Source organism: Amycolatopsis sp. NPDC028719, assembly GCF_055565395.1.
The window spans coordinates 56,123-143,146 of the sequence record NZ_JBVHUL010000017.1 but is presented as its reverse complement, the minus strand read 5'-3'; the positions used below and the strand labels follow the sequence as shown (position 1 = coordinate 143,146).

92 protein-coding genes and 1 pseudogene are annotated in these 87,024 nt (G+C 72.5%); 48 read left to right on the top strand and 45 right to left on the bottom strand.

The features are described 5' to 3' along the window. Nucleotides 1-136: 136 nt before the first annotated feature. Nucleotides 137-2,041 (bottom strand): molecular chaperone HtpG, encoded by a 1,905-nt coding sequence (gene htpG, locus ACZ4TR_RS47370; protein ID WP_465295535.1) that lies wholly within the window; start codon nucleotides 2,039-2,041, stop codon nucleotides 137-139. A gap of 163 nt (nucleotides 2,042-2,204) precedes the next feature. Between htpG and ACZ4TR_RS47365 the strand changes: the two genes are divergently transcribed. From ACZ4TR_RS47365 to ACZ4TR_RS47355, 3 genes are all read left to right on the top strand, one after another. Beyond that, nucleotides 2,205-3,143, top strand: coding sequence for a CE1 family esterase (locus ACZ4TR_RS47365; RefSeq protein ID WP_364523130.1), 939 nt, complete (start codon nucleotides 2,205-2,207; stop codon nucleotides 3,141-3,143). A 59-nt stretch (nucleotides 3,144-3,202) separates the two neighbouring features. Continuing rightward, the gene (locus tag ACZ4TR_RS47360) at nucleotides 3,203-3,667 is read left to right on the top strand and encodes an HNH endonuclease (protein ID WP_465295533.1); all 465 of its coding nucleotides are present in this window, start codon (nucleotides 3,203-3,205) and stop codon (nucleotides 3,665-3,667) included. 133 nt (nucleotides 3,668-3,800) lie between these two features. Beyond that, nucleotides 3,801-5,156, top strand: a complete 1,356-nt coding sequence (locus ACZ4TR_RS47355) for a protein kinase domain-containing protein (protein WP_465295531.1) — start codon at nucleotides 3,801-3,803, stop codon at nucleotides 5,154-5,156. Nucleotides 5,157-5,159: 3 nt separating this feature from the next. Here the strand turns inward: ACZ4TR_RS47355 and ACZ4TR_RS47350 are convergent, their stop codons facing one another. The 5 genes from ACZ4TR_RS47350 to ACZ4TR_RS47330 are packed head-to-tail and all read right to left on the bottom strand — an operon-like array spanning nucleotide 5,160 to nucleotide 11,496. Further along, nucleotides 5,160-6,083 carry a dihydrodipicolinate synthase family protein gene (locus tag ACZ4TR_RS47350; protein WP_465295529.1) on the bottom strand — a complete coding sequence of 308 codons (924 nt, stop codon included), beginning with the start codon at nucleotides 6,081-6,083 and terminating at the stop codon, nucleotides 5,160-5,162. Further along, nucleotides 6,083-7,027 (bottom strand): oligopeptide/dipeptide ABC transporter ATP-binding protein, encoded by a 945-nt coding sequence (locus tag ACZ4TR_RS47345; protein ID WP_465295527.1) that lies wholly within the window; start codon nucleotides 7,025-7,027, stop codon nucleotides 6,083-6,085. Before ACZ4TR_RS47345 ends, ACZ4TR_RS47350 begins: the two co-directional genes overlap by 1 nt. Beyond that, complete coding sequence (locus ACZ4TR_RS47340; RefSeq protein ID WP_465295525.1) at nucleotides 7,024-8,928, bottom strand: dipeptide/oligopeptide/nickel ABC transporter permease/ATP-binding protein; 1,905 nt, start codon at nucleotides 8,926-8,928, stop codon at nucleotides 7,024-7,026. Before ACZ4TR_RS47340 ends, ACZ4TR_RS47345 begins: the two co-directional genes overlap by 4 nt. Continuing rightward, nucleotides 8,925-9,884 (bottom strand): ABC transporter permease, encoded by a 960-nt coding sequence (locus tag ACZ4TR_RS47335; RefSeq protein ID WP_284748359.1) that lies wholly within the window; start codon nucleotides 9,882-9,884, stop codon nucleotides 8,925-8,927. Before ACZ4TR_RS47335 ends, ACZ4TR_RS47340 begins: the two co-directional genes overlap by 4 nt. Before the next feature lie 13 nt (nucleotides 9,885-9,897). Next, complete coding sequence (locus ACZ4TR_RS47330) at nucleotides 9,898-11,496, bottom strand: ABC transporter substrate-binding protein (protein WP_465295524.1); 1,599 nt, start codon at nucleotides 11,494-11,496, stop codon at nucleotides 9,898-9,900. 142 nt (nucleotides 11,497-11,638) lie between these two features. On the opposite strand from ACZ4TR_RS47330, the gene ACZ4TR_RS47325 reads away from it, so the two are divergent. The 3 genes from ACZ4TR_RS47325 (at nucleotide 11,639) to ACZ4TR_RS47315 (ending at nucleotide 15,766) form a co-directional block, all read left to right on the top strand. Further along, complete coding sequence (locus tag ACZ4TR_RS47325) at nucleotides 11,639-12,364, top strand: FadR/GntR family transcriptional regulator (protein WP_364523112.1); 726 nt, start codon at nucleotides 11,639-11,641, stop codon at nucleotides 12,362-12,364. Nucleotides 12,365-12,476: 112 nt separating this feature from the next. After that, entirely contained in the window at nucleotides 12,477-14,606 is a 2,130-nt protein-coding gene (locus ACZ4TR_RS47320; RefSeq protein ID WP_465295522.1) for a hypothetical protein, read from the top strand. 14 nt (nucleotides 14,607-14,620) lie between these two features. Next, nucleotides 14,621-15,766 (top strand): S53 family peptidase, encoded by a 1,146-nt coding sequence (locus ACZ4TR_RS47315; protein ID WP_465295520.1) that lies wholly within the window; start codon nucleotides 14,621-14,623, stop codon nucleotides 15,764-15,766. A 48-nt stretch (nucleotides 15,767-15,814) separates the two neighbouring features. Here ACZ4TR_RS47315 and ACZ4TR_RS47310 read toward each other — a convergent pair whose 3' ends face one another. The 4 genes from ACZ4TR_RS47310 to ACZ4TR_RS47295 all read right to left on the bottom strand — a co-directional run bounded on the left by ACZ4TR_RS47310 (nucleotide 15,815) and on the right by ACZ4TR_RS47295 (nucleotide 18,958). After that, nucleotides 15,815-16,468 carry a response regulator transcription factor gene (locus ACZ4TR_RS47310; protein ID WP_465295518.1) on the bottom strand — a complete coding sequence of 218 codons (654 nt, stop codon included), beginning with the start codon at nucleotides 16,466-16,468 and terminating at the stop codon, nucleotides 15,815-15,817. Nucleotides 16,469-16,470: 2 nt separating this feature from the next. Further along, nucleotides 16,471-16,860: a hypothetical protein gene (locus tag ACZ4TR_RS47305; protein ID WP_465295516.1), complete on the bottom strand. Its 390-nt coding sequence runs from the start codon at nucleotides 16,858-16,860 to the stop codon at nucleotides 16,471-16,473. Between the two features lie 29 nt (nucleotides 16,861-16,889). Then, nucleotides 16,890-18,092, bottom strand: coding sequence for a cytochrome P450 (locus tag ACZ4TR_RS47300; RefSeq protein WP_465295514.1), 1,203 nt, complete (start codon nucleotides 18,090-18,092; stop codon nucleotides 16,890-16,892). Nucleotides 18,093-18,403: 311 nt separating this feature from the next. Beyond that, entirely contained in the window at nucleotides 18,404-18,958 is a 555-nt protein-coding gene (locus ACZ4TR_RS47295) for a copper resistance CopC family protein (RefSeq protein WP_465295512.1), read from the bottom strand. A gap of 125 nt (nucleotides 18,959-19,083) precedes the next feature. On the opposite strand from ACZ4TR_RS47295, the gene ACZ4TR_RS47290 reads away from it, so the two are divergent. The 5 genes from ACZ4TR_RS47290 (at nucleotide 19,084) to ACZ4TR_RS47270 (ending at nucleotide 22,660) form a co-directional block, all read left to right on the top strand. Then, a complete protein-coding gene (locus ACZ4TR_RS47290) occupies nucleotides 19,084-19,551 on the top strand; it encodes a hypothetical protein (protein ID WP_465295510.1) in 468 nt (155 codons plus the stop codon). Beyond that, the gene (locus ACZ4TR_RS47285) at nucleotides 19,544-20,719 is read left to right on the top strand and encodes a PPE domain-containing protein (RefSeq protein ID WP_465295508.1); all 1,176 of its coding nucleotides are present in this window, start codon (nucleotides 19,544-19,546) and stop codon (nucleotides 20,717-20,719) included. The genes ACZ4TR_RS47290 and ACZ4TR_RS47285 overlap by 8 nt, the downstream gene beginning before the upstream one ends. Continuing rightward, nucleotides 20,716-21,009, top strand: a complete 294-nt coding sequence (locus ACZ4TR_RS47280) for a hypothetical protein (protein WP_465295506.1) — start codon at nucleotides 20,716-20,718, stop codon at nucleotides 21,007-21,009. Before ACZ4TR_RS47285 ends, ACZ4TR_RS47280 begins: the two co-directional genes overlap by 4 nt. Before the next feature lie 365 nt (nucleotides 21,010-21,374). After that, nucleotides 21,375-22,067 carry a hypothetical protein gene (locus ACZ4TR_RS47275; protein ID WP_465295504.1) on the top strand — a complete coding sequence of 231 codons (693 nt, stop codon included), beginning with the start codon at nucleotides 21,375-21,377 and terminating at the stop codon, nucleotides 22,065-22,067. Further along, on the top strand, nucleotides 22,064-22,660 hold the full coding sequence (locus ACZ4TR_RS47270) for a hypothetical protein (RefSeq protein WP_465295502.1): 597 nt from the start codon (nucleotides 22,064-22,066) through the stop codon (nucleotides 22,658-22,660). Before ACZ4TR_RS47275 ends, ACZ4TR_RS47270 begins: the two co-directional genes overlap by 4 nt. Here ACZ4TR_RS47270 and ACZ4TR_RS47265 read toward each other — a convergent pair. After that, complete coding sequence (locus ACZ4TR_RS47265) at nucleotides 22,572-23,357, bottom strand: helix-turn-helix transcriptional regulator (protein WP_465295500.1); 786 nt, start codon at nucleotides 23,355-23,357, stop codon at nucleotides 22,572-22,574. The two genes, ACZ4TR_RS47270 and ACZ4TR_RS47265, sit on opposite strands and share 89 nt — an antisense overlap. 48 nt (nucleotides 23,358-23,405) lie before the next feature. Between ACZ4TR_RS47265 and ACZ4TR_RS47260 the strand changes: the two genes are divergently transcribed. Then, nucleotides 23,406-24,179, top strand: coding sequence for an ESX secretion-associated protein EspG (locus ACZ4TR_RS47260; RefSeq protein ID WP_465295498.1), 774 nt, complete (start codon nucleotides 23,406-23,408; stop codon nucleotides 24,177-24,179). A gap of 19 nt (nucleotides 24,180-24,198) precedes the next feature. Here the strand turns inward: ACZ4TR_RS47260 and ACZ4TR_RS47255 are convergent, their stop codons facing one another. From ACZ4TR_RS47255 to ACZ4TR_RS47240, 4 genes are read right to left on the bottom strand one after another with little or no spacing between them, the layout of a single operon-like run. Beyond that, nucleotides 24,199-24,609, bottom strand: coding sequence for a hypothetical protein (locus tag ACZ4TR_RS47255; protein ID WP_465295496.1), 411 nt, complete (start codon nucleotides 24,607-24,609; stop codon nucleotides 24,199-24,201). Next, on the bottom strand, nucleotides 24,606-24,869 hold the full coding sequence (locus ACZ4TR_RS47250) for a YbaB/EbfC family DNA-binding protein (RefSeq protein ID WP_465295494.1): 264 nt from the start codon (nucleotides 24,867-24,869) through the stop codon (nucleotides 24,606-24,608). The genes ACZ4TR_RS47255 and ACZ4TR_RS47250 overlap by 4 nt, the downstream gene beginning before the upstream one ends. Continuing rightward, on the bottom strand, nucleotides 24,866-25,882 hold the full coding sequence (locus ACZ4TR_RS47245) for a CHAP domain-containing protein (RefSeq protein ID WP_465295492.1): 1,017 nt from the start codon (nucleotides 25,880-25,882) through the stop codon (nucleotides 24,866-24,868). The genes ACZ4TR_RS47250 and ACZ4TR_RS47245 overlap by 4 nt, the downstream gene beginning before the upstream one ends. 1 nt (nucleotide 25,883) lies before the next feature. Further along, the gene (locus ACZ4TR_RS47240) at nucleotides 25,884-26,612 is read right to left on the bottom strand and encodes a type VII secretion target (protein WP_465295490.1); all 729 of its coding nucleotides are present in this window, start codon (nucleotides 26,610-26,612) and stop codon (nucleotides 25,884-25,886) included. A 136-nt stretch (nucleotides 26,613-26,748) separates the two neighbouring features. Between ACZ4TR_RS47240 and ACZ4TR_RS47235 the strand changes: the two genes are divergently transcribed. The 7 genes from ACZ4TR_RS47235 to ACZ4TR_RS47205 are packed head-to-tail and all read left to right on the top strand — an operon-like array spanning nucleotide 26,749 to nucleotide 30,767. Next, nucleotides 26,749-27,252: a L,D-transpeptidase gene (locus ACZ4TR_RS47235; RefSeq protein WP_465295488.1), complete on the top strand. Its 504-nt coding sequence runs from the start codon at nucleotides 26,749-26,751 to the stop codon at nucleotides 27,250-27,252. 10 nt (nucleotides 27,253-27,262) lie between these two features. After that, nucleotides 27,263-28,030, top strand: coding sequence for a putative protein N(5)-glutamine methyltransferase (locus ACZ4TR_RS47230; RefSeq protein WP_465295486.1), 768 nt, complete (start codon nucleotides 27,263-27,265; stop codon nucleotides 28,028-28,030). A 35-nt stretch (nucleotides 28,031-28,065) separates the two neighbouring features. Further along, complete coding sequence (locus tag ACZ4TR_RS47225) at nucleotides 28,066-28,542, top strand: RNA polymerase sigma factor (protein WP_465295484.1); 477 nt, start codon at nucleotides 28,066-28,068, stop codon at nucleotides 28,540-28,542. After that, nucleotides 28,539-29,132 (top strand): methylated-DNA--[protein]-cysteine S-methyltransferase, encoded by a 594-nt coding sequence (locus ACZ4TR_RS47220; RefSeq protein WP_465295482.1) that lies wholly within the window; start codon nucleotides 28,539-28,541, stop codon nucleotides 29,130-29,132. Before ACZ4TR_RS47225 ends, ACZ4TR_RS47220 begins: the two co-directional genes overlap by 4 nt. Nucleotides 29,133-29,191: 59 nt before the next feature. After that, a complete protein-coding gene (locus ACZ4TR_RS47215) occupies nucleotides 29,192-29,905 on the top strand; it encodes a 2OG-Fe(II) oxygenase (protein WP_465295480.1) in 714 nt (237 codons plus the stop codon). Next, nucleotides 29,902-30,279: a hypothetical protein gene (locus ACZ4TR_RS47210; protein WP_465295479.1), complete on the top strand. Its 378-nt coding sequence runs from the start codon at nucleotides 29,902-29,904 to the stop codon at nucleotides 30,277-30,279. Before ACZ4TR_RS47215 ends, ACZ4TR_RS47210 begins: the two co-directional genes overlap by 4 nt. Further along, entirely contained in the window at nucleotides 30,279-30,767 is a 489-nt protein-coding gene (locus ACZ4TR_RS47205; RefSeq protein ID WP_465295477.1) for a methylated-DNA--[protein]-cysteine S-methyltransferase, read from the top strand. Before ACZ4TR_RS47210 ends, ACZ4TR_RS47205 begins: the two co-directional genes overlap by 1 nt. Nucleotide 30,768: 1 nt before the next feature. Here the strand turns inward: ACZ4TR_RS47205 and ACZ4TR_RS47200 are convergent, their stop codons facing one another. Next, on the bottom strand, nucleotides 30,769-31,371 hold the full coding sequence (locus tag ACZ4TR_RS47200) for a LysE/ArgO family amino acid transporter (RefSeq protein WP_465295475.1): 603 nt from the start codon (nucleotides 31,369-31,371) through the stop codon (nucleotides 30,769-30,771). A gap of 69 nt (nucleotides 31,372-31,440) precedes the next feature. Between ACZ4TR_RS47200 and ACZ4TR_RS47195 the strand changes: the two genes are divergently transcribed. Beyond that, nucleotides 31,441-32,322, top strand: coding sequence for a LysR family transcriptional regulator ArgP (locus tag ACZ4TR_RS47195; RefSeq protein WP_465295646.1), 882 nt, complete (start codon nucleotides 31,441-31,443; stop codon nucleotides 32,320-32,322). 35 nt (nucleotides 32,323-32,357) lie between these two features. Here the strand turns inward: ACZ4TR_RS47195 and ACZ4TR_RS47190 are convergent, their stop codons facing one another. From ACZ4TR_RS47190 to ACZ4TR_RS47180, 3 genes are all read right to left on the bottom strand, one after another. Continuing rightward, nucleotides 32,358-33,605, bottom strand: coding sequence for a leucine-rich repeat domain-containing protein (locus ACZ4TR_RS47190; RefSeq protein WP_465295473.1), 1,248 nt, complete (start codon nucleotides 33,603-33,605; stop codon nucleotides 32,358-32,360). After that, nucleotides 33,497-35,542, bottom strand: coding sequence for an NACHT domain-containing protein (locus tag ACZ4TR_RS47185; protein ID WP_465295471.1), 2,046 nt, complete (start codon nucleotides 35,540-35,542; stop codon nucleotides 33,497-33,499). The genes ACZ4TR_RS47190 and ACZ4TR_RS47185 overlap by 109 nt, the downstream gene beginning before the upstream one ends. Before the next feature lie 124 nt (nucleotides 35,543-35,666). After that, entirely contained in the window at nucleotides 35,667-36,251 is a 585-nt protein-coding gene (locus ACZ4TR_RS47180; protein WP_465295469.1) for a TetR/AcrR family transcriptional regulator, read from the bottom strand. A 125-nt stretch (nucleotides 36,252-36,376) separates the two neighbouring features. Between ACZ4TR_RS47180 and ACZ4TR_RS47175 the strand changes: the two are divergent. Further along, nucleotides 36,377-36,910, top strand: a pseudogene (locus ACZ4TR_RS47175) (FAD-dependent oxidoreductase); the annotation flags it as partial. A gap of 152 nt (nucleotides 36,911-37,062) precedes the next feature. Next, nucleotides 37,063-37,887 (top strand): FAD-dependent monooxygenase, encoded by an 825-nt coding sequence (locus ACZ4TR_RS47170; protein ID WP_465295467.1) that lies wholly within the window; start codon nucleotides 37,063-37,065, stop codon nucleotides 37,885-37,887. A gap of 42 nt (nucleotides 37,888-37,929) precedes the next feature. Here ACZ4TR_RS47170 and ACZ4TR_RS47165 read toward each other — a convergent pair whose 3' ends face one another. Continuing rightward, the gene (locus ACZ4TR_RS47165) at nucleotides 37,930-38,952 is read right to left on the bottom strand and encodes a hypothetical protein (protein ID WP_465295465.1); all 1,023 of its coding nucleotides are present in this window, start codon (nucleotides 38,950-38,952) and stop codon (nucleotides 37,930-37,932) included. 118 nt (nucleotides 38,953-39,070) lie between these two features. Here ACZ4TR_RS47165 and pip point away from each other — a divergent pair, with 118 nt between their 5' ends. After that, complete coding sequence (pip, locus tag ACZ4TR_RS47160) at nucleotides 39,071-39,997, top strand: prolyl aminopeptidase (protein WP_465295463.1); 927 nt, start codon at nucleotides 39,071-39,073, stop codon at nucleotides 39,995-39,997. On the opposite strand, the gene dmpG is transcribed toward pip, so the two are convergent. Together dmpG and ACZ4TR_RS47150 are read right to left on the bottom strand one after the other, a co-directional pair. Next, nucleotides 39,994-41,049 carry a 4-hydroxy-2-oxovalerate aldolase gene (gene dmpG / locus ACZ4TR_RS47155; RefSeq protein ID WP_465295461.1) on the bottom strand — a complete coding sequence of 352 codons (1,056 nt, stop codon included), beginning with the start codon at nucleotides 41,047-41,049 and terminating at the stop codon, nucleotides 39,994-39,996. The two genes, pip and dmpG, sit on opposite strands and share 4 nt — an antisense overlap. Beyond that, nucleotides 41,046-41,945 (bottom strand): acetaldehyde dehydrogenase (acetylating), encoded by a 900-nt coding sequence (locus ACZ4TR_RS47150; protein ID WP_465295459.1) that lies wholly within the window; start codon nucleotides 41,943-41,945, stop codon nucleotides 41,046-41,048. Before ACZ4TR_RS47150 ends, dmpG begins: the two co-directional genes overlap by 4 nt. 129 nt (nucleotides 41,946-42,074) lie before the next feature. Between ACZ4TR_RS47150 and ACZ4TR_RS47145 the strand changes: the two genes are divergently transcribed. Beyond that, nucleotides 42,075-42,290: a hypothetical protein gene (locus ACZ4TR_RS47145; protein ID WP_465295457.1), complete on the top strand. Its 216-nt coding sequence runs from the start codon at nucleotides 42,075-42,077 to the stop codon at nucleotides 42,288-42,290. Between the two features lie 530 nt (nucleotides 42,291-42,820). Beyond that, nucleotides 42,821-43,099, top strand: coding sequence for a hypothetical protein (locus ACZ4TR_RS47140; RefSeq protein WP_465295455.1), 279 nt, complete (start codon nucleotides 42,821-42,823; stop codon nucleotides 43,097-43,099). On the opposite strand, the gene ACZ4TR_RS47135 is transcribed toward ACZ4TR_RS47140, so the two are convergent. Beyond that, a complete protein-coding gene (locus ACZ4TR_RS47135) occupies nucleotides 43,093-43,668 on the bottom strand; it encodes a helix-turn-helix domain-containing protein (RefSeq protein ID WP_465295453.1) in 576 nt (191 codons plus the stop codon). The genes ACZ4TR_RS47140 and ACZ4TR_RS47135 overlap by 7 nt on opposite strands. 18 nt (nucleotides 43,669-43,686) lie before the next feature. On the opposite strand from ACZ4TR_RS47135, the gene ACZ4TR_RS47130 reads away from it, so the two are divergent. After that, entirely contained in the window at nucleotides 43,687-44,187 is a 501-nt protein-coding gene (locus ACZ4TR_RS47130; protein ID WP_465295451.1) for a GNAT family N-acetyltransferase, read from the top strand. Nucleotides 44,188-44,220: 33 nt separating this feature from the next. Next, nucleotides 44,221-44,847, top strand: a complete 627-nt coding sequence (locus ACZ4TR_RS47125; protein ID WP_465295449.1) for a hypothetical protein — start codon at nucleotides 44,221-44,223, stop codon at nucleotides 44,845-44,847. On the opposite strand, the gene ACZ4TR_RS47120 is transcribed toward ACZ4TR_RS47125, so the two are convergent. After that, nucleotides 44,792-45,376: a helix-turn-helix domain-containing protein gene (locus tag ACZ4TR_RS47120; protein ID WP_364523037.1), complete on the bottom strand. Its 585-nt coding sequence runs from the start codon at nucleotides 45,374-45,376 to the stop codon at nucleotides 44,792-44,794. The genes ACZ4TR_RS47125 and ACZ4TR_RS47120 overlap by 56 nt on opposite strands. Before the next feature lie 77 nt (nucleotides 45,377-45,453). Between ACZ4TR_RS47120 and ACZ4TR_RS47115 the strand changes: the two genes are divergently transcribed. The 3 genes from ACZ4TR_RS47115 to ACZ4TR_RS47105 all read left to right on the top strand — a co-directional run bounded on the left by ACZ4TR_RS47115 (nucleotide 45,454) and on the right by ACZ4TR_RS47105 (nucleotide 47,608). Further along, complete coding sequence (locus tag ACZ4TR_RS47115) at nucleotides 45,454-46,386, top strand: NAD(P)/FAD-dependent oxidoreductase (RefSeq protein WP_465295447.1); 933 nt, start codon at nucleotides 45,454-45,456, stop codon at nucleotides 46,384-46,386. A gap of 40 nt (nucleotides 46,387-46,426) precedes the next feature. Next, nucleotides 46,427-46,882 (top strand): group II truncated hemoglobin, encoded by a 456-nt coding sequence (locus ACZ4TR_RS47110; RefSeq protein WP_465295445.1) that lies wholly within the window; start codon nucleotides 46,427-46,429, stop codon nucleotides 46,880-46,882. A gap of 159 nt (nucleotides 46,883-47,041) precedes the next feature. Next, nucleotides 47,042-47,608, top strand: coding sequence for a TIGR03086 family metal-binding protein (locus ACZ4TR_RS47105; RefSeq protein WP_465295443.1), 567 nt, complete (start codon nucleotides 47,042-47,044; stop codon nucleotides 47,606-47,608). Here the strand turns inward: ACZ4TR_RS47105 and ACZ4TR_RS47100 are convergent. Further along, on the bottom strand, nucleotides 47,580-48,485 hold the full coding sequence (locus ACZ4TR_RS47100) for an NAD-dependent protein deacetylase (RefSeq protein ID WP_465295441.1): 906 nt from the start codon (nucleotides 48,483-48,485) through the stop codon (nucleotides 47,580-47,582). The two genes, ACZ4TR_RS47105 and ACZ4TR_RS47100, sit on opposite strands and share 29 nt — an antisense overlap. A 125-nt stretch (nucleotides 48,486-48,610) precedes the next feature. On the opposite strand from ACZ4TR_RS47100, the gene ACZ4TR_RS47095 reads away from it, so the two are divergent. Next, nucleotides 48,611-50,071, top strand: a complete 1,461-nt coding sequence (locus ACZ4TR_RS47095) for a serine/threonine-protein kinase (RefSeq protein WP_465295439.1) — start codon at nucleotides 48,611-48,613, stop codon at nucleotides 50,069-50,071. On the opposite strand, the gene ACZ4TR_RS47090 is transcribed toward ACZ4TR_RS47095, so the two are convergent. Beyond that, the gene (locus ACZ4TR_RS47090) at nucleotides 50,061-50,975 is read right to left on the bottom strand and encodes a DUF3800 domain-containing protein (RefSeq protein ID WP_465295437.1); all 915 of its coding nucleotides are present in this window, start codon (nucleotides 50,973-50,975) and stop codon (nucleotides 50,061-50,063) included. The two genes, ACZ4TR_RS47095 and ACZ4TR_RS47090, sit on opposite strands and share 11 nt — an antisense overlap. Nucleotides 50,976-51,326: 351 nt before the next feature. Between ACZ4TR_RS47090 and ACZ4TR_RS47085 the strand changes: the two genes are divergently transcribed. Continuing rightward, complete coding sequence (locus ACZ4TR_RS47085; protein ID WP_465295435.1) at nucleotides 51,327-52,436, top strand: hypothetical protein; 1,110 nt, start codon at nucleotides 51,327-51,329, stop codon at nucleotides 52,434-52,436. Nucleotides 52,437-52,910: 474 nt separating this feature from the next. On the opposite strand, the gene ACZ4TR_RS47080 is transcribed toward ACZ4TR_RS47085, so the two are convergent. The 3 genes from ACZ4TR_RS47080 to ACZ4TR_RS47070 are packed head-to-tail and all read right to left on the bottom strand — an operon-like array spanning nucleotide 52,911 to nucleotide 54,569. Then, nucleotides 52,911-53,336: a Rieske (2Fe-2S) protein gene (locus ACZ4TR_RS47080; protein ID WP_465295433.1), complete on the bottom strand. Its 426-nt coding sequence runs from the start codon at nucleotides 53,334-53,336 to the stop codon at nucleotides 52,911-52,913. A 13-nt stretch (nucleotides 53,337-53,349) separates the two neighbouring features. Then, a complete protein-coding gene (locus tag ACZ4TR_RS47075) occupies nucleotides 53,350-53,895 on the bottom strand; it encodes a DUF6529 family protein (protein WP_465295431.1) in 546 nt (181 codons plus the stop codon). After that, nucleotides 53,895-54,569 carry a hypothetical protein gene (locus tag ACZ4TR_RS47070; protein WP_465295429.1) on the bottom strand — a complete coding sequence of 225 codons (675 nt, stop codon included), beginning with the start codon at nucleotides 54,567-54,569 and terminating at the stop codon, nucleotides 53,895-53,897. Before ACZ4TR_RS47070 ends, ACZ4TR_RS47075 begins: the two co-directional genes overlap by 1 nt. Before the next feature lie 135 nt (nucleotides 54,570-54,704). Here ACZ4TR_RS47070 and ACZ4TR_RS47065 point away from each other — a divergent pair, with 135 nt between their 5' ends. Beyond that, the gene (locus tag ACZ4TR_RS47065) at nucleotides 54,705-55,727 is read left to right on the top strand and encodes an alpha/beta hydrolase (protein ID WP_465295427.1); all 1,023 of its coding nucleotides are present in this window, start codon (nucleotides 54,705-54,707) and stop codon (nucleotides 55,725-55,727) included. Nucleotides 55,728-55,730: 3 nt separating this feature from the next. Here the strand turns inward: ACZ4TR_RS47065 and ACZ4TR_RS47060 are convergent, their stop codons facing one another. After that, nucleotides 55,731-56,042, bottom strand: a complete 312-nt coding sequence (locus ACZ4TR_RS47060) for a hypothetical protein (RefSeq protein WP_364516117.1) — start codon at nucleotides 56,040-56,042, stop codon at nucleotides 55,731-55,733. 78 nt (nucleotides 56,043-56,120) lie between these two features. Between ACZ4TR_RS47060 and ACZ4TR_RS47055 the strand changes: the two genes are divergently transcribed. Further along, a complete protein-coding gene (locus ACZ4TR_RS47055; RefSeq protein WP_465295425.1) occupies nucleotides 56,121-56,975 on the top strand; it encodes an alpha/beta fold hydrolase in 855 nt (284 codons plus the stop codon). Here ACZ4TR_RS47055 and ACZ4TR_RS47050 read toward each other — a convergent pair. The 6 genes from ACZ4TR_RS47050 to ligD (ACZ4TR_RS47025) form a co-directional block, all read right to left on the bottom strand. After that, nucleotides 56,933-57,274 carry a DoxX family protein gene (locus tag ACZ4TR_RS47050; protein WP_364516113.1) on the bottom strand — a complete coding sequence of 114 codons (342 nt, stop codon included), beginning with the start codon at nucleotides 57,272-57,274 and terminating at the stop codon, nucleotides 56,933-56,935. The genes ACZ4TR_RS47055 and ACZ4TR_RS47050 overlap by 43 nt on opposite strands. Nucleotides 57,275-57,369: 95 nt before the next feature. Beyond that, nucleotides 57,370-57,834, bottom strand: coding sequence for a GNAT family N-acetyltransferase (locus tag ACZ4TR_RS47045; RefSeq protein WP_465295423.1), 465 nt, complete (start codon nucleotides 57,832-57,834; stop codon nucleotides 57,370-57,372). Next, nucleotides 57,831-58,820, bottom strand: a complete 990-nt coding sequence (gene ligD / locus ACZ4TR_RS47040; RefSeq protein WP_465295421.1) for a non-homologous end-joining DNA ligase — start codon at nucleotides 58,818-58,820, stop codon at nucleotides 57,831-57,833. The genes ACZ4TR_RS47045 and ligD (ACZ4TR_RS47040) overlap by 4 nt, the downstream gene beginning before the upstream one ends. A gap of 32 nt (nucleotides 58,821-58,852) precedes the next feature. Beyond that, complete coding sequence (locus tag ACZ4TR_RS47035) at nucleotides 58,853-59,272, bottom strand: DUF6292 family protein (RefSeq protein WP_465295419.1); 420 nt, start codon at nucleotides 59,270-59,272, stop codon at nucleotides 58,853-58,855. Between the two features lie 57 nt (nucleotides 59,273-59,329). After that, on the bottom strand, nucleotides 59,330-59,854 hold the full coding sequence (locus ACZ4TR_RS47030) for an STAS domain-containing protein (RefSeq protein ID WP_465295417.1): 525 nt from the start codon (nucleotides 59,852-59,854) through the stop codon (nucleotides 59,330-59,332). Nucleotides 59,855-59,982: 128 nt separating this feature from the next. Then, on the bottom strand, nucleotides 59,983-60,903 hold the full coding sequence (gene ligD, locus ACZ4TR_RS47025; protein WP_364516103.1) for a non-homologous end-joining DNA ligase: 921 nt from the start codon (nucleotides 60,901-60,903) through the stop codon (nucleotides 59,983-59,985). A 58-nt stretch (nucleotides 60,904-60,961) separates the two neighbouring features. On the opposite strand from ligD (ACZ4TR_RS47025), the gene ACZ4TR_RS47020 reads away from it, so the two are divergent. After that, the gene (locus ACZ4TR_RS47020; RefSeq protein ID WP_465295415.1) at nucleotides 60,962-61,183 is read left to right on the top strand and encodes a hypothetical protein; all 222 of its coding nucleotides are present in this window, start codon (nucleotides 60,962-60,964) and stop codon (nucleotides 61,181-61,183) included. Between the two features lie 77 nt (nucleotides 61,184-61,260). Continuing rightward, nucleotides 61,261-62,868, top strand: a complete 1,608-nt coding sequence (locus ACZ4TR_RS47015; protein ID WP_465295413.1) for a peptide chain release factor 3 — start codon at nucleotides 61,261-61,263, stop codon at nucleotides 62,866-62,868. A 20-nt stretch (nucleotides 62,869-62,888) separates the two neighbouring features. On the opposite strand, the gene ACZ4TR_RS47010 is transcribed toward ACZ4TR_RS47015, so the two are convergent. Continuing rightward, nucleotides 62,889-63,248, bottom strand: coding sequence for a group I truncated hemoglobin (locus tag ACZ4TR_RS47010; RefSeq protein ID WP_465295411.1), 360 nt, complete (start codon nucleotides 63,246-63,248; stop codon nucleotides 62,889-62,891). 549 nt (nucleotides 63,249-63,797) lie between these two features. On the opposite strand from ACZ4TR_RS47010, the gene ACZ4TR_RS47005 reads away from it, so the two are divergent. Together ACZ4TR_RS47005 and ACZ4TR_RS47000 are read left to right on the top strand one after the other, a co-directional pair. Beyond that, complete coding sequence (locus ACZ4TR_RS47005; RefSeq protein WP_364516095.1) at nucleotides 63,798-64,208, top strand: ArsR/SmtB family transcription factor; 411 nt, start codon at nucleotides 63,798-63,800, stop codon at nucleotides 64,206-64,208. Beyond that, nucleotides 64,205-65,887 (top strand): SulP family inorganic anion transporter, encoded by a 1,683-nt coding sequence (locus tag ACZ4TR_RS47000; protein WP_465295409.1) that lies wholly within the window; start codon nucleotides 64,205-64,207, stop codon nucleotides 65,885-65,887. Before ACZ4TR_RS47005 ends, ACZ4TR_RS47000 begins: the two co-directional genes overlap by 4 nt. 24 nt (nucleotides 65,888-65,911) lie before the next feature. Here the strand turns inward: ACZ4TR_RS47000 and ACZ4TR_RS46995 are convergent, their stop codons facing one another. Beyond that, nucleotides 65,912-68,674, bottom strand: coding sequence for a glycosyl hydrolase family 65 domain-containing protein (locus tag ACZ4TR_RS46995; protein WP_465295407.1), 2,763 nt, complete (start codon nucleotides 68,672-68,674; stop codon nucleotides 65,912-65,914). Nucleotides 68,675-68,810: 136 nt separating this feature from the next. Between ACZ4TR_RS46995 and ACZ4TR_RS46990 the strand changes: the two genes are divergently transcribed. The 3 genes from ACZ4TR_RS46990 to ACZ4TR_RS46980 all read left to right on the top strand — a co-directional run bounded on the left by ACZ4TR_RS46990 (nucleotide 68,811) and on the right by ACZ4TR_RS46980 (nucleotide 69,503). Next, nucleotides 68,811-68,936, top strand: a complete 126-nt coding sequence (locus ACZ4TR_RS46990; RefSeq protein ID WP_465295405.1) for a hypothetical protein — start codon at nucleotides 68,811-68,813, stop codon at nucleotides 68,934-68,936. A 13-nt stretch (nucleotides 68,937-68,949) separates the two neighbouring features. Next, nucleotides 68,950-69,153, top strand: coding sequence for a hypothetical protein (locus ACZ4TR_RS46985; protein WP_465295404.1), 204 nt, complete (start codon nucleotides 68,950-68,952; stop codon nucleotides 69,151-69,153). A 137-nt stretch (nucleotides 69,154-69,290) separates the two neighbouring features. Beyond that, a complete protein-coding gene (locus ACZ4TR_RS46980) occupies nucleotides 69,291-69,503 on the top strand; it encodes a hypothetical protein (protein WP_465295402.1) in 213 nt (70 codons plus the stop codon). Here the strand turns inward: ACZ4TR_RS46980 and ACZ4TR_RS46975 are convergent. Next, entirely contained in the window at nucleotides 69,500-70,048 is a 549-nt protein-coding gene (locus ACZ4TR_RS46975; protein WP_465295400.1) for a hypothetical protein, read from the bottom strand. The two genes, ACZ4TR_RS46980 and ACZ4TR_RS46975, sit on opposite strands and share 4 nt — an antisense overlap. 58 nt (nucleotides 70,049-70,106) lie before the next feature. Here ACZ4TR_RS46975 and ACZ4TR_RS46970 point away from each other — a divergent pair, with 58 nt between their 5' ends. Further along, nucleotides 70,107-73,409, top strand: coding sequence for a hypothetical protein (locus ACZ4TR_RS46970; protein ID WP_465295398.1), 3,303 nt, complete (start codon nucleotides 70,107-70,109; stop codon nucleotides 73,407-73,409). Nucleotides 73,410-73,418: 9 nt separating this feature from the next. Here the strand turns inward: ACZ4TR_RS46970 and ACZ4TR_RS46965 are convergent, their stop codons facing one another. Then, nucleotides 73,419-73,937: a GNAT family N-acetyltransferase gene (locus tag ACZ4TR_RS46965; RefSeq protein WP_465295396.1), complete on the bottom strand. Its 519-nt coding sequence runs from the start codon at nucleotides 73,935-73,937 to the stop codon at nucleotides 73,419-73,421. A gap of 37 nt (nucleotides 73,938-73,974) precedes the next feature. Between ACZ4TR_RS46965 and ACZ4TR_RS46960 the strand changes: the two genes are divergently transcribed. After that, on the top strand, nucleotides 73,975-74,130 hold the full coding sequence (locus ACZ4TR_RS46960; RefSeq protein WP_465295394.1) for a hypothetical protein: 156 nt from the start codon (nucleotides 73,975-73,977) through the stop codon (nucleotides 74,128-74,130). 237 nt (nucleotides 74,131-74,367) lie between these two features. On the opposite strand, the gene ACZ4TR_RS46955 is transcribed toward ACZ4TR_RS46960, so the two are convergent. After that, nucleotides 74,368-74,934 carry a TetR/AcrR family transcriptional regulator gene (locus tag ACZ4TR_RS46955; RefSeq protein ID WP_465295392.1) on the bottom strand — a complete coding sequence of 189 codons (567 nt, stop codon included), beginning with the start codon at nucleotides 74,932-74,934 and terminating at the stop codon, nucleotides 74,368-74,370. Beyond that, entirely contained in the window at nucleotides 74,927-75,760 is an 834-nt protein-coding gene (locus tag ACZ4TR_RS46950; protein WP_465295391.1) for an alpha/beta fold hydrolase, read from the bottom strand. The genes ACZ4TR_RS46955 and ACZ4TR_RS46950 overlap by 8 nt, the downstream gene beginning before the upstream one ends. 175 nt (nucleotides 75,761-75,935) lie before the next feature. On the opposite strand from ACZ4TR_RS46950, the gene ACZ4TR_RS46945 reads away from it, so the two are divergent. Next, complete coding sequence (locus tag ACZ4TR_RS46945; protein WP_465295389.1) at nucleotides 75,936-76,574, top strand: TetR/AcrR family transcriptional regulator; 639 nt, start codon at nucleotides 75,936-75,938, stop codon at nucleotides 76,572-76,574. 39 nt (nucleotides 76,575-76,613) lie between these two features. Here ACZ4TR_RS46945 and ACZ4TR_RS46940 read toward each other — a convergent pair whose 3' ends face one another. Next, nucleotides 76,614-77,225: a TetR/AcrR family transcriptional regulator gene (locus ACZ4TR_RS46940; RefSeq protein ID WP_465295387.1), complete on the bottom strand. Its 612-nt coding sequence runs from the start codon at nucleotides 77,223-77,225 to the stop codon at nucleotides 76,614-76,616. A gap of 88 nt (nucleotides 77,226-77,313) precedes the next feature. Here ACZ4TR_RS46940 and ACZ4TR_RS46935 point away from each other — a divergent pair, with 88 nt between their 5' ends. Beyond that, a complete protein-coding gene (locus tag ACZ4TR_RS46935; RefSeq protein WP_465295385.1) occupies nucleotides 77,314-78,837 on the top strand; it encodes an FAD-dependent oxidoreductase in 1,524 nt (507 codons plus the stop codon). Between the two features lie 81 nt (nucleotides 78,838-78,918). Here ACZ4TR_RS46935 and ACZ4TR_RS46930 read toward each other — a convergent pair whose 3' ends face one another. Next, nucleotides 78,919-79,671, bottom strand: coding sequence for a helix-turn-helix transcriptional regulator (locus ACZ4TR_RS46930; RefSeq protein WP_465295383.1), 753 nt, complete (start codon nucleotides 79,669-79,671; stop codon nucleotides 78,919-78,921). A 68-nt stretch (nucleotides 79,672-79,739) separates the two neighbouring features. On the opposite strand from ACZ4TR_RS46930, the gene ACZ4TR_RS46925 reads away from it, so the two are divergent. The 3 genes from ACZ4TR_RS46925 (at nucleotide 79,740) to ACZ4TR_RS46915 (ending at nucleotide 82,313) form a co-directional block, all read left to right on the top strand. Continuing rightward, the gene (locus ACZ4TR_RS46925; protein ID WP_465295381.1) at nucleotides 79,740-80,792 is read left to right on the top strand and encodes a zinc-binding dehydrogenase; all 1,053 of its coding nucleotides are present in this window, start codon (nucleotides 79,740-79,742) and stop codon (nucleotides 80,790-80,792) included. 62 nt (nucleotides 80,793-80,854) lie between these two features. Beyond that, on the top strand, nucleotides 80,855-81,460 hold the full coding sequence (locus ACZ4TR_RS46920) for a TetR/AcrR family transcriptional regulator (protein ID WP_465295379.1): 606 nt from the start codon (nucleotides 80,855-80,857) through the stop codon (nucleotides 81,458-81,460). Nucleotides 81,461-81,521: 61 nt separating this feature from the next. Then, nucleotides 81,522-82,313 carry an SDR family NAD(P)-dependent oxidoreductase gene (locus ACZ4TR_RS46915; RefSeq protein ID WP_465295377.1) on the top strand — a complete coding sequence of 264 codons (792 nt, stop codon included), beginning with the start codon at nucleotides 81,522-81,524 and terminating at the stop codon, nucleotides 82,311-82,313. 238 nt (nucleotides 82,314-82,551) lie between these two features. Here ACZ4TR_RS46915 and ACZ4TR_RS46910 read toward each other — a convergent pair whose 3' ends face one another. Beyond that, nucleotides 82,552-86,796, bottom strand: coding sequence for an HAD-IC family P-type ATPase (locus ACZ4TR_RS46910; RefSeq protein WP_465295375.1), 4,245 nt, complete (start codon nucleotides 86,794-86,796; stop codon nucleotides 82,552-82,554). Between the last annotated feature and the right edge of the window lie 228 nt (nucleotides 86,797-87,024).

The window sequence follows — 87,024 nt, the reverse complement described above, 5'->3', positions numbered from 1 at the left end:
CAGCTCCCAGAGAGGGGGGTGGGGTTTAGGCTTTTTCCTTTTCCGCTCTCTTCCCCCGGACGGCCGGGGGGGTGGGGGGGGGAAAAAGGGGCAAAACCCTTTTTCCCCCCCCACGCCCCCCGCACGGGCCGGGATGTCAGAGCGTCTTCTCCAGGCGGCCGGCCAGCAGCTTGATGAACCGCGACGGGTCGGCCAGCTCGCCACCCTCGGCGAGCAGCGCCATCCCGTAGAGCAGCTCCGCCGTCTCGGCCAGCCCCTCGTCCTCCGGGCGCGCCGCGTGCGCCTCCCGCAGGCCGGTGACCAGGCCGTGCTCGGGGTTCAGCTCGAGGATCCGCTTGATCGGCGGCAGCTCCTGCCCCATCGCGCGGTACATCTTCTCCAGCGTCGGCGAGAGGTCGTGCGTGTCCCCGACGATGCACGCCGGCGACGTCGTCAGCCGCGACGAGAGCCGGACCTCCTTGACGTCCTCGCCCAGCGCCGTGCCCATCCACGACAGCAGGCCTTCGAAGTCCTTGTTCTGCTGCTCGCGCGCGACCTCGGTGGCCTTCTTGTCCTCGTCCGACTCGAGGTCGACCTGGCCCTTGGCGATCGACTGGAACTGCTTGCCGTCGAAGCCCGGCACCGCGTCGACCCACATCTCGTCGATGGGGTCGGTCAGCACCAGCACTTCGTAGCCCTTGGCGCGGAACGCCTCCATGTGCGGCGAGTTCTCGATCGCGGACCGCGACTCGCCGGTCATGAAGTAGATGTGCTCCTGGCCGTCCTTCATCCGCTCGACGTACTCGCGCAGCGAAGTCGGCTTCTCCGCGTCGTGCGTCGAAGCGAACGACGAGATCTCGAGGATGGCCTCGCGGTTCTCGAAGTCGTCGAGCAGCCCTTCCTTGACCGCGCGGCCGAACTCGCGCCAGAACGTCGCGTACTTCTCGGCGTCGGCGCTCATCATCGTCTTGACCGTCGACAGGACCTTCTTGACCAGGCGGCGGCGGATCAGCTGGATCTGCCGGTCCTGCTGCAGGATCTCCCGCGAGACGTTCAGCGAGAGGTCCTGCGCGTCGACGACGCCCTTGACGAACCGCAGGTACTCGGGGACGAGCGACTCGCAGTCGTCCATGATGAAGACGCGCTTCACGTACAGCTGGACGCCGCGCTTGCGCTCCCGCAGGAACAGGTCCATCGGCGCGTGCGAGGGCAGGAACAGCAGCGCCTGGTACTCGAACGTCCCCTCGGCCTGCAGCCGGATCGTTTCCAGGGGGTCCTGCCAGTCGTGGCTGACGTGCTTGTAGAACTCGTGGTACTCGGCCTCGGTGACCTCGCTCGACGAGCGCGCCCACAGCGCCTTCATCGAGTTGACCGTCTCGGTCTTCGGCTCTTCGCCCTCGCCGGCCTCGGCCGCCATCCGGATCGGCCAGGTGATGAAGTCGGAGTACTTCTTGACGATCTCCCGGATCTTCGCCGGGGACGTGTAGTCGTAGAGGTGGTCCTCGGCGTCCTCGGGCTTGAGGTGCAGGGTGACCGCGGTGCCCTGGGGCGCGTCTTCGACCGGCTCGATCGTGTACGTGCCTTCGCCGGTGGACTCCCAGCGGACGCCCTCGGTGGTGCCCGCCTTGCGCGTCACCAGCGTGACCTTGTCGGCGACCATGAAGCTCGCGTAGAACCCGACGCCGAACTGGCCGATCAGGTCCTGCGACGCCGCCGAGTCCTTGGCCTCCTTGAGCTTGGTCAGGAAGTCGGCGGTGCCGGACTTGGCGATCGTGCCGATGAGGGCGACGACCTCGTCGCGCGTCATGCCGATGCCGTTGTCCCGCACGGTCAGGGTCCGCTCGGCGGGGTCCGTCTCGAGCGCGATGTGCAGGTCACCGGTGTCCGCGTCGAGGTCCTTGTCGCGGTACGACTCCAGCCGCAGCTTGTCCAGGGCGTCGGAGGCATTGGACACGAGCTCCCGCAGGAACGTGTCCTTGTTCGAATAGATCGAATGGATCATCAGCTGGAGCAGCTGACGCGCTTCCGACTGGAACTCGAGCGTCTCGATCGGGGTGGTCACTTCCAGTCCTTTCCGGGGCGGGGTGCCGAGCGGCCCGATCCTACCGAGGCGGTCCGACATTCCCGGTGCTCACCCGGTCGTGCACTTTATGAACGCAATGTAGGTGGGTCCCGCGTCGCGGGGTGATGCTGGCCACGCCCCGCTGCCGATCAAGGAGGATCGAGTGCCCGGACCCCTGCCCCGGTGGGCGGCCGCGTTCGCCGCGGCCTGTGCCCTGACCACCGCCTTCGCCGCTCCCGCCGCCGCGGCGGGCGTCGTCGACCACCCCGTGCGCACCACCGGCTGCGGCCGCGCCGCCCCCGTGCCGTCCGGGGTGACGACCACCCGGCACGTCGTCTCCGGCGGGCTCGAGCGCGAGTACACCGTGCACCTGCCGGCGCACTACAGCCCGCGCCGGGCGTACCCACTGGTCCTGTCGTTCCACGGGCACAAGCGCACGTCGCAGTACCAGGAGGAGCTGTCCGGCTTCTCGGCGCTCGACGCGATCTCGGTCTACCCGCAGGGCCTGATCGGCACCGACGGCGAGTCGGCGTGGACCGGCGCGCCCTACTCGGCGGCCGCCGACGACGTCCTGTTCACCAGCGACCTGCTGAACTCGCTACAGCGCGAGCTGTGCGTCGACAACGACCGGATCTTCGCCGCCGGCAAGTCCAACGGCGGCGGGTTCGTCGGCGTGCTGGCCTGCCGGCTGCCGGGCCGGATCGCGGCGTTCGCCCCGGTGTCGGGCGCGTTCTACCCGCAGGGCGGTGACTGCCGGCCGAGCCGGCCGGCGCCGATCCTCGACTTCCACGGCACCGCCGACACGACCATCCCCTACACCGGCAACCCGGCGAAGGGCCTGCCGGCGATCCCGGACTGGCTCGCGGCCTGGTCCACAAGGGACGGTTGTTTCCCGGAACCCGTGTCGTGGACGCCGGTCCGGGGCGTGGTCGCGCAGAAGTGGCTCGGCTGCGACCGGTGGAGCACCCTCGAGCACTACCGCGTCGAAGGCGCCGGGCACGTCTGGCCGAGCACCGGGCCGAACAACGACTCGGCCACGCCGGCGGTCATCGACGCGACACCGGTCATCTGGCGGTTCTTCCGCACGCATCCCCTGCGGTGAAACACGATTGACGCACCTCTTTCCTCTCGGCGACGATTTCGCCGAGAGGAAAGAGGTGCATGGTGAAGGTGCTCGTCCTGAACGCCGGTTATGAGCCGCTGCAGACGGTGTCGGTGCCGCACGCGATCCGCATGCTGGTGCGGCACGTCGCGGAGATCCACGAGGCCGAGGACGGTCTCGCGTACGGGTTGTTCCCGCGGCCGAAGATCGTGCGGTTGCTGAGGTACGTCGTCATGAAGTGGCGATATACGCAGCCGCCCCGCTGGTCCCGTCGCGGCGTGCTGGCCCGTGACGGCCACCGGTGCGCCTACTGCGGCCGCCGCGCCACGACGATCGACCACGTGACGCCGCTCAGCCGCGGCGGCGCGCGGACGTCGTGGCTCAACACGGTCGCGGCGTGCGGTGGCGCGTCCCGCAGCTGCAACGCGCGCAAGGCGGACAAGCTGCCGGCGGAGGCGGGGATGACGCTGCGGTTCGAGCCGTACGTCCCGACGTGGGACCAGCTGCACGCGCTCGCGGCGTGAGGCCGGATGCCCTCGTGGAGATCGGAGCCACGAGGGCTGTCCGGCGTTCGTCGGCGCCCCGGACCGCGGGTCGTTAAGCTCGAACCGATCGTCCCCCGCATCCGTGTGTTCCGGGGGAAGGCCGGGAGGTCGTGTGACCGACGCAGGACAGCTGATCGCCGGGCGCTACCGGCTGGACGAGCGGATCGGCCAGGGCGCCATGGGCGTCGTCTGGCGTGCCCGCGACGAGCGGCTCGACCGCGTCGTCGCCGTCAAGCAGCTGGGCTACGACCCGGCGATCGGGCAGGCCGCCGGCGACCAGGCCGCCCTGCGCGCGCTGCGGGAGGCCCGGCTGACCGCGCGGCTGCGGCACCCGCACGCGATCACCGTGCACGACGTCGTCGAGGAAGGCGGCGAGCCGTACCTCGTGATGGAGTACCTGCCGTCGCGCAGCCTCGCCGACGTCCTGCTCGACCGGGAGCGCCTGCCCGCCGACGAGGTCGCGCGCATCGGGGTGCAGGTCGCGTCCGCGCTGGCCGCCGCGCACGCCGAGGGCATCGTGCACCGGGACGTCACGCCCGCCAACGTCCTGCTCGCCGAGGGCGGGGTCGCCAAGATCGCCGACTTCGGCATCTCCCGCGCCACCGGCGAAGGCACCGTGACCGGCGGCGGCTTCATCGCGGGCACGCCGGCCTACCTGTCCCCCGAAGTCGCCGGCGGCGGCGAAGCCGGCTTCCCGGCCGACGTGTTCTCCCTCGGCGCGACGCTCTACCGCGCGCTGGAGGGCATGCCGCCGTTCGGCAACGACGACAACCCGATCGTCCTGCTGCTGCGGGTGGCCCGGGAGGAGCCGATCCCGCCGCGCCACAGCGGCCCGCTCGCCGAAGCGCTCGGCCGGCTCCTGCAGCGCGATCCCTCGCAGCGCCCGTCGATGGCGGAGGTCCAGGAGCTGTTCGAGGCGGTCACCGGCGGCCGTCCGCTGCCCCCGCCGCGTCCCCGCCCCCGCACCGAAACGCGCATGCTGCGCCTTCCCCGCCCGCGCCGGCGGGCGGTGCTGGCGTCCGCGGCCGGAGCCGTCCTGCTGGCCCTCGGCGTGGTGATCGGGACGGCGCTCGTGCCGGACGGCAGCACCCCGGTCGCCGCGCCGGCGTCGTCCACGCCCCCGGTCACCTCGCCCCCGGTGACCACCACTCCGGCCGACCTGGGCTGCTCGGCCAGTTACGCGGTGACGACGTCGTGGCCGGGCGGCTACCAGGTCCAGGTGACGGTCCGCAACGACCACGGCGCCGGCCTGCGCGGCTGGAGCGTCCGCTGGTCCCTCCCCGACGGGCACCACATCGCGGGCCTGTGGAACGGGACGTTCACGGTCGAGGGCACGACGGTGACCGTGGACAACGCGGACTGGAACGCGAAACTCGACGCGGGCGGCTCGACGACGTTCGGCTTCAACGCGGTCACCGGCAATGGCGACGCCACCGCACGACCGCAGCTCACCTGCCGGACGGTCTGACCATCAGAGCAGGCCCGCCTCGGCGAGCTTTTCCTTGATGCGCAGCAACTCCTCGTCGTCGAGGGGAAGCTGCGGCGGCGCCATGACGGCGTTGTCGATGAAGCCGCGCAGCTTCATCGCGGCCTTGAACGCGCCGAGCCCGGCCGAGCCGCGGCCCATCCGGCTCGGCGGCGCCACCGACGTGATCGAAAACAGCTTCAGCAGCCGTTCCTGCTCGCGGCGGGCCGCGGCGAGGTTGCCGGACTTGAAGTGGTCGTGGATCAGCACGTACCCGACCGGGTCGACGTTGCCGAGGCCCGGGACGGCGCCGTCGGCACCCATCGCGAGCGCCGCGTCCACGACGAGTTCGGAGCCGGTGAACACGGCGAAGGTGTCGAGGCCGCGGTCGCGCTTGCCCAGCAGCACGGCCCGGAACGCGGCTTCGTCACCACTGGAGTCCTTGAGCCCGGCGAGGACGCCGTCGGTGGCCAGGTCGAGGACCATCCCGCCGGCGAGCTTCGTGTGCACCGCGACCGGGATGTCGTAGGCGACGATCGGCAGCGCCGTGCGCTCGTGGAGCAGGCGGAAGTGCCGGTCGACCTCGGCGACGTGCGTCCGCGTGTAGTACGGCGCGGTGACGACGACGGCGTCGGCCCCGGCGGCTTCGGCCGCCTTGATGTGCTCGGCGACCCGCAGTGTCGTCATGTCGATACAGCCGGCGAGCACCGGGACGCGCCCGGCGACCTGGTCGACCGTCGTTTCGACGACGACGCGGCGCTGGGCGTCGGGCAGGAAGGCGACCTCGCTGGAGGAGCCCAGGACGAAGACGCCGTGCACACCGGCGCCGAGCTGGAACTCGACGTGGCGGCGCAGCGAGTCGGTGTCCACGCTGAAGTCGTCGTTGAACGGCGTGCACAGCGGCGGGACGATTCCGGCGAACTTCGGCATCAGGCGCTCACTCCGGTGGGGATCTCGGGATGGATGCAGCGGTAGGTGTGGCCCCCGCCGGCCGTGGCCGGCGCGGGTAGCTCGGCCGCGCACTCGCCGGTCGCCTTCGGGCAGCGGGTGCGGAACGGGCAGCCGCTCGGCGGGTGCGTCGCCGACGGAACCGGCCCGGTGAGCACGATCGGCTCGGCCGGGTGGAGCAGGCTGGGCGTCGCGGAGAACAACGCCCGTGTGTAGGGATGGCGGGCCTCGGCGCCCACCGGCGCCTCCTCGACGATCCGGCCCAGGTACATCGTGACGATCCGGTCGCTCATCTTCGCCACCGTCTGGATGTCGTGGGAGACGAAGACCATCGCCAGTTCCAGCTGTTCGCGCAGGTCGAGCAGCAGGTTGAGGATCTGGGCGCGGACCGAGACGTCGAGGGCGGACGTCGGCTCGTCGGCGACCAGCAGCGCGGGCCGCAGGGCCAGGGCCCGCGCGATGGCGACGCGCTGGCGCTGGCCGCCGGAGAGCTGGCCGGGCACCGCCTCGGCGGCGCTGGCGGGCAGGCCGACCAGCCCCATGAGCTCCCGGACGCGCTCGTCGCGCTGGTCCGGCATCCCGACGCGGTGCACGTCGAGGGGGTCGCGGATGATCTTGGCGACGGCGAGCCGGCGGTTGAGCGCGGTCGAAGGGTCCTGGAAAACCATGCCGACCTCGCGCCCGGATCCCTCGTCGAGGGGCTTCCCGCGGAACCGGACCGTGCCCGCGGTCGGGCGCTGCAGGCCGACGATGACCTTGGCCAGGGTGGACTTCCCACAGCCGGACTCCCCGACCACGCCGATCGTCTCGCCGGGGTTCACGACCAGGTGGGCGTCGGTCAGGGCGTAGACGTGGTCGTGCCCGAACAGGCCGCGGCCGCGGATCTTGTGCACGACGTGGATGCCGTCGAGCTCCAGGAGGTTCACGCCGTCACCTCCTTCTCGCGAGCGACGTCGACCGCCGGGAAGTGGCAGGCGACGAGGTGGTCGACCGGCTCGCCGAAGCGCACCGGGGTCTCGTCGTGGCACTTGGCGCGGGCCGCGGGGCAGCGGTCGGCGAAGCGGCAGCCGGCCGGGAACTCGGCCGGGGCCGGGACGACGCCCTTGATCTGGGTGAGGCGCGCTTCACTGGCCTCCAGCGACAGCACCGCGCTGAGCAGGCCGCGCGTGTAGTGGTGCCGGGGCGAGCCGACGACCTCGGCGGTGGTGCCCAGCTCGGCGACCTGGCCGCCGTACATGACGACGACGCGGTCGGCGATCTCGGACACCAGCGCGAGGTCGTGCGAGACGAGGACGAGCGCGAAGCCCAGCTCCTCCTGCAACCGCAGCAGCAACGCCATGATCTGGGCCTGGACGGTGACGTCGAGCGCCGTCGTCGGTTCGTCGGCGACGATCAGCTTCGGATCCCGCGAGAGCGCCATCGCGATCAGCACCCGCTGGCGCTGGCCGCCGGACAGCTCGTGCGGGTACGCGCGCAGCGTCCGTTCCGCGTCCAGGTTGACCAGTTCCAGGAGCTCGGCCGGGGTGCGGGTGCCGCCACGGCGGGTGAACTGCTTGAGCTGGGCACGGATGGTCATCGCCGGGTTGAGGGAGCTCAGCGCGTCTTGGTAGATCATCGCGATGTCGTGGCCGAGGTGCCGGCGGCGCTCGCCCGGGCGCAGCGCGAGCAGGTCCCGCTGGGCGAACCGGATCTGGCCGGACACCTGCGCCGTCGCCGGCTGGAGGCCGAGGATCGACAACGCCGTGAGCGTCTTGCCGCAGCCGGACTCGCCGATGAGACCCAGGACTTCCCCGGCGCGGACGCTGAAGGACACGCCGTCCACGACGTCGACGCCCTCGTGACGGCCGGGGAACGCGATCCTGAGCCGGTCGACCTCCAGGACCGTCTCGCGGTGGTCGAGGGACCGGGCGGTGCGGGCCAGCCGCTCCCCCGCTTCCCGCAAGCCGGCGATCGGCAGGACGGGCGCGGTGTCGGCGTCTTCCCGCTTCGCGACGGCCTTCGCGACTTCGGCCGCCTTGACGGCGCGGGCCGACGGCGCGGCCCAGGCGTCGGAGATCCGCTCGGACAGGATGTTCAGCGCGAGCACCGTGACCAGGATGAGCAGGCCGGGGAACAGCGTCGCCCACCAGCCGCCGGTCAGCACCAGGTCCTTGCCGTCGGCGAGCACCGAGCCCCACGACGGGTCCGGCGGCTGGATGCCGGCGCCGATGAACGACAGCGACGCCTCGAACACGATCGCGTCGGCCACCGTGACCGTGCAGTACACCAGCACCGGCGCCGCGCAGTTGATCGCGACGTGCCGGGTCAGCACGAAGAGCCGCTTCGCCCCGATCACGCGCTCCGCGGCGACGTAGTCCTCGCCGTACTGGGCCAGGACGTTCGCCCGGATCACCCGGGCCACCGGCGGCGTGTTGAGGAACCCGATGGCCAGGATCAGCACGAGGATGCCGTGGCCGAACACGGCGACGAGCACCGCGGCCAGCGCGATGCCGGGGAACGCCATGACGACGTCCAGCACGCGCATGACCACGGCGTCCACCCGGCGGTGCGACGTGGCGGCGAACGCCCCGATCACCGCCCCCGACACGAGCGCGAGCGCCACCGCCCCCAGGCCGATGGCGAGCGACCAGCGCGTGCCGGCGACGAGCCGGGAGAAGATGTCCCGGCCCGACGTGTCCGTGCCGAACCAGTGCGCACCGCTCGGACCGCCGGTGTCGGTGCTGAGCGCGTCCGGGTTGTGCGTCGCGACGAGCGTGCCGAGCACGGCGACCAGCAGGAGGACGCCGAGGATCGCGAGCGCGGGCCAGGCCGCGCGCAGGCGCCTCACGCGTGGCTCCGCAGGCGCGGGTTCGCGATCAGGTAGAGGACGTCGACGATCAGGTTGACCAGCACGAACCCGATCGCGATCGTGATGACGAAGCCCTGCACCTTGGCGGTGTCGCCGTCGGTGACGGCCTGGATCATGTTCTGCCCCATCCCCGGCAGCGCGAACATCGTCTCGATGACGACGGCGCCGCCCAGCAGGTAGCCGACCCGCAGGCCGAGCACGGTCAGCGGCGTGACCAGCGCGTTGCGCAGCACGTTGCGCCCGACCACGACCACCGGCGGCAGGCCGCCGCCGCGCGCGGTGCGGACGTAGTCCTTGTCCAGCTCCTCGACCATCGACGTCCGGATCACCCGGGTCAGCTGCGCGGCCACCGGCAGGGCCAGCGAGACCGCGGGCAGCGTCAGCGAGTTCAGCCAGCCGCCGAAGGAATCGGCCGGGCTGACGTACCCGCTCGTCGGGAACAGGCCCTGCCCGACGGCCAGCCACTGGACCAGCAGCAGCGCCACCCAGAACGCCGGCGCGGCGACCCCGGCCAGGGTCACCACGCGGATCACCTTGTCCGGCCAGCGATCGCGGAACAGCGCCGACGTCACGCCGAGCACGAGCGCCGTCACCAGCGCGATGACCAGGCCGAGCAAGGTCAGCTGCACGGTCAGCGGCAGCGCCGTCGCGATCGTGTCGCCGACTGGCTGCTTGGTGATCACGCTGGTGCCGAAGTCGCCCTGGACCAGGTGCCAGACGAAGTGGACGTACTGCAGCGGCAGCGGGTCCAGCAGCCCGTTTTCGAGCCGGAACTGCTGGAGCTGCTCGGCGGTGGCGTTCGCGCCGTCGAACGCGGCCAGCGCCGGGTCGACCGGCGCGAACCGCATCACGATGAACACGAACAGGATCACCCCGAGCAGCAGCGGGATCAGGGCGAGGATGCGGCTGAGCAGCATCCGCACGACGACGGCCACGGGTGTTCTCCTCTTAGACCGGCTTGGCCTGGTTCAGGTAGATGCCCGGGTAGCCCTGGGCGCGCACGCCGGAGATCGCCTTCGGGTCCCACGCCGTGCCGAGCTGGGTGAACACCACCGGGTAGATCACGGCCTGTTCGGAGATCAGGTCGAGCAGCTGCTTGTTCAGCGCCGTCCGCTTGGCCTCGTCCGTTTCGGCCGCGGCCTGGTCCTGCAGCGCGAGCAGGGACTGCGCGTCGGGGCCGGTGAACCGGGCGTACTTGCCGGTGAGGATGGACTTCGCGTCGTAGTAGTAGCGGATCATCAGGTCGGGGTCGTTGCCGAACTGCAGCGGGTTGTTGGTCGTGGCGACGACCTGGAAGTCGGTGCCCGCGTCCAGCTTGGAGAACAGTGCCTTGGTGTCCTGGGAGTCCAAAGTGGTCTGGACGCCGATCGCGTCCCAGCCCTCCTTGATCACCTTGACGCAGTCGGCGACCAGCGACGTGTTCGTCGTGGACAGCGTGACCTTGAGGTTGCTGACGCCGGCCTGCTGCAGCAGCTGTTTCGCCTTGCCCGGGTTGTAGGCGAAGTCCTGCGACGCGGGCTGCGAAGACGGGAGTTTCGGGTTGATGAAGGACGTGCCGGGCGAGCCGGCGCCCTTCAGCCCGATGTCGATCATCTTCTGCTTGTCGATGGCGTAGTGCAGCGCCTGGCGCACGAGGTTCTTGTCGAACGGCGCGTGCGCGGTGTTGAAGAGCAGGAAGAGGTTGTTGCCGCCGTCGGCGAACTCGACCGTGCGGCCGGCCTTGCGCAGCTGGTCGGCGTTGGCGGCCGGGATGTTCTCGGCGATCTGCGCGTCCGGCTCGGCGCCGGAGATCGCGGCGACGCGCGGGGCGGAGTCCACAATGGACTTCCACAGCATCTTGTCGTAGGCCGCCGGACGCGGGCCGTTGTAGCCGGTGAACTTCTCGAAGCTCGTGTGGCTCAGTGGTGCCTGCTCGACGACCTTGTACGGGCCGGAGCCGACGACCTTGCCGCCCTTGGCGTCGTCCCACTTGCCGTCGTAGACGTGCTTGGGCACGATCTTGCAGCACTGGATCCGCTGCAGCGCGTACGGGAACGGGAACTTGAGGACGAACTCGACCACGCGGTCACCGGTCTTGCGGACTTCGGCCAGCCAGTGCGAGAAGAAGCTGTGGATCAGCACGTTCTCCTTCTCGTCGAGCGCGCGGGCGTAGGTGAAGACGACGTCGTCGGCGGTCACCGGCTGCCCGTCGTGCCACTTCGCGCCGTCTCTCAGCTCGAACTTCAGGCTGGTGCCACTCGTGTCGGCGGGCAGCGCCTTCGCCAGGCCGGGGAAGGGGGCGCGGGTGATCGGGTCACCCTCCACGAGGGACTCGTAGCAGTGCAGGATCGCGGCCATCGAGAACGCGGACGCGGTCTGCAGCGGGTCCCACGTCTGGTTGTTGCCGTAGCCGATGACGGCGGTCAGCGAGCCCGCCGAGCTGCCGGTCTTGTTGGTGGACGCCGGCCCGCCGCACGCGGCGAGCACGGTCGGGAACGCCAAAGCCGCCCCGGCGAAGGTGGTGTAGCGCAGCAACTGGCGGCGGCTGAGCGACGGGCTCTGGGACATCGCTGTCTCCTGCGGGCCTCGAACGGTAGGACATGGGACGTCCTATGACCGGCGTGAGCCTAGGATGGCTTCGCGTGCCGGTCAACCCTTCTGGACGTATGACGTAGGATGTCCTCTCACGACGCATCCGGGGAGGACAGCAGTGGCCCGTCCGCAGCGCAGCGAAGAGATCACCAAGCGCATCATCGACCTGATCGTCGAGCGGGAGCTCCCGCCGGGCGCACCCATGCCCACCGAGCTGAGCTTGATGGAGGACATCGGCGTCAGCCGCAACTCCATCCGCGAGGCGATCAAGGCCCTGCAGGCCCTCGGCATCGTCGAGATCCGCCACGGCTACGGCACGTTCGTCGGTTCCGCCGGGTCGGAATCGCTGCAGACCTGGCTGCTGTTCCGCACCCGTGCCCGCGGCGCCACCGATGTCGGACGGCTGCGCGACCTCCTCGAGGTGCGGGAGATGCTCGAGACCGAGCTGACCCGCCGCGTCGCCACCGACCACCGGCCCGGCCTGGTCGAGGAGCTGCAGGCCTGCGTCACGCGGATGAAGCGCAAGGGCCCGGACGCCGCCGAGGCCGACCGCGAGTTCCACGACCTCATCTGCGCCGAGGCCGGGTTCGACCTCGCGCGCGAGCTCACCGGGCTGTTCTGGGACGTCTACCGGATCGCGGAAAGCGAGCTGGGCGGGCCGGCGTCGTCGGCGACGGCCACCGCGAAACGGCACCAGGCGATCGTCGACGCGCTGTTGCTGCGCGACGCCGATGCCGCGGCCGAAGCCGTGCACCGGCACTTCGACGAGGTCCGCAAGCGCGCGAAAGCAGGTCCGTACGGGGGTTTCGGCGTCGCCCGGCCGGTGCCTGCGACCCATTCCTGACTCTCGGTCGTTGACCCGATCGAGGTAACTTCCGGAAGTTCGAGAACCGGGCTCAACGGGTCCGGCGTCTGGCTCGTCGGTAGTGGTGATCAACCACCACACGGAGGTGCCAGTGCGAAGAACACTTTCGGCGTTCGCGGTCCTGCTCGCCGGTTCGGCGGGATTGGCCGGGCTCGCCCCGCCGACCGCGGTGGCCGCTACGACAGCGGCAACCGCCACTCTGCCCACCGGGGACCGGGTCACCGTCCGGACCACCGCGGACGGCCGTCCGGCATACGACGTCCAGCCGGCCGTGGAGAAAGGCATGGCACGGGCGCTCGTGCACCTGCGGCTGGGCGAACGCGACTACGAGGTGCCCGGAACCGCGCTCCCCTACCTGGGGCGTGGGCTGGACCTGAGCCTGTTCGACGTCCAGGCGCTCCTGGCCGGTGCATCGGCCCCGGTCGACCCGGCGGCGTTCGGCGCCGCTTTGGCGAAGCAGTTCAAGGAGGACAACGCGAGGGGCCACTTCGGGGGTCAGGGGCTTTTCGCCGGGGGAAAGACTTTCGCGCTCTCGGGGGCGCCGACGCGGCGGGCCGTGCAGCCCCGCTCGGTGCTGCGCACGGTTTCGGTGGACGCCAAGGACATCGCGGGAAAGCCGGCCGACACCGGCGTCGCGTTCCTGTACAACACCGATGACGGCAACCTGCTCGACCCGAACGAGAGCCTCAACTACTTCTCGGGCGGCACGGCGAAGTTCAGCGCGCCGGACGGGACCTACAGCGCGCTCGGCCTGTTCTGGACCGCCGACGCCGACGGCAACCCGACCGAGGTGCGGTTCAGCGCGCAACCGGAGTTCGCGGTGAAGGCGGACAAGACCGTCCGCGTGGACGCTTCGCGCGCCTCCAGCAAGGTGACCTGGGTGACGCCGCGGCCGGCGCTGCTCGACGACACCGGCTTCCTGTTCCGCCGGGCCGCGAAGACCGGGCCGGCGCTGCTCGTCGACTTCGACGCCGGGCCCGGCGTGCCGATCTCCGTGTCGCCGACGGCGGTCCCGGTCCGGACCGGCGCGCTGCAGACGTACCCGTACAGCAGGCTGGTGTCCCCGCCGGGGCCGGGCACGCCGTACGAATACGTCCTCCAGAAGGCGAGCGTCGGCACGATTCCGCAGCAGCGGTACGCGATCACGGCGAAGGACGTCGCCGCGGTGAACGCGACCTACTTCAGTGAATACGCGACCCTCGGCCGGCGGCAGCGCAGCGGGATGTTCTCCTTCGAGGACTCGAGCGGCCGGGTCTCGCACCTGATCGAGCTGCCCCGGAAGCAGACCGAGTACGTCTCCGCGGCGCCGGACCTGCGCTGGTTCGGCGGGTTCTCGAAGTACCTGCCGCCGGGGCCCTTCCCGGCCTGGGCCGGGGGCCAGTACGAGCCGTTCCACGCCTACACCGGGGGCACCACGGTCACGGAGGACTGGAACAAGTTCCCGCTGCACCCGGCGGGCGGCGTGGCCCTGCTGCCGCTCTCCGACGGCAGCGCGCCGGAGATCCCGGCCGCGACGCGCGCCGGCGACCTGCTGCGGTTGTCGATCACGCCGTTCAGCGACAACCAGCCCGGGCACACCGGGTTCGGCTTCTCCGGCGAGCGGACGGACACGATCACCGGCCGCTACACGCTGACCCAGGACGGCGCGACGATCGCCGAGGGCAGCCCGGTGGGGGCGACCGAACTGGCGCTGGAGCAGGAGGTCGCGGCCGGGCCGTCGACGCTGGGGCTCACGGTCGACGCGGGCCGCACCGGCCCGATGTACCACCAGAGCACGGCCACCCACACCGAATGGACGTGGAAGTCCCAGCACACCGACGGCACGCTCCCGCCGGCCCTCTACTGCGCGCGTGGCGCCGAGGGCCGCGACCGGTCGTGCGCGGTCGAACCGATGCTGACGCTGGGGTACGCGGTCGGCGGGCTGCGACCGGACGGGTCGACGCCGTCGGGTCCGCAGAGCCTGGATCTCACGGTGGGGCACCTGCAGCTGAGCGCGGGGTCTCCGGTGACGGCCGCGACGGTGCAGTACTCGACCGACGGCACGACCTGGCAGGACGCGACGGTCACCCCTCGCGGCGACGGCGTCTTCCACGCGGACTTCACCGCGGCCACGGACGAGTACCGCGGCACCGACGTCTCCCTGCGCGTCACGGCTTCCGACGCGGCCGGGGCGACCGTGGCCGAGTCGATCACCGCCGCCTACCACGTCTACGCGTCCTGAAGGGAAGGTCCACCGTGCACAGATCGATCATCGGCGTGCTGAGCGCCGTGGTGGTCGCCGTGGGGGCCTTCGCCCCGGCCGCGTCCGCCGCGCCGGTACCGCGGGCGGCGTGTCCCGACCCGGGTCCGGGCCTGCTGCGCTGCCTGACCACCTACGCCCCGGTACGCGTCTTGGCCGACGGCCCGGTCGGCTGGGGCGCCGACGACCTGGCGTCGGCGTACCGGCTGCCTTCCGACGCGGGGCCGGACACGGTCGTCGGCATCTCGATCGCCTACGACGCGCCGAACCTGGAGGCGGACCTCGCGGCGTACCGGGCCCAGTACGGCCTGCCCCCGTGCACGACGGCGAACGGCTGCTTCCGCAAGGTGAACCAGCAGGGCGCCGCGGCTCCCCTGCCGGCCGCGAACTTCGGCTGGGCACTGGAGTCCACTTTGGACGTGTCGATGGTGTCGGCGGCGTGCCCGTCGTGCCGGATCCTGGTCGTCGAAGGCAACACGCCCGGGTTCGCCGATCTGGCGGAGACGGAGGACACGGCGGTCCGGCTGGGCGCTTCGGTGGTCTCGAACAGTTACGGCGCGCGGGAAAGCGGTGCACCGCTGGCGTTCGCGAGCCACTACCAGCACCCGGGCGTGACGGTGGTGGCGTCCTCCGGCGACGCGGGCTTCACGGCGGCGAGCTACCCGGCGGTCCTGCCGACCACGGTGGCGGTCGGCGGGACGACGCTGGCCCGCGACCCGTCCTCGGCCCGCGGCTGGACGGAGTCGGCGTGGCAGTACGGCGGCAGCGGCTGCTCGGCGTACCTCGCGAAGCCGTCGTGGCAGAAGGACACCCACTGCGGCAAGCGAACGGTCGCGGACATCGCGGCGGCGGCCGAGGACATCGCGATCCACTACACGGACGCGGGCGGCTGGCTCCCGGTGAGCGGCACCAGCGCGTCGGCGCCGTACATCGCGGGCTTGATCGCCCGATCGGGCCACGCGGGAACGACCCAGCCCTCGACGATCTACGCGCGCGCGTCCCAGTTCGTCGACATCACGACGGGCAACAACGATCCGACGAGCGGCGGGAAGAAGTGCGGTAACGACTACCTGTGCGTAGCGGGCCCGGGCTACGACGCCCCGACCGGAGTCGGCGTCCCCCTCGGCCTGCGGGGCTTCTGAAGTCCGCGAAGGCCTCCTTACCGGCCATAAGAGCCGGTAAGGAGGCCTTCACGGCCGTTCGGTGCCCGGCCGGCACAAGCCTCGCTCGTACGCCAGCAACCCCGCCTCGGTCCGGTGCGCGCACCCCAGCTTCCGCACCACCTGAGCCACCAACCCCCGCACCTCCGGCTCCCCCACACCCAGCCGGCCCGCGATCTCGGCGTTCGTCAACGCGGACCCGATGCCGATCAGCACCTCCCGTTCCCGCGCCGACAGGCGATCCACTCCGGCCAGCCGCTCGTCTCGTGGCCCCGACAAGCGCGTCGCAGCCGAGACCAACCGGCGGGAGGCGTCCGGGGAGAGCACCACGTGCCCGTCCGCGGCCAGCCGGACCACCTTGATCAGCTCGTTGCGCCGCGCCGACCTCAGCAAATAGCCGGAAGCCCCGTCGCGCAGGGCCCGCAGGATCCCGGCGTCGGAGTCGAACGTGACCAGCGCCACCACGGCCGGGCGGCGGAAGACCGGCCCCAGCGGCGCCAGCCGCAGGTCCAGCAGCACGACGTCCGGCAACCGGCTGCGGAGGGTCGTCCGGGCGGCCGCCGCGTCCGGGGCCGAGCCGACCACCTCGATGCCGTCGGTCTCGGCGAGCAGGGCGCCCAGGCGGGCCCGCACCGCCGGGTCGCGCTCGGCCAGCAGCACCCGGACCGGCGGCGGTGGCAGCACCCTCAGTCCTTGGGCCGCAGGCGGATCAGCGGCAGGTCGGTCCGCGACGCGCCCACCAGGTCACGCCCGCCCGGGCCGCGCAGCCGCAGCTCGCGGAACCGCACCGAAGACAGCTGCGCCGCTTCGATCGGGTACACGTCGCCGTAGCGCTTGATCTTCTCGACCAGTTCCTTGCCCAGCAGCTCCACCAGGCCCGCGTGGCGACTCGCGCCACCGCCGAGGGGTACGTCCAGCTGCCGGCGCACCTCGGGAAACCGCTGGTCCAGCTCGACGGCCAGCTGGTGGATCGTGACGTAGGCCGGGCCGAACTCGGACGCGTCCGGCCCCGGCGGGATCTCGGCCAGCACCTTGATGAGCTTGTCGTCCATCCCGAGTTTGTCCCACAGGGTCACGTTTTCCTCCTGTCGTGGCCGCCGCAGGTCTACCAGAGGACCGGGACGCGGTCCACTCCCCCGGTGACCCGGTTCGTCCGGACCTCCAGCTCCTCGGCCGGCACCGCGAGCCGCAGTCCCGGGAACCGGCGGAACAGCGAGCCGAACGCGACGCGCAGCTCCGTGCGGGCGAGACTCGCGCCGATGCAGAACCAGCCGCCGTAAGCGAACGCCACGTGCGCATTGGGCTTGCGCTCGGGGTCGAATTCGGCGGCGGCGGGGAACACCGACGCGTCCCGGTTCGCCGCCGCCAGCGACAGGACGACCGCGTCACCCCGGGCGAGGGTCACCCCGCCCAGCGAGACGTCGTCGTGCGCGTACCGCAGCACCCCGAGCCCACCCGGCGCGGACAGCCGCAGGATCTCCTCGACGACGCCGTGCGTCCGACCCTCGGGGTCGGCGGCCAGCGCATCGCGCCGCGCGAGGTCGGTGAGCAGGTACAAGACGCCGAGGTCGATCCGGTTGGACGTCGTCTCGTGACCGGCGAAGAGCAGGCCGGCGGCCAGCCGGGCGAGGTCGTCGTCGGTGAACCCGGGGTCCTCGGCCTGCGCGCGCACCATGTCCGAAACGACGTCCTGACCGGGTGAGCGACGCTTGGCCTCCGCCAGCCGGCCCATGTAGGCCGCGAACTCGTCGAGCGCCGCTTCGGCGCCGGAACCGATGTCCATCCGGCCCATCCGCTCGGACAGCACGCGGAACGTGTCGCGGTCCTCGTACGGGACGCCGAGCAGTTCGCAGATCACCAGCACGGGCAGGGGGAACGAGAGGTGTTCGTGCAGGTCGACCGGCTCTTCCGCGCGCCGGGCGCGCTCCATGGCGGCGAAGCAGCCGTCGGCCAGCTCCTGGACGTGGCCGGCGAGCCGCCGGATCCGGTTGGCGGAGAAGGCCGGAACCAGTATTTTCCGCATCCGAGCGTGCTCGAGGTGCTCGGTTTCGTGGTCACCCTGCGGCCGGCTGAGAATGGCCGCGTCCGACAGCGCCGACGCGGTTTCCGGCGCCGGGTGCGAGCGGCCGAAGCGCGGGTCGGTGAACACCGCGCGGACCTCTTCGAACCCGGTGACCAGCCACGCCGGGTCGCCGGTCGGGGTGGTCACCGCCACGACCGGCCCCTGCCGCCGCAGCACCTCGAAGAGCGGGGCGATCTCCAGGACGTTCGGCCGCTCGAACGGCAGGCGCGGCGTGCCGGTGGTCATCGGGGTCTCCTCCCGGGCGCGCGGCCGGTCGGCGCGGACACGGGCGGCCCGGTCACCGGCCGCTCCCCCGGTCCCCCTGTGTTCCACGGTACCGAGAAACCCGCGCGAGGGCGGGAAACCGCGCGATTCCCCGCCCTTTCGGGCCAACGCCCGAAACTGTCGGTCCCCTCCGCCAGCGTGGATACCGGGGACCGGAGGCACGGCCTACGGCAGTTTCCAAGCCCGGGTGAGCGCGATCGGCAGGTCGCTCAGCTTGTCCGAAGTGGACCGGAACGCGTCCTCCCGGGAAAGCCGGGTCGTGACGGAGTAGCTCAGTCCTTCCCGCGGCCCTTCAGCTGGCGCAAACCGACGACGATCACCGCGAGCAGCCCGACGACCCCGACCACCACCCAGATCCAGCCGGGGATGCCGCTGGTGTCGACCGCGGTCGGCGCGCTGGGCGCCTGGGCCTGGGCGGACGCCGTCGGTGCCGGGCTCGCGGAAGCCGGCGGCGAACTCGCGGCCGTGACGCTGAAGTGCACGGTGCCGGTGAGGTTGTCGCCGTCCTCGGCGATCACCTTCCAGGTCAGCGTGTAGGCCTGGGCCGGTCCGGACGGGGTCACCGGCGCGGTCACGACGGCGCCGGCCACCACCGGCGCGCCGACCTGCCAGGCCGTACCGTCGCGGCCGGTGACCTTCAGCGCCTCCGGCGGCAGGGTCACGGGCTCGCCGAAGGTCAGCCGGAGCTCCGCCGGCGCGGCCGCGAGCGCGGCGCCTTCGGCGGGTGAGCTGGACTCCAGCTCGGTGTGGGCCGAGGCCGGCCCGGCGAGCACGACGAGCCCGATGAGGGCGGCGAGAACGGCTCCGAACGCACGACGCGGGATCATCCGGACATCCTGCCCTATCCGGCCGTGCAGTCTTCGTGTCCACCCGTGCACCCGGGTGGGGGTCCCTTCTCATCGCGGCGCGCATTGGCCAGGATGGACGCCTGGGTGGCAAGGGAAGGACCTCCATGGCGACTGTGCGCGACGAGGCCGACGCGCGGCGGCAGCTGCGTGCCGAGCACCAGCGTGAGAAGGACGAACCGAGGAAGCGCGCCTCGGGCGTCGAGAAGCCGCAGGGCACCGGCGCGGCCGCGCTGGTCGCCGACGGCACCGACGTCCTCGAGCTGGACTACGCCGAGATCGACGCCGCCAAGAACGCCCTCGACGCGCGGCACCAGGAGCTGTCCGGCTACCTCGAAAGCGCCCGCGAGCTGGGCACGCCGCTCGCCGACGGCAAGGGCCCGGTCTCCCATTGGATGCGCCGCTCGTTCGGGCTGCGCGGCGGCGCCGAGGCCGGCGGTGTGCAGGCGGCGCTGGAGTCGTACCTGGCCGAGCTGGCGTCGCTGCGGCAGGCGCTCGACACCGTCGCGGCGTCGCACCGGAGCAACGACGAGGAGGCCGCCGCGTCCCTCCGGGTGGGTGAGACCGATGCCTGAGTTCCACTCCACGCACCACCAGCCGACGGCGCGCGAAAAGGCGAAGGCGCGGCGGGTGCGTCGCGAGAAAGCCGTCAACAACCGCGAAGACTCGTTCGGCAAGATCAACTGGGACAGCTACGACCACCGCGAGCTGTGGGACATGGTGCAGTCGGCCGACCCGCCGCGGCTCGGCGAGCAGGCGCACCGGTGGGCCGAGCTCGCCCGGGGCGTCGACACGGCCACCGGCGACGTCCACACGCTGGTGCAGAAGCTGCTGCTGTCGTGGCGCGGGCCGTCCGCCGCGCAGGCGGCGGACTCGGTGCAGCGCTTGACCGGCTGGGCGAGCACGGCGGGCGAGAACGCCCGGCACATCGGCGACGGTCTCGACACCTACACCTCGGCGATCGGCGAAGCCCGGCGGAAGATGCCGGAACCGGTGCACTACTGGGCCGAGCGCTGGTTCAAGGAGGGGTACGCGGTCAAGCGGCTCGACGGGCCCCAGGGCGCGTACATGCTGGACGAGCTGCTCGACGACAAGCTGCCGACGAAGCAGCAGGCGGACGACGCGAAGGCCGAAGCGGTCCGCGTGATGGAGCAGTACGAGAGCGCGAGCCACGACGTCCGCCACCGTCTCCCGCCGGCGTTCGACACGGCGCCGCAGGTCAGCGCGGCGGGTTCGGACCCGGTGGCGCCGCGGGTGCCTCATGCGCCTGTGGTCGAGGCGCCGCCTCCGGACCGAGAGCCGGACGACGTTCCGGACCGGGTGCCGGACGACTCGACGTCGACCGCGTCCGCGGTGCCGCCTGTGTTCACCGGCGCGGGGGTCCTGCCCGCCGCCGGCCTCGACGGGGTGATCGGCGCGGGCGGGACGGGGACCGTGTCCGGGCCGGGTTTCGCCGGCTTCGCCGGCTCGGGTCCGGCCGGTGCGGGCGCGGCAGGTGGCGCGGGTGCCGCGGGCTCGCTGGGCGAAGGCGGGCGGGCCGGCGTGGGGCGTTTCGGGACGGCGGCATCGGGTTTCGGACCGGGGCCGGCCGGTGGGCGCGGCGCAGGGACAGGGTACGGGATGTACCCGCCCGGCCAGGGTGCGCGGCGCGAGGAGGACACCGAGCACCGCGACAAGTACGCGGACGGCTACGACCTCCTCGACGACCTGCCCCCGGCGTATCCCCCGGTGTTCGGCGAATGACCGGCGGCTTCCACGCGGACCCGGCGGCGCTGGACGCCCTGGCCCTCCGCCTCGAGGACACGGCGGAGGAGTACAGCGCGGCGGCGAGCGAGGTCGAGACAGCGCCCGGCGACCTCGGCCCGCCGGCGGTGACCGGCGCGCTCGCGGTGCTGGCCGGCGAGTGGTCGGGCAGGATACGAGCGGTGGAAACGGACTTCGCGACGGCGGCGGGCAGCGTCCGGGCGGCCGCGAAGGCCTACCGGGCAACGGATGCGGCCGCGGCCGAGGAACTGGGCCGGGCCGATGGCTGACCACGTCGCGACCACTGGCCGCCCTCGTGTCGGATCTCCTCCCGCGCCGGGGGTGCCGAGCCGCCGATCGGCCGGGCACGCCACCGCCGAGCCGACCTCGCCAGCGGCCGCCCCCACCGCAACCGCTGCCGACGAACCCCGGCCAGCCTCGTGTCGGCTGTCCCCCGCGCTGCGAGTGCCGAGCCGCCGATCGACTGGACACACCACCGCCCACGAAACGGCCGAGCCGATGGCCGACCACCACATGACCACCACCCACGAACCCGGCCGCCCTTCTGTCGGCTCAACCCCCGCCCTGCGAGTGCCGAGCCGCCGATCGGTCGGGCACCCCACCGCAACCGCCGCCCACGAACCCGGCCGTGCCGATGGCTGAGTTCCAAGGCCTCGGTTTCAACCCGGTCCCCGGCCGTCCCGACGCCGTCTCCGAAGCGGCCCGCCACTTCTCCGCCGCGGCGACCCGACTCGACGAAGCCCCTTCCCCCGGTGAAATCCCCGAGTGGGCCGGCCGATCCGCCCAAGCACTCGCCGACCGCGCCGGACGCGCCGCGGCCGGCCTCGCCGCCGTGCCCGAAGCCCTGCGCGCGGCCGCCGCGATCCTCGACGACTGGGCCGGCACCCTCGTCGCCCACCACCGCCTCGCCGACGAACTCGACCGCCGGGCCGCCGCCGCCCGCCAAGCCCTCACCACCGCCCAGGACGACGTCGACCACGCCGAAACCGAAGCGCAGTTCTCCCCCGCCACCCAGCCGAACCTCACCGCGGCCCGCGCCCGCCTCGCAGAAAGACAAGACGCCCTCGACCGCGTCCTCGCCGAAGCGCGCGAGCTGGAACGCGCCCACACCACCGAAGCAACCCGCGTCGCCGACCGGCTCCGGGCCCTCGGCGACGGCGCTCCCCTGCCGAGCGCCCCGGACTTCCCGAGTGTCACCGCCCAGCTGGAGACGTACTCGGCCATCGGGCGCGAGCTGGGCGTGACCGTCGCGAAGACCCCCGTCGTGCCGGTGACGCCGCCCTCCGGCGCGGTCGGTGCCTTCGCCGCGGCCCTGGGTGGCCGGTGAAACTGCCCGCCGTTCCGGGGATCACCCCGGTGAGCCTGCACTCGGTCGAGCGCACCACCGCCGAGCTGCACGCGCTGATGGCGCGCCTGCGCGGCCCCGACGCCGCCCGCGACCTCGGCCTGGAGGCGGCGGCCGTCCAGTGCGCGGAGATCGCCCACGACCAGCGCGCCGGGCTGCTGGCCCTGGTCGAGCACCGCGACGCCGATCCCGCGGTGCTCATCGCCGGGGTCGTCCCGATCGACGGCACCCTCGACGAAGCCGCGGACCTCGGCCACTTCGTCGCCGACACGACCCCCGGCATCCGCGAGGTCAGCCACGCCCGGACCGGCCGCGGCTACCCGGTGGTGATCGTCGAGCGGATCGGCCTGTCCGGCGCGCAGCTGCAGGCCGTCGTCCTCGATCCGGATCGCCCGCGCGCGGCCGTGTTCACGCTGCACTCCCCCGGTGGCCGCGGCTGGCTGGAGGTCGCCGGCCTGGCCGGGACGCTCGTCGCCGGTGTCGACCTCACCCCCGCAGCGCCCGCTCCCGGAACTCGCGCGGCGTCCGGCCCGTCGCGAGGCGGAACGTCCGCGAGAAGTGCGGGGCGCTGGTGAATCCGCAGTCACGCGCGATTTCCGCGATCCCCCGCGCCGCCTTCGCCGGGTCCGCAAGCAACGCCTTCGCGCGCTCGACACGCAGGCCCTTCAGTCGTTCCGAAACGCCCTGGCCGTCGTCGAAGAGCTGGTACAGCCGCCGGCGCGAGATGTACAGCGCTTCGGCGATCTTGTCCGCGCTGAGCGACTGCTCGCCGAGGTGCGCGCGCATGTACTCCAGGGCTTCGCGCCTTCGCGCCGCCAGAGCGTCGACGCGGTCGAGCTCGACGCGAAGCGCGCTACGCAGCACCAGTTCGGCCAGGCCGAGCAGGTGGTGGGCCAGCCCGTGCGGGTCGAGCCGCGAGCCGGCAGCCAGGACGTGGGCCACGGCGCCGGCGAACAGCGACCGCAACGGCGCGTCGACCTCGACCGGCCGGAACATCAGCGGCCGCAGCTCGGCGAACGAGATCGACAGCTTCGCCGCGGCGACGGTCAGCATCACGACGCCGGACGGCAGCAGGTGCAGCGTCGCGTCGGCGTACGTGAGCTTCGCGCCGGATTCGGCCACCGCGCGCGGGACGGGACAGCGCAGCAGCAGCTGGATGCCTTCGGGGTCGCTGCTGCCACCGAGAATCGCGGCACGCGCGGCCGCGGCACCGGAAGCGCGGACGACGAGGTACCCGCTCGCGGGGACGTCCATCGGCTGCGGCTCGACCATCGGCACCATCGTGCCCGACGGCGGCCGCGCACCACGGGAAGGGGGACCATGGCGCGGCGCACCGCGACGGCGGCCGGAGTGATCCTGTCGCATCTGGAATTCGATCTCCTCTGGGCGGACCTGGGGCCGGGCGGGCCGCCGCCGTACCCGTTCGACGTGCCGGCGCACGGCGCCACCCACGCCGAGCGCGACGAACTGGGCGTGCGCGTCTTCGCCGGGCTGGCGGAGGCGGGTCTCACGGACGGCGACGACGTCGACCCGGCGCTGGCGGATCTGTTCGCGCTGCTGGGTGCGCCGTCGCTGAGCGTCGACGCGCTGGTGCTGGGCGAAGCGCCGTGGCGGCTGCTCGCGGCAGTGCGGGACGCGGCCGGGGTGCTCGCCGTGCTGGACGAGCGCGACCTGGTGCTGGAGCCGCTGCGCCCGGCCGGGCTGGTCCCCGCGGTGGCCAGGATGCTCGGCGACGTCGAGGCGGGCCCGGGCGACCAGCTCCGCCTCCCGCGCTCGGCGTACTCGGCGGCGATGGACGCGTACGCGCGCAGCGGGTACGACGCGTTCGAGCGGGCGCTCGGCACGGCCGGGATCACCGGCCGCGCGGTCCGGCCGCTGGCGACGCTGGTGACGGCGGAGCGGTACACGGCGGGCCAGCTCGCGGCGACCGGCCCGGCCGGCCGCACCCCGGTCCTGGCCTGGTTCGACACGGCGGCCGGTCGCTACGCGGTGACGCCGGAGGACGTGGCCGGCGAGCCGTGGGTGATGATCACACCGGCCGACGGCGCCTGGCTGGCCGACCGCCTGACCCGCATGGTCGGCGACGCCCGCTGACCCGAGCCTGCCGCGCCGGTCAGGTCGCCCAGGTCGCCGGCAGGAACTCCTCGGGTTCGGGGTACAGCCGCGGCCGGATCCTCGGCCCGTCCACCGCGCCGTGCGGTTCGCTCACGGGCCGCGCCCCGATCCGCGGGCCCGCGACCTCGTCCGGCAGCAGGCCGCCCAGCACCTCGCGTCCCTGCCGCAGGGCGTCCGCGCCCGCGTCCGAAGCCAGCCGCCGGATCACCCCGGCCAGCTCCCCCGGCGACCGGTTCAGCGCCCACCGGTCGAACCGCAGGTCCACGAGCGCCCCGTGCAGATCGACCACGACGGAAACCCCGTCCTCGGCCGCGGCCGCGCGGATCGCCGCCAGCCGCGCCCCGAATCCCGGATCCGGCGCCGCGAAGGCGTCGTCGGCCAGTTCGAGCGCCGTCTTCCCGGGGTTCACTGTGCCCGCCAGCTGTCCGGGGTGGTCTCTTCCGCGGCTTCGCCCGCCGAGGGCAGGCCGAGCGCGTCCACCTCGTCCTGGGTGTGCCACAGCGAAGCCGTGGCCCGCGCCGACGCGGCCGCGGCCAGCACGAGGATCCGGCGCGCCAGCTCGTCCGGCTCCAGCCTCAACGCCGACGCCTCCAGCGTCAGCTCCCGCAACGCCCCGCCGGGCGCGACCTCGACGGCGACCGTGCGGTCGGCGGCTTTTCCGGTGATCACGGGTGGACCCCTCCGTAGAACGTCGACGCCGAGAGCGTGTGCGTGTTCCGGCGGACGGCGTCCCCGGAGTTGCCCTCGATCATCGTGACCTGGTTTCCCTCGACCTTCTCGACGATGCCGATGTGCGTGCTCGTCGCCGTGCTCTGCGGGCCGGTGCCGAAGATCAGCACGTCCCCCGGCCGCGCTTCGTGCAGCGCGTGCTTGCCGTACGCGTGCCCGTTGCGCTCGCCCCAGTGGAAGACGTCGCCGCTGAAGGGCAGCACCGGGATCTTCACGCCGGCCTTGCGCCACATCGCCGTCGCGAACGACGAGCACCAGGCGGCGGTCGGCCCGTACGGGTTCCGGTTGCTGCCCGGCGGGTTCTCCCGGACGCCGAGCTGCGTGCGCGCCGCGTGGACGATGTCCTTGCCACGCCCCGATGCCTTGCTCGGGTGCGTCGCCTTCGCCGGGTGCACGGTCTTGTCCAGGACGCCGTCGTGGGTCAGGTCCTTCCGGAGTTCGCGCAGTTTCTTCGCCGCCGCCTTCAGTTCCGCGTCGACGTGCCGCAGCGCCGACGCCGACTGCCGCGTGTACTGCGGTGCCAGGTCGGCGGCGTGGCCGACCGCGCGCATCAGCGCGGCCTGCGTCCCGGCCGCGACACCCGCGTCGAGGACTTGCTTCGCCTTCGCGGTGTACTCGTCGACCAGCCGCTGCACGGCCGTGTGCCCGGAGTCCACTGTGGACGCCACGTGGGCGACGACCTTCTCCGCGGCCGACCCGGCGGCGCCGGTGATCCGAAGCTCCTTCGTCAGCTTCGCGCTGTTGTGCCGGAAGCCGCCGGCGCCGTGGCCGTGCCAGTGCTCGAGGACGGTGGCGCTTTCCCGGTGGTAGGCGTCGTGCTGGGCGTCCAGCGCGCCGGCCACCCGGTGCAGGGCGTACTCGGCGCGGACGGCGTCCTCGGCCTTCCCGGCGAGCTTGTTGCGGTGCGCGACGAGGTCCTTCGCGAAGGAGTGCGCGAGCGCGGTGGTGTCCATGTCAGCTCCGTCGGGCGTGGTCGTTCAGGGCGGCGGCGGTGGCCGTCTCGTGGTCGCGGTAGGTCTTGGCGGCCTTCCGCGCGGCGGTGGCCAGCCCGCCGGCGTGCGTCCCGACGCCCTTGACCTGGTGCTGCAGGGCCAGCCCGAAGCCGGCGAGCGCGTCGGCGAAGCCCGATTCCTCGCCGATCTTGCCGAAGCTCTCGCGGCCGATCTCCCGGACGTCGCGCAGCTGCCCGGTCGCGGTGCCGAGTGCGTCGGCGACGTGCCGGGTCCGGCTCACGTAGGACTGCAGCACGGCGTCGTCCACCCTCAGCGGGCCACCGCTCGCGCTGCCGGTCCCGGAGGTCTTCCCGTGGTGTTTCGTGACGTCGTGGGCGGCCCGGCGAGCGGCCGTCAGGTGGTGCTTGTAGGCACCGTTCGTGTACGTCGACCAAGGCGTGAAGTCGTGCCCGTCGCTCGAGATGCTGTTCGCGACCCGGGCGTTCGTGTCCGGGTTGAACAGCTGGTCGTCCGACTTCAGGTGGTACTGGTGACGCCGCTCGGGGCCGAGCGCGCCCAGCATGTTGATCTGCCACAGGCCGTAGGAGTCGTCCGGCGGAGTGGCGTTGTGCGCGGTCGTCCGGCCGCCGGACTCGGCCAGCGCGACGGCGACCGCGGTGGTCAGGCCCTGGCCGCGGAACCCGGCCTCGTAGGCGTGCCGGGCGATCTGCTCGGCGCTCAGCTTCGTCATGGTTCGACCTTGACCGCCCGGGTACTCCCGGCGGTAGCCGCGGTGCACGCAGGGACAACCCGGGTGCACGCGCGGCTCAACCTCCGGGGCGGCTCAGCCGTACTGCTCTGAAGAGAGGTCCTGCGAGGAGGAACGGATGCGAAGCGCCGGGGTGCTGACCCTGCTGGGGTTGACGCTGGTCACGGCGTCGTGCGCGGCACCGCGCACCACCACGCCCAGCCCGATCGCCGAACCCGCGCCGCTCGTGCGGACGACCATCTCGGCTCCGCCCACCACCACGGCACCGCCGCCCGCGCCGCCGTGCGCGGTGACCACCGGCGCGTGCGTGAGCCTGGCGCAGCGCCTGGCGTGGCTGCTGCGCGACGGCGAGGTCGTGCGCGGTCCGGTCCCGGCCGGCTTCGGCCCGCCGGACCAGGCGACCCCGGCCGGGTCGTTCCACGTCGTGTGGAAGGACCGCCAGCACACCAGCAGCGTGTACGGCACGGACATGCCCAACTCGGTGTTCTTCGCCGCCGGCGGCATCGCCTTCCACGCCGGGCCGCTCGACGCGCCGTCGCACGGCTGCGTCCACCTCACCGACGCCGATTCGGCCGCGTTCTTCGACGGCCTGAAGGTCGGGGACGCGGTGCAGGTCCTGTAGCGTTCATTCCTTGCCGGACACTTCGACTGTCGTTTCGCGGCTGCGCGCCGCGGGCTGCGTGTTCGCCGAGGACGAGGCGGACCTGCTGATCGCCGCCGCCACGACGCCCGCCGAGCTCGACTCGCTCGTCGAGCGCCGGGTCGCCGGGCTGCCGCTGGAACACCTGCTCGGCTGGGCCGAGTTCCACGGCCTCCGGATCTCCGTGCGACCCGGGGTGTTCGTGCCGCGCCACCGCACCGAGTTCCTGGTCGACGTCGCCGTCTCGCTCGCGCCGCCCCACCCGGTGGTGCTCGACCTGTGCTGCGGGTCAGGCGCGCTGGGCGCCGCGTTCACCGCCGCGCTGCGCCCGCGTGAGCTGCACGCGGCCGACGTCGAGCCCGCGGCCGTCTCCTGTGCCCGGGTGAACCTTCCCGACGCTGCGGTTTACGAAGGCGACCTCTACGACGCGCTGCCGCCGTCGCTTCGCGGCCGGGTCGACGTCCTCATGGCGAACGTGCCGTACGTGCCCTCGGACGCCGTGGCGACCATGCCGCCGGAAGCGCGGCTGCACGAACCCCGTGTCGCGCTCGACGGTGGCACGGACGGCCTCGACCTCGCCCGCCGCGTCGCCGCGGGCGCGTCGCGGTGGCTCGCGCCGGGCGGGACCCTGCTGGTCGAGTCGAGCGAGCGGCAGGCACCCGTCTTGAGCGGCGTGTTCACCGCGGCCGGGCTGGCACCGCGCGTGCACGAGTCCGAAGAGCTGGGTGCCACGGTCGTCACCGGCACCGCGAACCCGTGATCTCACGTTCCGGCGCCCGCGGACGTCTACCGGGTGTGACCGTGAAACCGTTCGAGCAAGTCGTGGCCGAGCACGGGCCGATGGTCCTCCGGGTCTGCCGGGCCGTGCTGGGGCCGGCGGACGCCGAAGACGCCTGGTCGGAGACCTTCCTGGCCGCGCTCAAGGCGTACCCCGAGCTGCCCGCCGACGCGAACGTCCAGGCGTGGCTCGTCACGATCGCGCACCGCAAGGCCATCGACGTCACCCGTGCCCAGGCGCGCGGTCCGCTGCCGGTCGGCGAGATCCCGGACCGGCCGGGCCGCCCCGACTCGTGGAGCGGCGACCTGTGGGACGCGCTCGCGAAGCTGCCGGACAAGCAGCGCACGGCCGTCGCCTACCACTACCTGGCCGGGTTGCCCTACCGCGAGATCGCGGAGATCACCGGAGGCACCGCGGACGCCGCCCGCCGTGCGGCCGCCGACGGCGTCAAGGCCCTGCGAGCCACCTACCCCTTGGAAGGAGCGCACTCATGATCGACGCAATCTGGTCGTTCCCGGTGGAGGCCCAGGTCCTGCCGCACCACATGCACGAACGGCTCACGGCCGAAGCGGAGCGCGAGGGCCTGCTGGACGTCGCCTACCGCACGCTCGACACGCCGGTCGGCTCCCTGCTGCTGGCGGCGACCGTCCAGGGCCTGGTCAAGGTGGCCTTCGACCGCCAGGACCACGACGCGGTCCTGGCGGAGCTCGCCTCGGCGATCAGCCCCCGGATCCTCCACGCCCCGGCCCGCCTCGATCCGGTGGTCCGCCAGCTGGACGAGTACTTCACCGGCGGCCGCCGCTCGTTCGACGTCCCGCTGGACTTCCGCCTGGCCCGCGGGTTCCGGCTGTCGGTGCTGGAGCACCTGCCGGAAATCGAGTACGGCCACACCGAAAGCTACTCGCAGGTCGCGACCGCCGCGGGCAGCCCGAAGGCGGTCCGCGCAGTGGGCACGGCGTGCGCGCTCAACCCGCTGCCGGTGGTGGTGCCGTGTCACCGGGTGGTCCGCTCGGACGGCTCGTACGGCCAGTACGCCGGCGGTGAAGAGGCGAAGCGGGTGTTGCTGACGATGGAAGCGGCTTAGCTTCCGAATCAGTCCCCCGGCTGATCTCACGTTTCCGGCATCCGCAGCGTCTACCGGGTATGAGCACTTTCGAAGAGCGCGTCGCCTCGGCCGACTGGGACGCGGTGGCCGCCGAGGTCGACGACTACGGCTGTGCACTCCTGCCGCAGCTGCTCACCCCGGCCGAGTGCGCGAAGGTCGTCGCGCTGTGGGACGAACCGGATCACTTCCGGGCGACGGTCAACCTGCGCCGCCACCGCTTCGGCGACAACGGCGACTACCACTACTTCGCCGCGCCGTTCCCGGAGCCGGTGGAGCGGCTGCGGCAGGCGCTTTACCCGCGTCTGCTGCCGATCGCCCAGGACTGGTACACCCGCCTCGGCCGAGAGGCGGCCTGGCCGTCCACTTTGGACGATTGGCTGGCGGTCTGCCACGACGCCGGCCAGAAACGGCCGACCCCGATCCTGCTGCGCTACGAGACAGGCGGCTGGAACGCCCTGCACCGCGACCTCTACGGCGACAAGGTGTTCCCGCTGCAGGTCGTGATCAACCTCAACGACCCGGGCACCGACCACACCGGCGGCGAGTTCCTGCTGGTCGAGCACCGGCCACGGGCGCAGTCCCGCGGCACCGCGACCCTCATCCCGCAAGGCCGCGGCCTGGTGTTCACCACCCGCGACCGCCCGGTCCGCTCGGCTCGCGGCTGGTCGGCGGCACCGGTGCGGCACGGCGTCTCGGCGGTGCGGTCAGGCCGGCGACACACCATCGGCCTGGTCTTCCACGACGCGACATGACCGACGCGGAACTGGAGGCGCTCGTGAAGGTGCTCGGCGAGGCCCGGCACGCCGTGATCGGCACCGCGGCCGACCCGGCCTCACGAGCCGACGGCGCGCGGATCGTGGCCGCGTGGGGCGGTCCGGTCCTGGCGACGGTGACGTGGCCGGAAACGGCGGCGTCCTGGTTGCGCCAGGCCCGGCGGTTCGCGGCGCCGGAGCCGGACATCTGGGTCGTGGCGGCCACCCCGGCCGGCTGGGCCGGTATGACGCGCCGACTGCTGATGTCGACGAAGTGGAGTCCTCATCGGACGGTCGTCACAGCGGCTTTGACGGATTCCCGCCTGCCCGGCCTACGCGGCGTCCGGGCGGACGGCACTACTTGGGAGAACTGATGAAGCACACTCTGGTGGATACCCCGATCGGCGAGCTCACCCTCGTCGGCGACGGCGATGTCGTGACCGGCCTGTACTTCCCGCACCACTGGACCCGCCCGGACCGGACCACGTTCGGCCCCTGTGACGCCACGGCGTTCCCCGAGGCCGTTCACCAGCTGAAGGAGTACTTCGCCGGACAGCGCACGGAGTTCGAGGTGCCGATGCGGGCCGACGGTCCCTCTTTCGACCGTGCGGTGTGGACGGAACTCGCGACGATCCCGTACGGCTCGACCGCGACCTACGGCGACCTGGCGAACGCAGTCGGCGGGCTGCCGCACGAGGTCGGGGCAGCGGTCGGCCGGAACCCGTTGAGCATCCTGGTGCCGTGCCACCGCGTCGTCGGGAAGAACGGCAAGCTGACGGGCTATGCGGGTGGGCTCAAGCGCAAGCAGTTCCTCCTGGAGCTGGAGCGCCCACCGGCCTCGGAGCGCGGCCAGCTCTGGTGAGTCACAGGTGGCTCAGGAGCATGGTGGCGCCGAGCCCGGTCATGGTCACGGCGATGACGACGTCCAGAACGCGCCAGGCCACTGGCTTCGCGAACACGCCCGCGAGCTTCTTCGCACCGAAGCCGAGCGCGCTGAACCACACGGCGCTGGCGACCCCGGCGCCGAGCCCGAAAAGCCACCGCCCGTCACCATGGGCGACGGCGACCGAGCCGAGCAACAGGACGGTGTCCAGGTAGACGTGCGGATTGAGCCAGGTGAAGGCAACACAGGCCAGCACGGCCTTCCGCAGCGGCGTCCGTTCATCGCCGACGGTCATGACCGAGCGCCGAAAAGCCCGCCGCGCGGCCACCGCGCCATACCCGAGCAGAAACACGCCACCGCCGACGGCGATCACCCCGATCGCGGTCGGCCACTGCTCGATCACGGCCCCGATCCCGCTGACCCCGAGCCCGATCAGCACCAGATCCGACACAGCACAGATGACGACGAGCGGGGTGACGGCACCTCCGCGCAGTCCTTGCTGCAGGAGAAAGGCGTTCTGTGAGCCGATGGCCACGATCAGGGACAGACCGGTCCCGAAGCCGGCGAGGAGCAGTGGAAGCACCCGACCACGGTACGGCCGTCCCGCTGGATTACTCCAACTAAAGATTCTTACGTAACATTAGCGCTCGTGATGTCAGATCTCCCGCTGGACCAGGTCAGAACCCTCTTGGCCGTAGTGGACGAGCAAAGCTTCGACGCAGCGGCGTCAATCCTGCACGTAACGCCCTCCGCGGTCAGCCAGCGCATCAAGGCCCTTGAGCAGCGCACAGGCCGCGTCCTGCTCCTGCGCACCAAACCGGTCTCCCTGACAGAATCAGGCCAGGTCCTGGTCCGCTTCGCGCGCTCACTGGCCCAGCTGGAGCAGGACGCGCTGTCCGAGCTGGGCCTGGACTCGTCAACGCGCACGCTGTCGATAGCGGTGAACGCGGACTCGTTGGCAACATGGTTCCTCCCCGCCCTATCCCGCCTCCCTGCATCGCTCTCGATCGCCTTCGACCTCCAACGAGAGGACCAAGACCACACCGCAGCGCTCCTCCGCGAGGGCCTGGTGATGGCAGCGGTAACGGCCTCACCCCAGCCGGTCCAAGGCTGCACATCCCACCGCTTGGGCCGCATGCGCTACCGGGCAATGGCGTCCCCGGCGTTCATCACCCGCCACCTTGCGGACGCTCCCCTCGCGTCGTCCCTCCCAACCGCCCCGGTAATCGTGTTCGACCGCAAAGACGACCTCCAGGACCGCTTCCTCCGAGCCTTGACGCGCCGCCGAACCTTCACCATGGTCCGCCACCACATCCCGGCATCGGAGTCATTCGTAGACGCGGTAGCAGCCGGCCTGGGCTGGGGAATGGTCCCAGAGATGCAGGCAGCGCCCCGCGGTGACGCCCTGGTAGACCTAGCCCCGGATCGACCACTGGACGTACCACTGCACTGGCAGCAGTGGAAACTGGACTCCCCGGCCCTCGCGGCAGTGGCGGCGGCGGTGGCGGAGGGCGCGAAAGCAGCACTCCGCTGACCCGTGGACAGCGAAACAGAGGGAGGCAGCAGGAGCTAGTCGAAGGCCGCACCGACCTCGACTCGCGACCCGTCGCCCAGCAGGTGTGTGCCAGTGACCGGCGTGCTGCCCTGGACCCGTACGAGCAGGTTCGTGACGCCGGACAGCCCTGCGAGGTTCACCGGGCCGCCTTGCGAGATTCTCAGCTCCCGCAACGTCGGCATGCGGGTGAGCGGAGCCAGGTCCCGTGCTGTCCTCGCCGAACTGACCGTCAGCAGTCGCAGGTGCGGCAGTCGCGTCAACGGCATCAGATCCCCGACCGGCGTACCGTCCAGATCGAGCTCGGCCAGGTTGCCGAGTTTGGTCAGCGGAGTGACGTCGACCGGAGCGCAGTGCTGGAGCTTGAAGGTCGTGAGTGAGGACGCCCAATGCCGCGGCATCCCGGTCAGGGAGCTCAAATGACGGCAGTCCACGAGCTGGATGGTGCACGGGTAGACGAGGAACGCCAAAGGGGTGAGTTCTTTCAGGTCGTCGACAGACGCCAGTGCCAGCGTTTCGAGTACGGAGGCGTGCACACCCAGGCGGGCCAGGTCGGCCACACCGCACCCGCCCAGCAGGATCAATTCACGCAGCGAAGCGATCTCCTGCAACGCACCGAGATTGCGGATCCGCTTCACGCTGACGAGTAACGATTCCAAGCGCTGCAAAGCCCTCAAAGGTGCGACATCGACTGCCTTGTCGGCATCGATGGCGAGCTCGCGCAATGCCGGCGTGGTCAACGTGGAAAGGTCCACGAGTCCCGAGGCCGACAGCCTGAGTACCTCCACCTGGGCGGGCACGAACGCCACGGACCCGAGCTGTGGAACCGAGCACTCCAGCTCCTTGACGTGCTTCAAGTGCCGCAGGCTCGGCGCCATCGCCGGGTCGCGCACCTCCAGCGCGGAAATCCGCAGATCGGCGAGCACTTGCTCCGCGTAGGACTCGGCATCAAACCTCGGCCACGCCGTGATGAGCTCGTGCTGGACGCTCTTCCGTTTGTCACCGGCGAATCGGGAAATTACCGGAAGTGCTTCGTCCACCCCGATCTCGGCCGCCGCCCGTACCGTCGCGGCCGCTTCGCGGGCCGTGCGCACCTCGGCTGCTGCGAGCAGGTCCAACACGAACAGCCCGGCCGATGCGAAGGCGCGTGCCGCGCTCAGCGACTTCGGCGGAAGAAGTTCCGCCGCACGACGGGTGATCTCCGCGTGCAGCCGTGGGTCCAGTTCCGGCGAGGTTTCCAGACAGGCCACCGAGAGCAGGTGCAACGTGTACCTGTGCTGCGACTCCCGGTCCCCCCGCGTTCCACCAGACCGGAAAGCAGCTCCTCCCGCTGGGCGCGCGAGGCGTGGCCGGCCGCCATCACGACCACCTCGTGCCACTGGTCCAGGTGACCGTGGGCGACGAGGGTACCGACATCGTCGGTGTCCACCGTGGCCGCGCGCGCCGCCAGGTGCTCCTGGAAGGTGCGATGCACGAAGTCGACGCGGCCGTCGACGGGCTCGCGCAGCAGGCCGGTACGTTCCAGCAGGTGCCGGTACACCACGTCGGGGTCGGCCGTGACCTCCGGCATGCCGCGCAGCCGCCTGGCGAGCTGCTCGATCGCCCGGCTCACCGCCGCGTCAGTGAAATCGTTGCGCAGGAACCAGTAGGCGAGATCCGACAGCAGCAATGTCTTGCGCGTGCGGTTGAGGCCCGGCAAGGTCGAGACCCGGCGCTCGGCGTCACGCCGTTCCAGCAGCATCTGCAGGGCGACGTCGTAGAGTTCCATGCGGCTGTCGGGAAGATCCCCGCGCCGGTCGCGGTGCAGCGCGCAGAGCAAAGCGCAGAGCAAGGGGTATCCGGCCAGCTTTCTCAGGTGGTACCTGCCGGTGAGCTGCCGGAGCAGCCCGCGCTCGTACCGGTCCAGCTCCCTTCTCGCGGTCTCGTCCGCACATTGCGCGCGGACGGCCTGATGCCAGCGATCAACGAAAACCCGCACGTCATTCGGGACCATCGGCTGCAAATCCGCGACGGTGAACTCTTCACCGCGCAACCATTCCGGGGGAGCCGCGCTCGGGCGCGAGGTGACGACACAGCGCATCTCCGGAAACGCGGTGACGAGCTGGCGCAGCCACGACCGAGCCTCGCCCCGACGTTCGGCGGCGAGCTCGTCGACCCCGTCGACCAGCACGATGGCCCGCCCGGCCCGCAACAGCTCCTGGACCCAGCCCTGGGGCATCTCGCTGGCGATGTGTCGGCCGACCTCGTCGAGGAACCGTTCCGGCGGCGGCAGCTCGCGTTCCGCATAGCGGCGAAGCGGGATGAAGAACGGGATGAGATCGTTCCAACCGGTGAGCGGGGCGGTAAAGTCCGACCGCGCGCCGCGGACCGCTATCCACTGCAGCAGAGTTGTCTTGCCGAGCCCGGCTTCACCTCGGATGAACAGCCGCCGCGTGCGCGAAAGCAGCTCCTCGATCCGGCGGCTCGGCGCGAACGTCTCCTCACCTGCCGACTCGGACACCGCGGTGAGGCTCAGGTACGCGACGGACAACGGGTATCGCCGGCTCGCCTCGGACAACGTGGCACCGAACATCTGCACGTGGTCGAGTGTGCGCGCGACCAGCTGGCGGTAGTCGTAACCGAAGTCCGACGCACGCCGCCGTTGTGGCAGCCTGCCCAGCACATCTCGGATACCCGCGACGATTTCGGTCTCCCGGCGGAGGATCTCGGTCAGTGCGTCGGGCGAGAAGACCGGAAGGCCGCGCGCGATCTCGATGACGTAACCGCAGCATTCACGCAGTAAAAGGCCGTAGAGGGTGGTCGCGCCGCTCGACAGGTCGCGCGTCGCATCGGGAACCTTCGAGCGGAAGTGCCGGTCGAGTCGACGAGCGTCGAGATCGGCGGCGAACAAGTCGTCGTTGTCCAGTCCCGCCTTCTCGAAGGTCGAGCGTACTGCCTCGATCGCCGCCAGCCGCTCGTTCTCCCGCAGGTCGCGATATTCGAACTCCATCATCGGGGTGAGCCGCTCGGCCACCGCATCGGTGAAGTGCTCGATCATCCGGTGCAGCTTGCGCTGCGTGAGGTGGGTGTTGAGTCGGCCGGCCAGCTGCTCGACGACATTGTCGCCGACGGCGGCCGCGATCGTCTTGTCACCGAGCCAGAGTTTGGTGGCACTGCGGACCGCGGCCGCACCCAATCCGACAAGTGCCGCCTCGATGCTCACTTGATCTCCCCCGCATCAGGTTGCCGGTACCGAGGATCTAGCTGGCACGGCAGGGGTCTTCAAGCGATTGCGCGGAACACCGCCCAATTGGCGCAGCTCGGCCGGCCGAACTGCGCCTGGCGGGTTACTGCTGTGTACGGGTCAGCTGACCGGGAAACCCTCCCACGCCGTGCTCCACCAGGTCGAAGGCCTGGTCGATGAACGCCACCTGCTCCCGCCGCACCACGTCGGCCTCATCCCCAGCCACGATCCGCCCCATGGCGTGGGAAAACACCGACGTGATCGCCGTCGTCAGCAACCCCGCCACCACCCGAGACCTGAACGCATCCCCCGTCTCCGCGACGAACACCTCGGCGAACGCCTCAGCGATCTCCCTCTCCTGCTCGAACCACCGAGCCATCAACGCCGGACTGGACGTCAACACCCACCAGAACCCCGGCCCACCGGCGATGGCCCCCGACAGCGGATGGCCGGAAGCCACCAGCGAGTGCTGGTGCGCACGCAAGGCAGCAACAGGCGACACCCCCGCCGGCCGGGTGCGGACCACCGCGACCAGCTCCGCCAGCCGGTCCGCGTGACGGTCCAGGAAGAGATCCTCCTTGCGCGGGAAGTAGTTGAACACCGTCATCTTCGACACGCCCGCTGCTTCGGCTATCTCGGCCACCGTCACCTCCTCGAAGCCTCGCTCGATGAACAAGCCCGAGGCCACGTTCGAGATCAGCTGGCGCGTGGCCCGCTTCTTCCGCTCGCGCAGTCCGTGATCCGCCATGAGCCGAGAGTATAGACCGAGCCCAAAGTTTGACTCGGTAAAAGTTTCGAGGCATCATCAGCGGCATGAACTGGGATGTGGTGATCTCCGGGGGCGGACCGGTCGGGTTGATGCTGGCCTGCGAACTCCGGCTCAAGGACGTGAACGTGCTCGTTGTCGAACGGCTCGCCGAGCCGGATCGGACGATCAAGGCCGGGTCGGTCAACCTGACGACCGCCGAGGCCTTCTACCGCCGTGGCCTGCTGCCCGCGGTGGACGCCGTCGTGCAGCAGAACTTCGCGCAGATTCAAGAGTTCCTGAAATCGAGGGGCGGGCCGAAGGCCGCGATGCCCGTCGGGCACTTCGCCGGGATCATGGTCGCTTCGAACGGCGTCGACTTCGGCGATCCGGCCTTCCGCGATGTCGGGCCCGCGGCGAAAGTCGTCGTCATCCAGCAGCAAGCCGTCGAGGCCATCCTCGCCGAACGCGCCGCTGAGCTGGGCGTCGAAGTCAGGCGGGGCGTCGAGGTGACCGGGTTCGACGCCGACGACGACGGCGTGGTCGTGCGGCTCGACGACCAGACCGAAGTAAGCGCCAAGTGGCTCGTCGGAGCGGACGGGGGCCGCAGCTTCGTCCGCAAGCACGCCGGGTTCGAGTTCCCCGGCACCGATCCCGCCATCACCGGGCGGCAGGCGCTCACCGAAATCACCGGCACCGACGCCCTCCCCGGCGGCTGCAGCACGGCAACGGCGGCCTCTACGTCCACGGCCCGATGCCCGGCCGGATCCTCACCGTCGAATTCGACGGCCCACCCGAGGACCGCGATGCCCCGGTCACCGCGCGGGAGCTCGAAGACAGCTTCCGGCGCGTCTCCGGCGCGGACGTCAAGATCACCGAGGTCCACAGCGCGGCGCGCTTCACCGACAACGCCCGGCAGGCCACCACCTACCGCCAGGGCCGCGTCCTGCTGGCCGGCGACGCCGCGCACGTCCACTCCCCCTTCGGCGGCCAGGGGCTCAACCTCGGCATCGGCGACGCCGTCAACCTCGGCTGGAAGCTCGCCGCGACCATCCGGGGCTGGGCGCCCGACGGCCTCCTCGACACCTACACCACCGAACGCCACCCGATCGGCGAGTGGGTCCTCGAATGGACGCGGGCACAGGTCGCGCTGATGCGCAGCGACGTCCGGACGAAGGCGCTGCGCCAGGTCGTCACCGATCTGCTGCTCACCGACGACGGCGCGACGTACCTGGCCAAGAAGCTCTCCGGTGTCCTGCACCGGTACCCGATCGAGGGCGAGCACGACCTCACCGGCCGCGGCGCGCCCGACTTCGCGTTCGCCGACGGCACGCGGCTCGGGGAGCACCTTCAAGACGGCAATGCACTCCTGCTCGACCTCGCCGACAACGCCGGGCTGCGTGCGACGGCGACCGGCTGGGCCGGCCGCGTCACCACGCTGACCGCCAAGTGCGACAGCGAGCCGGCCCTGACCGGCGTGCTGATCCGGCCCGACGGGCACATCGCCTGGGCCCGCGAGGACGGCGCGACGACCGGCCTCGAAGCCGCGCTGCACCGGTGGTTCGGCGAACCCGCCTGACGCCGGAAGGGGCGCGCCGGGAGGCCGGCGCGCCCCGAACCCTCAGTAGGCGACCGCGAAAGCGTGGCTCATCGCGTCGTTGTGCGTGGCCGTCGAGCCGGTCGCGTCCGGCAGGCCGCTCGCCGCCATCTGCACCGCGCCCGTCGATCCGCTCACCCAGTCCGTCTTCACGTAGAAGTTGAACCTGGGCACGCAGCCGTTGCCCGTCGCCGCCGCGAAGTGGGTGTTCAGCGGGACCACCAGGTGGTGGACGTCGCGGCGGACGACCGCCGTCACGCTCGACGACGAGTCCGACTTGCACAGCGTGCCGTCGGCCTTCCACTGGTTGACGAACAGCGTCACCCGCGCCGTCATGCTGTTCACCGGGCAGTCGTAGTTCGCCGGCTCGGGGTAGCACGCCATCAGCTGCATGTCCCCGAACACGCTGAGCCCGGTCACCGGCGCCGTCTCGAAGACCTCGGTCGCCGGCTCGCGGACGGTCGGAGCCGCGGAGCTCAGGCCGATGACGCGACCGGTGGGCGTGTCGCCGTCGTCGGCCTGCGGCGGCGTGCCGGCGGTCGTGTTCGCGACGCTGGTGTCCGCGAACTTCAGCTCGCCGCTGACCAGGCTGACGGTCGACTTGCCCAGCCCGAGGTTCGCGCTGCGCAGGTACGTCGTGCACGTGACGGTGCCCGCCGCGCCCGGGTGGACCAGGAACCGCGTCGTGACGCCGACGTCCCGCAGCGAAGCCGGGGCGCTGGTGGCACTCGCGATCAGGACGTTCTGCCCGAGCACCTCGTTCTTGGTCCAGCCGCTCGTGCTCGCGCAGCGGACCTCGTTGTCGATCAGCGTCGTGTTGGACGCGTTGTTCGCCCGCAGCGTCGAGTAGACGTACGCCGTCTGGGTCGCCGTCATCGACAGCTGCACCGAGCCGAGCGCCGCGACGTACTGGTGGTCGTGCGGCGAGGTCACCGTGCGCGGGGCGAACGTCACCGACGTCGCCGCCTGGGCCGCTCCGGCGGTGCCGAGCAGCCCCGCCACCGTGACCGCGCAGGCCACGGCCGCGGCGAAGATCCTGCGTTTCATCGAAATCCCCTCGGAAGTGGGTCCGGTCCGGAAAGATCACCGGCGCGACCGAATTCTGACGCGCTCCCGGCGCGGCCGGACCGGTCTGTTCCGGACATTGACCGAAGGTGGCCACCCGATGCCCGAGCTGTACCCGCCGATCGAGCCCTACGACCACGGACTGCTCGACGTCGGCGACGGGCACCGCGTCCACTGGGAGACTTCGGGCAACCCCGGGGGCAAGCCCGCGGTGATGCTGCACGGCGGGCCCGGCCAGGGAAGCGCGCCGGGCATGCGGCGGATGTTCGACCCCGCCCGCTACCGGATCGTGCTCCTCGACCAGCGCGGCTGCGGCCGGAGCGTGCCGCACGCGACGACGTCGTTGCGCGACAACACGACCGAGCACCTCGTCGCCGACCTCGAACGGCTGCGCGAGCACCTCGGCATCGAGCGCTGGCTGGTGACCGGCGGCTCGTGGGGCACGACGCTCGCGCTCGTGTACGCGCAGCGCTTCCCCGAACGGGTCTCGCAGATCGTGGTCAGCGCGATCAGCACGACGCGCCGCTCGGAGATCGACTGGCTCTACCGCGGCCTGCGCCGCTTCTTCCCCGAGGAATGGGCCCGCTTCACCCTGGGAGCCGAGGACGACGTCGCGGCGTACGCACGGCTCATGGACGATCCCGACCCGGAGGTCCGGGACCGGGCGGCGGCCGCGTGGCGCCGGTGGGAGGACGTCGTGCTGTCCCTCGAGCCCGGCGCTCCCCCGGTCCGCGACGAACCGGTCGACGCCGCCACGCTCGCGTTCGTCCGGCTCACCACGCACTGCTACACGCACGCCGGCTGGCTGGACGAAGGCGCCGTGATCCGGGACGCCGGACGGCTCGCCGGCATCCCGGGCGTGCTGATCCACGGCCGGCTCGACCTCAGCTGCCCGGTGACGACCGCGTATGAGCTGGCCGAGGCGTGGCCGGGCGCCCAACTGCTGGTCGACGACCGGTCCGGGCACCGGGCCAGCGACGTCAAGCGAGGCTGGAAGCTCGCGGCGCTGGACCGGTTCGCGGACTAGCCTTCCGCCGCCAGCGTCACCGCGACGTCGATGATCATGTCCTCCTGGCCACCCACCAGCGCCAGCTCTCCGCACCGGCGCAGGATCGCCTGCGCCGGGACGCCGTAGCGCTCCGCCGCGCGTTCGGCGTGCAGCAGGAAGCTCGAATACACCCCGGCCCAGCCCTGCACGATCGCGTTGCGGTCCATCTTCGGCCAGCGGTTCAGGTACGGGCGGACGACCTCCTCCGCCCCGTCGAGCAGGGCGCCGACGTCGAGGCCGGTGTCGATGCCCAGCCGGTCGAACACCGCCGCGAGGACCTCCGTCGGCGAGTTGCCCGCGCCCGCGCCGAGCGCGCAGAGCGACCCGTCGATGTAGCGGACGCCGGCTTCGTACGCCAGCACGGAGTTCGCGACGCCGAGCGAGAGGTTCTGGTGGCCGTGGTAGCCGACCCACGCCGTGTCGCCGACTTCCGCGACCAGCGCTTCGAACCGTTCGCGGGCTTCGTGCATCAACAGCGCGCCGGCCGAGTCCGTCACGTACGCCGCCTGGCAGCCCGCGTCGACCATGATCCGCGCCTGCTTCGCGAGGTCCTCCGGCGGCGTCCGGTGCGCCATCATGAGGAACCCGGCGGTCTCCATCCCGAGCTCGCGCGCCAGCCCGAAGTGCTGCGGCGAGACGTCGGCCTCGGTGCAGTGCGTCGCCACCCGGACCATCTCCGCACCCGCGTCGAACGCGCGCCGCAGGTCCTCCGCGGTGCCGATGCCCGGCACGAGCAGCACGGCGATCTTCGCCTGCGTCGCCTCTTCGCGCGCCGCGGCGATCAGCTCCAGCTCGTCGACGGCGGAGAAGCCGTAGGTGAACGACGACCCGCCGAGGCCGTCGCCGTGGGTCACCTCGATCACCTCGACACCGGCGCGGTCGAGCGCGCGCACGGTGTCGCGCACCTGCTGCTCGGTGAAGCGGTGGGCCATCGCGTGGCTGCCGTCGCGCAACGTCGTGTCGACGATCCGGACGTCGTGGCGCAGCTCCGGCCGGCCGGTGTCCACTGATTCGTTCGCAAGCTCACTCATGCGGGCACCTCCTGCTTGGCGCGGGCCATCAGCTCGCCCACGCGGGCGGCCGCGGCCGTCATGATGTCGAGGTTCCCCGCGTACTCCGGCAGGTAGTCGCCGTTGCCGCGGACCTCGAGGAAGATCCCGACCCGCGCGTTGCCGTCCCACTCCTCGCGCGCGTCGTCGAACTGCGGGTCGGCGCGCAGCGTGTAGCCGGGGACGTACTTGCGGACCTCGTCGGCCATCTCGTGGATCGACTCGGTGATCGCGTCGCGGTCGGCGTCGAGCCCGATCGCGCAGAAGACGGTGTCCCGCATGATCATCGGCGGCTCGACCGGGTTGAGGATGATGATCGCCTTGCCGCGCCCGGCGCCGCCGATCTCGGCGACGGCCTGCGACGTCGTGCGCGTGAACTCGTCGATGTTGGCGCGCGTCCCCGGGCCCGCGCCGCGCGAGGCCACGGACGCGACGATCTCCGCGTACGGCACCGGCGTCACGCGGGAAACCGCGTGCACCATGGGAATGGTGGCCTGGCCGCCGCAGGTGATCATCGAGACGTTCGGCGCGTCGAGGTGCGCGCCGAGGTTCACCGGCGGGCACACCATCGGGCCGAGGTGCGCCGGGGTCAGGTCGATCGCCTGGATGCCGGCCGCCTCGTACCGGGGTGCGTTGGCCGCGTGCGCCTTGGCCGACGTCGCCTCGAACACGAGCTCCGGCAAGGGATCCTGCCGCAGCAGCCAGTCGACGCCCTCGGCGGACGCCGCGATCCCTTGCGCTCGGGCGCGCTCGAGCCCGTCGGACTCGACCACGCCGACCACGTAACCGATTTCGAGAACTTCACTGCGTCGCAGCTTCGCCAGCAGATCGGTGCCGATGTTGCCGGGGCCGACGATCGCCGCCATCACGGGAGCCATGTCCACGACGGTCGCACCGCGGCGGGCGGCGGCACAGTCCCGCGTACCGTCCAGCGGAACGTCGGCGGCCGGTTTGATCGCCACCCGTTCGGGGCAGATCCGGGGAGAGATCCCGACGGAGGAGGTCCGATGGCCGAGCGGCGTTGGCATGTCATCCCGAGCACGGCTCCGCTGTGCTGGCTGAACCTGGGCGTGGGGGCGGTGCTGTTGCTGTCGAGCATCCTCACGCTGGCGAGGACCGACGCGCAGGCCCCGGTACTGCCGGTGGTCGCGGGCGTGGCGGCGGTGGCGCTGATCGTCTTGGCGACGGTCGGCCTGACGCGCCCTCGGCTTCGTGGGCGCTGAGGTCAGGGGCGTTTGCAGCTATCGGTTTCGGCGTCCCAGGTCCCACCGTTGTCGAGGCAGTCGGTGAATTCACGCTGCCCGTCGACCCAGGCTTTGTGGCCGGCACAGACGTCGTACTTCGCTTCGTCCCCGTTCCGGCACTGGTAGCCGAACTGCGGAGGCTTCCGGGTCGGCGTCTTGCGGACCGGCTTCTTTCATCGGCACGCCTTCGACGAGCAACCGGACCATGGTTCAGTCGCGGCCGACGCGGCGATGGTTACCGTGGCTGGGACGTTGTCGCCGGATCGCAATGCGCTCTGGCTTGGTCCGCGGATGCTCGGCGCGGGCGTCGCCGGGTGGTGTGGGGCGGTGCGGGGCCGCCGTGGCCGGGAAGTCCGTCGTGGACGGTGTCGGCGGCCACTGCAGCGAAGCGCTTCACCCGGTGCTACGCGGAACGCGCTGGTGTCACTCGGTTTCCCCGAGTGCCGTAACACCCGCGGTGCCACCGTCGACTCTGGGCACGAACACCGGCGTGACCGGGAGGGGACGCCATGGACCACCGCGACCTCGCGGACGCGGCCGTCCGCGCCATCGCCGACCACTTCGGCGCCGTCCGCTCGGGAGCCCCGGATTCGGCGGCGGCGTCGCAGATCGTCTCGGTGGTCGCCTCGGTGTGCGGCGTCGGTTCGCCCGTCCTCGAGGACCTGTGGCGGAATCCGGCGAGCTGCGGCGTCCGCACCCACGCGGCGGCGCTGCTGTGGCGGGCGCTCGACGAGGACGAGCGCGCCGGCCCGGCCCTCGGCAAGGCACTTGGCGACGTTGCCTACTGAACCCGGCCGGCGCGCGACCGCATCACGAGGGCGGCGACGTGGTACTCGCACGGCTCGTCACCCCGGTTCGCGTACGAATGCGGTGCGTCGGCGGGGAAGTAGACCGAATCCCCCGCCTGCAGCACGTACTCGGCCGAGCCGACCCCCAGCGACAGCGTGCCCGACTCCACCGCGACGAACTCGTGCGAACCCGGGGCGTACGCGGGGAACTCGCCGGCGTCGCACCGCGGCGGCAGAGTCGTGCGGATCCACTCGAAGTTGACCCCCGGCACGACCGGCGTCAGCACCGTGCGGTGCCAGCCGCCCGGCTCGGCGACGTGATCCTGCTCCGCCGCGCGGCGCACGACCACCGGGTCGGTCTCCAGGCCGGCCAGCAGCCGGGACAACGACAACCCCAGGCCGTCGGCGATGCGGGACAGCACCACCACCGTCGGGGTCTTCTCGCCGCGCTCGATGGCCGACAGCATGCTGACGCTCACGCCGGCTTCCCGGGCCAGCGCGCTCAACGCCAGGCCGCGGTCGGTCCGCAGAGCGTGCAGGCGGCGGCCCAGGTTCGCCGGATCGATCATTCCTCTATGATAGTGATCGTGTCCACTATAGCGGAAGTCAGGGTCGCCACGGAGGCCGACGCCGAAGGCATCGCGGCCGTCTTCGCGCCGTACGTCACCGGCTCGGTCGTCACCTTCGAGACGACCCCGCCGACCCCGGACCAGTGGCGCGCGAAGGTCCGCGAGAGCGACCTGCCGATCCTCGTCCTGGCCGGAGCGAAAGTCCTGGGTTACGCGCTCGCCGCGCCGTGGCGGCCGAAACCGGCCTACCGGCACACGGTGGAGACGACCATCTACCTCGCACCCGAAGCCGCCGGCCAGGGGTACGGGCGGCGGCTGCTGGACGAGCTGCTCGAGCGGTGCACCGAGGCGGGCGCCCGGCAGGCGATCGCGGTCGTCGTCGACTCCGGCAGTCCCGCGTCCCGGAAGCTGCACAGCGCCGCCGGGTTCACCGAAGCCGGCGTGCTGCGGCGCGTCGGGTTCAAGCACGGCCGGTGGCTCGACACGGTGCTGATGCAGCGCGAACTCGGTTGGAGGTAGCCCCGCCTGTCCGCGACGCGCGAAGATGAGCCGGTGGACGACCGCCCGGACGACCTCACCGCGATCCTCCTCGCCGAATACGCGGCGCTCCGCAGCGAGACCGAGCGCCGCGCGACGATCCAGTGGAACGTCTTCGCCCTGCAGGTCGCTTCGGCCGGCGCGATCATCAGCCTGGCGATCGCGTCGGCCACGAACTCGGCGCTGCTCCTGGTGGTTCCGCTCACGTCGTACATGCTGGGCAACCGCTATGTCCTGCACGCCTTCCACCTCAAGCTGATCCACCGGTACGTCCGGGACTCCTTGAGCGACCGGTTGGCCGGGAACCTGCAGTGGGAAGCCTGGCGAGAGCGGGAACTCGACCGGGAAACGGCTCCCGGGCGAAGGTTCACGGCGACCGGCTGGAACGCCCTCCACCCGACCCGGCTCGCCTTCGTCGGAGTCGCCGCGCTGGCGCTCGCCGGGGCGCTGGCCGCCGGGATCTTCCTGTGGGTCACCCGGTCACCGGGCTGGTACGTGATCACCGCGTTCGGCCTGGGCTGGGTGGTGGACGCGCTGGCCACGGCGCGCCTGCACCGGATCTTCACGGACGCCCGCGGGCCGGGCGCTACCGGGACTTCGCCCGCAGGTGCAGCCGCTCCCCCTGTTTCCCGAACAAGCTGAGGATCTCCGCCGGCCGCCCCACCGCGCCGAACCAATGCGGCAACCTCGTGTCGAACTCCGCCGCCTCGCCCGGGCCCAGGGTCATGTCGCGGTCGGCCAGGACCAGCCGGAGGCGGCCCGACAGGACGTACAACCACTCGTACCCCTCGTGGACCTGGGGATCCGGCTCGCCCGTCTCCGGCTCGAGGATCATCTTGAACGCCTGGGGCGCGCCCGGCTGGCGGGTCAGGGGCAGGACCGTCATCGACGCTCCGTTGGCGCGCGGGAGGCGGCGGGGCGTCAGCCGGACCCGGGGGTCGCCCACCTCGGGCGCGCCGACCAGCTCGTCCAGCGGGACCTGGTGGGCCTGGGCGATCGGCAGCAGCAGCTCGAGGCTCGGCTTGCGCTGGCCGGACTCCAGCCGCGACAGCGTGCTCTTCGAGATGCCCGTCGCCGTCGAAAGGTCGGCCAGCGTGACGCGCCGCTGGGTGCGGACCCGTTTGAGCCGGGGGCCGACTTCGGCCAGGGCGTGGGTGATGGCGTCCGTCATGCCTCCAGGAAACGCCCTTGTCCCGAAAACGGCAACATTTGTTGTCGGAATCGCGAAGCGGGGCTCATGGTGGCGGCATGACCGAAAACAGCTATGACGTCCTGGTGGTGGGAGGCGGCGCCGCGGGCCTGAGCGCCGCCCTGATGCTGGGCCGCGCGCGGCGGCGCGTCGTGGTCGTCGACGGCGGCTCGCCGCGCAACGCCCCCGCCGAGCACATGCACGGATTCCTCTCCCGGGACGGCCTGCCGCCCTCCGAACTGCTCAAGATCGGCCGCGAGGAGCTCGCCGGCTACGGCGTCGAGATCGTCGAAGACCAGGTGAGCGCGCTCGATCCCGGCTTCACCGCGCGCCTCGCGAGCGGCCGCGAGCTGACCGCCCGGCGCGTCCTGGTCGCGACCGGCGTCCGCGACGACCTGCCGGCCATCCCCGGCCTGCGCGAGAGCTGGGGCACCGACGCGATGACCTGCCCGTACTGCCACGGCTACGAGGTCCGCGACCAGCCGCTCGGCGTCCTCGGCACCGAACCCTCGAGCGTCGAGCACGCGCTGCTCGTGCGCCAGTGGTCACCGGACGTCGTCTACTTCGCCCACACCGCGCCACCGTCCGAAGAGGACCGCGAACGGCTCGGCGCGCGGGGCATCGAGATCGTCGACGGGACCGTCACGGCCCTGCGCCGCGAAGCCGGCCACCTCACCGGGCTCGAGCTCGGCGCGCGGTTCGTGCCGCGGACCGCGCTGTTCGTCCGGACGCGAACCGTCCCGCACGACGAGCTCATGCGCGGGCTCGGCTACGAGGAGACCGACGCGATGGGCAAGACGAACGTGCCGGGCGTGTGGGCGGCCGGGAACGTCGTCGACGCGCGAGCGACGGTGATCATCGCCGCGGCCCAGGGCGCGGCCGCCGGCGGCGCGCTGAACCACGACCTCGTGACCGAGGACGTCCGGCGGGCGGTCGACGCGTTCGGCGGCTTCACCCCCGAAGCGGAACGCGCCGCCGCGAAGGCGCGCTGACGTCCTGGTGTTCGGCGCCCGCCCGTGCCAGGCTCGGCGGGTGCGTCCGACGCTGTACGAATTCGCCGGCGGCGACCCCGCGTTCCGCGCGCTGGCCGCCGCCCACCACGAGCGCTGCCTGGCCGACCCCGAGCTGAACCACCCGTTCTCGCACCCGGGGCAGCACCCCCAGCACGTCGACCGGCTGGCCCGCTACTGGGCCGAGGTCATGGGCGGGCCGCCGCGGTTCTCCGAAGAGTGCGGCGACCACTCGGCGATGCTGCGCATGCACGCGGGCAACGGCGACATGAGCGACCTCGGCCGCCGGTTCGTCGAGTGCTTCGTACGAGCCGCGGACGACGCCGGCCTGCCCGCCGATCCGGAGTTCCGCGCGGCCCTGCGCTCCTACATGGAGTGGGCGGTGGCCGAGGTACTCACCTACCCGGGGCCGGCCGGCGAGGTGCCCGCGGGGCTGGCGATGCCGCGCTGGTCGTGGCACGGGTCGCAGCCGGTGTAACGCCCGGCGCGGCCGCCGCGTCTTGTGGGCAACGACCGGCTGTGGAGGTCCGTCGCAGAGCCGGCCCGGGCTCGTTTCCCCCAACCTGCCCCGGGCCGGCTCGTTCACGGCGTCCGAAACCCGCCTGCGCCACACCGCGGGCCGGGCCAGAGTGGACCCATGCTGATCGACCGTTTCCTGCTCGCGAGCAAAGGCTTCGAGCACCACCTGCGCGAGGTGCCGCCGGACGGCTGGGACGCCCCGACCCCGTGCACCGCCTGGGACGTGCGGGCGCTGGTGAACCACATGACCCGCGGCAACCTCAACTACGTCGGGCTGCTGCGCGGTGCCACGCGCGAGGAGTTCCTCGCCGCCCGCGACGCCGACGCGCTCGGGGACGACCCGGTGACCGCGTTCACCGACTCGGTCCGGGCCTGCGCGGCGGCCTTCGCCGAGGCAGGCGCGCTGGACCAAGTCGTCGACTACCCGCTCGGCAAGCTGACCGGCCGGCGCGCGCTGGCCGTCCGCACCACCGACAGCACCGTGCACACGTGGGACCTCGCCCGCGCTCTCGGCGCCGAAGACACCCTCGATCCCGGTCTCGTCGCGTGGATCGACGAAAACCACGACGACATCTTCGCGGGGCTGGAGCTGAACCCGCGGGTCTTCGCCGACCCGCCGCCGAGCGCCCCGGGCGCGTCGCGGCAGGACAGGCTGCTCACGCGCTTCGGCCGCGATCCTCGCTGAGGCCGCAGCCCAGCCGCCCGGCCAGCTCGGTCAGCGCCCGCCCCAGCGGCAGGTCGGCCCGCACCGAGGCGTAGCGGTCGCCGCGGGTCTCGCCGTGGTTGACGATCACCACCGGCTTGCCCGCGGCCGCCGCGTGGCGGACGAAGCGCAGGCCCGACATCACGGTCAGGGAGGACCCCAGCACCAGCAGCGCGGCGGCCTCGTCGACCAGCCGGTAGCACTGCTCGACGCGGGGGCGAGGCACGTTCTCGCCGAAGAACACGACGTCCGGCTTGAGCACGCCGGCGCACTCCGCACAGGGCACGGGGGTGAACCGGCGCACGACGTCCTCGGGCAGCTCGACGTCGCCGTCCGGGTTGATCCGGGTGGCCGCGCCGCCGAAGTCCGGGTTGGCGGCCCGCAGCCGCCGGTCCAGCTCGGCGCGCGGGCTGGTGCGGCGGCAGTCCAGGCAGATCACGCGGTCCAGGCTGCCGTGCAGCTCGACGGCGTCCGCGGTGCCGGCCGCCTGGTGCAGGCCGTCGACGTTCTGCGTGATGACGCCGCCGAAGTACCCGCCGTCGCGCAGGGCGGCGACCGCGCGGTGGCCGTCGTTGGGATCGGCGCGGGCGATGGTGCGCCACCCGAGGTGGCTGCGCGCCCAGTACCGCCGCCGGCCCTCGGCGCTGGTGACGAACTCGTCGTAGGTCATCGGGGTGTGGCGGCGCAGGCTGCCGCTTTCGCCGCGGTAGTCGGGGATCCCGGACTCGGTCGAGAGCCCGGCCCCGCTGAGCACGGCGACGCGCCCGCGGGCGACGACGCCGGCGACCTCGTCGAGGCTCGCCGTCCGGGGCAGCGGCGCGTCCGGGGACGTCCAGGTCAGGGTGGGGCGGGTCCGCACCAGCTCAGGGTACGCACGTGCCGCGACGGCGCGCTCGGCTCGGGCCCGGTCCGGGAGGGCGTCCTCGGCGAAATCGCTGTAACACGCCCCGGCTTTGCGGCAGACTTCCCGGTGTCTGCGAAGGGATGAGCGTGAGCTGGCAGTTCGGGCCGTACCGTGTCGAGTCGCTCATCGCCCGCGGGGGCATGGGCGAGGTCCACCGCGCCTACGACACGCGCCACGACCGCGTCGTGGCGCTGAAGCTGCTGTCGCCGGACTTCGCGGCCGACCACGAGTTCCAGGAGCGGTTCCGGCGGGAGGCCCACGCGGTGGCCCGGCTGCGCGAGCCGCACGTGATTCCGATCCACGCCTACGGCGAGATCGACGGGCGGCTCTACCTCGACATGCGCCTGGTCGACGGCGACGACCTCGGCACCCGGCTGGCCGCCGGTGGCGCGCTGGCCGCGGCCGAAGCGGTCGACGTCGCCGGCCAGGTCGCCCAGGCCCTGGCCGCCGCGCACGCCGAGGGGCTGGTGCACCGGGACGTCAAGCCATCGAACGTGCTGGTCGGCGCCACCGGGTTCGCCTACTTGGTGGACTTCGGCATCGCCCGCGCGGCCGGGCCCAGCACCGAGCTCACCGCGACCGGCGGCGCCGTCGGGACGCTCGACTACATGGCACCCGAGCGCTTCACCGACGCGCCGGTGGACCACCGCGTCGACGTCTATTCGCTGGCCTGCGTGCTGCACCAGTGCCTGACCGGCAGCAAGCCGTTCGCCGCGTCCACCGCCGCGTCGCTGATCGGCGCGCACCTGCACCAGCCGCCCCCGCGCCCGAGCGCGCTGCGGCCCGGGTTGCCCGCGGCGTTCGACGCCGTGATCGCGCGGGGCATGGCCAAGAACCCCGGAGAGCGTTTCGGCAACGTCACCGAACTGACGGACGCCGCCCGGGCCGCGCTCGGCGGCACCAGCCCGGTCCCCGCCGCCGCTCCCCCGACCCGGCAGGCCACCCGGATGGCCCCGGCCGCCATCGAGGTGCGTCGCCGGCCTTCGAAGGCGCCGTGGCTGGTCGCCGGCGTGGCGCTGCTCGCGCTGATCGGCGTCGTCGGGTGGTTCACGATCTTGAAACCGTCTTCGCAGGCCCAGCCGACCGCGACCTCGTCCTCGTCCTCGTCCTCGGTCCCGACCTCGACGCCGCCGGCTTCCTCGTCCGCCGCCGCACCGCCGGTGAGCGCCCCGCCGGTCACGACCACGCAGGTGAGCGTCCGGACGACCGTCGCGAGCGGCGCCGACCTCGGGTTGGCGACCGCGATGAGGACGCCGGCGTGCGACGGCTCGTACGTCGTCGTGCTCGGCTCGGCCATCACGCCGGCCCGCTACCGCGCCGACGTCCAGGGATTGCTCACCGCCCACCCGGGCGCGCGGTACCTGCACACGCCGAGCACCGGCTGCGGCTCTCTGCGGCAGCAGGTGAACGGCGCCGACGTGTACGCGGTTTACGACGGGCCGTTCGCCGCCAAGGAGTCCGCGTGCGCGCGGCGCGGCGGGAACGCGTACGTCAAGCGGCTGGACAACACGACCTCGCCCGCGCAGGTCGTCAGCTGCTGAGCCCGTTCCAGACGGAGTCCTTGTCCACAAAGGACGCCAGTAGGCCGGTGAGCCAGGTGTCGCCGCGCCCGTTCAGCGCGTCGGAAGCGATCCGGCGGGCGACACCGGCGAGGAAGTCGGCGACCTGCACGCGGGCGTCGGACCGCGAATCGACGAACCGGACGCCGGCCAGCCGGTGCCCGAGGATGACCTTGAGCTGCAGCACGCGCTCGCCGGTGAGGGCGAGCTGTTCGTCGTGGACCAGGGCGACCGGGGTGCCGCCGGTGCTGAAGTGCCGGACCGTGTGGATCACCGCGGGCACCAGCGGGTCCAGCACCGGCACCAGTCCCGGGTCGCTCGCCAGCCGGGCCCGGTAGGCGGCCACGCGTTCGGCGCCTTCGGCGAGCTGGGCCATGATCTCGCCGGCTTCCCCTTCGCCCGCGAGTTCGGCGGCCAGGGCGAAGAACTCCGCCGGCGACGTCGTCACGCCGCGGCGGGGCTTCAGGCGCAGGACGCTGGTGAACGCGGCGAGGAAGTAGGCCCAGCGGCCGGGCCCGAAGGCGGCGGGGCCGGCGCGGTGGAGGGTGCGCGCCATGGCGTCGGTGCCGTGCTCGGCCAGCAGCGTGACCGCGGCGCGGACGGCGAAGAACGTCTTGTCGGTCAGGTGCACGTGCCCGCGGCCGGCGAGCGGACCGGCGGGGTCGAGCAGCCACTCGAGGACGGCCCGGTGCTTGCCGCGCAGGAGGTGGTTGGCCTTGTACTCCTCGGCGGGCGAGCCGATCCGGGCGCGGATCTCCTGGACGCAGCCGCGCGCGTCCTCGGGCGTCAGCCGGACCCCGGCGTGGGCGAAGACGTCGGTCTCGCCGCCGACGAGGTTTTCGCCCTCGGAGCCCGACTCGTCGCAGGCGATCTCGACCGGGCTCACCGGTCCGATGGTGCCAGACGGGCCCGGGGGCGGCGACCGGTTACCCGGGTGGCCGCCGGCGTCCGTCCACGGTGAACTGGCGGAGCAGCGAGAACGCCTGCGGTGACGGCCCGTGGTCCCGGAGGAACCGAAGCCGGGCCGGAGCCTGGCTCAGGTGAACGTCGCGATCCCTCGCGCCCCGCTGGATGACCCGCCATGGCGGGGTTCGCGAACGCCTTCGGCGCGGTCGCGCTGCTCGCTGACAGCTCGGCCGCCGCGCCACCCTGAACCCGCCGTCACGGTGGGGCCACGACGGCTGACGGCCACGACCGGTCCGGTGACCAGGAGGGAGTAGGCGCTCTGGAGGCTCCGATGGCCACGACCGACCGGCCCGCCCGGCTCGCGCTGACGGCTGCCGTGCTCGTCCTGCTGCTCGGTGGCGCCGGAGTCCTGGTGCAGCAGGGGTTCACGGCCGGGCCGGGTGGGACGGTCGCCGTCGGCGGGATCGAGGTCGACGCTCCCGCCGGCACTCGCGTTTCCGTCCGGCCCGCGCCGGAACCCGGGGTCACGGCCGCCTTCACCCGGCGGATCGGCGGTGGGGCCGACCTGAGCTTCGACGGCGGCCGGGCGCCGCGGGTGCGGATCGCCGTCCCCGCCGCGCCGCCGGCCGGGTTCGCGCCCGTCGTCGTCACCGGGACCCGGCTCGTCCCGGCCGCCTACGACGCCGCGACGCGGAGCATCGTCGCCGGCCTGAACCGGGCGGGCCCCTTCTGGGGCGGGCTCTTCGACTTCGCGGCACTCGGCCGCGACGTCGTGCCGGAGCCGGCGCCGCGGCCGGACTGCGCCGGGCGCGCCGCGAGCTCCGGCGGCGTCACCGTCGGCCTCGGCGTGCCCGGTCCCGCGACGCCGCTGACCACCTGCGTCACCGCCGGCGACGGCCGCGCCGGCGTCACCCTGACGTCGGCCGCGCGCGTCCCCTACCGGCTCGCGACGCCGCCCGGCTGGCCCGAACCCACCGCCCGGACCGCCGCGGCGACCACGTCCGCCGTGCAGCTGTTCGGCCACCCACGCCGGCGGGACCTGATCTGGCCCGGCTCCGGCGTCACCTACGACGTCCCGTTCGGCCGGCTGCCGTCGACGGTCAAGGGCCAAGCCGAACCCGGCCCCGGGCTCGGCACGGCGCTGGCCCTGGCCGCGCACCGCCTGGCCGCGCTGTTCGGCATGCCGGCGCTCCCGAGCCGGCTTCCGGCGTGCTGGGCTGCGCCGCGGACGCCGGCGCCGCGCACTATCCCGCGGACCGGCCGTTCGCCGAAGCGGCGGCCGCCGTGTGGACGGCGCTCCTCCCCTGCCGGCCGGACGGCGGCGACGTCGTGCGCCGGCTCCTCACCCCCGGGGCCGGGCCCGCGCCGGCGAACCCCGCCTTCGAAGTCACGATCGCCACGAGCCGGGCGACCGGCACCTGCGGTTCGGTGTCGGCGGTGACCGGCCGCCACGACGCCTATCGCTGCACGAGCGGCGCGACCACGTACGACCCGTGCTTCGCCACGACGGCGACGCGAGTCGTCTGCCCGGCCTCCGCGACGAAGGCCGTGCTGCTGACCCACACCGGCGCCCTGCCGGCCCCGCCACAGCCCGGTGGGACGGCCGATCCGTTCCTGCTCACGCTGGAGGGTGGCCTGCAGTGCGCCGCCGTCGCGGACGGCTCGGTTCCGGGCAACCGGTTCGCCTGCGCGGACGGCGAGGTCCCGCCCGGACCACCCGACGCGTCAAGTCCTCTGTGGACGATCGACGGGCGGACCGTCGCGAAGGCCTGCACCTGGTGTCGGGCGTCTGAGCTTCGTCGACCGCGAAAGGTAGTGCGCCCCAAGGCGGCCTTGGTTGCGTCCAACGCACCGAAGGCCACCTTGGGTGCGTTGGACGCACCGAAGGCCACATTGGGGCGCACTGCCCGCGACGCTAGGCCAGTGTGATCTTCCCGTTCGCGACCGTGACGTTCTTCTTCTCCAGCGCCTGCGATGCCGGGCCGTTCGCGACCGAGCCGTCGGCGATCTTGAACTTGCTGCCGTGGCACGGGCAGTTGATGGTGCCGCCGTCGACGGCGTCGACCGCGCAGCCCTGGTGCGTGCAGATCGCCGAGAACGCCGCGAACGTCCCCGCCGCCGGCTGGGTCACCACCACCTGCTTGTCCGCGAACACCTTGCCGCCGCCGACCGGGACGTCGCCGGTCGCGCCCAGCTCCGTCCCGGCGGCCGGGGGTGGCGCCGCGGCGGACGACGTCCCCGCGTTGCCGCCGTAGGTGCTGCAGCCTGCCACCAGGCCGGCGCCCGCCGCCGCGAGCGCGATCCGGCGGGTGACGGCCGCGTCCCTGTCTTCTCCGCGCACGATCGTCCCCCGCCTAGAAGGTCAAGCCCGATTGGGTGAAGAACCACAGCGACGCGCTCAGCCAGAGCCCGACGAGTGCGGTGAACACGAGACCGCCGAAGAGCGGGAGCGACCAGCCGGGTGCGCCGTCCTTGCGCAGCAGCAGCATTTTCGCGACGAACGCGCCGTAGAAGAAGCAGCCCAGCAGGGAGTGCAGGAGCACGCGGGTGTCGAACGACTGGAACCCGAGCGCGTAGAGGCAGTGCAGCGCCACCGGGATCGACACGAGGAACGCCAGCCGCCCCGACCAGCGGTGCACCGGCGCGACCCACGCGGGCGCGGTGCGGCCGAGCTTGCCGTACATCGCCAGCGCCGAGAGGAGCTGGACGATCGCCAGCACGACGACGACCGTCGCGAGCCACGCCTTCACCGACATCGGGCTGGAGAACCCGGCGACGTTCACCGCGACGCCGGTCGGCGTGTGCAGATTGCCGTAGACGCCGAGCACCACCGCGACGACGGCGCCGGCGCCGAGCGGCACGAGGAGCGCGGCCCCGGCGCGGTTGCCCGCCGTGGTCATCAGAAGTCCCCCTGCCCGGCCAGGCCGCTGACCGGCTCGGCGGTCACGGGCGCACCGTCGACGGTCGCCGTGGCGGCGGCCGGGTCGAGCGCGGGAGCGGCGGCCGACTCCTCGTCCGTGGTGAGGATGCCGACCTGGCTGCCGTCGGGCTGCACGATCCAGCCGACCTTGGCGGTCTTGCCCTTCACCTTCGGCGCCGCGCGGTAGAGCCCCGCGGGCTTCTTCGCGGTGGGCGCGGTGAACTGCCACGTCTTCCCGGCCGCCGTCACGGTCCCGGTGACCGAAGCGGCGTCGAAGCTGCCCGTGAGACTGGCGTTCTTGGCGCCCTTGAGGTCCAGCTTCCCGCCGACCGTCACGCCCTGCAGCCAGGCTTCGACCTTCTTGCCGTCGCAGAGGTACGCGATCGCGTGGCCGTCACGCACCGAAACCGCCACGGACGCGCCGCCGCCGGTGACGCGCCCCGCGTAGTCCGCCCGGGCGGGCGCGTCCGCCTTCGGCGCCTCGGCTTTGGGTGCCGCCGAAGTCGTCGGCGGTGACGAACTCGCGACGCTCGCCGCGTTGGCGGCGCCGGCGACCGGCGCGACGCCGGTCCCGGTCGCCAGGTTGACGATCCCGATCCCGCCGGCGAGCACGACACCCGCGAGCAGAGTGAACAACGGCCCCGGACTCTTCATGGTTCTTCCCCGCATTCCCCTGACCCACCACCGTGCCCATAACACGGAGGTCGGGGCGGAACGGCTCAACGCTACCCGCGGAAAAGAGGTATCGCTTAGCCCGTGCAACCGGTTGAACCGTGGTTGACTGGCGGCATGCTGCCCTGGGACGGCGACCTCGCCGGCCGGCTCGACCGGCACACCGTCGAATCCGCGCTGCTGCGGGACAACCCGCTCGGCGACCCGCACGAGCGGCCGCTGTGGGTGTACGTCCCACCGGGCTACGACGACGGCGGTGGGCGGTACCCGGTGGTCTACGTGATCCAGGGCTACACCGGGCACCTGTCGATGTGGGCCAACCGGACGCCGTTCCGGCAGCCGTTCGTTGAGACGGCCGACGCGGTGTTCGCCGACGGCGCACCGGGCTGTGTCGTGGTGTACGTCGACGCGTGGACCGCGTACGGCGGCTCGCAGTTCGTCGACTCGCCGGGGACGGGCCGCTACCACTCGTACCTGTGCGACGAGATCGTGCCGTGGGTGGACGCGCACTACCGGACGATCCCGGACCGCGAGTCCCGCGCGATCGCGGGCAAGTCGTCGGGCGGGTTCGGCGCGATGATCACGCCGATGCTGCGCCCCGACGTGTTCGGCGCCCTGGCGACGCACGCGGGCGACTCGCTGTACGAGCTGTGCTACGTCCCGGACTTCGGCAAGGCGGTCCGCGCCCTGCGCGGGTACGGCCACGACATCCAGGCGTGGTGGACGGACTTCCGCGCGCGCCCGGCGTTCACCCGGCCGGAGGACGCGACGCTGCTGCAGCTGCTCGGCGTCTCGGCGTGCTTCTCGCCGCGCCCGGACGGAACGCCGGAGCTGCCGTTCGACCCGGCGACGGGCGTGGTGCGCCCGGAGGTGTGGCTGCGCTGGCTGGACTGGGACCCGGTCCGCATGGTCCCGGACCGCGCCGAGGCGGTGAGCTCGTGGCGAGCGGTGTGGATCGACGCGGGCACGAGCGACGAGTACTTCCTCGACGTCGGCGCGGAGGCGTTCCGGGCGGAGGTGGTCAAGGCGGGGCTGCCGGAGGACCGGATCCACTTCGAGCTGTTCGAGGCCGGCCACGCCGCGATCGACTACCGGTACCCGTTGTCCCTGGCCTGGCTGGCCGAACGCCTGGCCCGCTGACGCTCAGCCGTCCGCGGCGAGCGCCTCGATCACCCGCGGCCGCTGAGCGAGCTGCCGCGGATGGACCGGTACCTCATCCGGCGCGGCCTTGCCCTCCTGGCGGAGGTACCGGGCGAACCGGTTGAAGTTGGCCGGGTCGTAGTCCGCCGAGCGCGGATTGGCGTTGAACTCGCGGAAGAAGCCCGGCTTCTGCCCGCTCTCGTCGGTCAGCCGGGGGTCGGTGCACGTCAGGTGGATCGCCCGGTTGTCTTCGTCGTACCAGACGTGGAACGGATACCGGTCCTCGCCCAAGATCGCGTAGTTCCCGTTGCTCATGCCGGCTCCCCTCGCGGTGGTGTCGTGGTTCTCCGACGATCGGGACCGGGTTTTCGTTACAGCGGCTAGGCTCGGCGCATGGTGTTCGAAACGGACCTCGCCCTGCCGGACGGACGTACCCTGCACGTCTACGACACCGGCGGCTCCGCGCGGCTCACCGTCTTCTGGCACCACGGAACCCCCAACCTCGGCGCGCCGCCCGGGCCGCTGCTGCCGCTTGCCGAAAGCCTCGGCGTCCGCTGGGTTTCCTACGACCGGCCCGGCTACGGCCGCTCCACGCACCTGCCGGACCGGACCGTCGGGGACACCGCCGCGTGCGTGGCCGCCGTCGCCGACGCGCTCGGGATCGGGGACTTCGCCGTCATGGGGCACTCCGGTGGCAGTTCGCACGCCCTCGCCGCCGCGGCGCTGCTGCCCGGCCGCGTCCGGGCCGTCGCGAGTCTCGCCGCCGTCGCGCCCTTCGGGGCCGAGGGCTGGTTCGACGGCATGGCCGCCGCCAGTGCCGCTTCGCTGCGGGCCGCCGCCGAAGGGCGGGCCGCCAAGGAAAAGTACGAGGCCGCCGCCGAGTTCGACCCGGACGTCTTCACCAAGGCCGACTTCGCCACCCTCACCGGGTCGTGGTCCTGGCTCGACGAGGTCGTCCAGCCGGCCCTCGGCGCCGCCGGCCTGATCGACGACGACCTCGCCTACGTCACGCCGTGGGGCTGCGACCCGGCGGCCATCACCGCCCCGACGCTGCTCGTGCACGGCGCGGACGACCGGATGGTCCCCGCCACGCACAGCGAGTGGCTCGCCGCGCGGATCCCGGGCGCCGAGCTCCGGCTCACCCCCGGCGACGGCCACCTCTCCGTGCTGGAACACGCGGCCGGCGCCCTCACCTGGCTCGCCGATCAGGACAGCAGCGCCAGCGAAGCGACCACCGGCGCCAGGTAGAGCACCGGGAACGCCAGGTGCCCGTACGACCGGGCGCGGGCCACGGTGACGACCGCGCCGAGGAAGTACAGCACCAGCCCGATCGCCGCCGCGACGCCGATCGGCGGCACGAACAACCCCACGACCAGGCCCACCGCGCCGGCCGCTTTGGCCGCGCCCAGCCACGGCCACCACGCCTCCGGCACGCCGTAGGAGGTGATCGGCTCGACGACCCACTTCGCCCGGGCGAAGACCGAGACGGCGGAGAAGCCGACAAACGCGGCGGCGAAGAGGGTGACGATCAGGTGTGCGGTGGACATCGGAGCTCCTCCGGGAGTTCGCGGGCCCCGGGGATCCGGGTCCGTCACCCCCACGACTCCGCCCACCGGACCGATGTGACCGGCCGTGACGGCGATCACAATCCGAGCCGAAGCACGATCTCGCCGTGGTCGATCTCCCCGGTCGGGGTGAACCCGAACTTCCGGTAGAAGGCGCCCGGGCCGTCGGCACCGGGCCGGTGGCTCGTGAGCAGCTCGGTCGCGCCGTCGGCCCGCAGCAGCGAGACGACCTCGCTCAGCACCGCGCGGCCGATCCCGCGGCCCTGGTGCCGCCCGTCGACGAGCAGCCGCCACAGGAAGTACGGCCCGAGGATGCCGGGGCGCCCGGGCGGGACGTCCCAGCTGAGCATCACGAAGCCGACCGGCTCGTCGCCCGCGTAGACGGCCCGGTACCAGGGTTCGCCCTCGGGCGTCGTCGCGGCGTCCTCCAGCGACTTCGCCACCGACGCGACGAACCGCTCCTGACCCGGGCGCACGCGCAAGGCGCACACCGCTTCCCGGTTCGCGCCGGTGATCTCGACCAAGCGCGCGGCCGGGTTCACAGCGCTCCCGTCGGTTTCGGCACTCGTACCTCGCCGGGCGTCCGGTCCGGCCGCAGGCCGCGCCACGACGTGTGGCGCAGCCGCAGGTCCGGCGTGACCCGGCGGTGGACGACCTCGCCGACCAGGTCCGGCTCGACCCAGTGCGCGCCGCGGGCGCGGTCGCGCGGCACGTCGGTGGCGAACGGGGACGCCGGGCGCGCCAGCGGGGCGAGGATTTCGCGGAGGCGGTCGAGTGCGTCGTCGGTGAACCCGGTGCCGACGTCGCCGATGTACACCAGCGCGCCGTCGTCGTACGCGCCGAGCAGCAGTGCGCCGAGCGTGCCCGCTCGGCGGCCCGCGCCGGTCCGCCAGCCGCCGACGACCACTTCGCGCGTCTGGGTCAGCGCGCGCTTGGTCCACAACGGCGAACGAGCGCCGGCCAGGTACGGCGCGTCCAGCCGCTTCGCGACGACGCCCTCGATGCCGTGCTGGGCGGCCGTCGCCAGCAACTGGTCCGGTGTGATGTCGGCGCGGGTGTACCAGGGCGGGACGACGAGCCGGTCGTCGGCGGGCCGGACCAGCTCCGCGAGCAGTGCGCGCCGCTGCTCGTAGGGCCGGTCCAGCAGCGACTCCGAACCGATCCGCAGCAGGTCGAAGGCGAAGTAGACGACCGGGACCTCGGCCCGCAGCTTCGCCGTCGGCTCGTGCATCGCGCGGCGCTGCATCAGCTCGAACTCCGGGCGGCCGGCCGCGTTCAGCGCGACGACCTCGCCGTCGAGCACCGCCGCGTGACCGCCGAGCGCGGGCGCGAAGATCTCCTGCAGCTCGGGGTAGCGATGGGTGTGGTCGCTGCCGCTGCGGCTGGTGATCCGGGCCTCGCCGGTGGCCGCGACCCGGGCGCAGCCCCGGAAGCCGTCCCACTTCCATTCGTAGCCGTGCTGGTCGTCGTCCGGGAGGGACCCGTCGACGGCCAGCATCGGCGCCACCGCGTCCGGCACCGTCCCCATCGCTCCAGTGTGGAGGATCGGCCGGGGCCGCGTCACCCCGCCGGCAGCAACGGCAGGAGCTCCTGGTGGCTCCCGGCGCGGCGCAGCACGGGCGAACCCGGCCCGTCCGGCTCCGGATCCCCGGCCCGCAACGCGGCCAGGAACCGCACGATCACGCGCGACGGCGGCAGGATGTCGGCGCCGCCGAGGTAGGCCAGCACGATCATCTCCTCCCCGCACGCCGCCTCGACGGCGACGGCCCAGCCGTGCACCTCGTCCCACAGCAGCGCCACGTCGCGGTCGGGGAACCGGCGCAGCCGCCAGTCCACCGCGACGTAGGCCGACACCGGGACGTCCACGTCCACGGTGCAGGACTCGAGGCCGAAGCCGAGCGCCCCCGCCACCTCGCCGAGGTACGCGCGCAGGCCGCGCTGGAACCAGAACTCGAGATCGGTGTCGATCAGGCCGGACACCCGTTTCCCTTCTTCGCGGAACCCGGCCGCGCACCCTGCCCGGCCGGTCGAAGCGGATCAGCCGACCGCCGCCAGCGCGTCGGCCCGATCCCGGTAGCAGGAGAAGCCGGCGACGCCGGTCCCCCGCAGCAGCCGCCACATCGCCGGCGTGCCGACCACCCACGCCAGCGGGACGGCCAGTTCGTCGGCGCGCCCCTGCACCCGCCGCAGCGCCCGGAGGCCGACGCCGGAGCAGAAAGTCACCCCGCCGAGGTCGACGACGAGCGGGCCGCCGATTTTCAGCGCGGTTTCCGCGCATTCGACAAGAATGGCGACAGTCGCGAGATCAATGTCGCCCACCACCGTGACAAGCGTGCTCCGATCGCCGGGGAACGACGTCGTGACCGAGAACGGCTCGCACAACGCGCCCGGCGAAGAACGGCCGAAGGCTCGCGAAAGCCGCGGCGGTTTTTGGATCTTCATGACCGGCTCCGGCGGCTCAAGACGGCGGTTTACGGGTAGACCGTACCGAGTTCGTCCAGCTTGGCGCACAACGCAATCGTCCCGATCATCGGCGCCGCGCACCGACACGGCCGTCTGCACGTGCAGCGGTCCACAGTGGACGATCGAAATCGCCTGGTCGCGCCCGCCGTCGCGACACTGCGTCCACAGTGGCGTACAGCACCTCGGAAACCGGCACGATTCAGCCGCGGAATAACGAATTCCGAAATTCAGCCGAACGCAGGAATCGGAACGCGCGTCCGGTCCAGTTCGGCGAAGAGGTCACCGAGGTCGCCGACGCGGTCGAGGACCTCGTCGGCGGTGAACCTCAGGTGCGAGACGTGCCGGCAGGCGCGCACCTCGTCCCACGTGACCGGGGTCGACACGGTCGGCTCGTCGCGCCCCCGCAGCGAGTACGGCGCGATCGTCGTCTTGAAGGGGTTGTTCTGGCTCCAGTCGATGAAGACCTTGCCCGGCCGCAGCGTCTTGGTCATCCGCGCGACGACGAGGTCCGGCGTCTCGGCGGCGAGCCGCTCGGCGAGCGCCTTCGCGTACTGCGACGTCTCGGCGGCGTCGGTCGTCACGACGCCCGCGTACAGCTGCATGCCCTTGGAGCCGCTGGTCTTCGCCACCGGGGTGAGCCCGTCGGCGGTGAGCACGTCGTGCAGGCGCTCGGCGACGCGGCAGCAGTCGACGACCGTCGCGCCGGGTCCGGGGTCGAGGTCGAACACGAGCCGGTCCGGCGTGCTCCGCTCGTCGCCGCCGTCGACGGTCCACTGGTGGACGTGCAGCTCGAGCGCGGCGAGGTTCGCCGCCCAGACGAGCTCGGGCAGGTCGTTGATCAGCGGGTACGCGATGACCTCGGGCTCCTTGCCGCGGCCGCCGACGGTGAGGCGGGCGGTGCGGACCCAGTCGGGCGCGTGGCGCGAGACGTCCTTCTCGAAGAACGAGCCGCCGGCGACACCGTCGGGGAACCGCACGAACGTCATGGCGCGGTCGCGGACGTGCGGCAGCAGCAGCGGCGCGATGCGCGTGTAGTAGTCGAGCACCTCGCCCTTGGTGAAGCCGTGGCGCGGATACAGCACCTTTTCGAGGTTCGAGAGCGTCAGCTGCCGCTCGCCCACCTGCACCGTGATCCGGCTCCCCGCCACGCCGCGAGGTTATCACCCATGGTTATGATACGTTCGTATCAGAATGGAGGGGGACACCGTGAAGTTCGACGTGCTGCAGATCCTGGGGGCGGTCCTGACGGTCCTGGGCGCCCAGAGCGCGATCCGGCTGCTGATCGACCACGCGAACACCGGGCTGCCGGGATGGCCGGGAGCGGGGTTCCCCGGAACACTGGTCGGTTATCTGGTGGCGACGGCGGCCGGAATCGTGCTGGCCGGGTGGGCCCACGACCGCGCGAAGGTGCTCGGGCGCCGGAAGTAGCCGCGCGACCGAGGGCGCCGGCGATCCGGCCTTGCCCCGCCCGGCCCCGCCGTCACGCGAAGGTAGGGTTGCCGGTGATGACCGAGACCACGCTCCAGCCCGCAGAAACGGAGGTGCCGGCGCAGGCCCGCCGGCGCCGGACCTTCGCGGTGATCAGCCACCCGGACGCGGGCAAATCGACGTTGACCGAAGCGCTCGCCCTGCACGCGCGGGTGATCTCCGAGGCGGGTGCCGTGCACGGCAAGGCCGGGCGACGCGGCGTCACCTCGGACTGGATGGAGATGGAACGCGCCCGCGGTATCTCGATCACGTCGGCGGCGCTGCAGTTCGAGTACGGCGGCACGGTGATCAACCTGCTGGACACGCCGGGGCACGCGGACTTCTCCGAAGACACCTACCGGGTGCTGTCGGCCGTCGACTCGGCGGTGATGCTGCTCGACGCGGCGAAGGGCCTGGAGCCGCAGACGCTGAAACTGTTCGACGTGTGCCGCTACCGCGGCATCCCCGTGATCACGTTCATCAACAAGTGGGATCGCCCCGGCCGAGAGGCCCTGGACCTGTGCGACGAGCTCACCGAGCGGATCGGGCTGCCGCCGATGCCCTTGACGTGGCCGGTCGGCAGCGCCGGGCACTTCCGCGGCGTCGCCGATCTCCGCAGCGGCCAGTTCGTGCGCTACGGGCGGACCACGGGCGGGGCCACCGCCGCCCCCGAAGAGCACCTCACTCCCGCGGCCGCCGAAGCCGAAGCCGGCCACGAGTGGACGACGGCCCAAGAGGAAGCGGAACTGATCCAGGCGTCCGGCGGCGAGTTCGACCCCGCGCGCTTCGCCGACGCCTCGGCGACCCCGCTGCTGTTCGGCGCGGCCGTGCTGAACTTCGGCGTCCGCCACCTGCTCGACCTGCTGGTCGAGCTCGCACCCCGGCCCACCGCCCGGACCGACGTCGACGGGCGTCCGCGCGACCTCGAGGACCCCTTCTCGGCGTTCGTGTTCAAGGTGCAGACCGGGATGGACCGCGCGCACCGCGACCAGCTCGCCTACGCCCGCGTGTGCTCGGGGAAGTTCGAGCGCGGCATGGTCGTGACCAACGCCACCACCGGAAAACCCTTCGCCACCAAGTACGTCCAGCAGGTCTTCGGGCAGCAGCGATCCACTCTCGACACCGCGTACCCCGGGGACGTCATCGGGCTCGTCAACGCCGCCGCGCTGCGCGTGGGCGACACGCTCCACGACGGCAAGCCGGCCGTGCGGTTCCCGGGCCTGCCGAGCTTCGCGCCCGCGCACTTCGCCGTCGCCCGGCCCACCGACCTCGGCCGGGCCAAGCAGTTCCGCAAGGGCATCGAACAGCTCGGCGCCGAAGGCGTCGTCCAGGTGCTCACCTCCGACCTGCGCGGCGACGCGGCCCCCGTGCTGGCCGCGGTGGGGCCGATGCAGTTCGAGGTCGCCGCGCACCGGCTCGAGCACGAGTTCACCTGCCCGGTCCGGCTGGACCACCTGCCCTACACCGCGGTGCGGCGGCTCCCCGACCCCGCCCAGCGGTCCATCGTGAACGGCGAGCGCCGCAGCGAGGTGCTCACCCGCGCCGACGGCACCGAGCTGGCCCTGTTCGAGCAGGAGATGGACCTGCGCATCCTGCAGCGCCGGGTGCCCGAGCTGGTGCTGGAACCGCTGGTCGCGGAGGGCTGAGACCGCCGGTCACCCGGCCCTCATGCCGGGGAGACGATGTCCGCCGACAAGGGCGCGACGGCACCGATGATGGTTTGCGTGGTCTCCTCGGGCACACCCGCGGCGAGCAGCGAGTCCGCCAGGTACTTGGCGACGAGATCGAAGTGGTGCCGCTCGATGCCCCGGCCCCGGTGGACGTCCTTCATGGACCGGCCGCGGTACTCGTCCGGGCCGCCGAGCGCGCCGGCGAAGAACTCGACCTGCATGCCCTTCAGCCGCGACAGGTTCGTGCCCTTGAAGAAGGCGGCCAGCTCCGCATCGGCCAGGACCCGCTCGTAGAAGTCGTCGACCACGGCCACCAGTGCTTCCTGGCCGCCGATCTGTTCGTAGATGCTCGTCACTTCGCCTCCCGGTCGTGGTGGTCACCCTGGTGACCAGGGAACCGCCGGGAGGTTTCTCGCGCGTAAGTCCACGATCAACTGCCGGTTAGATCGGTCTCACGGCAGCTGATCGCGACCCGGGGATACGCGGCCGTTATGGCGAGCACCACCTGCGCTGTTGATCACAGTTCGCTCGTCCGGCACTCGGGGTAGACCGGAACTGGAAGATGTCGAAAGGACCGCCGTGAACGAGAACCCCACTCCCCGTCTTGTCGCGAATCCCCGCCGCGTCCAGGTGCGGACCGAAGCGGACCTGCGCCGTGGCACGCTCCCCGAGAGCTCCGAACTCGACTCGCCTCCCGGCGAGAGCCCGGCCCGAGCGGTCCGCTGATCCGAGACGTCCGGGGCGCCGGGAGATCCGGCGCCCCGATGTCGCCGGAAACGTCGGCCGCACGGCTGTCCGGCAGCACCGAGCCGACCGCGCTCCCCGGGTAGTACCCCAGGCTGAGCTCGACCGGGGTGCCGCCGCGGATTGATGGATTGATAGAGTCATCAATCCAGGAGGTGCCCATGCCCGCGAGGTCCCGCACGACCGAGCCGCTGTACCGGATCAAGGCCGACCTGTTCAAGTGCCTCGCGCACCCGACGCGGATCCAGGTCCTGGAGGTGCTGGCCGCCGCCGGTGACGAAGGCGCGCCCGTGACGCGGCTGCTCGAGGTGACCGGCTGCGAAGCCTCCCAGCTGTCCCAGCACCTCGCGGTACTGCGCCGTACCCGGGTCGTCACCTCGTCGCGCTCCGGCAACGCCGTCGAATACTGGCTCGCCGAACCGCTGGTGGCCGAGCTGCTCGTGGTCGCCCGCGCTTTCCTGCTCGCCGGATTGCGGCCCGGCTCGGAGCAGCTGCGCGCCGCGCGCGAGCTGCCGCCGCTCCCCGGCGCGAGTCCCCAAGCCGTGCTCGACGCGGTCTCGGCCCAGGTGTGAGCGCCCTCGCGACGGCTCGTGACCTCCTGCCGGGCCGCGGTGACTACGACCTGCGCGGGCCGGTGCTGCGCGCGGATCTGCTCGCCGGGGTCACCGTCGGTGTCGTAGCGCTCCCCCTGGCTCTGGCTTTCGGGGTCAGCTCGGGTGCGGGGCCGGCCGCCGGTCTGGTCACGGCCGTCGTGGCGGGAATCGTGGCCGCGGTCTTCGGCGGCTCCCCGGTCCAGGTGTCCGGGCCGACCGGTGCGATGGCCGTCGTCCTGGCCCCGATCGTCGCCGCCCACGGGCCGTCCTCGGTCGCCCTGGTCTCGATCCTCGGCGGCCTGGTCGTGCTCGTCGCGGGAGCCGCGCGGCTGGGCCGGCTCGTCGGCTACCTCCCCTGGCCGGTCGTCGAGGGCTTCACGCTCGGGATCGCCTGCATCATCTTCCTGCAGCAGGTCCCCGCGGCCGTCGGCACGACCGCGCCGCCGGGGAAGAACCCGCTCCTGGCCGCCGCCGGCGCCATCGCCCATGCCGTGACCGGCGGCGGCACGGCCGTCTGGACGGTCGCGACTGTGGTGCTGGTCGCGGTGATCATGCTGGTGCTGCCCAAGCTGCACCGCGGGATACCGGCGTCCCTGCTCGCGGTCGCCGCGGCGACCGTCGCCGCCGAACTCGTCCACGCGCCGCTCCCGCGGATCGGTAGCCTGCCGAGCGCACTGACCCCCGCGCTGCCGTCCTTCACCCTCGGAGCGGTCGGCGACCTCACCGGAGCCGTCGTCGCGGTCGCCGCGCTGGCGGCGATCGAATCGCTGCTCTCCGCTCGCGTCGCCGTGACGATGACCCGCACGGGGCCACCAGTCGGGCCCACCCGCCCGGACCGCGAACTCGTCGGCCAGGGTTTGGCCTCGATCGCCAGCGGCCTCTTCGGCGGCATGCCCGCCACCGGCGCGATCGCCCGCACCGCGGTCAACGTCCGCTCCGGCGCCCGCACGCGGCTGGCGGCCATCACGCACGCACTGGTGATTCTCGCGGTGATCTACGCCGCCACCGGTCTCGTCTCCCGCATCCCCCTGGCCACGCTGGCCGGGGTCCTCATGGTCACCAGCCTGAAGATGGTCCCGTTCGGCACGATCCGCGAAGTTCTTCACGCGAGCCGCTCCAGCGCGGCCACGTTCGCCGTGACCGCACTGGTGACCGTCGCGGCGGACCTCATCCTCGCCGTGGAGATCGGCCTGCTCGTCGCCGCGTTCTTCGCCCTGCGGCACCTCGCCGGCGCCGCCTACGCCCGGCAGGACCCGCTGCCCGGCCCCGCCACCCCCGGCGACGAGCACATCGCGGTGTTCGGCTTCGAAGGTGCCCTGTTCTGGGGCGCCTCCGAACGCATCGTCACCGAAGTCGCCGGCACCGCCGACCACATCCTCGTGGTCATCCTGCGGCTGTCCCGCCTGCACCTCCTCAACGCGACCGGCGCCAAAGCGCTCGGCGAAGCGATCGAAGAACTCGAAGCCCGCGGGATCACGGTGCTGCTCAAGGGAATCCGGCCGCACCACCGGCACCTGCTGAGCGCCACCGGCGCCCTCGGCAAGCTCCGTCACGAGAACCACCTGTTCGCCGACCTCGGCGAAGCGGCCGCCCACGCCCGATCGCACGTGCGACGCGCGCAGGCGGCCGATCCCGCGCTACCGGTGCGCCCCGGGTAGTTCATCACCCAGGACGGGCAGCGATCAGGAACCGCAGTCCGCCGGATCGCCCGCGGGGTGCCGGGTGGGCACCTGCAGCGTGCTGCCGGGCCGGACCTGTCGCACGTCGGCACTGCCGATGCCGACCCGGACGGGGAGCGGCGGACCGGACCGCAGAACCAGTTTCGTCGTTCGCGCCCCCACCGAAAGGTCGAACGTGCGGCCGTGCCACTGGACGCCGGTGATGTCGACACCCGGCAGCTGCGGCGGCAGGAACGGATCGACCGTGACGGCGTCGGTTCCCCACCGCAGCCCGGTGAACCCGTAGAGGAACTCCTGCAGGTAACCGCCCTGGCCCGTCGTGAAGTCGAACGCTCCGCCGGTGCGCGTCTCGTACCACTGGTCGAACGGCGCCGCCAGGTACGGGCCCGCGCTGTCGCGCAGGGACGTGTAGACCTGGCAGCCAGGCGATCCGAGGGCCGCACCGGCGATGGTGGCGATCGCGTCCGTCATGGACGGGCCGTTCGGATCGGTGCGCTGCCGGTAGTAGTCGAGGTCGTTCTGGGCGAGGCCGGGCGACATCGGCACCGCCCACGGGTACTGCAGCAGCGTGACGTCGGCCTGCTTGACGGTCTGCCCGGCGTACCCGTCGAACTCGGGATGGATGTTCGCGCCGGTGTCGACCGGGATCTTCAGGCCGTCGGCGACCTTGCCCCACGCCGGATCGGCGGTCCGGCCGACGATGCCGGCGGCGCGGATCGCGATGCGCAGCGAGGCTTGCGCGCCGGCGTTGGTGCTGGCGCTGTTGTTGACGTTGTCGTGGTACTCGTCGGCGCCCTTGACGTCGTTGATGGCGTATCCACCGGCCGCGTCGGGCACAGCGCGCGTGGCCCAATAGTCGGCGATGCCCTGCAGCACGGGCCACGCCTTGTCGCGCAGCCACGCCTTGTCGCCGGTCGCTTCGTAGTACTGCCACTGCGCCAGGGCGATGTCGGAGTTGATGTGGATTTCCTGCTTGCCGTCGGGAGACCAGTCCGGGGTCGTCTCCTTGCCGGTCAGCGCGCTCTGCCACGGGAACTTCGCACCCTTGATCGGGTGGTCCGGGGTGGACAGTGCCGCGGCGGCCGCCCGCGCCGCCGGCAGGCGCTGCTGCCGGTAGGTGTTCGCGTCGGCGGCGATGTCGGGGTACTGGGCCAGCAGCGCCGGGTACATCCACGTCTCCATGTCCCAGAACACGTGCCCGCTGTAGCCGTCCGAAGACAGGCCGCCGGGGCTGGCGCTCCAGACGACCCCGGCGCGCACGCTCGCGAGCAGGTAAAACATCGACGCGTGGATCTGCGCCGTCATGGCGGGGTCGCCGGGGACCGAGATGCTCGACTGCCACAGGCGTGCCCAGGCGTCGTGGTTGCGCGCCAGCACCCGCTGGTAGCCGTCCGCGGCGGCGCGGGACGCGGTCTTCGCGGCGGCTTGCTGCGGAGTCGCCGCCGCGAGCGGCCGGTCGGTGTCGACGCCGGAGGCGACGCCCACGTACTTGGTGATCCGCACCGGCGCTCCGGCGCGCACCGGGAAGTCCGCGCGCTGCCCCGCGCCGCCGTCACCCGGGTCGGCGATCGCCCGGGTGGGCAGCGTCTTGCCCTCGACGCGCAGCGCGGAGCTCATCCCGGCGGTGACCAGGTTCCCGTCGCTCACGACGGTCTGCGACAGGGTCGCGGTCCGGCTGTCCACCCGGGAGTCCCTCGTCGAGGCGTGGTCCAGTCCTCGACCGTCGAACGCGTCGACCACCGTGGCCGTTCCGGTCCAGTGCGGGACCGCGCGCACGCTCACCGTGCCCAGGTGGCCGTCCGCGCGGTTGGCGTTGACCTCGTAGGTGAAGCTCGTCGTGTCACCGGCGGGTGAGGTCCAGTCGAACGACGTGGTCAGCACCCCGGTGCGCAGGTCCATCGACTGCCGGTAGTTCGTGGTGGTGCCCACGGTCGCCGGAGCGACCTGCGTCGGTGGCTGCGCGCCGTCGGGGTACAGCGCGAGGTAATCGACGTTGACGCGCGCCGTGTCCCCGTCGGTGACGGTGACCTCCACGGTGTTCGCGCCCGCGGTCAGGGTCACCGGCACGGTCACCACCGCCCAGTCGTCCCAGCTCGCCAGGCTGGGTACGGACACCTGCCGCGACTGGCCGTTGACGCCGATGTGGACGGTCTGCGGGCCGCCACTGCCGTTGCCGTACCGCACGGCCAGCGTCGCCGGACCGGCCGGCGCGTCCCGGACGGGAATGACGTCGGTGCCACCGACCGTCGGCTTGTCGTCGGTGTTCAGCCCGGCCAGGTAGGCGCCGGTGGTGGAGCCGGGGTGAGAGCTCTCGACGAACGCGCCCCCGGAGATCTTCCCGTACGCGGCGGGGCACAGCTGCCCGAATCCGCAGGACCACTCCCCCAGCCCGTAGATGTCACCGCCGCGCCCGAACCCGAGGGTGGTCCAGGTCGGCAGGCCGGCTCGCTCCTCCTGCCCGGCCGAAGGTGCGCCGTAGAAGCCGGCGAGCTGCGACTGGGTGACGATGGGCTTGCTGCTGTACCCGTGGCCCGCCGCGGGGACCCGGGCGCCGAGGTAGCCGTTGCCGACGAACGTCGGCGAGTAGTTCTTCGCCGTGTCGGTCGTGCTCAGCACCCACCCGTCGCCCCCGCCGGCGTGGCCACTCGCGGAGGCGGCGGGCGCCGTCGTGACGCCCAGGAGCAGGCAGCCGGCCGTCACCACGAGGGCCGCCCGGCTCCTCAGCACGCCGGCGCGGGAACCACCGGCTCTGTCGTGTTTCGTCATCGAAACGACCCCTCCTGGCGGCGGGACGTGGGAAAACCCCGCCACGGTGAATATGTTGTGGGTGACAACATATACAGCGGACGGGAGTTGGTAAATACGGGCCGCGGCGGCGTGCTTGCACTTCGACTATGTTGAAGTGGTCATCGCGGTGTTCGCGTCGGTCGCGCTGGTGCTGAGCACTGGGGACCGCCTGGCCTTCGCCGTCGATCCGGTGCTCCTGCTGGATGCCATCCTGTGGTCCGCGGGCGCCGGCCACCCCTGACCAGCTGTTCGCGATGTCCGGCGACGCGAGCGGCAGCGGGTCGATCGTGGTCGTGCTCCTCATGCTGGTCATGACCGGCGCACCGCTGATCATGGTGCGGCTGAGCCGGCGATCGGACTTCGACGCCCGCAGCGACGAGTACTTCGCGACCGGATCCGCGCGGGTGAGCGTCACCGGCATCAGCGTCCGTTTGCACGCCTGTTCCTCGCCGGGCTGACCGGGATTTCGCTGCTGTTCGGCCTGACCAGCGGGCTGGCGCTGTCGACCCTGCTGGGCAAAGTCCGTTACCTCGGGCCGTGGCGGGTTCGTTCCTCGCGCCGCCCCGGCGGCGCTCCCGGCCGCGGGCGACGTCTGGTGGCCTCGCTGCGGCACTGGCCGATCACGCTCGCCACCGCGATCGCCTTCGTGGCGACCGCGGCGTGGCTCACCGCCGAGGACCGGCCCTCCGACCTGACCGGAATCGCCGTCTTCGCCGCGACGATCGTCGTCCTCTGCGGCTCGCTCGCCGCCCTCGGTATCCGGTGGCAGAGCATGACGTGGCGCGTCCCGCCTGACCTCGAAGGCTAATTCGGCGGTTGCTGGGTGTGCGGGTAGCCGTGCTGGGGACCCACGAAGCCCGGCTGAGCGACCATCGGATAACCGGCAGGCCCCGGATAAGGCGGGAAACCGGCCTGTCGAGGCGGACGGCCGCCTTTGACGACCGCGATCACGACCAGGAGCCACGAGAGCACCGCGGCGACGTCGAGCGGGATACCCACCGCCAGGAAGATCAGGCGGAGGTCGTCCACGCCGAGGTGGCTGGACCGGCTCCAGGACGCCGCGTTCAGCGCCACGAACTGCCACACGATGCCCGCCACCGTCGTGACGAGCATGACGGCGAAGGCCCCCACCATGAAGCCGGACACCCCCTTGGCCCGTCCCTTGATCGAGAAGATCAAGCCGAGCACACCCACTACGAGCAGCAGTACCCGCGGGATGGTCTCGATGCTCGTCGAGGTAAGGGGTGACATGCTCGCCTCCACAGCTCTCCACCGGAGATCGAGGCGTCCGGCCGCGCCGAGCCGATCGTAGGCGGTGACCACGCCCTTCGTGGTGCGATCGGCGAGGAACACGGTCCTGGTCGTGCCGCCGGGCGGAATTGCGTTGGTGCGAACTCCATGATCGGGAACAATGGCCGAAATGGACATGCGCGCGCTGCTGACCCGGATCGACCCGCTGGCGGCGCCGGAACGACGGCGAGTCCTCGCCGACACCGCACGCGCGCTGGCCGGCTCCCCGGAGCTGACCACTCTGCTGGCGGAACTGGACACCGTTCCCGGACTGCCGCGCGCCTGGGCCGTGACGATGGCCGTCATCGCGGGCGACGACACGCACCTGCGCCGCAGCCTCGTCGCGGCCGACACCCGCGTCGCCGGGCTGGCGATGAACCACTGCGCTCGCCGCGGCCTGCACTTCGACGTCCTCACCGCGGCGCTCCCGACCGCGCCCCTCGCCTGGCGGCACACCCTCTACCGCGCGGTGCGCGCCACCGGTGCCACCGAGTGGGCGGAAGCTCTCCTGCCTTCGGTGCGCGCACGCTTCGGTGACCACGAAGCCGCCGCCGTGCTCCCGGCCTGCGGAACCGGGACGGTGACGGCCCTGCTGCCGGAACTGGACTTCGCCGTGCCCAACCTCGCCGCGCTGACCCGCCGGCACGCCGCCGTCGTGCTCGCGCACCTGCGCCACCGGCTGACCGAAGCCGGCGAAGCCGGTCGCAACGCCACCTGGGCGCGCTTCGGCCCGGCGCTGAAGCAACTGGTCCGGCACGAGCCCGGCCAGCTCGTCGACCTGCTCGCGCACTCGGGGCCGCCGACCGGGCTGCCGGCCGGCGCGGACCGCTGGCTGGCCAAGGCGATCGAGGCCGATCCGGACCGTGTCGTCGCGCTCCTCGCGGATCCCGGGCGGCGCATCCGGTTCCGGCCGGGCCGGAGCATGGAGCGCTCTCTGCGGCTGGCCTCGGACGAGACCCTGACCTCGCTCGCGCGCAGCTCCCTCATCGACGTGACCCGGTTGACGGCGTTGCTGCGCGGGCTCCCGCCCGGCCGGCGCGCGACCGTCCTGAGTGGAGCGCTGGGCGAACGGAACCTGCAGCAGGCCGGACTGCCGATGGCGCTGCTCGACCTCCTGCCGTGGCGGTCCCGGCACGAGCAAGCCCGCCGGCTGCTGGCCACCCGCCCGGTGGCCGACCACCCCGATCTGCGGCGGGAGGCGACCGCTCGGCTTCCGTGGCCGGAGGCCGAGCCCCTGCTGCGCGCCGCGACCGCTCGGCCGGCCGCGGTGGAGCGGGTTCTCGGCTACCCGTCGTTGATCGGCGCGGCGGCGGCCACCCGGGATCCGGACGTCGTCGCTCGCGTACTGGCGTCGCTGACCCGGCTGCCCAACGAGCAGGACCCGGTCCGTCACGCCGCGCTCGCGGCGATCGCCGCGATCCCGGGCTGGCTGCTGCGGTCGGCCGATCCGTCCACAGTGGTCAAGCTGGCCACCGATGCCGTCCAGGCCAAGGACGCGTCCTGGGCCACCCGCCAGACCGTCGGCACCCTGGCGGTCACCCTGGTCCGGCAAGGGACGCTCACGGCGCGGCCCGACCTGGTCGAGAGCGGGCTGCTGGTCCTCGCCCGATCCGGCGGACACGCGCGCACCCTCACCCTGCACCGGCTCGACCAGGCCCTCCCCCGCGGCGCCGAGCACACCGTGTGGTCCGCGCTGCGGCCCCGCGTCGCCGCCGACGCCCGCGCCGGCCGGTATGACCTGGCCCTGTCCCTGGCGTCGGGCCTGCACCGGCGCGCGTGGACGATGCCCGACCTCCAAGCCGTCGTGGGCGAAGCGACCGGCGCGGCCGACGACAACACGGTCCGCTGGGCGCTCGAACTGTGGCTGGCCCCGCCCGCGAGCCGGGACGAACGCGTCGAGGCCGTGCTGCGACGCGACTCGTCCACGATCACGGTGACCGCGGTCGCGAGCGCGGTCAGCGGGCGCCGGACCGATCTGCTCGACCGCGTGCTGGACCGGCCGCCACACGGCCGGTTCGTCGCCCGCGGTGTCCGGCTGGTGCCGACGTTCGGCGGGTCGTTGCGGAACTGGCTGCCCCGTCAGGTCACCCGGTACGCGGAGTTGCTGGCCGACCTCGCCACCGCGCCCGGCAAGGCGGTCTGGGAACGGGTTTCAGCCGTGACCCACCTGGCGAGCCTGCCCGGTGCCCGCGTCGACGACGTGCTGCCGTTCCTCCAAGACGACGAGCTCGCCGTGGTCGAGGCGGCGCTGGCCGGCCTGGCGTGGACCGATCGGCCCGGCGATGCGCTGGGCACGCTGCTCGGTTACGCCGATACCGAGCGCGCCCGGGTCGCGGTGTACGCGGCCGGCCGGGCCGCCCGGACCATCCCGCCGGCCGACCTGGGTGCCGCGCTCCGCCCCGTGCTGGCCGGGAAGAAGGTGACGGCACGCAAGGAAGCGATCCGGCTGCTCGCCGAGCACCGCGTGCCCGATGCGGCCGGCGAACTGGCCGCCCTGTGGACGACCCCGGATCTGCACCGCGACCTCCGCCGCGCCATCGTGTCGGCCGCGCGCCGGCTGCTCGACGACGGCCGTGCTTGGCAGTGGCTCGCCGAAGCGGCCACCATGAGCGCGGTGGCCACGGCCGTGACCGAAGCGGGCCCGACGACCATCGCCGAGCGCTACCGCGCGCGCTACGGCGCGCTGGTGCGGACCGTGGCGGGCAGCGCCGACCCGGACACCGCGCGGACCGGCTTGGCCGCCTGGCCCGCGTGGAGCGCCTGGGACCGCGAAGGAATTCCCGCGCTGGTCGCCGTGATCGGTGATCTGACCCGCACCGCGACCTGGCGAGCCGCGGTCGAAGCGCTGCTCACCGCCTGCGAGGTCACCGGCGATCCGGCGCCGTTGCCCGCCGTGGTGACGACGCTCGCCGAAAGGGACGAGTTCGTCGCCGACGGCCGGGATCAGCCGGCGCGGCAACGACTGCGTCTCTTCCTCGTCCGCTTCGCTGCCCGCTTGGACACAGGCGGCGAAACGATGTGCGCTGCGGCGCTGCGGCTGTCCATGACACTGGCGGAGCGGGCGGAGTACCGAACGGACGCGCTCCTGCTCGCCGTCACCGCCCTGCCCCGCCACGGCGACCTGCTGCCGGCCCTCCGCCGGATCGCCGCCCTCGCCGACCGTCCCGCACCGGCTTGGCAAGTGGCGGACCGGCTCGCGGCCTGGCTGGCCGGCCACGACCCGGGCCGCCCCGAGCTGCTCGGCACCGCCCGAGCCCTCACGGCAAGCCCGGCGGAGGCGTTGCTCGCGGCGAGCATCGCGAGCCAGGCCGGCCCCCACGCCGGATGGCCGCCTCCGTGGCGCGAGCTGGTATCGGCGCTGCGCGACCACTCCGACGCCGACGTCCGCGAACGCGCGTCGCACCTCTTCTTCGCTCCCGAGTGACCGGTTAGGTCAGAGCCGTTTCGTGAAGACCAGCGTGGTCCCGTGGACGGGGTCCACTTCCGCTCGCCCGGTCTCGGTGAACCCGAGCTTCTCCAGCACACGGCGAGAAGCCGTGTTCCACTCCCAGACCGTGGCCCACAAACGTGCGTACCCGGACGACCTGGCCCAGTCCAAGACCGCCATCGAGGCCTCCGTCGCATATCCCTGACCCCAGACCCGGCGCAGCAGTTCGAACGCCAGCTCCGGCCCCCGCCCGCCGTCGACCAGCCCGCAGTAACCGATGACGTCACCATCGGCCTTCCGCTCGACCGCCGGCAACCCGGACGACGGGCCGACGCGGATCGCCTCTTCGAGCTCCGCGACCGTGGGGCGCCCCTCCGCGTCTATCCGGCGGTGCGGCGGCACTCGTGGATCACGTTCGGTCCACAGCTCACGCTGGACGGCAGCCTCGGCCACCCGCCAAGGCCTGAGCACCAGGCGATCCGTCTCGAGCACGACCGCACGCCCCGGCATCACTCCGCCCGCCATGAGAACACTCTTCCACGCGCGAACGTCCTGTCCGGCCGTGATCGTGGTGGTTGCCGGGTGGTGGAAGAGCGCCGGTGTGGAGTTCGTGGTGGCCGAGGACGAAGTGCGGCTGTCCGCGTTCGGCGTTCTCCCGCATGTCGAACGGGCGACGGACGACGACGAGGTGAGGGAAGTGCGACTCCCCTCTCCGTGACCTCCACGCTGTTCACCGATCACTTCGTCGCCGTGGTCGCCGCCGGCTCCGAACTGGAGCGCGACCGGGTTCACCGCGACCGCGTGCATCCGGACCACGACCTCCCGCGGACCTGGTGCGGTGTACGGGGCGGCACCGACTTCGAAGCGGCCGCCGGGCTTGGGCAGCCAGAGGGCGGTGTTTCGGCAGGAAACCCCGAATCGTCTTGGGCCGGCGAAGACGGCGCCGGCGTCCGGGTCACAAAGGAAAACGCAGCCCTCGGTCGACGAGCGCGATCAGCCACTCGAAGCTGTCGCCGACGTGAGCGGACCGCCGAAAGCCCTGCGCCGACTGCAAAGTCGCGAAACCGTGGAGGAAACTGCGGACCGCGCGCAAGGCGTGGTCCAGGTCGTGCGGACTGACGTCGTACGCGCGCAGGGCCGCGGTGAACGACTCCAGCAGGCGGCCTTCCGCGATCGCGATCGGGTCGTCGGGGCCCGTTTCGGCGACCCCGATGGTCGCCGCGTACCGGCCCGGGTGAGTGAGCACGAAGTCGCGGAAGGCGCGCGCCGCGGCCGTGAGGGCGTCCTGGCCGGCGCGGCCTTGGATGGCCGTGCCGGTCGCGTCGGCCGTCTCGGTGAGAGCCAGTGCCGCGATCCGCCGGTTGAGATCATGCTGGCCCGCGATGTGCTTGTACAGCGAGGGCGTGCGGACGCCGACACGTTCGGCCACCAGGCCCATGGTCAGGCCCGCGAGGCCCACTTCGTCGGCCAGCGCGGCGGCGGCCGTCACGACCGCGGCCCGGTCCAGGCCCGCCCTAGGCACGAGCCGAGGTGAGGAACGCCAGCACCTCGCTGACGACCTGCGCCGGGAACTGGACGTGCGCGTAGTGGCCGGCGCCGGGAACCACCACCAGCCGGCCGAGTCCGGTCGGCAGGGCGGCCACGATCGCCTTCCCTTCGTCCTCCGGCGACACCCAGTCCGAGTCGAGACCACCCTGCACGACCAGGACCGGGCAGCGGACGTTGGCCAGCTGTCCGCCGGCTTCGGCGGCGCCCGCGCGGACCATCGACCGAAACGCCTTCATCCGGCCCGGCTCGCGCAGCATGGCGTCGATCCGGCCCATCCGCGCGTCCCAGTCCGCGGGCTTGGGTCCGGGGTAGGCGAGCTCGAGGTACTTCTTCCACGCGGTGACGCTGCCGAACATGCCGGCCCGCCCGAGCAGCAGCGCGCCGCGGCGGTAGCCGGCCACCCGCAGATCGCCCAGCGCGACCTGCTGTTTGCGCGTGAACGGCCCCACCTCGATCAGCGCGGTGACCAGAGACGGGCGCTTGACCGCCGCGATGGTGGCCGCGCCGCCGGCGAACGAGTGGCCGACCAGCGTCGCCGGACCGCCCAGGTGCTGCACGAGGGCCAGCAAGTCGTCCGCGATCGCTTCTTGGGTGTAGGACGGCCATGACGCGCTCGACTCGCCACAGCCGCGCAGGTCGATGGTGGCGACGCGGTAGCCGGCGGCCGCCAGCTCGGGTGCGACGAAGCGGTAGGCCTGCCGGCTGTCGCCCAGGCCGTGCGCGAGCACGATGAGCGGCCCGGAATCGCCGGTCACGTCGTAGGCGAGCGTGCCACCGTCGACGGTCAGGTGCTGCGTCATGGGAACCTCCGGGAAGTTGGCTAATGTGGTTAGCCAAAAGCTAATCTGATTAGCCGACGATGTCAACGCTCGCTCACGGTGGCCGCGTCACCCGAGCAGCACCGGTTGACACCGGAAGCTAACGGAGATAGCTTCCCGGCTAACGCCGACAGGCCCTCGGACTCGGGAGGTCACCATGCCCAGAGCCGGCCTCACTCCCGCGTCGGTCGTGGCCGCGGGCGCCGAACTGGCCGACGAGCTCGGTTACGAAAACCTGACGATGGGCCTGCTGGCCGAACGGCTCGGCGTGCGGACCCCGTCGCTCTACAAGCACGTCAGTTCCCTGGACGCGCTGTGCCACGGCATCAGCGTCGAGACGTGGCGCGAACTCGGGGAAACCCTGATGCGGGCCACCGTCGGGCTGGCCGGTCCGGCCGCGGTCCGGGCCTACGCGGACGCGTTCCGCCACTGGGTCGGCCGGCACCCCGGGCGCTACGCCGCCGGCCTGCGGGCACCCGGGCCCGACGACGCGGAGGGGCGGCGCATCGCGAACGAAATCCTGCAGATCCTCTACGCCGTTCTCGGGGGCTTCGACCTGCCGGGCAGCCGGGTGGTGGACGCCGCCCGCGCGCTGCGCTCGGCCCTGCACGGATTCGTCACCCTGGAGAACGCGGGCGGCTTCGGACTGAGCCGGGATGTCGACCGCAGCTTCACTTTCGTCGTCGACAGCCTCATCGCCGGTTTGCGGGTCGGCCTGTCCGATGAGGACACCGGGAAGCCCGAGGGAACCGACCACAACGGACCCCGGCACGAGTACCACGGATCCGATGACTGAGGCCCGCCGGCAGCGAGTACCGTCACCGACCGACCGGCTTCAGCTTTCCTGACTGTTCCGCAGCAGCGGCAAGAAAAGCTCGTCGACTATCGACCGGATGCGCGCGGGCTTCACCGGCCCCAGATCCATCAGCATGTCGTGCCGCACCAAGTCGAACGGCATGGCGAGCACCGCGCCGGGGACGCGCTCGAGGTCGAGCTCGCCGCGGTCGTGAGCGCGTTGAAAGAGCGCCCGGACACGCTCGAGCCGAGTGCCCATCACCTGCTCGCGGACCTGCGAAGGATTCAGGCCGGTGTCGGCCAAAAGCCCGGAGAACGCGGCGGCCACGGCGATGGCGTAGAAGCCGGCGAGGGTTTCGCTGACGGCCGTCAGGTGGGCGATCAGGTCACCGCGCAGGCTTCCGGTGTCGGGATCCGCGACCGGGTGGGCGTTCCGGTGGTGATCGAGCGCGGCGAGGACCAGCCGATCCTTGTTGGCCCACCGGCGGTAGAGCACGGGCTCGCTCGTGCGGGCGCGGACGGCGACCGAACCCATGGTCAGGCGGGCGTACCCGACCTCGACCAGCTCGTCCCAGGCCGCGGTGAGCAGCGCGGACTCGAGCTCTTCACCACGGCGACGACGGCGGACGGACTCGGCTGCCTCGGTGGCCACTACGTCACACTAGAAAGATTTGCCTATCTTGACAAGTCTCCCTACGCTAACAGGACAGAGTTCCCTTTCTTAAGGTGAGGACGAGGCGATGATCGAGAACGTCGTGCCGCCGGAGCGGAATGGCCCGGCCGTACTGATCGTCGGAGCCGGCCCCACCGGGCTGACGCTGGCCTGTGACCTCGCCCGGCGCGGTGTCGCCGCCCGGATCGTCGAGGCCTCGCCCGGACCGCAGCCCGGCTCGCGCGGCAAGGGACTCCAGCCGCGCTCCCTCGAGGTGTTCGACGACCTCGGCATCGTCGAGCGGGTGCTCGCCCACGGCCGGCCGGCGATGCCGATGCGGTCCGTCGCGCTCGACGGTCAGGTGACCCTGGGTGGCGCGGAGCCCGAGTCGCTGCGGAACCGCCCCGACATTCCCTACACGACGAGCTTGGTCACCCCGGAATGGCGCGTCGAAGAGGCGCTCAGGCTCCTGTTGACGGACCTCGGCGGCACCGTCGAGTTCGGCACCACGCTCGTCGGCTTCGAGCAGTCGGAGGAGGGCGTGTCGGCGGTGGTCGTCAAGGACGGCGAGGCCGAGACGATCACCGCCCGGTGGCTGGTCGGCTGCGACGGCGGCCACAGCACCGTCCGCAAGGAGGCCGGGATCGCTTTCGAGGGCGAGACCCGCGAAGAAGTGCGGATGCTGGTCGCCGACGTCGACGTCGACGGCCTCGATCGCGAGGCTTGGCACATGTGGCGGCACGCCGACGGCTTCCTCGCTCTCTGCCCGCTGCCCTCGACGGACGTCTTCCAGTACCAGGCCGGTCTCGCGCCCGGACAGGATCCCGAGCTCAGCGTCGCGAACCTGCAGGCGATCCTCGAGCGGCGCAGCGGGCGTACCGACCTCCGCCTGCGCGAACCCGAGTGGTCGTCCTTGTGGCGCGCCAACATCCGCCTCGCCGACCGCTACCGCACGGGACGCGTCTTCCTGGCCGGCGACGCGGCGCACATCCACTCACCCGCCGGCGGCCAGGGGATGAACACCGGCATCCAGGACGCGTACAACCTCGGCTGGAAGCTGGCCGCCGTCGCGAAGGGTGCTTCACCGGCACTGCTCGACAGCTACGAAGCCGAGCGGCGGCCGGTCGCCGCCGGCGTGCTCGTGTCCTCGACCGCTCGTCTCGAGCGGACCCTCGAGCAGGGCGGCGTCTCCACCCGCCGCGATGCGAGCACGCTGCAGCTCGACGTCGACTACCGAGGCTCCGCCCTGGCGGTCGACGACCGAGACGAGACGGCGGTGCTCCGCGCGGGTGATCGCGCTCCCGACGCGACCGCGCTGAAGACGACGGTGGACGGCGAACGCCGGCTGTTCGACCTGACGCGCGGCGGGCGTTTCACGTTGCTGGACTTCGGTTCCCCGGCCGAACCCCTTCCGCCCGGCGTCGAGCGCTTCCGCGTCGTCGATCGGCCGGCCGGTCCGGATGAGGTCGCCGACACCGAAGGTCACCTCGCCGGCGCGTACGGCGCTACCGACCGCACCCTGGTGCTGATCCGTCCCGACGGGTACATCGGGCTGATCTCCGACGCGGGTGAGATCGCGGCGGTGGCGCGGTACCTCGCCTCGATCGGCTGAGCCGCTCGTCGTCCCGGACGGCGCTGCCGTCGATCGGTGCGGAGTAAACCCTGTCGACGGTTCAGCAAGGCGGGCTGCACGTCACAGGTGGTAGACCACCAGAGTCTGCTCGGGCCGCTCGGCGACGTGGAACGCCGCGTGGGACACGGTGATCACGCCCAGCCGGGGATGCCGGAAGCGCTTGCGGCCCGCGTGGCTGAACTGGATGTCGTACTGTGGCCACCACTCGCGCGCCTCGGGGCTCGTCTCGGTCAGCTCGGCCACGAGCCGGGTCACGCGAGGGTGGTCGGGATGGCGCCCCGCGATCGCGCGCAGCCGGGCCAGGACGTTGCGTGCCTCCTGCTCCCAGTCGACGAGTACCTCGCAGGCGACGGGCTCGGTGAACACCCAGCGCACGATGTTGCCGCCCGGCCCGCTGTTCCGGAACAGCTCCGCGGCGGCGGCGTTCTGCGCGAGGACGTCGTAACAGATCCCGGTGACGTACGCCGGGTTGTCCCCCAGCAACGCCGGGACGCCCGCGATCTCGGGCGCGACCTCCTCCGGAACGTCCTCTTCGGACGTCGTGCCTCCCCCGGCGAGGCGGTGCAGGTGCTCCTGTTCCGCGGTGCTGAGCCGCAGCGCCCGCGCCAAGGCGTCGAGCACCTGACCGGAGGGGCGCACGTCGCGCCCTTGCTCGAGGTAGGTGAGCCAGGTGGCGCTGATGCCGGCCAGCAGGGCCAGCTCCTCGCGGCGCAGCCCCGGGGTGCGGCGGCGCCCGGTGATCGGCAGGCCCGCGTCGGCCGGGGCCAGCCGCTCCCGGCGGCTGCGCAGGAACGTGCCCAGCTCGACGCTCAACCTGGAACCTCCAGTACCAGAACAACGCGATTCTGGATACCAGCTTACCGCGACGCAAGACTTGTCCCATGCGAGCTTGGACTGTTGCGGCACACGACGACGACGTACGCCTCACCGAAGTGCCGGCGCCCACCCTCCAGGGCGGTGGCGTGATCGTCGAGGTGCTTTCCGCGCACCTCCCGGCGTACACGAAGATGGTGGTGCGGGGGAACCGCGGTGGCCTGCCGGTGCCCCTGATCCTGGGCCCGTCCTGCATCGGACGAGTGCTCGACGTCGCGCCCGACGTGTTCCACGTCGCCCGGGGCGACATCGTGCTGGACACGTCGAGGCTCGACGCGGGTGACGGCGACGAGATCCTCGTGGGCTGGGTCGGCCTGGGCGGCTCCGGCGCCGGCAGCGAGCGCACGGACCGCATGCGCGCGGTGTGGCACGACGGCGTGTTCGCGGAGAAAGCGCTCTGCGCCAAGGAAACGATGGTCAAGCTGCCCGGCGCGGAGGACTACCCGGACCCGGCGCGGCTGTCGTTCCTGCCGTGGCTCTGCATCGCCGCCGGGGGCCTGCACGCGGCGGGCACCCTGGCCGGCCGCGACGTCGCGGTGATCGGCGCGACCGGCCAGCTCGGCGGCGCGGCGGTGCTGCTGGCGCTGGCGGAAGGCGCGGCGACGGTGACGGCGGTGGGCCGCAACAAGGAGGCGCTCGACCGGCTGGCCGAGCTCGGCCCCCGCGTCCGCACCCACCGGCTGACCGGCGACCGCGCGACGGACGCGGCGGGAATCGGCCCGGTGGACGTGGCGCTCGACGCCCTCGGTGCCACGCCGACGGCGGACGCCACCATGGCCGCCTACGACAGCTTGCGGGGGCGCGGCACCCTGGTGCTCATCGGCGGCGTACGCCAGGAACTCACCATTCCCTACAGCGACCTGATGCACCGCAGGCTCACCCTGCGCGGCTCCTGGATGAGCGACGACGAAACGGTGACCACGGTGTGGAACCTGGTCCGCACCGGGCTGCTGGACCTCTCCGCGGTCGAGCTGCTGACGGTCGGCCTGGACGACCCCGCGGCCGCACTCGACCTGGCCGAGCGCACGACGGGCCTCGGCTTCGTGGCGCTCGTCCCCTGACCGCGCCTTCGGGAGCAGAGCCCGTATCCAACTTTACGGTTGGAATCCTCTAGGCTCCGGTCATGGCTTGGGACACCGAGGAAACACGACGACGCCTCAAGGAAGCCGCGGTCGCCGAGTTCGGCGACCGCGGGCCGGACGCGACCATGGCCGACATCGCGAAACGGGCCGGCATCAACAAGGAACGGCTGTACAACTACTTCGGCGACAAGCGAGCCCTGTTCCAGACGGTGCTGGCCGAGCAGCTCCAGCAGCTCGCGGTAGCGGTCGGCGAGCCGCCGGGGGGCCTGGAGAACATCGGCGAGTTCGCCGGCCGCACCTTCGACTACCACCAGGAGCACCCGGAGCTGGTCCGCCTGCTGCTGTGGGAGGCGTTGAGCCAGGAGCCGCCGGTCGACGAGGCGAATCGCGGCGCGCACTACCAGAGCAAGGTCGCCCGGTACGCCGCCGCGCAGCGGGACGGGACGCTCGACGACGAGATCGACGCCGACTACGCCGTTTTCATGATCGTCGCCCTCGCCGCGTGGTGGGTCGCCGTGCCCCAGCTGGCGCAGCTGCTGACCGGCGCGAACCCGAACAACCCCGCGGAGCGGGCCCGAAGGCGCGCGGCGGTGGTCCGCGCCGTGGAACGCCTCATGCTGCCGGCCGACCGGCCGGTTGCCGAGTGACCGGAGGATGGCGTAGCTTGAATTCCAACCCCAAGGTTGGACTTGTTCGAACGGAGTGACCATGCCGGTTTCCGCGCCCGGATCGCGGGTCGTGATCATCACCGGGGCCGCTCAGGGCATCGGTGCCGCAGCCGCGTGGCGTTTCGCCGAGGACGGCGCCCAAGTCGTGCTCACGGACATGGCACCGGACGGCGCCGCCGAAGTCGCGGCGAAGATCGCGGCGACCCACCCCGGTTCCGCGGCCATCGGTCTGCGCACCGACGTCACCGACCCCTCGGCCTGCGACGAACTGGTCGCCACCACCGTCGCCCGGCACGGCCGGCTCGACGTGCTGGCCGTGGCCACCGTGGTGGCACCGCCGTGGTCGCCGCTGAAGGACCTCCCGCCCGCCGAGTGGGACCGGGTCATGGCGGTCAACGCCAAGGGCCCGTTCCTGTTGTCGCGCAGTGCCATCCCCGCTCTGACCGCGCCCGGCGGCAGCATCGTCTACGTCTACTCCGGACACGCGCAGCTCGGCTCACCGGGACGAGCCGTCTACAGCGCGTCCAAGGGAGCGCTCGGTTCGGTGATCAAGAGCCTGGCGCTCGAACTCGCGCCGGACCGGATCACGGTCAACGGCGTGGCGCCGCTGCACATCGACGCACCGTTGAACGACGTCACCCTGAAGACCGCGGCGGCCGAAGCCGGGATCACGGTGGCGGAGGCGCGGGCGCGGCGGGACAGCGCGATTCCGCTCGGCCGGCCGGCGGCCGTGCGCGAGGTCGCCGACGCCATCGCCTACCTCGCCTCGCCGCAGGCCGCCTACATCACCGGAACGATCCTCGACATCAACGGCGGCATTCTGATGCGGTAGCCCGCCGGCGCGACCCGTACCGAACGCCGGTCCAGCCGCGGGTGATCGGCGCGCAGGGAAGGCCGGTCCCGTGGTGCGCCTACTCGTCCCGGTCGACATGGCGGGTGTCGCCGGGGTGGCCCGCCACGATGACCTCCGCCCCGGTCACGGCGAGTACGAGCGCAGCCGCGCGCTCCTGACCGCGGCGGCCGATGCCGCGGCCACCAGGGCTTCCTCGGTGCCGAGGGCGGTGCGGCGCTCAAGCGCCCGGTACGAGGCGGCCGATCGGCAGCAAGGACGTCACCGCGCCGGTGGTGACGCCGGCGCCGACGCCAGCCCAGGCAAGGGGGCCGAGCGGGGTGCAGCCGAAGAACTGGCTGAGGCCCGGCGTCTGCACGATCGCGGCCAGTGCGAGCGCCGAGCCGACCGCGGTGCCGACCACCAAGGGGCTGCGCCGCCGGCCGCGCAGGGTCTGGGCGAGCTGGGTGCCGACCAGGCCGCACAGGGCCATGGTGCTGGTGCGGCGCGCGGTCCCGGGGGTGAACCGGCCGATCAGCCACGCCGTCGTCGCGCCGACGCCGGTGGTCACCCCGCGGCTCGTGATGTCGCGCGCGAGCCGCTCGCCGAGGCCCGCCGGGCCGCCGCCACCCTCGTCGTCCGGCCGGGTGACGGCCACCGCCATCGCGGGGAACAGATCGGTCAGCAGGTTGACCAGCAGCAGCTGCCGGGTGCCCAGCGGCGAGTCGCCGGACACCAGCGTGCCGAGCACCGAAAAACCGATCTCGCCCGCGTTGCCCCCGACCAGGATGACGACGGCGTCGGTGACGCTGCGCCAGAGCGCGCGGCCCTCCGCGACGGCGTCCAGCAGCACGGTCAGGTCCTCGTCGGTGAGCGCGAGGTCGGCGGCGGTGCGCGCGGCGGTCGAGGAACGGGCGCGCACGCCGATGCCGACGTCCGCGGCGCGGATGGCGGCCGCGTCGTTCGCGCCGTCGCCGACCATCGCGGTCACCCGGCCCGCCTCGCGCAGCGCCTCGACGACCTGCAGCTTCTGCTCCGGCGCGACGCGCGCGATGACCCCGGCGCCCGCCAGCAGCCGCGCGCGCCCGGCCCGGTCGAGCTCGGCGAGCTCGTGCCCGGTGACGACTTCGGTGTCGGCCGGCCAGCCCAGCGACGTCGCGATGGCGCGTGCGGTGTTCGGGTGGTCCCCGGTGAGCATCACCGGCGCGACTCCGGACGCGCGGAGCCCGCTGATCAAGGGCTCGGCCGTGGCGCGCACCGTGTCGGCCAGGCCGACGAAGCCCACGAACTCGAGGTCGGCCAGTACGTCGCCGTCACCGTCGGCGAACAGCGAGCCGGGATCGTCGCGGAGCGACCGGGTCGCCACCGCCAGCACGCGCAAACCCTGATCCGCCAACGCTTCTCCGGCCGCGGCCGGTTCGCTCGCGTCGGCGCACGCGGGAAGGACGATTTCCGGTGCCCCTTTGACGAGCAGTACCGGCGCGCCCTCGCGATCCCGCCCGACCGTCGCCGAGTAGCCCCGGTTCGCCTCGAACGGCCGGCCGTCAAGCTCGGTCCAGCCGTCGTCCGGACCGGCGGCGTCGAGCACGGCGGTGTCGGTGGCGTGGACCCGCGCGTGGGGATCGTCCGGTGCACCCGGGCACGCGCGAGCCGCGGCCCGCAGCACGGGATCGGCCGCATCGACCTCGCGCGGTTCGCCGTCCGGCCCGGTCGTGGTGACCACGCGCAGCCGGTTCTCGGTCAGTGTGCCGGTCTTGTCGAAGCACACGACGTCCAGCCGGCCCAGCGCCTCCAGGGCGCGCGGGGCACGCACGAGCACGCCGCGGGCCGAGAGCCGCCGCGCGGCCGCCCGCTGCGCCACCGTGGCCACGAGCGGAAGTCCCTCGGGCACCGCGGCGACGGCGATCGCCACCCCGCCGGCCAGGGCGCGGCGCATCGGGCGGCCGCGGACCGCGGAGAGCCCGGTGACGAGGGCGCCGCCGAGCAGCGTCAGCGGCAGGGCGCGGCGGGTGAGGTCCTGCAGCCGCGCCTGGATGCCCACCGCGGCGGAGCTGCGGGTGGCCAGCTCGACCGCCCGGCCGGCCACGGTCGCCGCGCCGACCGCCACGACCACGGCCGTGCCTTCTCCGCTGACCACGGTCGTACCGGCGAAGACCAGGCAGCTGCGCTCGGCCAGCGGCGCACCCGGCACCGGGTCGAGCTGCTTGGTCACCGGGAGCGACTCGCCGGTCAGCGCGGATTCGTCGACTTCGAAACCGGTACCGGAAAGCAGGCGCGCATCGGCGGGGACGACGTCGCCGGCGCGCAGCTCGATCCGGTCGCCGGGCTCGAGCACCCGGGCGTCGACGACCCGGCCGCCCTCCCGGCGGGCGCGTTGCCGCTCACCGTCCTGCAGCTTGGCCAGCGCCCGGCGGCCGCGGAACTGCTGGGTGCCGCCGACCACGGCGTTCAGCCCCATCGCGGCGGCCACCAGGAGCGCGTCGACCGGCGAACCGACCACCGCGGACGCGACCGCGCCGAGGGCCAGCACCGGGGTGAGCGGGTCGTTGAGCTCGGCGACGATGTCGGCGGTCAGCCCCGCGCCGAAGCGGACCGGCGCGGCCGCGGGGTGCCGGGCCGCGGTCTCGGCCACCGCGCGCACCCGCTGGGTGGCCAGGTCCCAGGAAGTCGGGGCGGGCCGGTCGGCCGCGAGGCGCCGGACGACGTCGTCGGCGCTCAGCTCGTGCCAGGCGACCCGGACCCGGCCCGCCGGCGGCCGGGCCGTGGCCACGCGCAGGGCGCTCGACCAGCCCAGCGCCATCCCGGTCAGCCCCCCGAGCGCGACCGGGTCCAGCCGCGGCACGGCCGGGATCAGCGGCCGCCGGGCTCCCGGGCGGCGGCCGGACATCAGCAGCAGCCCGTTGATCAGGGCGCCGGCGGTGGCCACGCGGGTCGCGCGCCCGCTGTTCGCGCGGGCGGCCGCGGCCGCCCGCAGCACCCGCCAGACCCCGCGCAGCCCCGGGCGGACGAGGAGATCCGCGCCCCACAGCACCGGGGCGTCGCCGTCGACGAGCGCCACGCAGAGGTCCGCGGCAAGCAGGCCGGCGACGTCGTCGGAGGCCGGCCGGCAGTGCGGGGCCGGCCGGCCGACGGCCAGGACGACGCGGCCTTCGTCCTGCAGCCGCGCCACCAGTCCGGCCAGGGTCTCGTCCGCACCGAGGGCGGCCACGTCGTCGGCGAGCGTGGCGAACTCCCCCAGCCGCTCGCGGACGTCCGCCCCGGCGATGACGACCCGGGCCTCGGCGCGCCGAGCCGCGTCCAGCACGGCTTCGGCGTGCGGATCCAAGCCGTCGTCCCCGTGCAGGACATCGGCGTGCAGGAGCACTGTGTCCACTGTGGCCAGTGCCTTGAGCCGGTCCGGGTCGCGAACGAGGATGCCTTCGCGGGCGAACGCGGTGCCAAGCGCCGTGTGGAACGCCGTGTCGGCGTAGCGGGCCGGCATCGGGGACGCGGCGAGGAGCGCTTCGGCGGCTTCGCGCGCGTTGCGGCGCATGAGCAGATCGGCCAGCGCGGCGAGCAGGCCGCTGCCGAGCGCGTTGCGGGCGTAGTCCTCCGTGGGCGCGCGCACCCGCCGCTCCGCCGGGGTCACCCCCAAACTGGGCCGCTCGGGCGAACAGAGCTCGTCGTGCACGGCGTCGAACGCGGTGAGCCGGGCGATCGCCTCGGTCAGCTGGCCGGTGCGCAGCACCGCGTCCAAGGCCAGCTCGACCGGCTCCTGACTGAATCCCCGCACCGCCGCGGAGACCGCGGCCCGCACGAGTTCCGCTGTGTACCACCCGAACCGCTCGTCCAAGGCCGTCCGGACCGCCGGGTGCTCCCGCGCCGCGGACACCGCCGCCCGGGCCGCCTCGTGCACCCGGCCGGTACCCATCGCGCGCCCACCGACCGACACGGCCAGGCCCGCGACATCCATCGCCAGCGCCAGCGCCGCCGTCCGCACCCCGTAGGTGTCGCCCGGGTGCGACGGCGCGCAGTAGCCCGGTTCGGCCGGCGTGAGCCCGTGCCGGGAGCAGTGCGCGGCGATCGAGTCGACGACCCCGGACACCGCACCGTCTTCGGCCAGGTAAACGACGAGGCTGCCGAGCCCGCCGTCCCAGTACGCACCGGCCACCTCGGGGTGCGCCGCGACCGCGGCGGCCACCGCGGGACCGTCGGGACGGCCGGTGCCGTCGTCGGCCGGCCGCAGCGGCACGTGCAGACGCTGTCCCGCGCGCCAGACCGCCGAGCGTGCTCCCGTCGCGTTGCGCACCACCCGCGCCGCACGCACCGTCGACCGGCTCGTCGTCACCGTCGCCTCGCGCAGTGTCCCCGCCGCACCGGTGGCCAGCTCGCCGGCCAGCGGGCCGATCGCCGCGACCGCCTTCTTCGCCCCCTGCGTAACCAGGACCGGCCCGGTCAACCCCAGCACCAAGCCCGCCTTCGCGGCGCCGAACAGACCCCTGAGCACACACACCTCCGCCGACCGACCCAGTCCCGCGAGGGCTTTCCCGGCACGACGGCGAACAAACCGCATCCGCCCCGACCGGGCGAACCACCTCCGGGAGGAACCCGGGTGCGGAGGGCGCGAGCGAACCCGAACGGGTCACTGCCCGGCGGCCTGCGCCGGCTTGTGCGCTATCGCCACCGAGCGGGCTCATCGTTTGGTATGGGTCGCGTCGTGCAGACACAGGTGTGG

Bases quoted from the DNA above. Each gene is read 5' to 3' on its own strand.
- ACZ4TR_RS47085 (WP_465295435.1), top strand. From the start codon at position 51,327: ATGGCCACGACCGACCGGCCCGCCCGGCTCGCGCTGACGGCTGCCGTG.
- ACZ4TR_RS47220 (WP_465295482.1), top strand. From the start codon at position 28,539: ATGATCGACGCAATCTGGTCGTTCCCGGTGGAGGCCCAGGTCCTGCCG.
- ACZ4TR_RS47065 (WP_465295427.1), top strand. From the start codon at position 54,705: ATGCTGCCCTGGGACGGCGACCTCGCCGGCCGGCTCGACCGGCACACC.
- ACZ4TR_RS47095 (WP_465295439.1), top strand. From the start codon at position 48,611: ATGAGCGTGAGCTGGCAGTTCGGGCCGTACCGTGTCGAGTCGCTCATC.
- ACZ4TR_RS46925 (WP_465295381.1), top strand. From the start codon at position 79,740: ATGCGAGCTTGGACTGTTGCGGCACACGACGACGACGTACGCCTCACC.
- ACZ4TR_RS46970 (WP_465295398.1), top strand. From the start codon at position 70,107: ATGGCCGAAATGGACATGCGCGCGCTGCTGACCCGGATCGACCCGCTG.
- ACZ4TR_RS47165 (WP_465295465.1), bottom strand. From the start codon at position 38,952: ATGAAACGCAGGATCTTCGCCGCGGCCGTGGCCTGCGCGGTCACGGTG.
- ACZ4TR_RS46920 (WP_465295379.1), top strand. From the start codon at position 80,855: ATGGCTTGGGACACCGAGGAAACACGACGACGCCTCAAGGAAGCCGCG.
- ACZ4TR_RS47075 (WP_465295431.1), bottom strand. From the start codon at position 53,895: ATGACCACGGCGGGCAACCGCGCCGGGGCCGCGCTCCTCGTGCCGCTC.
- ACZ4TR_RS46915 (WP_465295377.1), top strand. From the start codon at position 81,522: ATGCCGGTTTCCGCGCCCGGATCGCGGGTCGTGATCATCACCGGGGCC.
- ACZ4TR_RS47105 (WP_465295443.1), top strand. From the start codon at position 47,042: ATGCTGATCGACCGTTTCCTGCTCGCGAGCAAAGGCTTCGAGCACCAC.
- ACZ4TR_RS47140 (WP_465295455.1), top strand. From the start codon at position 42,821: ATGGACCACCGCGACCTCGCGGACGCGGCCGTCCGCGCCATCGCCGAC.
- ACZ4TR_RS47145 (WP_465295457.1), top strand. From the start codon at position 42,075: ATGGCCGAGCGGCGTTGGCATGTCATCCCGAGCACGGCTCCGCTGTGC.
- pip (WP_465295463.1), top strand. From the start codon at position 39,071: ATGCCCGAGCTGTACCCGCCGATCGAGCCCTACGACCACGGACTGCTC.
- ACZ4TR_RS47235 (WP_465295488.1), top strand. From the start codon at position 26,749: ATGCGAAGCGCCGGGGTGCTGACCCTGCTGGGGTTGACGCTGGTCACG.
- ACZ4TR_RS47265 (WP_465295500.1), bottom strand. From the start codon at position 23,357: ATGGTCGAGCCGCAGCCGATGGACGTCCCCGCGAGCGGGTACCTCGTC.
- ACZ4TR_RS47060 (WP_364516117.1), bottom strand. From the start codon at position 56,042: ATGAGCAACGGGAACTACGCGATCTTGGGCGAGGACCGGTATCCGTTC.
- ACZ4TR_RS46995 (WP_465295407.1), bottom strand. From the start codon at position 68,674: ATGACGAAACACGACAGAGCCGGTGGTTCCCGCGCCGGCGTGCTGAGG.
- ACZ4TR_RS46950 (WP_465295391.1), bottom strand. From the start codon at position 75,760: ATGACGCAGCACCTGACCGTCGACGGTGGCACGCTCGCCTACGACGTG.
- ACZ4TR_RS47115 (WP_465295447.1), top strand. From the start codon at position 45,454: ATGACCGAAAACAGCTATGACGTCCTGGTGGTGGGAGGCGGCGCCGCG.
- ACZ4TR_RS46945 (WP_465295389.1), top strand. From the start codon at position 75,936: ATGCCCAGAGCCGGCCTCACTCCCGCGTCGGTCGTGGCCGCGGGCGCC.
- ACZ4TR_RS47350 (WP_465295529.1), bottom strand. From the start codon at position 6,083: ATGCCGAAGTTCGCCGGAATCGTCCCGCCGCTGTGCACGCCGTTCAAC.
- ACZ4TR_RS47300 (WP_465295514.1), bottom strand. From the start codon at position 18,092: ATGACCACCGGCACGCCGCGCCTGCCGTTCGAGCGGCCGAACGTCCTG.
- ACZ4TR_RS47295 (WP_465295512.1), bottom strand. From the start codon at position 18,958: ATGATCCCGCGTCGTGCGTTCGGAGCCGTTCTCGCCGCCCTCATCGGG.
- ACZ4TR_RS47210 (WP_465295479.1), top strand. From the start codon at position 29,902: ATGACCGACGCGGAACTGGAGGCGCTCGTGAAGGTGCTCGGCGAGGCC.
- ACZ4TR_RS46985 (WP_465295404.1), top strand. From the start codon at position 68,950: ATGTCCGGCGACGCGAGCGGCAGCGGGTCGATCGTGGTCGTGCTCCTC.
- ACZ4TR_RS47170 (WP_465295467.1), top strand. From the start codon at position 37,063: ATGCCCGGCCGGATCCTCACCGTCGAATTCGACGGCCCACCCGAGGAC.
- ACZ4TR_RS47330 (WP_465295524.1), bottom strand. From the start codon at position 11,496: ATGTCCCAGAGCCCGTCGCTCAGCCGCCGCCAGTTGCTGCGCTACACC.
- ACZ4TR_RS47245 (WP_465295492.1), bottom strand. From the start codon at position 25,882: ATGGACACCACCGCGCTCGCGCACTCCTTCGCGAAGGACCTCGTCGCG.
- ACZ4TR_RS47280 (WP_465295506.1), top strand. From the start codon at position 20,716: ATGACCGGCGGCTTCCACGCGGACCCGGCGGCGCTGGACGCCCTGGCC.
- ACZ4TR_RS47070 (WP_465295429.1), bottom strand. From the start codon at position 54,569: ATGAAGAGTCCGGGGCCGTTGTTCACTCTGCTCGCGGGTGTCGTGCTC.
- dmpG (WP_465295461.1), bottom strand. From the start codon at position 41,049: ATGAGTGAGCTTGCGAACGAATCAGTGGACACCGGCCGGCCGGAGCTG.
- ACZ4TR_RS47005 (WP_364516095.1), top strand. From the start codon at position 63,798: ATGCCCGCGAGGTCCCGCACGACCGAGCCGCTGTACCGGATCAAGGCC.
- ACZ4TR_RS47240 (WP_465295490.1), bottom strand. From the start codon at position 26,612: ATGACGAAGCTGAGCGCCGAGCAGATCGCCCGGCACGCCTACGAGGCC.
- ligD (WP_465295421.1), bottom strand. From the start codon at position 58,820: ATGGGGACGGTGCCGGACGCGGTGGCGCCGATGCTGGCCGTCGACGGG.
- ACZ4TR_RS47205 (WP_465295477.1), top strand. From the start codon at position 30,279: ATGAAGCACACTCTGGTGGATACCCCGATCGGCGAGCTCACCCTCGTC.
- ACZ4TR_RS47055 (WP_465295425.1), top strand. From the start codon at position 56,121: ATGGTGTTCGAAACGGACCTCGCCCTGCCGGACGGACGTACCCTGCAC.
- ACZ4TR_RS47150 (WP_465295459.1), bottom strand. From the start codon at position 41,945: ATGGCTCCCGTGATGGCGGCGATCGTCGGCCCCGGCAACATCGGCACC.
- ACZ4TR_RS47050 (WP_364516113.1), bottom strand. From the start codon at position 57,274: ATGTCCACCGCACACCTGATCGTCACCCTCTTCGCCGCCGCGTTTGTC.
- ACZ4TR_RS47360 (WP_465295533.1), top strand. From the start codon at position 3,203: ATGGTGAAGGTGCTCGTCCTGAACGCCGGTTATGAGCCGCTGCAGACG.
- ACZ4TR_RS47290 (WP_465295510.1), top strand. From the start codon at position 19,084: ATGGCGACTGTGCGCGACGAGGCCGACGCGCGGCGGCAGCTGCGTGCC.
- ACZ4TR_RS47275 (WP_465295504.1), top strand. From the start codon at position 21,375: ATGGCTGAGTTCCAAGGCCTCGGTTTCAACCCGGTCCCCGGCCGTCCC.
- ACZ4TR_RS47015 (WP_465295413.1), top strand. From the start codon at position 61,261: ATGACCGAGACCACGCTCCAGCCCGCAGAAACGGAGGTGCCGGCGCAG.
- ACZ4TR_RS47195 (WP_465295646.1), top strand. From the start codon at position 31,441: ATGTCAGATCTCCCGCTGGACCAGGTCAGAACCCTCTTGGCCGTAGTG.
- ACZ4TR_RS47215 (WP_465295480.1), top strand. From the start codon at position 29,192: ATGAGCACTTTCGAAGAGCGCGTCGCCTCGGCCGACTGGGACGCGGTG.
- ACZ4TR_RS47120 (WP_364523037.1), bottom strand. From the start codon at position 45,376: ATGACGGACGCCATCACCCACGCCCTGGCCGAAGTCGGCCCCCGGCTC.
- ACZ4TR_RS46965 (WP_465295396.1), bottom strand. From the start codon at position 73,937: ATGGCGGGCGGAGTGATGCCGGGGCGTGCGGTCGTGCTCGAGACGGAT.
- ACZ4TR_RS46935 (WP_465295385.1), top strand. From the start codon at position 77,314: ATGATCGAGAACGTCGTGCCGCCGGAGCGGAATGGCCCGGCCGTACTG.
- ACZ4TR_RS47285 (WP_465295508.1), top strand. From the start codon at position 19,544: ATGCCTGAGTTCCACTCCACGCACCACCAGCCGACGGCGCGCGAAAAG.
- ACZ4TR_RS47260 (WP_465295498.1), top strand. From the start codon at position 23,406: ATGGCGCGGCGCACCGCGACGGCGGCCGGAGTGATCCTGTCGCATCTG.
- ACZ4TR_RS47135 (WP_465295453.1), bottom strand. From the start codon at position 43,668: ATGATCGATCCGGCGAACCTGGGCCGCCGCCTGCACGCTCTGCGGACC.